Annotated in this window: 107 protein-coding genes, 1 other RNA gene and 1 riboswitch (2 of these 109 cut by a window edge); of the genes, 57 read left to right on the top strand and 51 right to left on the bottom strand. The window is 58.6% G+C overall.

The annotated features are described in order from the left end of the window. Positions 1–217: the 3' portion of a ferrochelatase gene (gene hemH / locus ABTV22_RS25150; protein ID WP_433737098.1), read on the top strand. Its footprint begins 806 nt before the window's first position; the window shows 217 of its 1,023 coding nt (coding positions 807–1,023); the start codon falls outside the window, past its left edge; it ends in the stop codon at positions 215–217. A 121-nt stretch (positions 218–338) separates the two neighbouring features. On the opposite strand, the gene ABTV22_RS25145 is transcribed toward hemH, so the two are convergent. Then, entirely contained in the window at positions 339–1,613 is a 1,275-nt protein-coding gene (locus ABTV22_RS25145; protein WP_433737097.1) for a uracil-xanthine permease family protein, read from the bottom strand. Positions 1,614–1,615: 2 nt separating this feature from the next. After that, positions 1,616–2,254, bottom strand: a complete 639-nt coding sequence (gene upp, locus ABTV22_RS25140) for a uracil phosphoribosyltransferase (protein WP_433737096.1) — start codon at positions 2,252–2,254, stop codon at positions 1,616–1,618. Positions 2,255–2,429: 175 nt separating this feature from the next. Here upp and ABTV22_RS25135 point away from each other — a divergent pair, with 175 nt between their 5' ends. The 4 genes from ABTV22_RS25135 to ABTV22_RS25120 all read left to right on the top strand — a co-directional run bounded on the left by ABTV22_RS25135 (position 2,430) and on the right by ABTV22_RS25120 (position 4,462). Continuing rightward, on the top strand, positions 2,430–2,987 hold the full coding sequence (locus ABTV22_RS25135) for a hypoxanthine-guanine phosphoribosyltransferase (protein WP_433737094.1): 558 nt from the start codon (positions 2,430–2,432) through the stop codon (positions 2,985–2,987). Positions 2,988–2,990: 3 nt separating this feature from the next. After that, complete coding sequence (locus tag ABTV22_RS25130; RefSeq protein WP_433737093.1) at positions 2,991–3,464, top strand: WbuC family cupin fold metalloprotein; 474 nt, start codon at positions 2,991–2,993, stop codon at positions 3,462–3,464. A 161-nt stretch (positions 3,465–3,625) separates the two neighbouring features. Further along, positions 3,626–4,111, top strand: coding sequence for a hypothetical protein (locus ABTV22_RS25125; RefSeq protein WP_433737092.1), 486 nt, complete (start codon positions 3,626–3,628; stop codon positions 4,109–4,111). A 63-nt stretch (positions 4,112–4,174) separates the two neighbouring features. After that, positions 4,175–4,462, top strand: a complete 288-nt coding sequence (locus ABTV22_RS25120; RefSeq protein WP_433737091.1) for a PA4642 family protein — start codon at positions 4,175–4,177, stop codon at positions 4,460–4,462. 142 nt (positions 4,463–4,604) lie between these two features. On the opposite strand, the gene mqo is transcribed toward ABTV22_RS25120, so the two are convergent. Both mqo and ABTV22_RS25110 read right to left on the bottom strand, forming a co-directional pair. After that, positions 4,605–6,113, bottom strand: coding sequence for a malate dehydrogenase (quinone) (gene mqo, locus ABTV22_RS25115; RefSeq protein ID WP_433737090.1), 1,509 nt, complete (start codon positions 6,111–6,113; stop codon positions 4,605–4,607). Positions 6,114–6,854: 741 nt separating this feature from the next. Next, the gene (locus ABTV22_RS25110; protein ID WP_433737089.1) at positions 6,855–7,088 is read right to left on the bottom strand and encodes a hypothetical protein; all 234 of its coding nucleotides are present in this window, start codon (positions 7,086–7,088) and stop codon (positions 6,855–6,857) included. Between the two features lie 205 nt (positions 7,089–7,293). Between ABTV22_RS25110 and ABTV22_RS25105 the strand changes: the two genes are divergently transcribed. After that, positions 7,294–7,878, top strand: a complete 585-nt coding sequence (locus ABTV22_RS25105) for a YajG family lipoprotein (protein ID WP_433737088.1) — start codon at positions 7,294–7,296, stop codon at positions 7,876–7,878. A gap of 179 nt (positions 7,879–8,057) precedes the next feature. On the opposite strand, the gene ABTV22_RS25100 is transcribed toward ABTV22_RS25105, so the two are convergent. After that, positions 8,058–8,264 carry a hypothetical protein gene (locus tag ABTV22_RS25100; RefSeq protein WP_433737087.1) on the bottom strand — a complete coding sequence of 69 codons (207 nt, stop codon included), beginning with the start codon at positions 8,262–8,264 and terminating at the stop codon, positions 8,058–8,060. Between the two features lie 191 nt (positions 8,265–8,455). On the opposite strand from ABTV22_RS25100, the gene ABTV22_RS25095 reads away from it, so the two are divergent. Beyond that, positions 8,456–8,734 (top strand): hypothetical protein, encoded by a 279-nt coding sequence (locus ABTV22_RS25095; RefSeq protein WP_433737086.1) that lies wholly within the window; start codon positions 8,456–8,458, stop codon positions 8,732–8,734. Positions 8,735–8,809: 75 nt separating this feature from the next. On the opposite strand, the gene ABTV22_RS25090 is transcribed toward ABTV22_RS25095, so the two are convergent. Continuing rightward, entirely contained in the window at positions 8,810–9,976 is a 1,167-nt protein-coding gene (locus ABTV22_RS25090) for a 1-acyl-sn-glycerol-3-phosphate acyltransferase (RefSeq protein ID WP_433737085.1), read from the bottom strand. Positions 9,977–10,115: 139 nt separating this feature from the next. Between ABTV22_RS25090 and ABTV22_RS25085 the strand changes: the two genes are divergently transcribed. The 4 genes from ABTV22_RS25085 (at position 10,116) to ABTV22_RS25070 (ending at position 12,337) form a co-directional block, all read left to right on the top strand. Next, complete coding sequence (locus tag ABTV22_RS25085) at positions 10,116–10,298, top strand: CPXCG motif-containing cysteine-rich protein (RefSeq protein WP_433737084.1); 183 nt, start codon at positions 10,116–10,118, stop codon at positions 10,296–10,298. Between the two features lie 9 nt (positions 10,299–10,307). Then, positions 10,308–10,568 (top strand): putative signal transducing protein, encoded by a 261-nt coding sequence (locus ABTV22_RS25080; protein WP_433737083.1) that lies wholly within the window; start codon positions 10,308–10,310, stop codon positions 10,566–10,568. Positions 10,569–10,603: 35 nt separating this feature from the next. Next, positions 10,604–11,227, top strand: coding sequence for an SOS response-associated peptidase (locus ABTV22_RS25075; protein ID WP_433737082.1), 624 nt, complete (start codon positions 10,604–10,606; stop codon positions 11,225–11,227). Positions 11,228–11,521: 294 nt separating this feature from the next. Further along, complete coding sequence (locus tag ABTV22_RS25070; protein WP_433737081.1) at positions 11,522–12,337, top strand: M48 family metallopeptidase; 816 nt, start codon at positions 11,522–11,524, stop codon at positions 12,335–12,337. Between the two features lie 131 nt (positions 12,338–12,468). Here the strand turns inward: ABTV22_RS25070 and ABTV22_RS25065 are convergent, their stop codons facing one another. From ABTV22_RS25065 to ABTV22_RS25055, 3 genes are all read right to left on the bottom strand, one after another. Continuing rightward, complete coding sequence (locus tag ABTV22_RS25065) at positions 12,469–13,053, bottom strand: TMEM165/GDT1 family protein (RefSeq protein ID WP_057398025.1); 585 nt, start codon at positions 13,051–13,053, stop codon at positions 12,469–12,471. A gap of 89 nt (positions 13,054–13,142) precedes the next feature. Further along, a riboswitch (yybP-ykoY riboswitch) is annotated at positions 13,143–13,267 on the bottom strand. A 39-nt stretch (positions 13,268–13,306) separates the two neighbouring features. Beyond that, the gene (locus ABTV22_RS25060) at positions 13,307–14,305 is read right to left on the bottom strand and encodes a methyltransferase (protein ID WP_433737080.1); all 999 of its coding nucleotides are present in this window, start codon (positions 14,303–14,305) and stop codon (positions 13,307–13,309) included. 33 nt (positions 14,306–14,338) lie between these two features. Continuing rightward, positions 14,339–15,304 (bottom strand): 2-hydroxyacid dehydrogenase, encoded by a 966-nt coding sequence (locus tag ABTV22_RS25055; protein ID WP_433737079.1) that lies wholly within the window; start codon positions 15,302–15,304, stop codon positions 14,339–14,341. A gap of 279 nt (positions 15,305–15,583) precedes the next feature. Here ABTV22_RS25055 and ABTV22_RS25050 point away from each other — a divergent pair, with 279 nt between their 5' ends. From ABTV22_RS25050 to ABTV22_RS25020, 7 genes are all read left to right on the top strand, one after another. After that, positions 15,584–16,213: a LysE family translocator gene (locus tag ABTV22_RS25050; protein WP_433737078.1), complete on the top strand. Its 630-nt coding sequence runs from the start codon at positions 15,584–15,586 to the stop codon at positions 16,211–16,213. A gap of 251 nt (positions 16,214–16,464) precedes the next feature. Further along, positions 16,465–18,147, top strand: coding sequence for a fatty acid--CoA ligase (locus ABTV22_RS25045; RefSeq protein ID WP_433737077.1), 1,683 nt, complete (start codon positions 16,465–16,467; stop codon positions 18,145–18,147). Between the two features lie 338 nt (positions 18,148–18,485). Further along, positions 18,486–20,372 (top strand): DUF1302 domain-containing protein, encoded by a 1,887-nt coding sequence (locus ABTV22_RS25040; RefSeq protein WP_433737076.1) that lies wholly within the window; start codon positions 18,486–18,488, stop codon positions 20,370–20,372. Between the two features lie 28 nt (positions 20,373–20,400). Beyond that, complete coding sequence (locus ABTV22_RS25035; RefSeq protein ID WP_433737075.1) at positions 20,401–21,765, top strand: DUF1329 domain-containing protein; 1,365 nt, start codon at positions 20,401–20,403, stop codon at positions 21,763–21,765. A gap of 288 nt (positions 21,766–22,053) precedes the next feature. After that, positions 22,054–24,792: a LuxR C-terminal-related transcriptional regulator gene (locus ABTV22_RS25030; protein WP_433737074.1), complete on the top strand. Its 2,739-nt coding sequence runs from the start codon at positions 22,054–22,056 to the stop codon at positions 24,790–24,792. Between the two features lie 89 nt (positions 24,793–24,881). Further along, complete coding sequence (locus ABTV22_RS25025) at positions 24,882–25,523, top strand: MBL fold metallo-hydrolase (protein WP_433737073.1); 642 nt, start codon at positions 24,882–24,884, stop codon at positions 25,521–25,523. A 103-nt stretch (positions 25,524–25,626) separates the two neighbouring features. Then, on the top strand, positions 25,627–26,331 hold the full coding sequence (locus ABTV22_RS25020; RefSeq protein WP_433737072.1) for an OmpA family protein: 705 nt from the start codon (positions 25,627–25,629) through the stop codon (positions 26,329–26,331). A 215-nt stretch (positions 26,332–26,546) separates the two neighbouring features. On the opposite strand, the gene ABTV22_RS25015 is transcribed toward ABTV22_RS25020, so the two are convergent. Next, positions 26,547–26,981 carry a YhcB family protein gene (locus ABTV22_RS25015; RefSeq protein ID WP_047533043.1) on the bottom strand — a complete coding sequence of 145 codons (435 nt, stop codon included), beginning with the start codon at positions 26,979–26,981 and terminating at the stop codon, positions 26,547–26,549. 144 nt (positions 26,982–27,125) lie between these two features. Between ABTV22_RS25015 and ABTV22_RS25010 the strand changes: the two genes are divergently transcribed. The 3 genes from ABTV22_RS25010 to zapE all read left to right on the top strand — a co-directional run bounded on the left by ABTV22_RS25010 (position 27,126) and on the right by zapE (position 30,320). Continuing rightward, the gene (locus tag ABTV22_RS25010) at positions 27,126–27,755 is read left to right on the top strand and encodes an alpha/beta hydrolase (protein ID WP_433741507.1); all 630 of its coding nucleotides are present in this window, start codon (positions 27,126–27,128) and stop codon (positions 27,753–27,755) included. 24 nt (positions 27,756–27,779) lie between these two features. Then, a complete protein-coding gene (locus tag ABTV22_RS25005; protein WP_433737071.1) occupies positions 27,780–29,135 on the top strand; it encodes a tryptophan--tRNA ligase in 1,356 nt (451 codons plus the stop codon). A gap of 90 nt (positions 29,136–29,225) precedes the next feature. Beyond that, positions 29,226–30,320: a cell division protein ZapE gene (zapE, locus tag ABTV22_RS25000; RefSeq protein WP_433737070.1), complete on the top strand. Its 1,095-nt coding sequence runs from the start codon at positions 29,226–29,228 to the stop codon at positions 30,318–30,320. A 143-nt stretch (positions 30,321–30,463) separates the two neighbouring features. On the opposite strand, the gene ABTV22_RS24995 is transcribed toward zapE, so the two are convergent. Next, the gene (locus ABTV22_RS24995; RefSeq protein WP_433741506.1) at positions 30,464–31,384 is read right to left on the bottom strand and encodes a GlxA family transcriptional regulator; all 921 of its coding nucleotides are present in this window, start codon (positions 31,382–31,384) and stop codon (positions 30,464–30,466) included. 220 nt (positions 31,385–31,604) lie between these two features. On the opposite strand from ABTV22_RS24995, the gene ABTV22_RS24990 reads away from it, so the two are divergent. Further along, complete coding sequence (locus tag ABTV22_RS24990; protein WP_433737069.1) at positions 31,605–32,741, top strand: acyl-CoA dehydrogenase family protein; 1,137 nt, start codon at positions 31,605–31,607, stop codon at positions 32,739–32,741. Positions 32,742–32,841: 100 nt separating this feature from the next. On the opposite strand, the gene ABTV22_RS24985 is transcribed toward ABTV22_RS24990, so the two are convergent. Further along, on the bottom strand, positions 32,842–33,882 hold the full coding sequence (locus tag ABTV22_RS24985) for an NADP(H)-dependent aldo-keto reductase (protein WP_433737068.1): 1,041 nt from the start codon (positions 33,880–33,882) through the stop codon (positions 32,842–32,844). 246 nt (positions 33,883–34,128) lie between these two features. Between ABTV22_RS24985 and rplM the strand changes: the two genes are divergently transcribed. From rplM to ABTV22_RS24950, 7 genes are all read left to right on the top strand, one after another. Continuing rightward, the gene (rplM, locus tag ABTV22_RS24980) at positions 34,129–34,557 is read left to right on the top strand and encodes a 50S ribosomal protein L13 (protein ID WP_003228062.1); all 429 of its coding nucleotides are present in this window, start codon (positions 34,129–34,131) and stop codon (positions 34,555–34,557) included. Between the two features lie 14 nt (positions 34,558–34,571). Further along, positions 34,572–34,964, top strand: coding sequence for a 30S ribosomal protein S9 (gene rpsI, locus ABTV22_RS24975; RefSeq protein ID WP_003228056.1), 393 nt, complete (start codon positions 34,572–34,574; stop codon positions 34,962–34,964). A gap of 268 nt (positions 34,965–35,232) precedes the next feature. Further along, entirely contained in the window at positions 35,233–35,826 is a 594-nt protein-coding gene (gene petA / locus ABTV22_RS24970; RefSeq protein ID WP_433737067.1) for a ubiquinol-cytochrome c reductase iron-sulfur subunit, read from the top strand. Beyond that, positions 35,826–37,037: a cytochrome b gene (locus ABTV22_RS24965; protein WP_433737066.1), complete on the top strand. Its 1,212-nt coding sequence runs from the start codon at positions 35,826–35,828 to the stop codon at positions 37,035–37,037. The genes petA and ABTV22_RS24965 overlap by 1 nt, the downstream gene beginning before the upstream one ends. Further along, positions 37,037–37,819 carry a cytochrome c1 gene (locus ABTV22_RS24960; RefSeq protein WP_433737065.1) on the top strand — a complete coding sequence of 261 codons (783 nt, stop codon included), beginning with the start codon at positions 37,037–37,039 and terminating at the stop codon, positions 37,817–37,819. The genes ABTV22_RS24965 and ABTV22_RS24960 overlap by 1 nt, the downstream gene beginning before the upstream one ends. Before the next feature lie 150 nt (positions 37,820–37,969). Beyond that, positions 37,970–38,587: a glutathione S-transferase N-terminal domain-containing protein gene (locus ABTV22_RS24955; protein ID WP_007989864.1), complete on the top strand. Its 618-nt coding sequence runs from the start codon at positions 37,970–37,972 to the stop codon at positions 38,585–38,587. Between the two features lie 16 nt (positions 38,588–38,603). Beyond that, positions 38,604–39,017 (top strand): ClpXP protease specificity-enhancing factor, encoded by a 414-nt coding sequence (locus tag ABTV22_RS24950; protein WP_433737064.1) that lies wholly within the window; start codon positions 38,604–38,606, stop codon positions 39,015–39,017. Positions 39,018–39,161: 144 nt separating this feature from the next. Here the strand turns inward: ABTV22_RS24950 and ABTV22_RS24945 are convergent, their stop codons facing one another. From ABTV22_RS24945 to ABTV22_RS24930, 4 genes are all read right to left on the bottom strand, one after another. Next, positions 39,162–39,740 (bottom strand): BON domain-containing protein, encoded by a 579-nt coding sequence (locus ABTV22_RS24945; protein WP_433737063.1) that lies wholly within the window; start codon positions 39,738–39,740, stop codon positions 39,162–39,164. After that, positions 39,737–40,330 carry a phosphoheptose isomerase gene (locus ABTV22_RS24940; protein WP_095192986.1) on the bottom strand — a complete coding sequence of 198 codons (594 nt, stop codon included), beginning with the start codon at positions 40,328–40,330 and terminating at the stop codon, positions 39,737–39,739. Before ABTV22_RS24940 ends, ABTV22_RS24945 begins: the two co-directional genes overlap by 4 nt. A gap of 101 nt (positions 40,331–40,431) precedes the next feature. After that, positions 40,432–40,794 (bottom strand): YraN family protein, encoded by a 363-nt coding sequence (locus tag ABTV22_RS24935; RefSeq protein ID WP_433737062.1) that lies wholly within the window; start codon positions 40,792–40,794, stop codon positions 40,432–40,434. Next, on the bottom strand, positions 40,794–42,605 hold the full coding sequence (locus ABTV22_RS24930; protein WP_433737061.1) for a penicillin-binding protein activator: 1,812 nt from the start codon (positions 42,603–42,605) through the stop codon (positions 40,794–40,796). The genes ABTV22_RS24935 and ABTV22_RS24930 overlap by 1 nt, the downstream gene beginning before the upstream one ends. 208 nt (positions 42,606–42,813) lie before the next feature. Here ABTV22_RS24930 and rsmI point away from each other — a divergent pair, with 208 nt between their 5' ends. The 18 genes from rsmI (at position 42,814) to lpxC (ending at position 62,317) form a co-directional block, all read left to right on the top strand. Next, on the top strand, positions 42,814–43,686 hold the full coding sequence (rsmI, locus tag ABTV22_RS24925) for a 16S rRNA (cytidine(1402)-2'-O)-methyltransferase (RefSeq protein WP_433737060.1): 873 nt from the start codon (positions 42,814–42,816) through the stop codon (positions 43,684–43,686). A gap of 75 nt (positions 43,687–43,761) precedes the next feature. After that, an RNA gene (gene rnpB / locus ABTV22_RS24920) (RNase P RNA component class A) lies at positions 43,762–44,115 on the top strand. Between the two features lie 400 nt (positions 44,116–44,515). Beyond that, a complete protein-coding gene (gene mraZ, locus ABTV22_RS24915; RefSeq protein ID WP_003205355.1) occupies positions 44,516–44,971 on the top strand; it encodes a division/cell wall cluster transcriptional repressor MraZ in 456 nt (151 codons plus the stop codon). Further along, positions 44,968–45,915 carry a 16S rRNA (cytosine(1402)-N(4))-methyltransferase RsmH gene (rsmH, locus tag ABTV22_RS24910; protein WP_433737059.1) on the top strand — a complete coding sequence of 316 codons (948 nt, stop codon included), beginning with the start codon at positions 44,968–44,970 and terminating at the stop codon, positions 45,913–45,915. The genes mraZ and rsmH overlap by 4 nt, the downstream gene beginning before the upstream one ends. Continuing rightward, the gene (gene ftsL / locus ABTV22_RS24905; protein ID WP_003205353.1) at positions 45,912–46,205 is read left to right on the top strand and encodes a cell division protein FtsL; all 294 of its coding nucleotides are present in this window, start codon (positions 45,912–45,914) and stop codon (positions 46,203–46,205) included. The genes rsmH and ftsL overlap by 4 nt, the downstream gene beginning before the upstream one ends. Then, positions 46,205–47,944: a peptidoglycan D,D-transpeptidase FtsI family protein gene (locus ABTV22_RS24900; protein WP_433741505.1), complete on the top strand. Its 1,740-nt coding sequence runs from the start codon at positions 46,205–46,207 to the stop codon at positions 47,942–47,944. Before ftsL ends, ABTV22_RS24900 begins: the two co-directional genes overlap by 1 nt. Beyond that, positions 47,944–49,407, top strand: coding sequence for a UDP-N-acetylmuramoyl-L-alanyl-D-glutamate--2,6-diaminopimelate ligase (locus tag ABTV22_RS24895; protein ID WP_433737057.1), 1,464 nt, complete (start codon positions 47,944–47,946; stop codon positions 49,405–49,407). The genes ABTV22_RS24900 and ABTV22_RS24895 overlap by 1 nt, the downstream gene beginning before the upstream one ends. Then, entirely contained in the window at positions 49,400–50,767 is a 1,368-nt protein-coding gene (locus ABTV22_RS24890; protein WP_433737056.1) for a UDP-N-acetylmuramoyl-tripeptide--D-alanyl-D-alanine ligase, read from the top strand. The genes ABTV22_RS24895 and ABTV22_RS24890 overlap by 8 nt, the downstream gene beginning before the upstream one ends. Then, positions 50,767–51,849, top strand: coding sequence for a phospho-N-acetylmuramoyl-pentapeptide-transferase (gene mraY, locus ABTV22_RS24885; protein ID WP_008016698.1), 1,083 nt, complete (start codon positions 50,767–50,769; stop codon positions 51,847–51,849). The genes ABTV22_RS24890 and mraY overlap by 1 nt, the downstream gene beginning before the upstream one ends. Positions 51,850–51,855: 6 nt before the next feature. Further along, positions 51,856–53,202, top strand: coding sequence for a UDP-N-acetylmuramoyl-L-alanine--D-glutamate ligase (murD, locus tag ABTV22_RS24880; RefSeq protein WP_433737055.1), 1,347 nt, complete (start codon positions 51,856–51,858; stop codon positions 53,200–53,202). Further along, positions 53,199–54,416, top strand: a complete 1,218-nt coding sequence (gene ftsW, locus ABTV22_RS24875; protein WP_433737054.1) for a putative lipid II flippase FtsW — start codon at positions 53,199–53,201, stop codon at positions 54,414–54,416. Before murD ends, ftsW begins: the two co-directional genes overlap by 4 nt. After that, positions 54,406–55,476, top strand: coding sequence for an undecaprenyldiphospho-muramoylpentapeptide beta-N-acetylglucosaminyltransferase (murG, locus tag ABTV22_RS24870; protein ID WP_433737053.1), 1,071 nt, complete (start codon positions 54,406–54,408; stop codon positions 55,474–55,476). Before ftsW ends, murG begins: the two co-directional genes overlap by 11 nt. After that, positions 55,469–56,929 (top strand): UDP-N-acetylmuramate--L-alanine ligase, encoded by a 1,461-nt coding sequence (gene murC / locus ABTV22_RS24865; protein ID WP_433737052.1) that lies wholly within the window; start codon positions 55,469–55,471, stop codon positions 56,927–56,929. The genes murG and murC overlap by 8 nt, the downstream gene beginning before the upstream one ends. Beyond that, positions 56,926–57,882, top strand: coding sequence for a D-alanine--D-alanine ligase (locus tag ABTV22_RS24860; RefSeq protein ID WP_433737051.1), 957 nt, complete (start codon positions 56,926–56,928; stop codon positions 57,880–57,882). Before murC ends, ABTV22_RS24860 begins: the two co-directional genes overlap by 4 nt. A gap of 4 nt (positions 57,883–57,886) precedes the next feature. After that, positions 57,887–58,753 carry a cell division protein FtsQ/DivIB gene (locus ABTV22_RS24855; protein ID WP_433737050.1) on the top strand — a complete coding sequence of 289 codons (867 nt, stop codon included), beginning with the start codon at positions 57,887–57,889 and terminating at the stop codon, positions 58,751–58,753. Positions 58,754–58,767: 14 nt separating this feature from the next. After that, entirely contained in the window at positions 58,768–60,027 is a 1,260-nt protein-coding gene (gene ftsA / locus ABTV22_RS24850) for a cell division protein FtsA (protein ID WP_175391042.1), read from the top strand. A gap of 72 nt (positions 60,028–60,099) precedes the next feature. Continuing rightward, entirely contained in the window at positions 60,100–61,293 is a 1,194-nt protein-coding gene (gene ftsZ / locus ABTV22_RS24845) for a cell division protein FtsZ (protein WP_433737049.1), read from the top strand. A gap of 112 nt (positions 61,294–61,405) precedes the next feature. Next, positions 61,406–62,317: a UDP-3-O-acyl-N-acetylglucosamine deacetylase gene (gene lpxC / locus ABTV22_RS24840; RefSeq protein WP_085584860.1), complete on the top strand. Its 912-nt coding sequence runs from the start codon at positions 61,406–61,408 to the stop codon at positions 62,315–62,317. Between the two features lie 425 nt (positions 62,318–62,742). Here lpxC and ABTV22_RS24835 read toward each other — a convergent pair whose 3' ends face one another. From ABTV22_RS24835 to ABTV22_RS24800, 8 genes are all read right to left on the bottom strand, one after another. After that, entirely contained in the window at positions 62,743–64,242 is a 1,500-nt protein-coding gene (locus ABTV22_RS24835; protein ID WP_433737048.1) for a GGDEF domain-containing protein, read from the bottom strand. A 164-nt stretch (positions 64,243–64,406) separates the two neighbouring features. Beyond that, positions 64,407–65,675, bottom strand: a complete 1,269-nt coding sequence (locus tag ABTV22_RS24830) for an OprD family porin (protein ID WP_433737047.1) — start codon at positions 65,673–65,675, stop codon at positions 64,407–64,409. A gap of 247 nt (positions 65,676–65,922) precedes the next feature. Then, complete coding sequence (locus ABTV22_RS24825; RefSeq protein WP_433741504.1) at positions 65,923–66,147, bottom strand: hypothetical protein; 225 nt, start codon at positions 66,145–66,147, stop codon at positions 65,923–65,925. A gap of 297 nt (positions 66,148–66,444) precedes the next feature. Next, positions 66,445–67,809 carry a heavy metal sensor histidine kinase gene (locus tag ABTV22_RS24820; protein WP_433737046.1) on the bottom strand — a complete coding sequence of 455 codons (1,365 nt, stop codon included), beginning with the start codon at positions 67,807–67,809 and terminating at the stop codon, positions 66,445–66,447. Beyond that, entirely contained in the window at positions 67,799–68,476 is a 678-nt protein-coding gene (locus ABTV22_RS24815; RefSeq protein WP_427581286.1) for a heavy metal response regulator transcription factor, read from the bottom strand. Before ABTV22_RS24815 ends, ABTV22_RS24820 begins: the two co-directional genes overlap by 11 nt. A 9-nt stretch (positions 68,477–68,485) precedes the next feature. Then, complete coding sequence (locus tag ABTV22_RS24810) at positions 68,486–71,587, bottom strand: multidrug efflux RND transporter permease subunit (protein WP_433737045.1); 3,102 nt, start codon at positions 71,585–71,587, stop codon at positions 68,486–68,488. After that, on the bottom strand, positions 71,584–72,744 hold the full coding sequence (locus tag ABTV22_RS24805; RefSeq protein ID WP_433737044.1) for an efflux RND transporter periplasmic adaptor subunit: 1,161 nt from the start codon (positions 72,742–72,744) through the stop codon (positions 71,584–71,586). The genes ABTV22_RS24810 and ABTV22_RS24805 overlap by 4 nt, the downstream gene beginning before the upstream one ends. A 695-nt stretch (positions 72,745–73,439) precedes the next feature. Beyond that, entirely contained in the window at positions 73,440–74,408 is a 969-nt protein-coding gene (locus tag ABTV22_RS24800) for a LysR family transcriptional regulator (protein WP_433737043.1), read from the bottom strand. Positions 74,409–74,668: 260 nt separating this feature from the next. Between ABTV22_RS24800 and ABTV22_RS24795 the strand changes: the two genes are divergently transcribed. From ABTV22_RS24795 to ABTV22_RS24780, 4 genes are all read left to right on the top strand, one after another. Then, on the top strand, positions 74,669–76,168 hold the full coding sequence (locus tag ABTV22_RS24795) for an efflux transporter outer membrane subunit (protein ID WP_433737042.1): 1,500 nt from the start codon (positions 74,669–74,671) through the stop codon (positions 76,166–76,168). Positions 76,169–76,391: 223 nt separating this feature from the next. After that, entirely contained in the window at positions 76,392–78,587 is a 2,196-nt protein-coding gene (locus ABTV22_RS24790; protein WP_433737041.1) for an FUSC family protein, read from the top strand. 22 nt (positions 78,588–78,609) lie between these two features. Continuing rightward, positions 78,610–78,810, top strand: coding sequence for a DUF1656 domain-containing protein (locus tag ABTV22_RS24785; RefSeq protein WP_433741503.1), 201 nt, complete (start codon positions 78,610–78,612; stop codon positions 78,808–78,810). A gap of 10 nt (positions 78,811–78,820) precedes the next feature. Next, entirely contained in the window at positions 78,821–79,675 is an 855-nt protein-coding gene (locus tag ABTV22_RS24780; protein WP_433737040.1) for an efflux RND transporter periplasmic adaptor subunit, read from the top strand. A 130-nt stretch (positions 79,676–79,805) separates the two neighbouring features. Here the strand turns inward: ABTV22_RS24780 and ABTV22_RS24775 are convergent, their stop codons facing one another. The 16 genes from ABTV22_RS24775 to yaaA all read right to left on the bottom strand — a co-directional run bounded on the left by ABTV22_RS24775 (position 79,806) and on the right by yaaA (position 100,221). Next, positions 79,806–80,195 (bottom strand): DUF4440 domain-containing protein, encoded by a 390-nt coding sequence (locus ABTV22_RS24775; protein WP_433737039.1) that lies wholly within the window; start codon positions 80,193–80,195, stop codon positions 79,806–79,808. Positions 80,196–80,338: 143 nt separating this feature from the next. After that, positions 80,339–81,163: an SDR family oxidoreductase gene (locus tag ABTV22_RS24770; protein WP_433737038.1), complete on the bottom strand. Its 825-nt coding sequence runs from the start codon at positions 81,161–81,163 to the stop codon at positions 80,339–80,341. 48 nt (positions 81,164–81,211) lie between these two features. After that, positions 81,212–81,676: a multidrug transporter gene (locus tag ABTV22_RS24765; protein ID WP_433737037.1), complete on the bottom strand. Its 465-nt coding sequence runs from the start codon at positions 81,674–81,676 to the stop codon at positions 81,212–81,214. A 236-nt stretch (positions 81,677–81,912) separates the two neighbouring features. After that, complete coding sequence (locus ABTV22_RS24760) at positions 81,913–83,364, bottom strand: mannose-1-phosphate guanylyltransferase/mannose-6-phosphate isomerase (RefSeq protein ID WP_433737036.1); 1,452 nt, start codon at positions 83,362–83,364, stop codon at positions 81,913–81,915. Positions 83,365–83,570: 206 nt separating this feature from the next. Beyond that, positions 83,571–84,227, bottom strand: a complete 657-nt coding sequence (locus ABTV22_RS24755) for an alginate O-acetyltransferase AlgF (protein ID WP_433737035.1) — start codon at positions 84,225–84,227, stop codon at positions 83,571–83,573. A gap of 17 nt (positions 84,228–84,244) precedes the next feature. Next, the gene (locus ABTV22_RS24750; protein WP_433737034.1) at positions 84,245–85,420 is read right to left on the bottom strand and encodes an alginate O-acetyltransferase; all 1,176 of its coding nucleotides are present in this window, start codon (positions 85,418–85,420) and stop codon (positions 84,245–84,247) included. A gap of 11 nt (positions 85,421–85,431) precedes the next feature. Beyond that, a complete protein-coding gene (locus tag ABTV22_RS24745; RefSeq protein WP_433737033.1) occupies positions 85,432–86,997 on the bottom strand; it encodes an MBOAT family O-acyltransferase in 1,566 nt (521 codons plus the stop codon). Positions 86,998–87,269: 272 nt separating this feature from the next. Then, complete coding sequence (locus ABTV22_RS24740) at positions 87,270–88,382, bottom strand: mannuronate-specific alginate lyase (protein WP_433737032.1); 1,113 nt, start codon at positions 88,380–88,382, stop codon at positions 87,270–87,272. Between the two features lie 8 nt (positions 88,383–88,390). After that, positions 88,391–89,842, bottom strand: coding sequence for an alginate O-acetyltransferase (locus ABTV22_RS24735; protein WP_433737031.1), 1,452 nt, complete (start codon positions 89,840–89,842; stop codon positions 88,391–88,393). A 10-nt stretch (positions 89,843–89,852) separates the two neighbouring features. Next, positions 89,853–91,439, bottom strand: coding sequence for a mannuronan 5-epimerase AlgG (algG, locus tag ABTV22_RS24730; protein WP_433737030.1), 1,587 nt, complete (start codon positions 91,437–91,439; stop codon positions 89,853–89,855). A gap of 26 nt (positions 91,440–91,465) precedes the next feature. Further along, positions 91,466–92,950 (bottom strand): alginate export family protein, encoded by a 1,485-nt coding sequence (locus ABTV22_RS24725; RefSeq protein ID WP_433737029.1) that lies wholly within the window; start codon positions 92,948–92,950, stop codon positions 91,466–91,468. Beyond that, positions 92,947–94,446, bottom strand: coding sequence for an alginate biosynthesis TPR repeat lipoprotein AlgK (gene algK, locus ABTV22_RS24720; protein WP_433737028.1), 1,500 nt, complete (start codon positions 94,444–94,446; stop codon positions 92,947–92,949). The genes ABTV22_RS24725 and algK overlap by 4 nt, the downstream gene beginning before the upstream one ends. A gap of 15 nt (positions 94,447–94,461) precedes the next feature. Beyond that, positions 94,462–95,631 (bottom strand): PilZ domain-containing protein, encoded by a 1,170-nt coding sequence (locus ABTV22_RS24715; RefSeq protein ID WP_433737027.1) that lies wholly within the window; start codon positions 95,629–95,631, stop codon positions 94,462–94,464. 35 nt (positions 95,632–95,666) lie between these two features. Beyond that, a complete protein-coding gene (alg8, locus tag ABTV22_RS24710) occupies positions 95,667–97,148 on the bottom strand; it encodes a mannuronan synthase (protein WP_110964771.1) in 1,482 nt (493 codons plus the stop codon). Positions 97,149–97,316: 168 nt separating this feature from the next. Then, entirely contained in the window at positions 97,317–98,633 is a 1,317-nt protein-coding gene (locus ABTV22_RS24705) for a nucleotide sugar dehydrogenase (protein WP_433737026.1), read from the bottom strand. Between the two features lie 808 nt (positions 98,634–99,441). Continuing rightward, complete coding sequence (yaaA, locus tag ABTV22_RS24700; RefSeq protein WP_433737025.1) at positions 99,442–100,221, bottom strand: peroxide stress protein YaaA; 780 nt, start codon at positions 100,219–100,221, stop codon at positions 99,442–99,444. Positions 100,222–100,465: 244 nt separating this feature from the next. On the opposite strand from yaaA, the gene ABTV22_RS24695 reads away from it, so the two are divergent. Further along, positions 100,466–101,590 carry a polysaccharide deacetylase family protein gene (locus ABTV22_RS24695; protein WP_433737024.1) on the top strand — a complete coding sequence of 375 codons (1,125 nt, stop codon included), beginning with the start codon at positions 100,466–100,468 and terminating at the stop codon, positions 101,588–101,590. Between the two features lie 345 nt (positions 101,591–101,935). Continuing rightward, complete coding sequence (locus ABTV22_RS24690) at positions 101,936–103,330, top strand: PhoH family protein (protein ID WP_433737023.1); 1,395 nt, start codon at positions 101,936–101,938, stop codon at positions 103,328–103,330. A gap of 159 nt (positions 103,331–103,489) precedes the next feature. On the opposite strand, the gene ABTV22_RS24685 is transcribed toward ABTV22_RS24690, so the two are convergent. From ABTV22_RS24685 to ABTV22_RS24640, 10 genes are read right to left on the bottom strand one after another with little or no spacing between them, the layout of a single operon-like run. Then, positions 103,490–103,936: an HIT family protein gene (locus tag ABTV22_RS24685; protein WP_433737022.1), complete on the bottom strand. Its 447-nt coding sequence runs from the start codon at positions 103,934–103,936 to the stop codon at positions 103,490–103,492. Positions 103,937–103,938: 2 nt separating this feature from the next. Next, positions 103,939–104,733, bottom strand: a complete 795-nt coding sequence (locus ABTV22_RS24680) for an SDR family NAD(P)-dependent oxidoreductase (RefSeq protein WP_433737021.1) — start codon at positions 104,731–104,733, stop codon at positions 103,939–103,941. Between the two features lie 3 nt (positions 104,734–104,736). Continuing rightward, positions 104,737–105,558: a sugar phosphate isomerase/epimerase family protein gene (locus ABTV22_RS24675; RefSeq protein WP_433737020.1), complete on the bottom strand. Its 822-nt coding sequence runs from the start codon at positions 105,556–105,558 to the stop codon at positions 104,737–104,739. 3 nt (positions 105,559–105,561) lie between these two features. Next, entirely contained in the window at positions 105,562–106,491 is a 930-nt protein-coding gene (locus tag ABTV22_RS24670; RefSeq protein WP_433737019.1) for a hypothetical protein, read from the bottom strand. Positions 106,492–106,512: 21 nt separating this feature from the next. Continuing rightward, positions 106,513–107,298 carry a 1-deoxy-D-xylulose-5-phosphate synthase N-terminal domain-containing protein gene (locus ABTV22_RS24665; RefSeq protein WP_433737018.1) on the bottom strand — a complete coding sequence of 262 codons (786 nt, stop codon included), beginning with the start codon at positions 107,296–107,298 and terminating at the stop codon, positions 106,513–106,515. A 20-nt stretch (positions 107,299–107,318) separates the two neighbouring features. Beyond that, positions 107,319–108,329, bottom strand: a complete 1,011-nt coding sequence (locus ABTV22_RS24660; RefSeq protein ID WP_433737017.1) for a zinc-dependent alcohol dehydrogenase — start codon at positions 108,327–108,329, stop codon at positions 107,319–107,321. Beyond that, complete coding sequence (locus ABTV22_RS24655; protein WP_433737016.1) at positions 108,310–108,921, bottom strand: Gfo/Idh/MocA family oxidoreductase; 612 nt, start codon at positions 108,919–108,921, stop codon at positions 108,310–108,312. Before ABTV22_RS24655 ends, ABTV22_RS24660 begins: the two co-directional genes overlap by 20 nt. Continuing rightward, positions 108,890–109,354, bottom strand: coding sequence for a Gfo/Idh/MocA family protein (locus ABTV22_RS24650; protein WP_433737015.1), 465 nt, complete (start codon positions 109,352–109,354; stop codon positions 108,890–108,892). The genes ABTV22_RS24655 and ABTV22_RS24650 overlap by 32 nt, the downstream gene beginning before the upstream one ends. 21 nt (positions 109,355–109,375) lie before the next feature. Next, complete coding sequence (locus ABTV22_RS24645; RefSeq protein ID WP_433737014.1) at positions 109,376–110,089, bottom strand: SDR family NAD(P)-dependent oxidoreductase; 714 nt, start codon at positions 110,087–110,089, stop codon at positions 109,376–109,378. Between the two features lie 28 nt (positions 110,090–110,117). Then, complete coding sequence (locus ABTV22_RS24640) at positions 110,118–110,846, bottom strand: SDR family NAD(P)-dependent oxidoreductase (RefSeq protein ID WP_433737013.1); 729 nt, start codon at positions 110,844–110,846, stop codon at positions 110,118–110,120. Between the two features lie 440 nt (positions 110,847–111,286). On the opposite strand from ABTV22_RS24640, the gene moaC reads away from it, so the two are divergent. The 4 genes from moaC (at position 111,287) to ABTV22_RS24620 (ending at position 113,538) form a co-directional block, all read left to right on the top strand. After that, positions 111,287–111,760, top strand: coding sequence for a cyclic pyranopterin monophosphate synthase MoaC (moaC, locus tag ABTV22_RS24635; RefSeq protein WP_433737012.1), 474 nt, complete (start codon positions 111,287–111,289; stop codon positions 111,758–111,760). Beyond that, positions 111,757–111,999, top strand: a complete 243-nt coding sequence (gene moaD, locus ABTV22_RS24630; protein WP_433737011.1) for a molybdopterin converting factor subunit 1 — start codon at positions 111,757–111,759, stop codon at positions 111,997–111,999. Before moaC ends, moaD begins: the two co-directional genes overlap by 4 nt. Positions 112,000–112,001: 2 nt before the next feature. Next, positions 112,002–112,454: a molybdopterin synthase catalytic subunit MoaE gene (gene moaE, locus ABTV22_RS24625; RefSeq protein ID WP_433737010.1), complete on the top strand. Its 453-nt coding sequence runs from the start codon at positions 112,002–112,004 to the stop codon at positions 112,452–112,454. A 307-nt stretch (positions 112,455–112,761) separates the two neighbouring features. Then, a complete protein-coding gene (locus ABTV22_RS24620; protein WP_433737009.1) occupies positions 112,762–113,538 on the top strand; it encodes an ABC transporter substrate-binding protein in 777 nt (258 codons plus the stop codon). Between the two features lie 109 nt (positions 113,539–113,647). On the opposite strand, the gene ABTV22_RS24615 is transcribed toward ABTV22_RS24620, so the two are convergent. Then, positions 113,648–114,138: the 3' portion of a helix-turn-helix transcriptional regulator gene (locus tag ABTV22_RS24615; RefSeq protein WP_433737008.1), read on the bottom strand. 151 nt of this gene lie beyond the right edge of the window; 491 of the gene's 642 nt are visible here — the last part of the coding sequence; its start codon lies beyond the right edge, outside the window — the gene reads right to left on this strand; it ends in the stop codon at positions 113,648–113,650.

The following is a 114,138-nucleotide window of genomic DNA, read 5'->3' as shown; positions in this document are numbered from 1 at the left end:
TGAGCTGGCCAAAAGCGGCGTGAAGAAGGTGCTGGTCATGTGCCCGGCCTTCGTGGCCGATTGCATCGAGACGCTGGAAGAAATCGGTGATCGCGGGCGCGAACAGTTCCGCGAGGCGGGGGGCGAGGAGTTGGTGTTGGTGCCGTGCCTCAATGATGACCCGCAGTGGGCGCGGGCGTTGAGCACATTGTGCGAAAGGGCGCCGTTGGCGCTGTAAGAGGTATCAATTGTGGCGAGGGGATTTATCCCCGCTGGGTCGCGAAGCGGCCCTAAAAAATGGGACTGCTCCGCAGTCCAGCGGGGATAAATCCCCTCGCCACAGGGTACTCGGTCGTCTGTTAGATCAGCGGCTCATCCGCTTTCTTGTGCTTCCAGCTGTCATTGCCCGGCAGAATCAGGTTCAGCGCAATCGCCACCACCGCGCACAGCGCGATGCCTTTGAGGCCGAAATCGTCAGGGCCGGTGCCGGTGCCGACGAGTACGCCACCAATCCCGAACACCAGGGTCACCGAAACGATCACCAGATTACGTGCTTCGCCCAGGTCGATCTTGTGGCGAATCAGCGTGTTCATGCCTACTGCCGCGATCGAGCCGAACAACAGGCACAGAATCCCGCCCATTACCGGCACTGGAATGCTCTGCAGCAGCGCACCGAATTTGCCGATGAACGCCAGGCTGATGGCGAAGATCGCCGCCCAGGTCATGATTTTCGGGTTGTAGTTCTTGGTCAGCATCACCGCGCCAGTCACTTCGGCGTAGGTGGTGTTGGGCGGACCGCCGAACAGGCCGGCGGCGGTGGTGGCGATGCCATCACCGAGCAGGGTGCGGTGCAGGCCTGGCTTCTTCAGGTAGTCGCGACCGGTCACGCTGCCCACGGCAATCACGCCGCCGATGTGTTCGATGGCCGGCGCCAGGGCCACGGGAACGATAAAGAGGATCGCCTGCCAGTTGAACTCCGGTGCGGTGAAGTGCGGCACCGCGAACCACGGCGCAGCGGCAATTTTCGCGGTATCGACGACACCGAAGTAAAACGACATGCCGAAACCCACGAACACGCCGGAGATGATCGGCACCAGGCGGAAAATACCTTTGCCGAATACCGCGACGATCAAGGTGGTCAGCAAGGCTGGCATCGAGATCATCATGGCCGTCTGGTAATGAATCAGTTCGGAACCGTCACCCGCCTTGCCCATCGCCATGTTGGCGGCAATCGGTGCCATGGCCAGGCCAATGGAAATGATCACCGGGCCAATCACCACGGGCGGCAGCAGGCGGTCGATGAAACCGGTGCCTTTGATCTTCACGGCCAGGCCGAGGAAGGTGTAAACGAAACCGGCCGCCATCACGCCGCCCATGGTCGCCGCCAGACCGAACTGGCCCTTGGCGAGAATGATCGGGGTGATGAAGGCAAAGCTCGACGCCAGGAACACCGGCACCTGACGCCCGGTGACGACCTGGAACAAAATTGTCCCAAGACCTGCGGTAAATAGTGCCACGTTCGGGTCCAGGCCCGTGATCAGTGGCATCAGCACCAGGGCGCCAAAAGCCACGAACAGCATCTGCGCGCCAGACAACACCGTGCGCCAGAGCGGATCGTTGAACTCATCCTGCATGGTCACGCGTCCTTCTGCTTGGTGCCGAAGATCTTGTCACCGGCATCGCCCAGGCCCGGGATGATGTAACCGTGTTCGTTGAGTTTTTGATCGATGGAAGCGGTATAGATGATCACGTCCGGGTGAGCTTTCTCGACCACGGCAATGCCTTCCGGCGCGGCGACCAGCACCATGGCGCGGATGTCTTTGCAGCCGGCCTTCTTTAACAGGTCGATGGTGGCGACCATCGAACCGCCGGTGGCGAGCATCGGGTCGATGATCATCGCCAGGCGTTCGTCGATTTCCGGTACCAGTTTTTCAAGGTAAGTGTGGGCTTCGAGGGTTTCCTCGTTGCGGGCCACGCCCACGGCGCTGACCTTGGCACCCGGGATCAGGCTCAGTACGCCTTCGAGCATGCCGATACCGGCGCGCAGGATCGGCACCACGGTAATCTTCTTGCCAGCGATTTTTTCCACCGACACGGTGCCGCACCAACCTTCGATATCGTAGGTCTCCAGCGGCAGGTCTTTGGTGGCTTCATAGGTCAGCAGGGCGCCGACTTCCTGAGCGAGCTCACGGAAATTCTTGGTGCTGATGTCTGCGCGGCGCATAAGGCCAAGTTTGTGACGGATCAGCGGATGGCGGATCTCGAGGATGGACATGGGAAAGGCTCCGGCGGCGGGCAAAAAAACCGGCCTAGATTAATCTATCCGAGGGTGTTGTCCTATAGACATTACTGTACGTTAGTCCACAAACGCTTGATCTGATCGTGCTTGATGCGTACCTTTGCCCGCTTTTCCGAAATCGACCCTCCCCCTCAATCCCTTGGAGAGCGCCATGTCCGCTAATCTCGAGCATATCCGTCAAATCATGCGAGAGGCTGACTGCCTGTACACCGAAGCTGAAGTCGAGGCGGCCATCGCCCGCGTCGGTGCGCAAATCAATGAACAACTGGCGGACAGCAACCCGGTGGTGTTCTGTGTGATGAACGGCGGGCTGATTTTCTCCGGCAAACTGCTGACCCATCTGAACTTCCCACTGGAATCGTCCTACCTGCACGCCACCCGCTATCGCAACGAAACCAGCGGCGGCGAGTTGTTCTGGAAAGCCAAACCGGAAATCTCGTTCATCGACCGTGACGTGTTGATCATCGACGACATCCTCGATGAAGGTCACACCCTGGGCGCGATCATCGACTTCTGCAAACACGCCGGCGCGCGCAAAGTGCACACCGCCGTCCTGATCGACAAGGATCACGACCGCAAGGCTCGCCCGGACCTGAAGGCCGATTTCGTCGGATTGCCATGCATTGACCGCTATATCTTCGGCTACGGCATGGACTACAAAGGCTACTGGCGCAACGCCAACGGGATTTTTGCCGTTAAAGGCATGTAAGCAATGGCCATACCGCGCTTTCTTGATCAAACGCTGTTCACAGAACTGGCCGAGAAAGCCGGGGCCAATCCCCGTGGCCGCCAGCACCATAATTTCCACCAGATGGAAGAGGCCTGCCACCGCATGGCGGTCGGACTGCAACCGGGCACCTATATTGCGCCTCACCGTCACTTGGGTGAAAACAAGGCCGAAACCTTGCTGATCCTCAAGGGATGCCTTGGGCTGTTGATATTTGATGAGGCCGGCGCGGTGGTAAAAAAGCAGATCCTGCAGGCGGGGGGCGACTGTCTCGGCGTGGATCTGCCGGCCGGGGTATTCCACAGTCTGGTTGTGCTGCAAGCCGACAGCATGATGTTTGAGTGCAAGGCTGGCCCTTATCGCCCGGTCGGTGAAGGTGAACTTGCCCATTGGGCTCCCCGTGAAGGTGAGCCGGGCGTCGCCGAGTACCAGGCCTGGATGCGCGCGCAGTTCGATTAACCATTTATCCCCCCTGTAGGAGCGAGCATGCTCGCGATGGTCGTCAACGATAACGCGGGAATCCAGATACCCCACGGTGGCCTCAGGTTCATCGCGAGCATGCTCGCTCCTACAGGGGGACGCGCGTGCTAGAGTGCTCGGCCCCGATTCCGGAGCCTGTCATGAACCTGTTGATCCGCGGCTGCGCCGTCCTCTTTTTGACCCTTAGCCTGCCCCTGGCCGCCGCCCCGGCGCCGATGCATGCGCAGTTCCTGCCTGCGGACGACCTGACCCTGCGCGATGCCGAACCTGAACAGCAGCAACTGATGCAGGTCACCGACTATTCGGTGGTGGTCGGCAGTCAGCGTCAGTCCAACCAGCAACCGATCCCGGTCACTTCGCCACTGTTGATCCGCCTCAAGGGTAAATCCCTGAACAAGGGCGCGACGATCAGCCAAGTACTGGTCAATTTCGATGGCGAAAGCAAAAGCCTGAAAAAGCCGGTCTACGACGAGCAAAGCAAGACGCTGACGCTGTATTACCCGTTGGCTCAGTATCGGGTGGTGATCGACTTGTTGCGCAATGACACGGTGTATTGCCAGTTCCTCAGCTACGCCAACGGTCACATCTGGGCCGATCTGCACACCGGCAGTGTTCGTCCGCGTTGAGTGCCGGGCGTGCGCAGGGGTAAACTGCCCGCCCCGTGAAATGTCTGCGAGCTGGAGTCGGCAATGCGTAAAGATAAGAAACAAGTGATTGGTGACGAGATCGGCGACGAGCAGATCAAGTTGTTCCTCGATTTTGAACCGGTCGACGCCACTTCGCCTTCGTTGCACAAATTGATCAAGGCCTATCGTGGCCTGCGTATCGACGACTTCGAGCGGTTCCTGACGTTCTTTGTCGAGGCCGGTTATGACGTGAACGGCAAGGACGAGCACGGCAATAACTTTATTGCCCTGGTCCAGGATCAGCGCAACGCGCCGGAATACATCGAGCTGATCGAAAAGGCTCGCGGCTGATCATATCTGAGGCGAATCGATACCTGTGGTGAGGGGATAAATCCCCTCGCCACAAGGTTAAGTGAGCCAGCAATATTGGGTTCATCACGCATAAAAAACGCCCCGCCCTCAATGAGGACGGGGCGTTTTTATTGGGGCCGAATCAAGCGTAGCTTTCGGTTTCGCTGCTGGCTTCAACCAGTTCCAGGGCGACGTTGTTCTGCGAGTTGATCTTGCGATACAGCGCAGCGTCGGTTTCCAGGATTTTCTCGCGGGCCGGGAAGATTTCCGCCAGTTTGGCAGCCCACTCGCCTTTGGCTTTGCCCGGGAAGCATTTTTCGATCAGTTCCAGCATGATCGAAACGGTCACCGAGGCACCTGGCGAAGCACCGAGCAGGGCGGCGAGGGAGCCGTCCTTGGCCGACACCAGTTCGGTACCGAACTGCAAAACGCCGCCTTTTTTCGGGTCTTTCTTGATGATCTGCACCCGTTGGCCAGCCACTTCCAGGCGCCAGTCTTCGGCTTTCGCTTCCGGGTAGAAGCGACGCAGGGATTCCAGGCGCTGCTCCATCGATTGCATCACTTCGCTGACCAGGTACTTGGTCAGGTCCATGTTGTTTTTCGCCACGGCCAGCATCGGACCGATGTTGCCGGCGCGAACCGACATCGGCAGGTCCATGAAGGAGCCATGCTTGAGGAACTTGGTGGTGAAACCGGCGTAAGGTCCAAACAGCAGAGACTTCTTGCCGTCGACGACGCGGGTGTCCAGGTGCGGTACGGACATCGGTGGCGAACCCACGGCCGCCTGGCTGTAGACCTTGGCCTGGTGGTGCTTGACCACTTCCGGATTGTCGCAACGCAGCCACTGGCCACTGATCGGGAAGCCGCCGAAACCTTTGCTCTCTTCGATGCCCGAAGCTTGCAGCAGCGGCAATGCCGCGCCACCAGCGCCCAGGAAAACGAACTTGGCGTCGACTTCACGGGTGTTGCCGGTGTTGACGTCCTTGATGCTGACGGTCCAGCCGCCATTGCTACGCTTGAGGCCCGTCACGCGCTTGCAGTACTTGACCTGGGCATCGGGTGCGCTGGTCAGGTGCTTGAGCAACTGGTTGGTCAGGGCGCCGAAGTTGACGTCGGTACCATTGATCACGCGGGTGGCGGCGAGGACTTCGCCAGCGTCACGTCCCGGCATCATCAATGGCATCCACTCGGCCATCTTGCCTTTGTCTTCGGTGTACTCCATGTCGGAGAAGGCGTGATGCTTGCTCAGCAACTTGAAGCGTTCCTTGAGGAACGACACGCCTTTGTCGCCCTGCACGAAGCTCAGGTGCGGCACCGGGCTGATGAAGGATTTGCACGAGCCGAAGGTGCCTTTTTTGGTCAGGTACGACCAGAACTGCTTCGACACCTCGAACTGGGTGTTGATGTGCACGGCTTTCTTGATGTCGACTTTGCCATCGGCGGACTGCGGCGTGTAGTTCAGCTCGCACAGGCCGGCGTGACCGGTACCGGCGTTGTTCCACGGGTTGGAACTCTCCGCGGCACCGGAATCCATCAGCTCGACGACTTCCAGCTTGATCGCGGGGTCGAGCTCTTTGAGCAGTACCGCCAGGGTGGCGCTCATGATGCCGGCCCCTACCAGTACTACGTCGACTGCTTCGTTATGCGCCATTTAACGCGTCTCCAAAATCTGCAGCACCAAATTGACGGCATGGCTGCCAGGCGTTCCGGGGCGAGTCAGTGATGCCCCTCGAACTCATGGCAGGATCGCCATGTCCGAATCTTCGCAATTTTTTGCAACTTCGACGGACGCTGCCTGCCGGGTCTAATCAGAGTTCATATGAACTCATTTCAACGGGCGGCTGGCAATTCGACTTATGGTCGATACATCCGTTTGTGCAACCAAATCCGTAGCGGACAGGCTTCAGGCTCCGGTATTCGAGGTGTACTCGGTCCTGTGTCGTCGGGCTGTTGTAGACGCTAATGGTGCATGTTCAGACGCAAAACTATTCATTTGCTCGCCACACTCTTGTGAAGTTGTGAAAACCCGTTTTTTTCACGCTCTTTTGAAGACGTGAACCTCAAAAAAGGGCTGTCCCAGCCTGGCACCGTGCCCGGGTGGTTGGCCGCCAGGCAAAACGTGGCGGGCAAATCGGGCAAACAGCTCAGTGACCGAGCGTAATGACAGCTCTGCAGATTCGCGAAAAGTGGAGGTTTTGCTTGAAGAACAGCAAGCGCGCCAGCTTCACTCGATCTGTGTGGGCGGCTCTCTGTGGGCGGTGCGGGGTGTCAATACCACGGCATTGACGATGCTGCGAGGCCCGATCAGGAGACGTCCTTATAATCGGGGGGAGATTGTAGCGAAGAAACGCGGGGAATTGGTCGTGTTTAATGACTTTTATTAGGCGTCTGGTCAGGTCGTCAGCAGTTGCCGTGTACGCGAGCGCGGCTGATGCTGGGTGATGCGTGCGCTGGCAGGCAACGGCTGGTGCAACCAGTTCAGGCGGATTTCTTCGATTTCCACCCAGCCATCACCCATCGGCTGGAGGCTGCACTGCTTGAACGCCTGGCAATGGCCATTTTGATCGAGCAGGGCAAAGCAACGATGTAAGGGGCGTGGCGCGAACATTGAGACGAGAAAGCGCATGGCAAATGACCTTGTGGGTGATTGCCTCAAAGATTGCCAGTCAGTCGTGACGTGTTGGTGAAAAAAGGGTGAAAAATCTGTGACATCGAACCCGGACCGGCAGGGCTTGTCAGAGAATTCAGCAATCGCGGTGGGCGGCTGGTTAGCCGCAGTGGCGCACCGCTATACTGCCGGCCTGTTTGTGCCTGATTCTGGAGAGAAGAGCATGTTGCAACGCCTGTTGTTCGGTTTGATCACTGTGACTAGCTTGACGCTGGTTGGCTGCGCCCACAGCCCGCAACAACTGAACCCGGAGCCCAAGCTGACGGCGCAACTGGCACCGGTCGGTCACGGCCAGCCGGTCGTAGTGCGTGTGGTGGACGGTCGTCCATCGCCAACCCTGGGCACCCGTGGTGGCCTGTACCCGGAGACCAGCGCGATTACCGTACAGGGCGCGCAGATCCTGCCGAAACTGCAGGCTCAGGCCGAAGCGGCTGTGCGTCTGTTGGGTTTCACCCCGACGGCCAATGCTGCGAACGCCCCACAACTGACCGTGACCCTGACCGAGCTGAAGTATCAGTCGCCCAAAGAAGGCATGTATGTGACCGAGGCGACCATTGGTGCAACGTTCCGCTCCGATGTGCAGAATGCCAACCGTCGTTACAGCGGTCGTTACGGTTCATCCCTGGACCAGCGTTTCGGCATGGCACCGAACCAGGAAACCAATACCAAACTGGTCGGCGACGTGTTGAGCGATGCGTTGACCCGCTTGTTCAAAGACCCGACCGTGGGTCAGATCCTCGGCGAATAACCGTTCGCGAGATGTAAAAAAGCCCGGCGCCAACGATGGCCCCGGGCTTTTTCATGTCTGCTGAAAGTCAACTGTAGGAGCGAGGCTTGCCCGCGAAGGCGGCCTTATATTCAACCTGTATGTCGTTTGACACACCGCCTTCGCGGGCAAGCCTCGCTCCTACAGGGGAATGTGGGGTTTCAGGCGGCTTCGCAGTAAAAATCCAGCACACTCACCCCTGTCAGCAAATCCGCTTCCGGCAAATCCGCATGTTGATGGCCGCCCAGTGCGCAATACACCAGCCAGTGACGGTCCTGGACGTTGAAGGCGAGGCCGCCGACGAGGGCTTCTTGCTCGTCGCTGTGATTGATGAGGTAGAGGCGATCCTGGTTTTCAGCGTGGAGCATGTCGCTATCCCTGTCGGTTTCGAGGGGCGACAGACTGGCCTATTCAGATGACGAAGCCGTGACGCAGAGCAGTCATTGGTCAAATGTTTCGTTTTTTGTCGGAAAGAGAGGGCAGGTGGGGAGGCTTTCGGTAGAATCCGCGCCGCAGTCGCCGGTTCGGCAACTGCCACCTGTTTTTACTGAGGCTTGTGATGTCGCTGCATTTGATGACGCTGTTAACCGCCCATCCCGCCAAGTTGATCAACCTGTTGGCCCTGTTCTTTGCCTTCCCGGGCGGCTGGTTGCTGCATGCCACCCGTCGCCGCGAACAGCGTGCAATGGCCAGTCTCCAGGCGCAGCGCCAGAGCCGCCCCAGCGAAGAGCCCACGCTGGATTGGGCGACTCTGCGCATGAACCGGTTTTTCTACGTCTTCGGCTTTGCCTGCCTCGGCTTGGCGCTGCTCGTATCCTGGATCAGCACCCGCGTGTAGGTTTTGGTCGCCGCATCGCTCGCTCCTACATGATCTTGAAAAACGGCGCCCCAGGCGCCGTTTTTGTATCCGGAGTTAAAGCGGCAATCCCGCCTTCACCCGATACTGATTGCGTACCGGCGTCGCATATTGCAGCACCAGGAACGGACGATGTTCCTCGGGGCAAGCATCCAGTCGTTGCTGCCACTCTGCCTGGGCCTTGGCCAGTTCATCGGCAGCAAATATTTCAGCGGCTTTTGGCACCTGCAATTGTGGATCGGCGTCTTTCCACTGGGCATAAGCCAGGTAGTGCACCGGGAACAAGCGATAACCACCCAGAATCTGCTTGTCCATTTCGACTGCTAACTGCTTGGTGTCTTCGAACAACTCGGTAATCGGCGCGGCAAAGTTCACATGCACCCGGCCTTTGTAACCGGTGATGCCCTTGGCGATGCTCACGTCGTCCTCACCTGGCGCCTTGGTGTAGGTGCCGGTGGTGGCGCGGATATAGAGCTCGCGGGCCTTGGCCTGGTCGCAGGGGTCGTATTCGTAGCTGATCGACACGGGCGTCAGGTTCAACGAGCGGATGACTTCGCCGAACGGCTCGTCCTTGCGGCTCATGTGGAACATCTTGAGAATCGCCGACTCGGTACGGTCGTCGCCGTCCTTGGCCCGGCCTTCGGCCTGGGCGATCCAGATCGAGGCGCAATCGTTGCGGATCGAATGGTTGATGTAGGCGGAGAGCAACTGATACGCCGCCATTTTTTCGCGGCGCCCGGTGATCGAACGGTGCACGATAAAGCTCTTGTTCAGGCGCATCAGATCGCTGACGAAAGGCTTTTGCAGCAGGTTGTCGCCAATGGCAATGCGCGGAGTCGGCAGGCCGGCGTGGTACACGGCGTAGTTGACGAAGGCCGGGTCCATCACGATATCGCGGTGGTTGGCGATGAACAGATAGGCGCTGCCGGACTTGAACTGCTCGACACCGGTGTAGGTCACCCCGTCCGTGGCGCGTTCGATGGTGTGGTCGACGTAGTACTCGACTTTGTCCTGCAACGTGGCCACCGACGTGATGCCGGCGAACTCGCGGCGCAGACGATGAGCTATAAGGGGTTTGAGCGCCCAGCCTAAAGCGCCGGCAAAACGCGGAAAGCGGAAGTGGGTGAGGATATCTAGAAACGCCTTGTCGCCGAGCAGTCTTGCCAGCACCGCTGGGACTTCGCTGTCGTCGTAAGGTCGGATGGCATCGAATTCGCCCATCATGCTCTCTTGTTAGAAACGGCTAGGGTAAGTAAAGGTTCTGATCGAAATACGGCGGGGCACGGTCTGAAAAAGTAGCCAGACAAAAATAGCCCTGCAAATAGACCGGCGATTATACGCACAAGTCACCCGGGAGACCGCGATGCTGGAAGCTGCAGTTTATGAATGTCCGTATTGTGGTGAGGAAGTCGAGACCACGCTGGATCTATCCGGTGGGGATCAGACCTATATTGAAGACTGTCAGGTGTGCTGCCGGCCGATCACCTTTGTTTTGCAGGTTCATGAAGACGAGTGGCATCTCGAAGTGTTCAGCGAGAACGATTGAGGGGCTTCCATGCAGCGAATCTACGAACCGGAAAACCTGATGGAGGGCGAGTTGCTACAGGGCATGCTCGCCAGCGAAGGCATCGAGGCGCATCTGGTGGGCCGCGATTTGGTCGGCGCCAGTGGCGAACTGCCGATCTTCGGCTTGCTGGGGTTGGCGGTGGAGAACGACCAGGCCGATTACGCCCGCGAGCTGATCCGTGCGTACAATGCCGCGCTGCCGCTCCCTGGCGATGAACCGGAGAGCTTTCCCGGCACGCTGGTCTGTTAGGCTGGCGTTCGTTTGATCAAGAGTCGTACTGCCCCATGTGTGGACGTTATGCCCTGTTTCGCTGGAACCCCGCCTTCGCGGCCCTGCCTGGCTTCCCCGCCGATCAGCAGGCCCAGTGGAACATTTCCCCCAATGATTCGGTGTTGATCCTGCGTGCCGACGAGAAAGGGCAACGTGGGTTGGCACGCGCGCGTTGGGGGCTGACGCCGCCGTGGCTGACGGACCTGTCCCGCACCCCGGCCCATGCCCGGGCCGAAACGGTGGCTGAGCAGCCAATGTTTCGCGAAGCCCTGCGACTGCGCCGTTGCCTGCTGCCGGCCAACGGTTTCTACGAATGGCGCGGCACCACGCGCAAGCGCCCGTACTGGCTGACGCCGGGGGAAGGTTCATCGCTGTTTTTCGCGGCGATATGGGAAGCGTATCCGGTGCAGGAACAGGTGTGGCTGAGCACGGCGGTGATCACTCAACCGGCGGCCAGTCAGCGCCGGCCGTTGATTCTCGATGCGGCGGCGCAGGACGCCTGGCTCGATCCGCAAACACCGTTGCACACCTTGCAAGCCCTGCTGGCCAGCGAACCTGCCGCATTGCGCGAGCGAGTGCTGGCGAATATGGTCAATGATCCGAAGCTCAATGGGCCGGAGTGCCTGACCCCGGGTTGATTCGGCGCCTGTGCTGACGCATTCGCGGGCAAGCCTCGCTCCTACAGGGGATCGCTGAACCCGTAGGAGCGAGGCTTGCCCGCGAAGAGGCCTTTGGGTCAGACCTTGAACTGATTGATCAACCGCCGCTTTTGCCGCGTGCCGCGTGCTTTCGTCCGTGGCCTTTCTCTGTCTCTGAATTTTTTCTGACGGCTTTGAGCACTCTCTCAAAAGTTGGCGTCTTACCTTCGTTGTATCTAGCGCCGACACATTTCCGCGCCTACGATAAAGGGATGTTTTTAGGGAGTTTTTTTGATGAACAAGATATTGGTGTTGTGTGGACTGAGCGCAAGCCTGCTGTTCACTGGCTGCCAGTCGGTCAATACCACCAGCGCGGGTGCTGTAGGTGTTGAGCGCAAACAGTACATGTTCAGCATGTTGTCCTCCGAAGAGGTCGACCAGATGTATGCCCAGTCTTATCAAAAGACCGTCGGTGATGCGACCAACAAGGGCGTATTGGACAAGAACAGCACCGATGCCAAGCGAGTTCAGGCGATTGCCGATCGGTTGATTGCCCAGGCACCGCATTTCCGTCCGGACGCCGCTCAGTGGAAGTGGGAAGTCAATCTGATCAAGAGTGATGAACTCAATGCCAACTGCGGGCCTGGCGGCAAGATCATTTTCTACACCGGGCTGATCGACAAGCTGCAACTGACCGACGATGAAATCGCCGCGGTGATGGGGCATGAAATCGCCCACGCCCTGCGTGAGCACGGTCGTGAGGCGATGTCCAAGGCATACGGCATCGAGATGGCCAAGCAGGGGGCAGGTACCTTGCTCGGTCTGGGTCAGGACACCCTGGCACTGGCGGACACGGTCGCCAACTACGGCATGACGTTGCCCAACAGCCGCGAAAACGAAAACGAGGCGGATTTGATTGGCCTTGAGTTGGCTGCACGCGCCGGCTACAACCCGAACGCCGCGATCAGCCTGTGGGGCAAAATGAGCAAGGCCAACGAAGGCTCACCGCCGGAGTTCATGAGCACTCACCCGTCTTCCAGTAGTCGGACTGCAGCGTTGCAGGCAGCGATTCCGAAGGTGATGCCGCTTTACGAGCAGGCCAAAAAGTAGATTTGTGATCTGACTGCTGACGCCTTCGCGGGCAAGTCGGGTCGCCGCATCGCACGCTCCTACGGTTGAAATACCTGTAGGAGCGAGACTTGTCCGCGAAGAACGATAACGCGGTCTATCGACCTATCTCGTCAAACCCACCCACTGCTCTGCATCGCCTTGTACACCGCGACAATCGCCAGGATGAAGAACGCCGACGCCGCCAGTCGACGAATCAACGTCAGTGGCAATTTATCCGCGGCGAAGTTACCCGCCAGAACCACCGGCACGTTGGCAATCAACATCCCGGCCGTGGTGCCGATAATCACCAGCCACAACTCCGGATACTGCGCCGCCAGCATCACGGTCGCGATTTGAGTCTTGTCACCGATTTCTGCCAGGAAGAACGCAATGAGCGTGGTCAGGAACGGCCCGAATTTGCGGGCAGTGCTGGCTTCGTCGTCATCCATCTTGTCCGGTACGAGGGTCCACAGGGCGGTCGCGGCGAAGCTCGCTGCGAGGATCCAGTGCAATAACGTGTCGGAGAAGAAGCTACCGACCCAGGCGCCTACCGCACCGGCTGCCGCGTGGTTGGCCAGGGTCGCGGCAACAATGCCGGCGATGATCGGCCAGGGTTTGCGGAAGCGGGCAGCAAGGATGAGCGCGAGCAGTTGCGTCTTGTCGCCGATTTCGGCCAAGGCAACGATTGCGGTGGGAACGAGTAATGAATCCAGCATCAGGGGTTTTCCTAAGGGGCGGGTCGACACGGCTATGACACGTACAGCCTTCCCGCCCCGGGTAAGGTGTTCGTGTCATAGGTCTTGTCAAACCCTGCGATCCGTCTGATGCGGTCGCTTGGGTCGCATGCGCCATGGTCTGAGGACCAAGTATGTTGACGCATGCCGGACGAGCATGGCGCTCGTGGGAGACTACTCCCCTAGGACGGAGCGGATTCTGCCTAGGCAAATCCGATTGAGCAAGCACAAATTTTTAGCCGCGCTTGGCCCGGTAGATCCTGAATCCGTTCCCCTCAGCCTTGATTGCACACGGCCCAAGGTGCTCTTCAATCAGTGGTTGGTACTTGAGGAAACTATTGGCAACCAGCCGTAGTTCACCGCCATTTTTCAGATGTTTTGCTGCTTTTCGCAGCAAGTTCTCGGTGGCGTAATAGTCGGTGTGAACCCCGACATGAAACGGCGGATTGCTCAGAATCGCGTTCAAACCCATGGGTGCTGCGTCGATGCCATCGCCGGTAATGACGTCGGCTTCCAGACCGTTGGCGGCCAGGGTCAGACGGCTGCTGGCTGCGGCAAATGCGTCCACGTCCAGCAGGGTGACCTGATTGTGTGGATAACGACGCTTTACCGTCGCCCCCAAAACGCCGGCACCGCAACCGAAATCCAGCAAATGGCCGCTCGGCAGTTTGTCCAGGTGCTCGAGCAGCAATGCACTGCCGCGATCCAGTCTGCCGTGGCTGAACACCCCCGGCAGGCTGATGACTTTGAGCGGTCCTTCGGCCAGCGGCAGTTCGTATTCCTGGGCCAGGCTTTCCAGTGGTTTGGCTTGTGGCGCGTTGGCCACGGTGACCTGCCAGAGCTGGCAATGCCGTGCGCTGTCGAGCTTTCGCGGCTTGCCAAAGGGATTCAGCTGCTTGGCCGCGCCTTCGATACCGCTTTTTTTCTCGCCGACCAAATACACCTCACGACCTTCCAGTCGTGAGGCGACGGCGTTGAGAATGTAGTCGGTCAGATCCTTGGCCTTGGGCAGAAAGACCACGGCGGCTTCAAATTCGAATTCCGGCACGTTCACGCCAAAATCGCTGCGTCCGGCAAAGCGTGCATCGAGCGCGGCTTGATCACCGGCATGCCAGCACCAACCGCGTGCGTCGGGCAGACGGCCGAGCAAGTCGTCGGCAGGCAAACCGGCCAACAGCACCGAGCCTTGGAATAATTCAGCCTGACGAAGCAGTACTTCACTGCGCGGATCCATAACTGCTCCTGTGAAAAAAAGTGCCGCAGTTTATCAACTGACGACCCGCAGTGCCTTACCGCTGAAGTATCCCAAGGCGTTTTCGGTTACCTGGCCCACGATTCGCTGCCGTGCTTCGCGGCTGCCCCAGGCATTGTGCGGGGTCACGATCAACCGTGGGATGTCGTGGGCCAGTAACGGGTTGCCGTTGACCGGTGGCTCCACGCTCAACACGTCGGTGGCCGCGCCGCCCAAGTGACCGTTGCGCAAGGCATCGGCCAATGCTTGCTCATCGATCAGGCCGCCACGGGCGGTGTTGACCACGAAGGCACCCGGTTTCATCGAGGCCAGTTCCCGGGCACCGATAAAGTGCCGGGTATGTTCGTTGAGCGGGCAATGCAGGGTCAGTGCGTCGATCTGCGGGAGCAACTCGTCCAGCGGCAAACGGTCGGGCCGGGCAGGGCGCCCCGGAATCTGGCCCAGCAATACGCGCATGCCGAAGGCTTCGGCCAGTCGCGCCACCGCGCCACCCAGCTCGCCATGACCGAGCAGACCGAGGGTTTTGCCTTCCAGTTCGACGATCGGGTAATCCAGCAGGCAAAACTGCTTGGCCTGCTGCCAGCGTCCTTCACCGACAGCTTTTTGGTAATCGGCCAAACGCGTCGCCAGGTTGAGCAACAGCATGATCGTGTGTTGGGCCACCGATGGCGTGCCATACCCCTGGCAGTTGCACACCGTGATTCCATGGGCGCGGGCCGCGGCAAGGTCGACGTTATTGGTGCCGGTGGCGGTGATCAGGATCAGCTTCAGCTCGGGGCTGGCGGCGATGACTGCGGCATCGATCACGATCTTGTTGGTGATGGCGACCGTGGCGCCCTTGAGGTGTTCGATCACTTGATCAGGCAGTGTCTGGGCGAACAATTGCAATTCGCTGAAGCACTCGCGCAACGGGCTGAGGTCGAGGTCGCCCAAGTCCAGGGACGGATGGTCGAGGAAAACGGCGCGGCGAATGTTCGTCATCAACTGTACCTTTTGTGCAATGAACTGAAGGCGTAATCTGCGCAGCCTATCAGATGAAATAAATAGTTACGTGCTGCTGAAGCGCTCACAAACCTGTGGCGAGGGAGCTTGCTCTCGCTGGGCTGCGCAGCGGCCCCAATACAGACAACCGAGTTTTAACAGGCAAACAGCGTCTACCGGTTTACTGCTGCTTGGCAGCTGAACGGGAGCGAGCTCCCTCGCCACAGATGGTGTTTTTCCTGAAAGCTCAATTGATCATCCAGTCCCAAAGGAACCCGTATGTACTGGACAGAATTCTTGACCGTTGCCCTGATTCACCTGCTGGCCGTGGCCAGCCCCGGCCCGGACTTTGCCGTGGTAGTACGTGAAAGCGTGACTCACGGTCGTCGCGCTGGCACCTGGACGGCGTTGGGCGTCGGCACGGCGATTTTCCTGCATGTGGGCTATTCGTTGCTGGGTATCGGACTGATCGTGTCCCAGTCCATCGTGCTGTTCAATGCCCTGAAATGGGCCGCTGCTGCTTATCTGCTGTACATCGGCTTCAAGGCATTGCGGGCGCAACCGGCCAAACCGGTCACGGACGATCTGCATAAAGAAGCAGGCGTGCGCACAGCGCGTGGCGCCTTCACCTCAGGTTTTGTCACCAACGGTCTCAACCCGAAAGCCACCTTGTTCTTCCTTTCGCTGTTCACCGTGGTGATCAACCCGCACACACCGCTGACGGTGCAGGCCGGTTACGGGATTTACCTGGCGGCGGCGACGGCGACCTGGTTCTGCCTGGTGGCCATGCTGTTCAGCCAGCAACGCGTGCGCGCCGGTTTCGCCCGCATGGGTCATTGGTTCGACCGGACCATGGGCGCGGTACTGATCGCCATCGGCGTGAAGCTCGCGTTCACCGAGATGCATTGATTAAACCTATATCCCTGTAGGAGCTGTCGAGTGCAACGAGGCTGCGATCTTTTGATTTAGTTTTTTTAAGATCAAAAGATCGCAGCCTTCGGCAGCTCCTACATTTGAGGGAGTCGAATCTCATGAATGCTGGCGCAACGCTAGCATTTGTACGGCTCTGCAAATCATTCCTTTGGCTGATTTGGCCGGCGAAAAGGGGCACTACAGTGCTTACTTTCAGCCACGACCGTGCAGTCAGAAAAGGGATTCTTATGTTGCAGACACGCGTTATTCCCCCAGCCGAAGGCGCTTACCAGTATCCGCTGCTGATCAAACGGCTTTTGATGTCCGGTACGCGTTATGAGAAAACCCGTGAGATCGTTTATCGCGATCAGTTGCGCTACAGCTATCCGACCCTGATCGAGCGGGTCGCGCGACTGGCCAATGTGCTGACGGCGGCCGGGGTCAAGCCCGGAGACACCGTAGCGGTCATGGATTGGGACAGTCACCGTTATCTGGAATGCATGTTTGCCATTCCAATGATCGGTGCAGTGATCCACACCATCAACGTGCGCCTGTCGCCGGAGCAGATTCTTTACACCATGAACCACGCCGTGGACCGCTATGTGCTGGTCAACAGTGAGTTCGTGGGGTTGTACAACGCGATTGCCGGCCACCTGACCACCGTCGAGAAAACCCTGCTGTTGACCGACCTGCCCGAAAAGACCGCAGACTTGCCCAACCTCATCGGCGAGTACGAGCAGTTGCTGGCGGCCGCAAGTCCGCAGTATGACTTCCAGGACTTCGACGAAAACTCGGTCGCGACCACGTTCTACACCACGGGTACCACCGGTAATCCCAAAGGTGTGTATTTCACCCATCGGCAATTGGTCCTGCACACCATGGGTGTGACGTCCATCATGGGCGCCATCGACAGCGTGCGCCTGCTGGGCACCAACGACGTGTACATGCCGATCACCCCGATGTTCCACGTGCATGCCTGGGGCCTGCCGTACGTGGCGACCATGCTCGGGCTCAAGCAGGTTTATCCCGGTCGCTACGATCCGGAGTTCCTGGTGCAGTTGTGGCGCAAGGAGAAGGTCTCTTTCTCTCACTGCGTGCCGACCATCCTGCAAATGGTCCTCAATGCCAAGTCGGCACAAGACACGGACTTCGGTGGCTGGAAAATCGTCATCGGCGGGAGCGCGCTCAATCGCGCTTTGTACGATGCGGCCAAGGCCAAAGGCATTCAATTGACCGCGGCTTATGGCATGTCGGAAACCGGGCCGCTGGTGTCGTGCGCACACCTCAACGATGAGCTGATGGCGGGAACGGAAGACGAGCGCACCACCTACCGGATCAAGGCCGGTGTGCCGGGGCCTCTGGTGGAAGCGGCGATCGTCGACGCTGATGGCAACTTCCTGCCTGCTGATGGTGAGACCCAGGGCGAACTGGTGTTGCGAGCCCCCTGGCTGACCGAGGGGTATTTCAACGAACCGCACAAGGGCGCCGAGCTCTGGGCTGGGGGCTGGCTGCACACCGGTGACGTGGCGACCCTGGACGGCATGGGCGTGATTGATATTCGGGACCGGATCAAGGACGTCATCAAGACCGGCGGTGAGTGGATTTCCTCCCTCGACCTCGAGGATCTGATCAGTCGTCACGCGGCGGTACGTGAAGTAGCAGTGGTAGGAATTGCCGATCCGCAGTGGGGTGAGCGGCCGTTTGCCTTGCTGGTGCTACGTGAGGGCCATGAAATCGGGGCCAGGGAACTCAAGGAACACCTCAAGCCGTTCGTGGAATTGGGGCACCTGAGCAAGTGGGCCATCCCGAGCCAGATCGCCCTTGTTACTGAAATTCCCAAGACCAGTGTCGGTAAACTCGACAAGAAGAAAATTCGCCTCGACATCACCGAATGGCAGGCCACCAACAGCACCTTCCTTTCGACGCTTTGAGCGCCCTTTGGCGTGCCTGAAATGGCACGCCAGTCCCACCAAGCAAGCGCTTGGCTTGTCAAATCCGATTTTTCAGCCATGATTGCCGGGCCGACGGGTGTCGGTCTGGCGAAAGGACTGTTCCAGAGTGTCTGGCGGGCGCAAATCACACTTTAGAGGGATCAAGCACTACTACCTGCTGGATATAGTCCGCTCAAGGATTTTTAAGAACGGAGCAAACGCACAAACCGGGGCGATGCAACTTTGGAATGACTTTGGGAAGCCTTGGCTCCCTGTTATCCAAGCGTTTTTAAAAGTGCTCAATGCCATAACAATAAAATGCACATGGAGAAGCGTCGATGACATCAGTAAACCAGTTCTGGCGCCGGGCGAAACTGCCCCTGGCTGTCAGTCTTGCCTCTACGCTCGCCGGGCCAGCATTCGGCGTCAGTTTCAACGTTGGTGAAATCGAAGGTCAGTTCGACTCGTCCCTGTCGATCGGTGCCAGTTGGTCTACTGAGAACCCTAACAAGAACCTCATAGGCGTCAACAACGGTGGCCGCGGCCTGTCCCAGACTTCCGATGACGGTCACTTGAACTTCAAGAGTGGTGAAACCTTCTCGAAGATCTTCAAGGGCATTCATGACCTTGAGTTGAAATACGGCGACACCGGCGTTTTCGTCCGTGGCAAATACTGGTACGACTTTGAACTCAAGGACGAAAGCCGTCCGTTCAAAGACATCAGCGACGACAACCGCAAGGAAGCCGCAAAGTCTTCCGGTAGCGAGATTCTCGACGCCTTCGTCTATCACAACTATGCCATCGCCGATCAACCGGGTTCCGTGCGTTTGGGCAAACAGGTGGTGAGCTGGGGTGAAAGTACCTTCATTGGCGGCGGCATCAACTCGATCAACCCGATCGACGTGTCCGCGTTCCGCCGTCCAGGCGCCGAGATCAAGGAAGGCCTGATCCCGGTCAACATGTTCTACGTATCCCAGAGCCTGACCGACAGTCTGTCGGCCGATGCTTTCTACCAGATCGAATGGGACCAGACCGTCGTCGACAACTGTGGCACCTTCTTCTCCCAACCTGACATCGTGGCCGACGGTTGCGACAACAACCTGCGCGTGCTGAACAAGCGTTCGACCATTCCGGCTGCCGCCTTGCCGACCCTGACCCGACTGGGTGTCGACGTCGACAACGAAGGTGTGCTGGTACGCCGTGGTGCAGACCGCGATGCGCGGGACAGCGGCCAATGGGGCGCATCCCTCAAGTACATGTTCGATCCGCTGGACACCGAATTCGGTGCCTATTTCATGAACTATCACAGCCGGGCGCCGATCTTCAGCGCAACCGGTGCGCCGGCGTCGGTCTATGCCGGGGCAGCCGCCTTGCCAGCGCAATTGCGCGCTCTGGCGCCTTTGATTGTTGCGGGTAACTCGAACTACTTCATCGAGTATCCCGAAGACATCCGCCTGTACGGTTTGAGCTTCTCCACCACCCTGCCTACCGGTACGGCGTGGAGCGGTGAGATCAGCTACCGCCCTAACGCACCGGTGCAGCTCAACACCACTGACATCCTGTTCGCCGGTGTCCGTCCACTGGGTGGCGCGCTGACCAACGCATCGCTGCTCAACGGCGTGCCGGGTCAGGACCTGCACGGTTATCGCCGCAAGGAAGTCACCCAGTTCCAGACCACCCTGACGCACTTCTTCGATCAGGTCATGGGCGCCAGCCGTCTGACCCTGGTGGGTGAAGTGGGCGTGACCCACGTCGGCGGCCTGGAAAGCACCTCCGACGTCCGTTACGGCCGTGACCCGGTATTCGGTCCTGGCGAACTGCCGGCTACCGGTGGCCAGAACACCTGTATTGCGCTCAACCAGAGCACGATCAACGGTGCCGGTCCAGGTACACCGACCAACAACCTCAGCCGCAATTGCACCGACGAAGGCTTCACTACACCGACTTCCTGGGGCTATCGCGGTCGTGCGATCTGGGAATACAACGATGTATTCGCCGGTGTGAACCTCAAGCCAAACGTAGCCTGGTCCCACGACGTGGAAGGTTACTCGCCTGGCCCTGGCGGCAACTTTGAGGAAGGTCGTAAAGCGGTCAGTCTGGGTGTCGATGCCGAATACCAGAACACCTACACCGCAAGCCTGGCGTACACCAACTTCTTCGACGGCAAATACACCACCGTGGATGACCGCGACTTCGTTGCGCTCAGCTTCGGCGTGAACTTCTAAGCACTGTATTTTCAGGACGAGCACACACATGAAAATTACAAAGAATCTGTTTCACGCCGGTGTCTTGGGTCTTTCGCTGCTGGCGACCAGCGTAATGGCTGCGGTCCCAGCGGCCGAAGCGGATAAATTGGGCAAGAGCCTGACCCCGATGGGGGCCGAAATGGCGGGCAACGCCGACGGTTCGATCCCGGCCTGGAAACCGATGCCGAAAACCGCCGGCACCGTTGACAGCAAGGGTTTCCTGTCCGATCCATACGCCAGTGAAAAACCGCTGTTTACCATCACGGCGCAGAACGTCGATCAGTACAAGGACAAGCTCGCGCCGGGTCAGTACGCGATGTTCAAGCGCTATCCGGAAACCTTCAAGATGCCGGTTTACCCGTCCCATCGCGGTGCCACCGTGCCGGATGACGTGTTCGCCGCCATCAAGAAAAACGCCACCAGCACCGAGCTGGTGTCCGGCGGCAACGGGCTGAAAAACTTCGAGACGGCCGTACCGTTCCCTATTCCGAAAAGCGGCGTCGAGGTCATCTGGAACCACATCACCCGCTATCGCGGTGGTAGCGTGACGCGCCTGGTGACCCAGGCTACACCGCAGGCGAACGGCTCGTTCAGCCTGGTGTACTTCCAGGATCAGTTCGTGTTCCGCGACAAGATGAAGGACTACGATCCGTCGAACCCGGGCAACATCCTGTTCTACTTCAAGCAAAAAGTGACTGCGCCGGCACGTCTGGCCGGTGGTGTGCTGCTGGTGCACGAAACCCTCGACCAGGTTGCGGAACCGCGTTCGGCGTGGGTCTACAACGCCGGTCAGCGCCGCGTGCGTCGTGCACCACAAGTGTCCTATGACGGCCCGGGTACCGCCGCCGATGGTCTGCGTACTTCCGATAACCTCGACATGTACAACGGTGCGCCGGATCGCTACGACTGGAAACTCGAAGGCAAGAAAGAGATGTACATCGCCTCCGACAGCTACAAGCTTGACGATCCGAAGCTCAAGTACGCCGACATCATCAAGGCCGGCCACATCAACCAGGACCTGGCTCGCTACGAGCTGCGTCGTGTGTGGCATGTGGTTGCAACCTTGAAGGAAGGCCAGCGCCACATCTATGCCAAGCGTGACTTCTACATCGACGAAGACACCTGGCAAGCGGCGGTGATCGACCACTACGACGGTCGTAATCAGCTCTGGCGTGTAGCGGAAGCCCACTCCCAGAACTATTACAACGTCCAGGTGCCGTGGTACACCCTGGAAACCCTGTACGACCTGCAATCGGGTCGCTACCTGGCACTGGGCATGAAGAACGAAGAGAAGTCGGCGTATGACTTCGGCTTCACCGCCACCACTGCGGACTTCACCCCGAACGCCTTGCGTCAGGATGGTATTCGCTAAGCACTGCAATCCGAGGCCGCATCCTCAGAAAACGCCCCGACTGGTTCGGGGCGTTTTTTTGCCTGAAAGATCGTAGCCTTCGGCAGCTCCTACGGGTAAACGCATTCCAGGGTAGGAGCTGCCGAAGGCTGCGATCTTTTCACGAGCGACGACGCTTTACAGGCGGGAGATTTTTGTTCGTAGACTTTTTGTAGCCATTTGTAGCAATTATCTTCATTCCCTCATCGATTACCGCTAGTCTGCGGACATCTGCAACGCCGCCACCCGTATTTCAAACAAGAGCCGGCCATGACTGATCTGTTCCCACCGCCAGGTCCTGCAAGCGTTGTTGTCGCCGCGTTGGACGGGCGCTTTTTCCGACCGCCATTGCCTGACGGCCATGTGTTGCGCCCACGACTGTGCGAGCGTTTGAGTGCGGGGCTCGGTGGCAGATTGCTGTTGGTCTGTGCTCCGGCGGGGTTCGGCAAAAGTTCGTTGGCGGTGGAGTTCTGCCAATCGTTGCCGGCGCATTGGCAAAGCCTGTGGCTGGGCTTGAGTGCGCGGGACAGCGATCCGGGTCGATTCCTTGAGCGGTTGCTTGAAGGTCTTCAGGACTATTATCCACAGCTGGGCAGGCAGTCCCTCGGGCTGTTGAAAATGCGCCAGCGCCACCAGCCGTTTGCCTTTGAAGAATGGCTGGATGGCTTGCTCGACGAATTGGCCGTGCATCTGTCGACGGCGACGCCATTGTTGCTGGTGCTCGATGATTATCATCTGGCCCAGGGACCGGTGCTCGATCGCTGCCTGCAGTTTTTCCTCAATCACCTTCCCGATGGTTTGCTGGTGATGGTCACCAGCCGTCAACGCCCTGACTGGCATCTGGCACGGCTGCGTTTGTCGCGGCAACTGTTGGAGTTGCACGAACAGGACCTGCGCCTGACCCATGATGAAGCCCTGAGCTTGCTCGCTCGACACAGCAGCTCCTTGCGCGGCGAGGCCCTGGAAAATCTGATCCAGCGCAGTGAAGGCTGGGTGGCCGGCTTGCGTTTCTGGCTACTGGCGGCGTCAGAAGCAGGCACTCATGGTGCTTTGCCCCAGGCACTCCACGGCGGGGAAGGCCTGATCCGCGATTACCTGCTTGAAGAAGTGATTGATTGCCTGCCTGCCGAGGTCCAGGCGTTTCTCTATGACACAGCGCCCCAGGAACGCTTTTGCAGCGAACTGTGCGACGCCGTCCGCGACGCCCATGACAGTGCCGAAATCCTGCGGTTTCTGGCAGCCCACCAGGTGTTCCTGGTACCGCTGGACGAACATGGTCATTGGTATCGTTATCACCATCTGTTTTCCGACCTGCTGCGTTCGCGGCCTGCCGCCCAGTCGATGGTGCCGGCCGCCAGTCTGCACCTGCGCGCCTGTCGCTGGTTCAATGCCCAGGGATTGCTCGATGAAGCGGTGGAGCAGGCATTGCGTGCCGGGCATCTGGACGTTGCGGCGAACCTTGTGCAAAACCTGTCGGAAGAACAGCTGCTGGCCGAACAGAATGTCGGCATGTTGCTGCGCTGGAAAATGGACCTGCCCGACAGCCTGCTGATCAGTACGCCCCGACTGATCGTGCTCTACAGTTGGGCACTGGGAATGGCTTGTCAGCTGGACGCCGCCGAGGAGCTGGCCAGTCATTTGAGCCGTTTTCTGCCGGCCCCTTCAGCCACCGCGCAAAAGTCGATGCTGGCGCAATGGTTGGCCTTGAGCGGGATCATCGCTCGCGGGCGCGGCAACCGTGAGCTGACACTGCGCTATTGCAGCGAAGCGCTGGCAAGCCTGCCGTGCAAGCGTTACGGCCAGCGATTGATGTGCCTGTCGACCCTATCCAATCTGGCCATTGCCGATGGTGACCTGTGGCGCGCGCGTGAGTTGAACCGTGACTCTCTGGAATTGGCGCAACGAGTCGGCAACCCGCTGTTCGAAGCACTGGCTCACTATGACCGCGCGCGCGTGCTGCAAGCTCGGGGGGAAATCCTGCGCGCCCTCGATGAAGTCCGGCAGGGACTGCAACGCCTGCAAGGGCTCTCACCGCAGCGGCTCTATGCTGTACGTGCGCGGCTGATGTTGTACGAAGGTTTCCTGCTGGCGTTGCGTCTGCAACCGCAAACGGCGCGGGCGCGCTTGCAGGCTGGATTGAGTGAAGCGCGAGCGTGTCGCGATATCAGCGTATTGATTGGTCATTGCGTGATTGCCCGGCTCGAAGGCAACAGCGGCGAATTCGCCAAGGCCTTCGCTGAACTGGCCGAAGCTGAAAGGCTGATGCATATCTGGGACGTGCCGCCTATTTACTATCTGGCAATGATCACCTTGGTCAAATGCGAGCTCTGGCTCGCCCAGGGGCGCATCGATCTGGCTGAAGCCTGGCTGGCCCGACTGGGACAGACCTATAACGGCGAAAAGCCGGCAGCACCGCCGGAATTTCATCCGCAATTGCCCCTGCATATCGAATTGCAACAAGCCTTGCTGGAGGTCATTCAGGGGCAACCGATGCTGGCCGAGGGGCGTTTGAATGCGCTGCTCGAACACGGTCAGCAAACCGGTCGACAGATGCTCAGTGCGCTGGCGCTGACGCAAAAGGTTTCGTTGCTACTGGGCAACGGGCGCGAGCCCGAGGCTCGCAAAATGCTGAGTCAGGCACTGGATGCCGCCGCTGGCGGCGTGCTGCAACCCTTTGAAGGGCTGCTGGCCGAACATCCGGATTGGCTTCGCGCTCAGTTGCAAAACAGCGCGCAGACGACGATTTCCCAGGACCTTGTGGATAAGCTGCCGACATTGGCAAACCGGTCCATGCTGGAATCTGCTCCTGCGACTGAACAACTCAGTACACGTGAACTGGCCGTCCTGCGCCTGATTGCCCAAGGCTGCTCGAACCAGGAAATCAGTGATCAGTTGTTCATCTCGCTGCACACCGTAAAAACCCATGCCAGTCATATCAACAGCAAGCTGGGCGTCGAAAGGCGTACGCAGGCTGTTGCGCGAGCGAAGGAATTAGGGGTTTTAGGTTAAGAAAATCTTCACGTTACATAGCCGGGTAAAGGACGGGATACTTAATTGTGCGAAAATCGCTCGTCCCCTGTTTATCGAGCAGACCCCTGATGTCCCAGAAGCCCGCCCTGATCCGCGAAACCTTCCCCGTCGGCCCTTTGCAGTGCAACTGCACGATCATCGGCGATCCGATCACCAAAAAGGCGATCGTGGTCGATCCGGGGGGCAATCATGAGCAGATCCTTGCACGTCTTGATGCCCTGGGCCTGAAGGTGGTCAGCATCATTCATACCCATGCCCACCTCGACCATTTCCTCGCTTCCGGTCAACTCAAAGAGAAAACCGGCGCCACCCTGCACCTGCACAAGGACGATCAATTCCTGTGGGATAACCTGGAAATGCAGTGCCAGATGTTCGGCGTGCCATACACGCCGGTGCCGTCGCCGGACCGCTGGCTGGCCGACGATGAAGAGTTGGCCTGCGGTTGCGGCGTGGCGCTGCACACGCCGGGGCATACGCCGGGCTCCATGAGTTTCTGGTTTTCCGAGGCTAAGCTACTGATCGCCGGTGATACCCTGTTTCGTCGCGGAGTAGGGCGCACGGATTTGTGGGGAGGCGATCAAGCGGCTATCGTGCGTTCGATCAAGCAGCGCCTGTATACCCTCGATGAAGAAGCGACCGTGGTGGCCGGGCATGGTCCCGACACACGCTTAGGGGATGAAATGCGCGACAATCCGTTCGTTCGCGCGTGATTTGTAACAAGTGGAATTTTTGCGAGCCGAAATGATCCAACGCCCGCGAAGGTTCGATGCATACGTCCGTTGCACCATAGAATGCAAAAAGTAGGAGCTCTACATGTTCACCACCCGTCGTTTGATTATCGTTGCTACTGCCGTGGCGCTGTTGTCCGGTTGTGCATCGCCTGGCCAATATGACTCAAGTCAGGGACAGGCTGATACCGGCTCTCAAGGCATGAGCAAAACCGCAAAATACGGCGGTCTCGGCGCGCTGGCCGGTGCGCTGGCCGGTGCTGCCATCAACCACGACAACCGTGGCAAGGGCGCGCTGATCGGTGCGGCAGTGGTCGGTGCTTCCGCCGCCGGTTACGGCTACTACGCCGACCAGCAAGAGAAAAAGCTGCGCGCTAGCATGGCCAACACCGGTGTTGAAGTGCAGCGCCAAGGCGATCAGATCAAGTTGATCATGCCGGGCAACATCACCTTCGCCACCGATTCGGCGAACATCGCTCCAAGTTTCTATCAGCCGCTGAACAGCCTGGCGGGCTCGCTGAAAGAGTTCAACCAGAACCAGATCGAAATCGTCGGCTACACCGACAGCACCGGCAGCCGTCAGCACAACATGGACCTGTCCGAGCGTCGTGCACAAAGCGTGGCAACCTACCTGACCTCGCAAGGTGTCAGCGGTGCCAACCTGAGCGCGCGCGGCGCGGGTCCCGATGGCCCGATTGCCAGCAACGCCGACGTCAATGGTCGTGCACAGAACCGTCGTGTAGAGGTCAACCTCAAGGCGATTCCGGGCCAAGAGTACGGTGCCCAGTAATAAGGTAACGTTCAGCGTTAACCCTAATTGCCTGACTGAACCCCAGGCATAAAAAAACCGCCCGATCCTCAATGGTTCGGGCGGTTTTTTTGTGTCCTTGTAGAAGCTGTGTAGGAGCTGTCGAGTGCAACGAGGCTGCGAACTTTTGATCTTGATTTTAACAATCTAAAGATCGCAGCCTCGTTGCACTCGACAGCTCCTACAGGGGGGGGTTCTTACTTCTTCAGACCGTAATGCTCATCGAGCATGCCTGGGGCATTCGGGGCTTTGGGCGCGTAATCGCGCGGCGGCTCCTGATTGCGCGGTGGCGTCAGGCGTTCCCGTGGAGCCTGTGCCGCATCGGCGTGCAGGGAGGCCAGCAAGCGTTGGCGGGTCTGCTCGTCCAGGGCCAGGCGGTTGGCGCCCTCGGCGAGATGATCCTGCACTTCCTGATAGCTCTGAGTCAGTTTCTTGACCAGTGTCGCGGTGCTGTTGAAGTGGGTCACCACCTCGTTCTGATAACTGTCGAAACGTTCCTGAATATCGTCCAGCTGACGTTGCGTGCTGCTAGGCGCGGCATTCGGCGCAAGGCGAGCAATCAGGAATCCAATGGCGACACCCACAACCAGGGCAAGAGTCGGTAACAACCAAACTAAGAGCGAGTGTTCCACGAGTCCTTCCTCTATAAACGGCTTTGCTTTACGTTAACGGCTCGAACCTGCGCTGTATACCGCGATTCACTGGTAATAGACAGCCGCAGACAATTTGCTAGACGAATCGACCCGATTCGAGGTCACGGAGTTCCTTCCTTGCTGATGCGTGAAACCCCTGTAGTGATCGATGGCCCGGTGGGTCAACTGGAAAGTCTGTATCTGGACAATGAGCAACCACGTGGTATAGCGCTGATTTGCCACCCCAACCCCGTGCAGGGCGGCACCATGCTCAATAAGGTGGTCTCGACCCTGCAGCGCACGGCACGCGATGCCGGCCTGATTACGTTGCGCTTCAATTACCGTGGCGTTGGTGCCAGCGCGGGTGTCCACGACATGGGTACCGGTGAAGTCGACGATGCCCAAGCCGCCGCCGCATGGCTGCGGGAAAAACACCCGGATTTACCGCTGACCCTGTTCGGTTTTTCCTTCGGTGGTTTTGTGGCGGCCAGCCTCGGCGGGCGTCTGGAAGCCAGGGGCGAGCAGGTCAAACACTTGTTCATGGTCGCGCCAGCGGTCATGCGCCTGGGCGATCAGGATCAACTACCACAACAGGGCGAACTGACCCTGATTCAGCCGGAAACCGACGAAGTCATCGAGCCGCAAGTCGTCTATCAATGGTCCGACAAGCTCGAACGTCCCCATGAGCTGCTGAAAGTGGCAGAATGCGGGCACTTCTTTCATGGCAAGCTGACCGATCTCAAGGATCTTATCCTGCCGCGTCTTTCGAATTGATTGCAGTCTGACAAGCGATTACCCATGACGACTCGTACCCGTATCCTCACCGGCATCACCACCACCGGCACGCCACACCTGGGCAACTACGCTGGCGCCATCCGCCCGGCGATCGTCGCCAGCCGTGACAGCAATGCTGATTCGTTCTATTTCCTGGCCGACTATCACGCCCTGATCAAGTGCGATGACCCGTTGCGCATCCAGCGCTCGCGTCTGGAAATCGCCGCGACCTGGCTGGCCGGTGGCCTGGATGTGGACCGCGTGACGTTCTACCGCCAGTCCGACATCCCGGAGATTCCCGAGCTGACCTGGTTGCTGACCTGCGTTGCCGCCAAGGGCCTGCTCAACCGCGCCCACGCCTACAAGGCCTCGGTGGACAAGAACGTCGAGACCGGCGAAGACCCGGACGCCGGCATCACCATGGGCTTGTACAGCTATCCGGTACTGATGGCCGCCGACATCCTGATGTTCAACGCACACAAGGTGCCGGTCGGTCGTGACCAGATCCAGCACGTGGAAATGGCGCGGGATATCGGTCAGCGCTTCAACCACCTGTTCGGCCAGGGCAAGGAGTTCTTCACCATGCCCGAAGCGCTGATCGAGGAAAGCGTGGCGACCTTGCCAGGCCTGGACGGTCGCAAGATGTCGAAGAGCTACGACAACACCATTCCGCTGTTTAGCAGTGCCAAAGAGATGAAAGACGCGATTTCGCGGATCGTCACCGACTCCCGCGCGCCGGGCGAAGCGAAAGATCCGGACAATTCGCACCTGTTCACTCTGTACCAGGCCTTTGCTACTGCGGCGCAAGCCGACGAGTTCCGTAGCGATCTGCTGCAGGGCCTGGGTTGGGGCGAGGCGAAGAATCGCCTGTTCCAGTTGCTGGACAACGAATTGGGCGAGTCCCGTGAGCGTTATCAACTGCTGATCGAACGCCCGGCGGATCTGGAAGACATCCTGCAACACGGTGCGAAAAAGGCCCGTGCGGTGGCGACGCCGTTCCTCACCGAGTTGCGTGAAGCGGTTGGCCTGCGCTCTTTCGTCGCCCAGACACAAGTGGCGGCGACCACCAAGAAGAAGGCCGCGAAAGCCGCGCGTTTTGTCAGCTTCCGCGAAGACGATGGCAGTTTCCGCTTCCGTCTGTTGGCGGCCGATGGCGAACAACTGCTGCTGTCGCGCCACTTCGCCGACGGTAAAACCGCAGGTCAAGTGACCAAGCAACTGCAATCGGGTCAGCCATTGGACGTGCGCAGCGAAGACCTGAGCTTCAGTGTTTGGCTGGAAGGCGAGTGCGTCGCCGACAGCCCGGCATTCGCGGACAGCGCCGCGCGCGACGGTGCGATCGACGCTCTGCGGATTGCGCTGACACCGATTCAGGAATAATCAACGGCTCGACCCGACCAAGGGTTGATTGCCATTCCCACGGGCCATCGCTAAAGTGACGGCCCGTTTTTGTTGCCTTGCTAACGAATTATGACGCCCCTAGAACGATATCAAGCTGATCTGAAACGCCCGGAGTTTTTCCATGACGCTGCGCAGGAAACGGCCGTGCGTCATTTGCAACGCCTGTACGACGACCTGGTCGCGGCCGAGCAAAACAAGCCGGGCCTGCTAGGCAAACTGTTTGGCAAGAAGGATCAGGCGCCGGTCAAGGGCCTGTATTTCTGGGGCGGGGTAGGCCGCGGCAAGACTTACCTGGTCGACACCTTCTTTGAGGCGCTGCCGTTCAAGGAAAAGACTCGTACGCACTTCCACCGCTTCATGAAGCGCGTGCACGAAGAAATGAAAACCCTGGGTGGCGAGAAAAACCCGCTGACCATCATCGCCAAGCGTTTCGCCGCCGAGACCCGGGTGATCTGTTTCGATGAGTTCTTCGTTTCCGACATCACCGACGCCATGATCCTTGGCACGCTGATGGAAGAGCTGTTCAAGAACGGCGTGAGCCTGGTCGCGACTTCGAACATCGTGCCGGACGGCCTGTACAAGGACGGCCTGCAACGTGCGCGTTTCCTGCCGGCCATCGCGTTGATCAAACTGCACACGGACATCGTCAACGTCGACAGTGGCGTCGATTACCGTCTGCGCCATCTCGAACAAGCGGAACTGTTCCACTTCCCGCTCGACGAAGCCGCCCACGAAAGCCTGCGCAAGAGCTTCCGTGCGCTGACGCCGGAATGCACGGCAGCGGTCGAGAACGACGTTCTGATGATCGAAAACCGCGAAATCCGCGCCCTGCGCACCTGCGATGACGTGGCCTGGTTCGACTTCCGCGAACTGTGCGACGGCCCGCGTAGCCAGAACGATTACATCGAATTGGGCAAGATCTTCCACGCCGTGCTGCTCAGCGGCGTCGAGCAGATGAGCGTCACCACCGACGACATCGCCCGTCGTTTCATCAACATGGTCGACGAGTTCTACGACCGTAACGTGAAACTGATCATTTCTGCTGAAGTAGAGTTGAAAGACCTCTACACCGGTGGTCGCCTGACGTTCGAGTTCCAGCGGACCCTCAGTCGTCTGCTGGAAATGCAATCTCATGAATTTCTGTCCCGGGCGCACAAGCCTTGAGACGATTCAGAAAATGAAAAAGGGCCTGCCAATGCAGGCCCTTTTTTGTATCGAAGATCCTTGTAGGAGCACGGCTTGCCGGCGATGGCGATCTCACGGGCGCCATCGCCAGCAAGCTGTGCTCCTACAGGGCGTGCAGGGCTTTAAGCAGCCTGCTGAAACTGTTGCCGATACTGGTTCGGCGACAGTTCTGTGTGCTGGCGGAACAGTCGCGCAAAGAAGCTCGCATCGTCATAGCCGACTTCATAGCTGATGGTCTTGATGCTCTTGCGGCTGCCGGACAGCAGACCTTTGGCGGTTTCGATGCGCAGGCGTTGCAGGTAGTGCAGCGGCTTGTCGCCGGTGGCGGTCTGGAAGCGGCGCATGAAGTTGCGGATGCTCATGCCGTGTTCGCGGGCGACATCCTCGAAGCGGAATTTGTCGGCGAAGTGTTCTTCGAGCCAGTGCTGGATCTGCAGGATGATCCCGTCCTGGTGCAGCTTTTGCCCGCCAAAGCCGATGCGTCCCGGCGAGTAGCTGCGCTGCACTTCATAGAGAATGTCACGGGCCACGGCCTGGGACACATTGGCGCCGCAGAAGCGCTCGATCAGGTAGATGTACAGATCGCATGCCGAGGTGGTGCCGCCGGCGCAGTAGAGGTTGTCGGCATCGGTGAGGTGCTTGTCCTGGTTGAGGTAAACCCGTGGGAAGCGTTCGGCGAAGGCATTGAAGAAGCGCCAGTAGGTGGTCGCTTCCTTGCCGTCGAGCAGCCCGGCCTCCGCGAGCCAGAACACGCCAGTGGCCTCGCCACACAGTACCGCACCGCGTGCATGTTGCTGGCGCAGCCAGGGCAGGACTTGTGGGTAGCGTTGGCACAGGGTTTCGAAGTCATCCCAAAACGCTGGGATGACGATGATGTCAGTATTTTCCAGTCCGCCGTCCACCGGCATTATCACGTCGCTGAAGCTGTTGACCGGCTTGCCGTCGGGGCTGACCAGTCGGGTTTCGAAGGCTGGAACCAGGCCGCGACCCAGTTGTTTGCCGTAGCGCAGGCTGGCGAGGTGAAAGAAATCTTTGGCTTGCATGAGGGTGGAAGCAAAAACCCGGTCGATGGCCAGGATGCTGACGCGCCGCAGGGGCGTGGAGGCTTGGTTAGACATAATTCAACTTTATTCTTATAGGGGAAAGTGGTCACCAGACGGCTGGATCGTCTTATTTTTTGTCGGATGTGTCCAGTGTCCTGTATCGGACCCGGGGCTTAGTCTCTGAAGGTCAACCTCCTCTAAAAATAACGACAGGTGCCGCATGATTCCCAGAACCTTGTTCAGTTCCGAGCACGAACTTTTTCGCGACAGCGTGCGAACGTTTCTTGAAAAAGAGGCCGTGCCGTTCCATGGGCAATGGGAAAAACAGGGCTATATCGACCGTAAACTCTGGAACAAGGCGGGGGAGGCGGGGATGTTGTGCTCGCATTTGCCGGAGGAATACGGCGGGCTGGGGGCGGACTTTCTCTACAGTACGGTGGTGATTGAAGAGGTGGGGCGCCTGGGGCTGACGGGCATCGGTTTCTCCCTGCATTCGGATATCGTCGCGCCTTACATCCTGCATTACGGTAGCGAAACACTGAAACACAAATACCTGCCGAAACTGGTCTCCGGGGAGATGGTCAGTGCCATCGCCATGACCGAGCCGGGCGCCGGTTCCGACCTGCAAGGCGTGAAGACTACTGCCGTGCTCGATGGTGACGAATATGTGATCAATGGCTCGAAAACCTTCATCACCAATGGCTTTCTGGCTGACCTGGTGATCGTCGTCGCCAAGACCGATCCAAAGGCGGGTGCGAAGGGCACCAGTCTGTTTCTGGTGGAGGCCGATACGCCAGGCTTCGACAAGGGCAAGCGCCTGGAGAAGGTGGGCATGAAGGCCCAGGATACGTCGGAACTGTTCTTCCAGGACGTTCGGGTGCCCAAGGAAAACTTGCTGGGCCAGGCAGGGATGGGATTCGCCTATCTGATGCAGGAGTTGCCTCAGGAGCGCCTTACCGTGGCCATTGGTGGCTTGGCTTCAGCCGAAGCGGCGTTGCAGTGGACGCTGGACTACACCCGCGAGCGCAAGGCCTTCGGCAAGTCGATTGCCGACTTCCAGAACACACGATTCAAACTGGCGGAGATGGCGACCGAAATCCAGATCGGTCGAGTCTTCGTCGACCGCTGCCTGGAACTGCATCTGCAAGGCAAGCTCGACGTGCCGACGGCGGCGATGGCCAAGTACTGGGGCACCGACCTGCAATGCAAGGTCCTCGATGAGTGCGTGCAGTTGCATGGCGGTTACGGCTTCATGTGGGAGTATCCGGTCGCCCGGGCGTGGGCCGATGCAAGGGTGCAGCGGATTTATGCCGGGACCAATGAAATCATGAAGGAGATCATTGCGCGGTCGCTTTGACCTATCGTTGATGGCTAAAAAGATCGCAGTCTGCGGCGGTTCCTACAGGAGATTGGTGTACACCCTGTAGGAGCTGCCGCAGGCTGCGATCTTTTTCAAATTACGGTGCAGGATTCGGGTGATCTTTGTGAATCGCCTCAATCCCTTCCAGCACTTCATCCGACAGATTCAGATCAAAACTGGCAATGTTGCTGTCCAGTTGTTCAAGCGTCGTCGCGCCAATAATGTTGCTGGTCACGAACGGCTGTTGCGTCACGAAGGCCAGCGCCATTTGTGCCGGGTCCAGGCCGTGCTGACGTGCCAGTGCGACATAGCGGCTGCACGCCGCTTCCGACTGCGCGTTGAAGTAGCGGCTGAAGCGGCTGTAGAGGCTCAGGCGGCCTTTTGGCGGGCGTGCGCCACCTTCGTACTTGCCTGACAGGAAACCGAACGCCAGCGGCGAATAGGCCAGCAAGCCGCACTGTTCACGAATGGCAATTTCCGCCAAGCCGATTTCGAAGCTGCGGTTGAGCAGGTTGTACGGGTTCTGGATCGATACTGCTCGTGGCCAGCCGCGGGCTTCGGCCAGGGCGAGGAAGCGCATGGTGCCCCACGGGGTTTCATTGGACAGGCCAATGTGGCGGATCTTGCCGGCCTTGACCTGTTCGTCGAGCGCTTCGAGGGTGTCCTCCAGAGGCGTCAGGTTGGCTTCGATCTTGTGCTTGTAGCCCAACTGTCCGAAGAAATTGGTGCTGCGCTCGGGCCAGTGCAATTGGTACAGGTCGATGTAGTCGGTCTGCAGGCGTTTGAGGCTGCCATCCACGGCTTCGGTGATGTGCTGGCGGTTGTGTCGCAGGTTTTTGTCGCGAATGTAATCGATGGTATTGCCAGGGCCGGCGATCTTGCTGGCCAGGATCCAGTCGGCACGATCGCCGCGGCTTTTGAAGTAATTGCCGATGTAGCGTTCGGTGGTGGCGTAGGTTTCGGCCTTGGGCGGTACCGGGTACATCTCGGCGGTATCGATGAAGTTGATACCCGCGCTCTTGGCGCGCTCAATCTGGGCGAAGGCGTCGGCTTCGCTGTTTTGCTCGCCCCAGGTCATGGTGCCGAGGCAGAGTGCACTCACGTTCAGATTGGTCCGGCCTAACTGGCGATACTCCATCAGGGAGCTCCTTGGGCAAAACAATCATAAAAGCAGGTTGAAATATTTTTCGCAATCTGCATAATTGCGCACCTCTTTCTGCAGTGGAAGTGATGCGCCGCCGCCGAAGAATCTTGCCGTTGAACGGACGCGCCGACCCGAGCCCCCGAAAGCGTCTGTATCCGGCTGCCTTTGACTTGTCAAAGTACGCACTATTCAGTAAGATCCGCCGTCTAATTTACAGGGCGGCCCCTGAGGCTATAAAGAATGAAAACTTTTACTGCTAAACCGGAAACAGTAAAGCGCGACTGGTTTGTCGTCGACGCTGCTGGTCAGACCCTGGGTCGTCTGGCCACCGAAATCGCGAGCCGTCTGCGTGGCAAGCACAAGCCTGAGTACACTCCTCACGTTGACACCGGCGACTACATCGTCGTAATCAACGCTGAGCAGATCCGTGTTACCGGTGCTAAAACCACTGACAAAATGTACTACTCCCACTCCGGTTTCCCGGGCGGCATCAAGTCGATCAACTTTGAAAAGCTGATCGCCAAGGCCCCTGAGCGCGTGATCGAGACCGCGGTCAAAGGCATGCTGCCTAAGAACCCGCTGGGTCGCGACATGTACCGTAAGCTGAAAGTCTATGCGGGCGCTGCACACCCTCATACTGCTCAGCAGCCCCAAGAACTGAAGATTTAACGGAATAGTTCATTATGTCGGCGACTCAAAATTACGGCACTGGCCGTCGCAAGACCGCAACCGCACGCGTTTTCCTGCGTCCGGGCACTGGTAACATCTCCATCAACAACCGTTCGCTGGATAATTTCTTCGGCCGCGAAACTGCCCGCATGGTAGTTCGTCAGCCGCTGGAATTGACTGAGACTGTCGAGAAGTTCGACATCTACGTCACCGTGATCGGCGGTGGTGTAAGTGGTCAAGCTGGCGCAATCCGCCACGGCATCACCCGCGCTCTGATGGACTACGACGAAACTCTGCGCAGCGCTCTGCGTAAAGCCGGCTTCGTAACCCGCGATGCACGTGAAGTTGAACGTAAGAAAGTTGGTCTGCGTAAAGCGCGTAAGCGTCCGCAGTACTCGAAGCGTTAATTCGTTTCCACGTTCAAAAAAGAACGCCCAGTATCCTCACGGAGCTGGGCGTTTTTTTATGCGTGCGATTTATTAAAGAATTGCGCTGTGACAACTTGCCACATCCGTAGAGGCCCTATACTACAAGGCTCGGGAGGAGCGCCCCAGGGTAATTACCTTGTCAGAATTGGGGCTTTTCATTACCATTCGGCAAAATTTTTATAAGTACATAGATTTACTTAGTAGATGCCTGATTTAACAGGCCACAAAGCTGATGGGAGAGGACTGAATGAGCAATGACGGCGTGAATGCAGGCCGGCGTCGCTTCTTGGTAGCAGCCACATCCGTGGTGGGTGCTGCAGGAGCGGTGGGGGCTGCGGTCCCGTTCGTGGGGTCATGGTTTCCCAGTGCCAAGGCGAAAGCCGCAGGTGCACCGGTGAAAGTGAATGTCAGCAAAGTCGAGCCAGGCCAGCAGATGATTGCTGAATGGCGCGGCCAGCCAGTATTCATTGTCCGCCGTACCGAGGAAATCCTGGGGAATCTGAAAAAGATCGAGGGCCAGCTATCTGACCCAACCTCCAAGAACTCGACACAACCGACGTATGTCGATCCGGAAACGCGTTCGATCAAACCTGAGGTTCTGCTGCTGATCGGTATCTGCACGCACCTGGGTTGTTCGCCGACATTCCGTCCTGAAGTGGCTCCTGCCGACCTGGGCAAGGACTGGGTAGGTGGTTATTTCTGCCCTTGCCACGGCTCCCACTACGACCTGGCTGGTCGCGTCTACAAGTCGCAACCCGCGCCTTTGAACCTGCCAGTTCCCCCGCATTCCTATGAGACCGATGAGATCATTGTCATTGGCGTCGATACGGAGAAAGCGTGATGAGCAAGTTCATGGATTGGGTTGATGCGCGCTTTCCCGCGACCAAAATGTGGGAAGACCATCTCAGCAAGTACTATGCCCCGAAGAACTTCAACTTCTTCTACTTCTTTGGCTCCCTGGCGCTGCTCGTTCTGGTCAACCAGATCGTCACCGGTGTCTGGCTGACCATGAGCTACACCCCGTCGGCGGAAGAGGCCTTTGCTTCCGTCGAATACATCATGCGTGACGTCGAGTACGGCTCGATCCTGCGGTTGCTGCACTCCACCGGCGCTTCGGCATTCTTCATCGTGGTCTATCTGCACATGTTCCGTGGCTTGCTCTACGGCTCGTATCAGAAGCCGCGCGAGCTGGTGTGGGTCTTCGGCATGCTGATCTACCTGGCGCTGATGGCCGAAGCCTTCATGGGCTACCTGCTGCCGTGGGGCCAGATGTCCTACTGGGGTGCCCAGGTGATCATCTCGCTGTTCGGTGCGATCCCTGTCATCGGTAACGACCTGACCCAGTGGATTCGTGGTGACTACCTGATTTCCGGTATTACCCTGAACCGCTTCTTCGCCTTGCACGTTGTTGCCTTGCCGATCGTGATCCTCGGCCTGGTAGTGCTGCACATCCTGGCATTGCACGAAGTCGGCTCGAACAACCCGGACGGCGTGGACATCAAGAAGCACAAGGACGAAAACGGTATCCCGCTGGACGGCATTGCTTTCCACCCGTACTACACCGTGAAAGATATCGTCGGTGTGGTGGTGTTCCTGTTCATCTTCTGTTCGATCGTGTTCTTCTTCCCGGAAATGGGTGGTTACTTCCTCGAGAAGCCGAACTTCGAGCAAGCCAACCCGTTCAAGACGCCTGAGCATATTGCTCCGGTCTGGTACTTCACACCGTTCTACGCAATTCTGCGGGCGGTTCCAGACAAACTCATGGGTGTTATCGCCATGGGGGCGGCCATTGCCGTGTTGTTCGTCCTGCCGTGGCTGGATCGCAGTCCGGTCAAGTCGATGCGCTACAAAGGCTGGCTGAGCAAGATCTGGCTCGTGGTGTTCTGCATCTCGTTCGTCATCCTGGGGATTCTGGGTGTATTGGCGCCTACTCCAGAGCGTACGTTGCTGTCGCAGGTATGTACCTTCCTGTACTTCGCCTACTTCATTTTGATGCCGTTCTACACCAGGCTCGAGAAGACCAAACCGGTTCCGGAAAGGGTGACTGGCTGATGAAAAAGCTATTTGCTGTATTGATGCTTGCTGCGCTGCCAGTGTTTGCTTTCGCTGCTGAACACGGTGGTCCGGAGCTGGAAAAAGTCGACATCGACGTTTCCGACAAGGCTGCCATGCAGGATGGCGCGCGTACGTTTGCCAACTATTGCATGGGTTGCCATAGCGCCAAGTTCCAGCGTTATGAGCGTGTTGCCGATGACTTGAACATCCCTCATGAGCTGATGCTGGAGAAGCTGGTGTTTACCGGTGCCAAGATCGGCGACCACATGACAGTTGGCATGCAGCCGGCTGACGCCAAGACCTGGTTCGGCGCGGCGCCACCGGACCTGACTCTGGTGGCTCGCGTTCGCGGTACTGACTGGCTCTATGGCTACCTGAAGTCGTTCTATGAAGACCCGTCGCGCCCATGGGGTGTGAACAACAAGGTCTTCCCGAACGTGGGCATGCCTAACGTTCTGGTCGGCCTGCAAGGTCGTCAGGTCGTCGGTTGCAAACAGGTTCAGATCGTCGAAGACGGCAAGAAGCAATATGATCCGCTGACCGGTACCGCGCTGACTCATGAAGCGTGCGATCAGCTGACCATCGTGCCTAAAAGTGGTTCTTTGACCGAAGAGCAGTTCGATGAGAAGGTCAAGAATCTGGTAACCTTCCTGGCTTACTCGGCTAACCCGGTTAAGCTGCAACATCAGCGCATCGGTACGTATGTATTGCTGTACCTGGCGTTCTTCTTCGTTTTCGCTTATTTGCTCAAGCGTGAATACTGGAAAGACGTGCACTGATAAAGCTTCAAGCAATTGCTGTTAATCGCGCGCGCCCAAGGGCGTCTCTGAAGGAGTAACGAGTCTGGCTAGCCAGGCGTTACGGGAGACGCCCTCTGGGCGCGCTCGTTTTTCCGCTTCCGACTATTTCTACAAGCGAGGAGGATCGCCATGGGCGTGACCAATCGGTTGGCCTGTTACTCCGACCCCGCCGACCACTATTCCCACCGCGTGCGAATCGTACTGGCAGAGAAGGGTGTGAGCGCCGAGATCATCTATGTGGAAGCTGGCCGCCAGCCGCCTAAACTGATCGAAGTGAACCCTTACGGCAGTTTGCCCACCTTGGTCGATCGTGACCTGGCGCTGTGGGAATCTACGGTGGTGATGGAATACCTGGATGAGCGCTACCCGCACCCGCCACTACTGCCGGTTTATCCAGTGGCGCGTGCCAACAGTCGTCTGCTGATGCATCGCATCCAGCGGGACTGGTGTGGTCTGGTGGATTTGATACTGGACTCTCGGACCAAGGAAGCCGCTCGAGCCGTGGCGCGTAAAGAGCTGCGAGAAAGCCTGACGGGTGTGTCGCCGCTGTTCGCCGACAAACCATTTTTCCTCAGTGAGGAACAAAGCCTGGTGGATTGCTGCCTATTGCCAATACTCTGGCGATTGCCGATTCTGGGTATAGAACTGCCGCGGCCTGCCAAGCCGCTGCTTGATTACATGGAGCGTCAGTTTGCGCGTGAGGCTTTCCAGGCGAGTCTGTCTGGTGTCGAACGCGACATGCGCTAAGGCTTAAGGAGCCGCTATGAACTCCAGTCGACCTTATCTGGTCCGCGCGCTCTACGAGTGGATTGTGGACAACGATTGCACCCCGCACATGCTGGTCAATTCCGAGTATCCGTCGGTGCAAGTGCCACAGGGCTTTGCCAGTGATGGGCAAATTGTCCTGAACGTATCGCCACAAGCCGTACGCCATTTGCATATGGATAACGAGGCGGTGAGCTTCGAAGGCCGCTTTGGTGGTGTGCCTCACACCTTGTACGTGCCTATCGCATCGATTCTGGGCATCTACGCCCGGGAGAACGGTCAGGGCATGGTGTTCGATCTGGAATCGCCTATGGAAGACGAAGATGAGATCGAGCCGGATGACGATATTCCACCGCCAGACAGTGAGCCACCGCGTCCCAGCGGTCGGCCAAGCCTGAAAGTGGTGAAGTAATAAAAAAGGCGATCCGCAAGGATCGCCTTTTTTATTACTTGTAGGAGCACAGCTTGCTGGCGATAGCGATCTTAAAGACGCCATCGCCGGCAAGCCGTGCTCCTACGGGGTGGTGATGGTTTCAGAATCGTAACCGCCGAGGGGTCAGTCGATGTACTCAAACAGCTTCACAATCTTCTGAACACCGGAAACCCCTTGCACCAGATTGGTCGCCGCAGCGGCTTCCTGCTTGGTCAGCAGGCCCAGCAGGTAGACGATGCCGTTCTCGGTGACAACCTTGATGCGCGAGCCGGGGATGTTCGGGTCGGTGAGCATCTGGGTCTTGATCTTGGAGGTCAGCCAGGTGTCGTTCTGGCGGGCAAGGAAGCTGGAAGGTGGCAGGATCTGAATTTCGTTGTGCACCGTCTTCACGCGTTGAACAGCGGCGGCGGCTTGTTCGGCTTTGGCCTTGAGGTCGGCGCGTGGGGTTTGCCCGGCGAGCAGTACGACGCCGTTGAAGCTGGTGACGACGATGTGCGAGTCGTTATCCAGTGCCGGGTCGGCTTTGGCGACGTTCACGCCGACCTTGGTGTCGATCAGGGAGTCGTCGATTTTGCTGCCGAATGTGCGCGTGCCGCGATCGTCTTCGATGGGGGCTTCACGGCTGGCATTAACCACCGAGGTGCAGCCGCTGATGCCGAGGCACAGGGTCAGGGCCAGTAGGCCGAGGCGATTAGGGGTCATTCTTCACTCCCGAACAGTTGGCTGTCGATCAAGTCGCAAAGGCAATGGATCGCCAGCAAGTGGACTTCTTGAATACGTGCGGTGACGTTGGCTGGTACGCGAATCTCCACGTCCTCGGGCAATAGCAGTGACGCCATGCCGCCGCCATCGCGACCGGTCAAAGCTACGACAATCATTTCGCGATCATGTGCGGCCTGGATCGCTTGAATAATGTTTGCCGAGTTGCCGCTGGTGGAAATTGCCAGCAATACGTCACCCGGCTGGCCGAGGGCGCGGATCTGTTTGGAGAACACTTCGTTGTAGCTGTAGTCGTTGGCGATCGAGGTGATCGTCGAACTGTCGGTGGTCAGTGCAATGGCCGGCAGGCTCGGCCGCTCACGCTCGAAGCGATTGAGCAATTCGGACGAAAAGTGCTGGGCGTCACCGGCAGAGCCGCCGTTGCCGCAGGACAGCATTTTGCCTTCGTTGAGCAGGGCGTTGACCATGACCTGGCTGGCTTGCTCGATGTGCGGTGCAAGTACTTCCATCGCCTGTTGCTTGGTGTCGATACTGGCCTGAAAAAGCTGGCGAATTCGGGATTGCATGTCCATCTGTGTGACCTTAATGAGCGCGGCTATCCGGCACGTGAATGTGCAGCCCGCAAAGCAAAGAGCAAAAGTGTTGGGTGTTGTCCGTTCCGGAGTGTAAGCATTCAGCTGTCGAAGGCATTCTGTAACCAGTTCAGCTGATTGGGGTCGCTATCAATGGCGACCACGTCGAAACGGCAAGGGGAGTTGGCCCAGCGCGGCTCGCGCTGTAGAAAATATTGCGCGGCAAAAACCAGTTTCTGCCGTTTGCGCTCATCGATGCTATCGAGCGCGCCACCCCATTGAGTGTTTTTTCTGTAGCGAACTTCAACGAATACTACTGTATCGCCATCTAGCATGACCAGATCAAGCTCGCCGCGTTTACACAACCAGTTCTGCGCCAACAGGCGCAGACCTTGTTGTTGAAGGTGTCCGAGCGCTTGGCGCTCGGCATCTTTACCGCGTTGCTGGCGTGACCTGTCAGGCATCAGCGCGAAGTGTCCGGCAGGCGCTGGACCTGGCCATTGACGAACTCTGCCCATGGCAGCTGTCGTACGATGCGCTGGTGCTGCGTCATACCCAGGCTGCCCGATTGGCCTTCGATTCGGCTGTCTGGCAGGGCCTTGAGTTGCCCCAGGCGTGGCGCCAGGCGATAGGCGTCGACACCCATTGCATACAGGCGACCCAGGCTGCCGGCCGCTTGTGGCCATTGTGCCGTGACCTGTTGGCGCAGCGGATCATTGGCGTCCAGCAACCATGGGGTTTCGCAGAAGCGAATGCCATTCATGTCGTTGTATTGGTTTACATCGCCGCTGGCGCTGAATACGTGGGACGTGGCGTAGACCGGAACGTCGCCTGCGTACTGGAAGTTCAGCGTCGGTTTGATCTGTTGAGCCTGTTGCGGTGTGGCGGCCAGGAAGATGAACTCGATGTCCTGGCGACGGGAAGGCTGGGCAGCGACTTGCGAGCCTACCGTGCTTTGCAGGCTCTTGGCGCGACCTTCGCTCTGGCGCAGCTGGAACATGTCAGCAATCTGCTGGGCCAATTGAACCGGCTGGTCGACACGCTCGGTGGCGACGATGCTGCCGCCGTTGGCTTGCCAATCCTGACTGAATGCTCGAAGCACACGGTCGCCCCATTCTCCTTTTGGCACCATGATGGCGGCGCGATGCAGGCCGTCGGCGCGGGCGCGACGGGATACTTCACGGGCCTCGTCTTCAGCGGCAAGACCAAACTGGAACAGTTGGGCCGGGCCTTGATCGCCTTCGCTGTAGTTCAGTGCCAGGGTGGTGATCGGCAATTGCGGGCGAGTGCTCAGCTGTTTGACCAGTGGCTTCTCCAGCGGGCCGACGACCAGTTGCACGCCATCAGCCTGGGCCTTGCGATAGAACTCATCGAGAGAGGTGAGGCGCGAGCTGTCATAAAACTCGATGGCTGGCGGCTTCTGCCCGGCTTGTTGTGCCTGGTAGTGAGCGGCCATGAAACCCTCGCGCAGTGCTTTGCCGACCGAGGCCAGTGGGCCGTCCTGCGGCAGCAGTAAGGCGATCTTGCCCAGGGGTTGGCTGGCCAGTTCCTTGAGCTTGGTCAGTGGCAGTGGCAACTGAATGGCGGCCGGGTGTTTCGGATTCTGCTTGCGCCAGTTGTCGATGGCAGCCTGCTGTTGCTCCAGCGTGCCGGCAGTTTTTACCGCCAGCGCCAGGGCCATCCAGCCACCAAGATCGTCGGTATTGTTCGGTTGCAATTGCTCGGTTGGCAACGAGGCTATCAGTGTCCAGATCGCGTCGTGGTTTTTGCTGGCCGCTTCACCGCTGAGCATTGGCGCAATAAAAATGCGTTCCTTTGCGGCAGCCAGGGTTTGGCCATCAGCTTCGAGGGCGCGAGCGCGAACAGTGCCGGTGCGAACCTGTTGCTCCTGCGGCAATTCACCGAGGCGCTGCATGCTCGGGTGACTCAAGGCTGTCAGTGCAGCTTTGGGTTGGTTGCGGGTCATCGCCAATTCGGCGGCGAGTGTGCTGGCGAACACCTGCTGGGCGGGCTTGAGTTGCTCCACTGGCACTTGTTGCAGGATTTGCGCGGATTGGGCGGCGTTGCCCTGGCGGTAGGCCAAGTCTGCTGCGCTCAAGCGCAACAGGGCGGCGTCTTCCGGCGATTTGCTTTGGGCTGCTTTCTCGAGCAGTTGCTCGATACTGGCATCCGCGGTCCGTGGAAGTTCGCCGAGGCTGGAGGAGGGCGAGCTGGCGCAAGCCGCCAGTAAGGCAGCAAGGCAGAGGGCAGTGAACAGCCGCAGGCAAGCGATCATGTAGTGTTCCTGATACTCGATCAAATTAGCGTGGAATTGTACCCAAGCACTGGCCGGGGCGCGATGTTACTGGCGTGAATCGATCAATTTAGCTCGTGAAAATGTTGCTGTGCGGCACAAAAGGTGGAAAAACCCGGCGTTGCTTGCGTCTATCACAAGCGTCGCTACGCGCTACAATGGCGGCTTTATCGATCATGAGGTGTGCGCTTTGACTGTTCCAGGTGCTTTGAATTCCGCTGCGGGCTCGCTTTATGTGGTGGCGACGCCCATCGGCAACCTGGACGATATCAGTGCGCGCGCGCTGAAAATCCTGCGCGAGGTCGCCCTGATCGCCGCCGAGGACACTCGACATTCCCAGCGTTTGATGCAGCACTTTGGTATTCCTACGCCGTTGGCCGCTTGCCATGAGCACAATGAGCGCGATGAAGGTAGTCGATTCATTACTCGTCTGCTCGCGGGTGATGATGTGGCGCTGATCTCCGATGCTGGTACGCCGCTGATTTCCGATCCTGGGTATCACCTGGTGCGTCAGGCTCGCGCTGCCGGTATCAATGTGGTGCCGGTTCCGGGGGCTTGTGCATTGATCGCGGCTTTGTCGGCGGCCGGGTTGCCGTCGGATCGCTTTATCTTCGAGGGGTTTCTGCCGGCAAAGGCTGTGGGGCGGCGTGCTCGTCTCGAGTCGATCAAGGAGGAGCCGCGCACGCTGATCTTTTACGAGGCCCCACACCGTATCCTTGAATGTTTGCAAGACATGGAACTGGTGTTCGGCGCCGAGCGTCCTGCATTGCTGGCGCGGGAACTGACCAAGACTTTCGAAACGCTCAAGGGTTTGCCCCTTGCCGAACTGCGCCAGTTCGTCGAGTCGGACAGCAATCAGCAGCGTGGCGAGTGCGTGGTGCTTGTAGCGGGTTGGTCGGCTCCCGAAAGCGAGGACGCGGTCAGCAGTGAGGCCATGCGCATCCTTAACCTGTTGCTTGAAGAAATGCCTCTCAAGCGTGCCGCCGCATTGGCGGCGCAAATTACCGGTGAGCGCAAGAATGTTCTCTATCAGGTTGCGCTGGATAAACAGAAAGGGGAGTAAAACCCGACGCACAGGCAGGGCCAAAGGCGTTTAGCGCTTGTTCTTCGGGCGCTCTGCCGTTAACCTTCGCGGCGGAGAGTCGATCGGACAGTCGCTGCCCTCTATGAAAATTAGGGGGGGGAGGAAAGTCCGGGCTCCATAGGGCGAAGTGCCAGGTAATGCCTGGGAGGCGTGAGCCTACGGAAAGTGCCACAGAAAATAACCGCCTAAGCGCTTCGGCGCCGGTAAGGGTGAAAAGGTGCGGTAAGAGCGCACCGCACGTCTGGCAACAGTTCGTGGCTAGGTAAACCCCACTTGGAGCAAGACCAAATAGGGTCCCAAGGCGTGGCCCGCGCTGGGGCCGGGTAGGTTGCTAAAGATGTCCAGTGATGGCCATCGTAGACGAATGACTGTTCAAGACAGAACCCGGCTTACAGATCGACTCTCCACCTTTTTTCAATCCTCTGCTTAAATCATTAGGCAGGGCGCCAGTGATGTCGTTTGGCCTGCTCTGGTAACGATTTCACATGCTCAATGCGAGCCCGATTTACCTCCTTTCAGAATGTCGGCAGAACCACTTTCGTAATACCAAAAAAATCTTACTCTTAATAAATTACTTTAACTTTCGAACGCAGCCTTCTGTGCTGATTCAAGTTATCGGGCAGTTTCATCTGCCGAATTCTCGTTACCCCTCCTCTTATGCTTCTAAATCTCAGTTCTGTAAGGGTTTTCCTTCAATGCGCGCCTTGACGGTGTGGTGGGCGCATTCCTATAGTGTGCGCAAGTGGCGGAAAGTGGCATGAAGTGGGTTTTTTGAACGCAAAACGCTAAAATTTGGAGAAACGCTGACGTGTTTCGCGGAGCCAACGCTATCAGTCTCGATGCAAAGGGCCGTCTCGCCATGCCGAGCCGGTACCGTGACGAGCTCGTTTCGCGTAGTTCCGGTCAGTTGATCGTCACCATTGATGCCGTTGATCCATGTTTATGTGTTTACCCCCTCGACGAGTGGGAAATTATTGAAACCAAACTGCGCGCACTGCCTTCGCTTCGCGAAGAGAACCGCCGCCTGCAACGTTTACTGATTGGTAATGCCGTCGACCTCGAGCTCGATGGCAGTGGTCGTTTTCTGGTTCCGCCGCGTCTTCGCGAATATGCCAAGTTGGATAAGCGCGCGATGTTGGTAGGCCAACTGAACAAGTTCCAATTGTGGGACGAGGATGCCTGGAATGCGGTTTCTGCCGCTGACCTGGCAGCTATTCAACAACCGGGCGCCATGCCTGATGAACTGCGTGATTTGATCCTGTGACTATTGATAGCGGCTTTAACCACATCACCGTACTGCTTGACGAAGCCGTCGAGGCACTTGCCGTACGCCCTGATGGCTGCTATCTGGATGGCACGTTCGGGCGCGGCGGGCATAGCCGGTTGATCCTCAGCCGGCTTGGTCCGGATGGTCGGCTCCTCGGATTCGACAAAGATCCACAAGCGATTGCCACCGGGCAGACGCTAGCGGCCGAAGACGGCCGCTTTGTCGTTGTGCAGCGCAGCTTTGCCGAACTTGGATCCGAAGTGGCCGAGCGCGGTCTGCACGGCAAGGTCAGTGGTATTTTGCTCGACCTCGGCGTGTCTTCTCCGCAGCTTGATGACCCGGAGCGTGGTTTCAGTTTTCTCAATGATGGTCCGTTGGATATGCGCATGGACCCATCCCGTGGGATCAGCGCGGCCGAGTTCGTCAATACCGCCCCGGTGGAAGAAATTGCCCGGGTGTTCAAGGAGTACGGCGAAGAACGCTTTTCCGGACGCATGGCCCGTGCCGTGGTCGAGCGTCGTGACATCAAGCCATTCGAGCGCACCGCCGATCTGGCTGAAGTATTGAAAGTCGCCAACCCGGCTTGGGAAAAGGGCAAGAACCCTGCAACCCGTGCATTCCAGGGTTTGCGTATTCACGTCAACAACGAACTGGGCGATCTGGAAACCGGCCTCGAAGCCGCCCTGGAGTGCCTGGAAGTGGGCGGTCGTCTGGTCGTGATCAGTTTTCACTCGCTTGAAGACCGCATCGTCAAACTGTTCATGCGCAAGCTGGTGAAAGGCGAAGCCGACAACCTGCCGCGCAACCTGCCGGTTCGGCATGTCGCCTTCGAACCGAAAATCAAAGTCCATGGCAAAGCGCAGACGGCCTCCGACGCCGAACTCAAGGCCAACCCACGTTCCCGTAGCGCTGTCATGCGTGTGGCGGAGAAGCTGCGGTGAGCAAGCTCTTCGCCAAGCCACTGCCCGGCGGAAGCTTCTTCATGCTGCTGCTGTTCATTGGCGTGCTTGTGTCCGCCATCGGCGTGTCTTACAGCGCGCACTGGAATCGTCAGTTGCTCAACTCGCTGTACAACGAGTTGAGCGTGCGGGACAAGGCGCAGGCCGAGTGGGGTCGGTTGATTCTTGAGCAGAGCACCTGGACTGCCCATAGCCGTATCGAAGTGCTGGCCACCGAACAGCTGAAAATGCGAATTCCCGGTGCCGCCGAAGTACAGATGGTGGCGCCATGATGAAGCTCGAGGGGGCACTCTTTCCCTGGCGTTTCCGTCTGGTGGTGGGCTTGCTCGGCATCATGGTCGTTGCGATCTGCTGGCGCATCATCGACCTGCAGGTGGTTGACCGTGACTTCCTCAAGGGGCAGGGCGACGCACGCAGCGTTCGTCATATTCCGATTCCGGCTCACCGAGGTCTGATCACCGACCGTAACGGCGAGCCGTTGGCTGTCAGTACGCCAGTGACTACCTTGTGGGCCAACGCCAAGGAAATGCAACTGGCCAAAGAGAAGTGGCCAGCACTGGCTGCTGCGTTGGGCCAAGATCCGAAAGCCCTGGCCGAGCGCCTTGAAGCCCAGGCCAATAAAGAATTCATTTACCTGGTGCGCGGGCTGACGCCTGAGCAGGGTCAGGCTGTGCTCGATCTTAAAGTGCCGGGCGTCTACGGCATCGAAGAGTTCCGCCGCTTCTATCCAGCCGGTGAAGTCACTGCGCATATGGTCGGCTTTACCGACATTGATGACCATGGCCGTGAAGGTGTCGAACTGGCCTATGACGAATGGCTGGCCGGGGTTCCCGGCAAGCGACAGGTCATCAAGGATCGGCGTGGCCGATTGATCAAGGATGTCCAGGTCACCAAAAACGCCAAGGCCGGAAAGCCCTTGGCGTTGTCCATTGATCTGCGTCTGCAATACCTGGCCAACCGCGAGTTGCGCAACGCAATCATCGAGAACGGCGCCAAGGCTGGCAGTCTGGTGATCATGGATGTGAAGACCGGCGAAATCCTCGCCATGGTCAACCAGCCGACCTACAACCCGAACAACCGTCGCAACCTGCAACCGGCGATGATGCGTAACCGCGCGATGATCGACGTGTTCGAGCCGGGTTCGACCATGAAGGCGATCTCCATGAGCGCGGCTATCGAAACCGGCCGCTGGAAGCCGACCGATACCGTCGAAGTGTACCCGGGCTCCTTGCAGATCGGTAAATACACCATCAAGGACGTATCCAAGACTGAAGGCCCGGTACTGGATATGACCGGTATTCTGATCAATTCCAGTAACGTCGGCATGAGTAAGGTCGCGTTCGATATCGGTGGCGAAACCATTTTCCGCCTGGCGCAGAAACTTGGCCTCGGTCAGGACACGGGGCTGGGCTTCCCTGGCGAACGTGTCGGCAACCTGCCGAACTACCGTGAGTGGCGCAAGGCCGAGACCGCTACGCTGTCTTACGGCTACGGTGTTTCGGTGACCGCAATTCAGCTGGTCCATGCCTTCTCGGCGCTGGCCAACAACGGTCGCCTTGCACCCTTGACGCTGATCAAAACCGACAAAATGCCGCAAACCACCCAGGTGCTGCCAGAAGCCGTCGCGAAAACCATGCACGGCATGCTGCAGCAAGTGATCGAAGCACCACGCGGTGTGTTCCGTGCGCAAGTGCCGGCCTACCACGTTGGTGGCAAGTCCGGTACTGCACGTAAAACGTCGGTCGGCACCAAAGGTTACGCAGAGAACTCCTACCGCTCGCTGTTCGCAGGTTTCGGCCCGATGAGCGATCCGCGTTATGCCATCGTGGTCGTCATCGATGAACCGACCAAGGCCGGTTATTTCGGTGGCCTGGTTTCGGCGCCGGTGTTCAGCCGCGTGATGTCCGGCACCCTGCGCCTGATGAACGTTTCCCCGGATAACCTGCCACCTGTCCAACAAGCTAACGCCACCCCGACCGTTCCGCTGAAAGCCAATGGAGGGCGCGGCTGATGTCATTGAGTCTGAATAAAATTTTCCCCCACGCCGGCCACGATCTGTTGATCCGTGAATTGGCGCTCGACAGCCGTAATGTGCGCGCGGGTGATCTCTTCCTCGCGGTGCCAGGCGGCAAGTTTGATGGCCGTGCACACATCACCGACGCATTGCAGCGCGGTGCCGCTGCCGTGGCTTACGAAGTGGAAGGCGCTACCGTGCTGCCGATCACCGAAGTGCCATTGATTCCAGTCAAGGGGTTGGCGGCGCAGTTGTCGGATATTGCGGGCCGTTTTTATGGTGAACCGAGTCATCACCTGAACCTGATCGGTGTGACCGGAACCAATGGCAAAACCAGCGTGACCCAACTGGTAGCCCAGGCACTCGACTTGCTCGGTCAGCATTGCGGCATCGTTGGCACGCTTGGCTCCGGCTTCTACGGTGCACTGGAAAGTGGTCTGCATACCACGCCGAACCCGATTGCCATGCAAGCGACCCTTGGCGACCTGAAGAAGGCCGGTGCCAAAGCCGTGGCCATGGAAGTCTCGTCCCATGGTCTGGATCAGGGCCGAGTCACCGCATTGGCATTCGACGTGGCGGTGATGACCAACCTGTCCCGCGATCATCTGGATTATCACGGCACCATGCAGGCCTATGGCGAAGCCAAAGCCAAGCTGTTCGCCTGGAACGATCTGAAATGCCGGGTGGTGAATCTCGATGATGATTTCGGCCGGCAACTGGCTGCCGACAAGCGTGAGTCGCGGCTGATCACCTACAGCCTGCTCGACAAAAGCGCCTACCTGTATTGCCGCGAAGCACAGTTCGACGACGAAGGCGTGCGTGCCACGCTAGTCACGCCTCAGGGCGAGCACCATTTGCGCAGCACGTTGCTCGGTCGCTTCAACCTGAGCAACGTGCTGGCTGCCGTCGGCGCCTTGCTGGGTCTTGATTATGCCCTTGATGAAATCCTCAAGGTGCTGCCGAAACTCGAAGGCCCGGCCGGTCGCATGCAGCGCCTGGGCGGTGGCACTCAGCCGCTGGTGGTGGTCGATTACGCCCACACGCCGGATGCCCTGGAAAAAGTCCTCTCTGCGCTGCGCCCGCATGTCAAAGGTCGTTTGCTGTGCCTATTCGGCTGTGGCGGCGACCGTGATCGGGGCAAGCGTCCGTTGATGGCGGAAGTGGTCGAGCGCCTGGCCGATGGCGTGCTGGTGACCGATGACAACCCGCGTACCGAAGACCCGGCGATTATTTTCGATGACATCCGCGCCGGTTTTACCGCTGTGGATAAAGTCACCTTCGTTGCCGGTCGTGGCCAGGCCATTGCCCAGTTGATTGCCAGCGCTTCGGCGGACGACGTGATCGTGCTGGCCGGCAAAGGCCATGAGGATTATCAGGAAATCAACGGAGAGCGTCATGCCTTCTCTGATCTGGTCGAGGCCGATCATGCCTTGACCGCCTGGGAGGTGGACCATGCTTAAAGCATTGAAACTCAGTGAACTGATCGGGCCGTTGAAGGGCCGTTTGATCGGCGCCGATGCCAGTTTCGACGGTGTCAGCATCGACAGTCGCGCGATCAAGCCGGGCCAGTTGTTCATCGCCTTGGCCGGCCCGCGCTTCGATGGTCATGACTATCTCAATGATGTGGCTGCCAAGGGCGCCGTCGCGGCACTGGTCGAGCGTGAAGTCGCTGACAGTACCCTGCCGCAATTGCTGGTCAGCGATACCCGTCAGGCTCTGGGGCAACTAGGCGCGCTGAATCGTGCGGCCTTCAACCAGCCGGTCGCTGCCGTCACCGGCTCCAGCGGCAAGACAACTGTCAAAGAAATGCTCGCGAGCATCCTGCGCACCCGTGGCTCAGTGCTGGCGACCCGTGGCAACCTGAACAACGACCTCGGCGTTCCACTGACCCTGCTCGAACTGGCGCCGGAGCATAACGCTGCCGTTATCGAGTTGGGGGCTTCGCGCCTGGGTGAAATTGCCTACACCGTCGGGCTGACCAAGCCTCACGTTGCCATCCTCAACAATGCCGGGACCGCCCACGTGGGCGAATTCGGCGGGCCGGAAAAAATCGTCGAAGCCAAGGGCGAGATTATTGAAGGGCTGGCTGCCGATGGTGTCGCCATACTCAATCTTGACGACAAGGCTTTTGAAATCTGGAAGAAGCGCGCAGCCGGTCGCAAGGTGCTGACGTTCGCGCTGACCAATGGCAAGGCGGACTTCCACGCCAGCGACCTGTCCACCGATGCTCGTGGATGCCCGGCATTCAAACTGCACACCCCTGAAGGTGTGGAGCATGTGCAACTGAACCTGCTCGGCACCCATAACGTTGCCAACGCAATGGCCGCTGCGGCCGCCGCCCATGCGCTGGGCGTATCGCTGTTCGGCATCGCCACTGGCCTGGGCGCGGTGCAGCCGGTCAAGGGCCGCACTGTCGCGCAACTGGCCAGCAATGGCATGCGCGTGATCGATGACACTTATAACGCGAACCCCACCTCCATGTGCGCCGCCGTTGATATACTCGCCGGCTTTTCCGGCCGCACCGTCCTGGTGCTCGGAGATATCGGCGAGTTGGGCGATTGGGCGGAGCAGGGGCACCGCGACGTGGGCGAGTACGCCCGCGGCAAGGTTTCTGCGTTGTACGCCGTCGGGCCCATGATGCTTCACGCCGTCAACGCCTTCGGTCCACAGGCTTTTCACTACAGCACGCAGGCTGAACTGATCAAGGCCCTTGGCGCCGAGCAAGACACAAACACCACCATTTTGATCAAGGGCTCGCGCAGCGCTGCGATGGAAAACATCGTCGCCGCTTTGTGCGGGACCAGTCTGGAGAAACATTAATGCTGCTGCTGCTAGCGGAGTATCTGCAACAGTTCTACAAAGGCTTCGCGGTCTTCCAGTACCTGACCCTGCGCGGGATTCTCGGTGTACTGACCGCGCTGGTTTTGTCGCTGTGCTATGGCCCGTGGATGATCCGCACCCTGCAGAACCGTCAGATCGGTCAATCCGTTCGTAACGATGGTCCGCAATCGCACCTGTCGAAGTCCGGTACCCCGACCATGGGCGGCGCGCTGATTCTGTCTTCTATTGGCGTCAGTACCCTGCTGTGGGCTGACCTGACCAACCGTTATGTCTGGGTCGTATTGCTGGTCACGCTGCTGTTCGGCGCCATCGGCTGGGTGGACGACTACCGCAAGGTGATCGAGAAGAACTCCCGTGGCTTGCCGAGCCGCTGGAAGTACTTCTGGCAGTCGGTGTTCGGTCTGGGCGCGGCGATCTTCCTTTATATGACTGCCGCCACACCGGTGGAAACCACGCTGATCCTGCCGATGCTCAAGGACTACAGCATCCCGCTGGGCGCAGGCTTTATCGTCCTGACCTATTTCGTGATCGTCGGCTCGAGCAATGCGGTCAACCTGACTGACGGCCTCGACGGCCTGGCGATCATGCCGACGGTGATGGTCGGCGGCGGCCTGGGCATTTTCTGCTACCTGTCGGGTAACGTGAAATTCGCCGAATACCTGCTGATTCCTTACGTGCCGGGCGCGGGCGAGCTGATTGTGTTCTGCGGTGCGCTGATCGGTGCCGGTCTGGGCTTTCTGTGGTTCAACACCTATCCGGCGCAGGTCTTCATGGGTGACGTTGGTGCGCTGGCACTGGGCGCGGCCCTGGGCACCATCGCCGTGATCGTCCGTCAGGAAATCGTTCTGTTCATCATGGGCGGTGTGTTCGTGATGGAAACCCTTTCAGTCGTTATTCAGGTTGCTTCCTTCAAGCTGACCGGTCGCCGTGTATTCCGCATGGCGCCGATTCATCACCACTTTGAACTCAAGGGCTGGCCCGAGCCACGCGTGATCGTCCGTTTCTGGATCATCACCGTGATTCTCGTGCTGATCGGCCTTGCCACCCTGAAGCTGAGGTAGAAATTCGTGTCTCTGATCGCTTCTGACCACTTCCGCATTGTTGTCGGCCTCGGCAAGAGCGGCATGTCTCTGGTTCGCTTTCTGGCGAACCGGGGCAAGCCGTTTGCTGTCGCCGATACGCGGGAAAATCCACCGGAACTGGCCACGCTCAAGCGTGACTATCCGCACGTGGAAGTGCGTTGTGGCGAGCTGGACGTCGAGTTCCTGTGCCGTGCCGACGAGCTCTACGTGAGCCCCGGCCTGGCGCTGGCGACCCCGGCCCTGCAGGCTGCCGCCGCCCGTGGCGTGAAACTGTCCGGCGACATCGAGCTGTTCGCGCGTAACGCGAAGGCGCCGATCGTGGCCATCAGCGGCTCCAACGCGAAAAGCACCGTGACCACCCTGGTCGGCGAGATGGCCGCCGCGGCCGGCAAACGTGTTGCCGTCGGTGGTAACCTCGGCACACCGGCGCTGGACCTGCTCAGCGACGATATCGAGTTGTACGTGATGGAGTTGTCGAGCTTCCAGCTCGAAACCACCGATCAGCTCAATGCCGAAGTGGCGACCGTGCTGAACATCAGCGAAGACCACATGGACCGCTACAGCGGCCTGCCGGCTTACCACCTGGCCAAGCACCGGATTTTCCGTGGCGCCAAGCAGTTCGTGGTCAACCGCCAGGATGCCCTGAGCCGTCCATTGATGGGCGAGGGGCAGCCGTGCTGGACCTTCGGCCTGACCAAGCCGGATTTCAAGGCGTTCGGTCTGCGCGAGGAAAATGGCGAGAAATACCTGGCCTTCGAATTCCAGAACCTGATGCCGGTGCGCGAGCTGAAAATTCGTGGCGCCCACAACCAGTCCAACGCCTTGGCTGCTTTGGCGTTGGGCCACGCCGTCGGTTTGCCGTTCGACGCCATGCTGTCGGCCCTGCGCAACTTTGCCGGGCTCGAGCATCGCTGCCAGTGGGTGCGTGATCTGGATGGCGTGGGCTACTACAACGATTCCAAGGCCACCAACGTTGGTGCCGCGCTGGCGGCCATCGAAGGCCTGGGCGCGGACATCGACGGCAAGATCGTATTGATTGCCGGTGGCGACGGTAAGGGTGCCGAGTTCAAGGATCTGCGTGATCCGGTAGCCGCCAACTGCCGCGCTGTTATTTTGATGGGCCGTGATTCCGACAAGATCGGTGAGGCCATTGGCGACGCTGTTCCGCTGATTCGCGCAAGCTCTCTGATTGAAGCCGTAGAGCAATGCCGCGCTGCCGCCCAGCCGGGTGACGTGGTCCTGCTGTCGCCGGCCTGTGCCAGCTTCGACATGTTCAAGAATTACGAAGACCGTGGTCACCAGTTCGTCCGCGCCGTGGAGGATCTGGCATGAGCCTCAAAGGCATCATCAAGCCATACCCATCGCCGATCATTACCGGACGCGGTATAGACCTCGACTTCCCGATGCTCGCCGGTTGCCTGGCGCTGCTCGGCCTCGGGCTGATCATGATCGCCTCGGCGTCGACGGAAGTGGCGGCGGTGCAGTCGGGCAGCCCCCTGTATTACATGATTCGCCACTTGATCTACGTCGTGCTGGGCCTGGGTGCCTGCATCGTCACCATGATGATTCCGATCGCCACCTGGCAACGCCTGGGTTGGATGATGCTACTGGGTGCCTTCGGATTGCTGGTGATGGTGATCATCCCCGGGATCGGCCGTGAAGTGAACGGTTCGATGCGCTGGATCGGCTTCAGTTTCTTCAACGTGCAGCCTTCGGAAATCGCTAAGGTATTCGTGGTGATTTACCTCGCCGGTTACCTGGTGCGCCGTCAGAAAGAAGTGCGTGAAAGTTGGATGGGCTTCTTCAAGCCGTTCATTGTTTTGCTGCCAATGGCGGGCCTGTTGCTGATGGAGCCGGACTTCGGTGCAACCGTCGTGATGATGGGGGCCGCTGCGGCGATGTTGTTTCTCGGCGGCGTCGGTTTGTTCCGGTTTTCCTTGATGGTCGTCCTGGCGGTCGGGGCGGTGGTGCTGTTGATTCAGATGCAGCCGTATCGAATGGCGCGTCTGACCAACTTTGCCGATCCATGGGCCGACCAGTTCGGTGCCGGTTATCAGCTGTCTCAAGCATTGATCGCTTTCGGGCGTGGCGAATGGCTGGGCGTCGGCCTGGGTAACAGCGTGCAGAAGCAGTTCTACCTGCCGGAAGCCCACACCGACTTCGTGTTCTCGGTCCTCGCTGAAGAACTGGGTGCGGTCGGTTCGTTGTGCACAGTGGCGTTGTTTGTTTTCGTTTGTATTCGCGGCATGTACATCGGCTTGTGGGCCGAGAAGGCCAAGCAGTTCTTTGCCGCCTATGTGGCGTACGGTCTGTCGTTCCTGTGGATTGGTCAATTCTTGATCAATATCGGGGTGAACGTCGGCTTGCTGCCGACCAAAGGCCTGACATTGCCGTTCCTCAGTTATGGCGGCAGTTCGTTGGTGATCTGCTGCGCCTGTCTTGGCTTGCTGCTGCGCATCGAATGGGAGAGTCGAACCCATCTGGGCAGTGAAGAGATGGAATTCCATGAGAGTGACTTCGCCGAGGAGCCACACCATGGGCGCTAACGTATTGATCATGGCCGGCGGTACCGGTGGCCACGTGTTCCCGGCACTGGCCTGTGCTCGCGAGTTCCAGTCCCGCGGTTACACCGTGCACTGGCTCGGAACGCCGCGTGGCATCGAGAACGATCTGGTACCGGCGGCAGGCATCGAACTGCATCGGATCAACGCCAGCGGCCTGCGCGGCAAGGGCAAGTTGTCCCTGCTCAAGGCGCCGTTCATGTTGCTCAAGTCGGTCTGGCAGGCACGGGCGATCATTCGCCAGTTGCGGCCGGTCTGTGTGGTCGGCTTTGGTGGTTATGTGACCGGGCCAGGTGGTGTTGCCGCCAAATTGGCCGGCGTGCCGGTGATCGTTCACGAACAGAACGCCGTGGCCGGTACCGCCAATCGGTTGCTGGTGCCGTTGGCCGCCCGGGTCTGTGAAGCGTTCCCCGACACCTTTACCCTGTCGAACAGCCGCCGCACCACCGGTAACCCGGTGCGCACCGAGCTATTCCTCGAAACACCGCGACCAGCCCTGGCCGGTCGCAAAGCGCGTTTGCTGATCCTGGGCGGAAGCCTGGGCGCAGAACCGTTGAATAAATTGCTGCCTGAAGCCCTGTCGCAAGTCGCCGTCGACCTGCGCCCGGACGTGTTCCATCAGGCCGGCAAAAATCACGATGAAGTGACTGCAGAGCGCTATCGCGCCGCTGGCGTCGAGGCGCAAGTGCAGCCGTTCATCAAAGACATGGCCCAAGCCTATGGCTGGGCCGACCTGGTGGTCTGTCGCGCAGGCGCGTTGACCATCAGTGAACTGGCCGCCGCCGGTCTGCCCTCGATGCTGGTGCCCTTGCCCCACGCGATCGACGATCACCAGACCCGCAACGCCGATTATTTGGCCCGCGAAGGCGCTGCCTTCGTGATGCCGCAAAGAACGACTGGCGCAGCGGATCTTGCCGCTCGCCTGACTGAGGTATTGATGCAACCACAACGACTGAACGATATGGCCAACGCGGCACGCCGCCTTGCCAAACCCGATGCCACCCGTAGCGTGGTCGATGCCTGCCTGGAGGTGGCCCATGGTTGAGAATCAGAAAGCCATGCCTCAACCGGAAATGCGCCGTATCCGTCGTATCCACTTCGTCGGCATCGGCGGCGTGGGCATGTGCGGCATTGCCGAAGTATTGTTGAACCTGGGCTATGCAGTGTCCGGTTCCGACCTGAAAGCCTCGCCGGTCACCGAGCGCCTGGAATCCTTCGGCGCACAGATCTTCATCGGCCACCGCGCCGAAAACGCCGCCGCTGCCGATGTGCTGGTGGTGTCGAGTGCCGTGAACACGTCCAACCCTGAAGTCGCCAACGCGCTGGAACGCCGCATTCCGGTGGTGCCGCGCGCGGAAATGCTGGCTGAGTTGATGCGCTATCGCCACGGCATTGCCGTCGCCGGTACCCATGGCAAAACCACCACCACCAGTTTGATCGCGTCGGTATTCGCCGCCGGCGGCCTGGACCCGACGTTTGTCATCGGTGGCCGTCTGAACGCCGCGGGCACCAATGCCCAGCTTGGCACCAGCCGTTACCTGATTGCCGAAGCCGACGAAAGCGATGCCAGCTTCCTGCACCTGCAGCCGCTGGTGGCCGTGGTCACCAACATCGACGCCGATCACATGGCGACCTACGACGGTGACTTCAACAAGTTGAAGAAAACCTTCGTCGAGTTTCTGCACAACCTGCCGTTCTACGGCCTGGCCGTGATGTGCCTGGACGATCCGGTGGTGCGTGAAATCCTGCCGCAGGTCAAGCGTCCGACCGTGACCTACGGATTTGGCGAAGACTGCGACGTGCGCGCCATCAATGTTCGCCAGCAAGGCATGCAGACCTTCTTCACCGTGTTGCGCCCGGATCGCGAGCCGCTGGATGTCTCCGTGAACATGCCGGGCAACCACAACGTACTCAACGCACTGGCGACCATCTGCATTGCCACCGACGAAGGCGTCAGCGATGAAGCCATCGTCCAGGGCCTGTCCGGCTTCCAGGGCGTCGGCCGACGCTTCCAGGTCTACGGTGAGCTGCCGGTCGATGGCGGCAACGTGATGCTGGTCGACGACTACGGTCATCACCCGACTGAAGTTGCAGCTGTCATCAAGGCCGTACGCGGTGGTTGGCCGGAGCGCCGTCTGGTGATGGTCTACCAGCCGCACCGTTACAGCCGCACCCGCGACCTGTACGACGATTTCGTCAATGTACTGGCCGATGCCAACGTGCTGCTGCTGATGGAAGTCTATCCGGCGGGTGAAGAACCTATTCCGGGGGCCGACAGCCGCAAGCTGTGCAACAGCATCCGCCAGCGCGGCCAGCTCGATCCTATTTATATCGAGCGGGGTGTCGACCTCGCGCCGGTGGTCAAGCCGCTGCTGCGCGCCGGCGACATTCTGCTGTGCCAGGGCGCCGGTGATATCGGTGGTCTCGCACCAAAACTGTTGAAAAGTGAGTTGTTCGCCGGTGCCGTTGCCGCGCCGGAGAAGGGGAAGTTGAAATGACCGCTGCCTACGCCAACCTCGTCTCCACCATCGCGCCGAAGGACTTCGGCCGGGTCGCCGTGCTGTTCGGTGGCAAGAGTGCCGAGCGTGAAGTCTCCCTGAAGTCGGGCAACGCGGTTCTCGATGCGCTGCAAAGCGCGGGTGTGGATGCGTTCGGGCTCGACGTGGGCGATGACCTGCTGCAGCGTCTGCTGAGCGAGAAAATCGACCGCGCCTTCATCATCCTCCACGGTCGTGGCGGTGAAGACGGCAGCATGCAGGGCCTGCTCGAGTGCCTGGGCATTCCTTACACCGGCAGCGGCATCCTTGCGTCGGCACTGGCCATGGACAAACTACGCACCAAGCAGGTCTGGCACAGCCTGGGTATTCCGACGCCACGTCACGCGGTCTTGAGCAGCGAAGCCGATTGTATTTCCGCGGCTGCGGAACTGGGCTTCCCTTTGATCGTCAAACCGGCCCATGAAGGTTCAAGTATCGGGATGGCCAAAGTGATTTCCGCGTCCGAATTGATCGACGCATGGAAAGCGGCCAGTACCTACGATTCGCAAGTGTTGGTCGAGCAATGGATTCAAGGTCCGGAGTTCACCATCGCCACCCTGCGTGACCAGGTGTTGCCTCCGATTGCCCTGGGCACGACGCACAGCTTCTACGACTACGACGCCAAGTACATCGCCAACGATACCCAGTACCGCATTCCGTGCGGCCTGGACAGCGCCAAGGAAAAGGAACTCATGGACCTCACGGCAAAAGCCTGTGAGGCGCTGGGCATTTCCGGTTGGGGCAGGGCGGACGTGATGCAGGACGCTGACGGGCAGTTCTGGTTCCTGGAGGTCAACACCGCACCAGGCATGACCGATCACAGCCTGGTGCCGATGGCGGCCCGTGCTGCCGGTCTGGATTTCCAGCAACTGGTTTTGGCCATTTTGGCTGCAAGCGTTGAGGTAAGAGGTTAAGACCATGCAAGGCGCACAGCTTCGTCATCAGCCACCCGCACCCGGCCGCAAGCCGGTGCCGCGGGGTGCCAGCCGAATGGTGGCCAAAGAGCCGATGTCTGCGCGCCTGCCGAAAGCCAACTTCGGCTTTCTGAAAAGCCTGTTCTGGCCGGTACTGCTGGTGGCATTGGGCTTCGGTACTTACGAAGGCGCGCAGCGCTTGCTGCCCTACGCCGATCGGCCAATCACCAAGATCAACGTGCAGGGCGACTTGAGTTACATCAGCCAGCAAGCGGTGCAGCAGCGGATCGCCCCCTATGTGGCGTCGAGCTTCTTCACCATCGACCTGGAGAACATGCGTACCGAGCTGGAACAGATGCCGTGGATTGCCCACGCGGAAGTGCGGCGGGTATGGCCGGACCAGGTGGTGATTCGCCTGGAAGAACAACTGCCGGTAGCCCGCTGGGGCGACGAGTCGCTGTTGAACAACCAGGGGCAGGCGTTCACGCCGCGTGAGTTGGCGAACTACGAACACTTGCCGCAGTTGTTCGGCCCACAGCGGGCTCAACAGCAAGTGATGCAGCAATATCAGGTACTGAGCCAGATGCTCAGGCCGCTGGGATTCTCGATCGCGCGCCTGGAGTTGCGTGAGCGAGGCAGCTGGTTCCTGACCACCGGCCCTGGCAGCGCGGGCCCCGGAATCGAGCTGCTGCTGGGACGCGGCAACCTGGTGGAAAAGATGCGCCGTTTCATTGCCATCTATGACAAGACGCTCAAAGAACAGATTACGAACATTGCGCGCATCGACCTGCGCTACGCCAACGGCCTCGCTGTTGGCTGGCGGGAACCTGTAGCGCCGACGGCAGCCGTACCCGCTGTCGCGAAGAATTAAGAGAGGCAGGACCCATGGCAAACGTGCAAAGCGGCAAAATGATCGTCGGTCTCGATATCGGCACCTCCAAAGTGGTGGCGCTGGTAGGCGAGGTCGCGGACGACGGCACGCTCGATATCGTCGGGATTGGTACGCACCCGTCCCGCGGCCTGAAAAAAGGCGTGGTGGTGAACATCGAGTCCACCGTGCAGTCGATCCAGCGCGCCATCGAAGAAGCGCAGCTGATGGCGGGTTGCCGAATCCACTCGGCATTCGTTGGCGTGGCCGGCAATCACATCCGCAGCCTGAACTCCCACGGCATCGTGGCGATTCGTGATCGCGAAGTGAGCTCCGCCGACCTCGAGCGCGTGCTCGACGCCGCCCAGGCCGTGGCGATCCCGGCCGATCAGCGCGTCCTGCACACCCTGCCGCAGGATTACGTGATCGATAACCAGGAAGGTGTCCGCGAGCCCCTGGGCATGTCCGGCGTACGTCTGGAAGCCAAGGTTCACGTGGTCACCTGCGCCGTCAATGCCGCACAGAACATTGAAAAATGCGTGCGTCGCTGCGGCCTGGAAATCGACGACATCATTCTCGAACAACTGGCTTCCGCGTACTCGGTGCTGACCGATGACGAGAAGGAACTGGGCGTGTGCCTGGTGGACATCGGCGGTGGTACCACCGACATCGCGATCTTCACCGAAGGCGCGATTCGTCACACCGCAGTGATCCCGATTGCGGGCGACCAGGTGACCAACGACATCGCCATGGCGTTGCGCACACCGACCCAGTACGCCGAAGAGATCAAGATTCGCTACGCCTGCGCCCTGGCCAAACTGGCCGGTGCCGGCGAAACCATCAAGGTGCCAAGCGTTGGCGACCGTCCGCCGCGCGAGCTGTCCCGTCAGGCCCTGGCCGAAGTGGTCGAGCCGCGCTACGACGAGCTGTTCACGCTGATCCAGGCTGAGCTGCGCCGCAGCGGCTACGAAGACCTGATCCCGGCCGGCATTGTGCTGACCGGTGGTACCTCGAAAATGGAAGGCGCCACTGAACTGGCCGAGGAAATCTTCCATATGCCAGTGCGCCTGGGTGTGCCTCACGGCGTGAAAGGCCTGGATGACGTGGTCCGCAACCCGATTTATTCCACCGGTGTCGGCCTGTTGATGTACGGCCTGCAGAAACAATCCGACGGCATTTCGTTCTCGGGTATCGGCAGCCGCGACAGCTACAGCAACGAAGAACCGAAGGGCGCCTTGCTCGATCGCATCAAGAGCTGGGTCCAAGGCAATTTCTGATTTACCGCAACACCGCAGCACAGCAACAAAAGCAGTAGGCGAAAAAACTAGAGAACGTAAAGGAGAGGGAAAATGTTCGAACTCGTAGACAACATCCCCGCAAGCCCGGTCATTAAGGTTATCGGTGTTGGCGGTGGCGGCGGCAACGCCGTGAATCACATGGTCAAGAGCAACATTGAAGGCGTCGAATTCATCTGCGCCAACACTGATGCCCAGGCGCTGAAGAGCATCAGCGCGCGGACCATCCTGCAATTGGGTACCGGCGTGACCAAAGGTCTGGGCGCTGGCGCCAACCCTGAAGTAGGTCGTCAGGCCGCTCTCGAAGATCGCGAGCGCATTGCCGAAGTCCTGCAGGGCACCAACATGGTGTTCATCACCACTGGCATGGGCGGTGGTACCGGTACCGGTGCTGCGCCGATCATTGCTGAAGTGGCCAAGGAAATGGGCATCCTCACCGTTGCGGTGGTGACCCGTCCGTTCCCGTTCGAAGGTCGCAAGCGCATGCAGCTGGCCGACGAAGGCATCCGCCTGCTGTCGGAAAGCGTCGACTCGTTGATCACCATTCCCAACGAGAAGCTGCTGACCATCCTGGGTAAAGACGCCAGCCTGCTGTCGGCTTTTGCCAAGGCTGACGATGTACTGGCCGGTGCCGTTCGCGGTATCTCCGACATCATCAAGCGTCCGGGCATGATCAACGTCGACTTTGCCGACGTACGTACCGTAATGAGCGAAATGGGCATGGCGATGATGGGCACTGGCTGCGCCAGCGGTCCGAACCGTGCACGTGAAGCGACCGAAGCGGCCATCCGTAACCCATTGCTCGAAGACGTGAACCTGCAAGGTGCGCGCGGCATCCTGGTGAACATCACCGCCGGTCCTGACCTGTCCCTGGGTGAGTACTCCGACGTGGGTAGCATCATCGAAGCCTTCGCTTCCGAGCACGCCATGGTCAAGGTCGGTACCGTTATCGATCCAGATATGCGTGATGAGCTGCACGTAACTGTCGTAGCAACCGGCCTGGGCGCTAAAATCGAGAAACCTGTGAAGGTCATCGACAATACCGTTCATACCTCGATCGCTTCGCAGCCACAACAACAAGCCCCTGTTCGTCAGGAAGCTCCAGCGGTGAACTACCGCGACCTGGACCGTCCGACCGTCATGCGCAACCAGGCCCAGGCCGGTGCTGCGACTGCCGCGAAGATGAATCCGCAAGACGATTTGGATTACCTGGACATTCCGGCTTTCCTGCGTCGTCAGGCCGATTGATGAAATGTATCAGGGCTATGAAGGTGATTGGTGTTCAGCAAAGGCGTGGTCTGCTATCATCGCCAGCCTTTGTTGATACCAGTTCGCAATTTGCGCTGAAGCGGCCCAAGCCATGATTAAACAACGCACACTGAAAAATATTATCCGTGCCACAGGTGTAGGTCTGCACTCCGGGGAGAAGGTTTACCTGACCCTCAAGCCTGCGCCGATCGACACCGGCATCGTCTTTCGCCGTGCCGACCTCGATCCTGTGGTCGAGATCCCGGCTCGTGCGGCCAACGTCGGTGAGACAACCATGTCGACGACGCTGGTCAACGGTGACGTCAAGGTGGATACGGTTGAGCACTTGCTTTCGGCCATGGCTGGCCTGGGCATCGATAACGCCTACGTCGAGCTCTCCGCGTCCGAAGTCCCGATCATGGATGGCAGCGCTGGACCCTTCGTATTTCTGATTCAGTCGGCTGGCCTGGAAGAACAGGACGCCGCCAAGAAGTTCATCCGCATCCTGCGGGAAGTGACAGTGGAAGACGGCGACAAACGCGCCACTTTCGTCCCTTTCGACGGGTTCAAGGTGAGCTTCGAGATCGATTTCGATCACCCGGTTTTCCGTGACCGCACACAAAGTGCAAGCGTGGACTTTTCCAGCACTTCGTTCGTAAAAGAAGTCAGTCGCGCCCGTACCTTTGGTTTCATGAGTGACATCGAGTACCTGCGCAAGCACAACCTCGCACTCGGCGGCAGCGTTGAAAACGCTATCGTGGTCGACGCGGATGGTGTACTGAACGAAGACGGCCTTCGCTACGAAGACGAATTCGTGAAGCACAAGATCCTCGATGCAATTGGTGACCTGTACCTGCTGGGCAATAGCCTGATTGGTGAGTTCAAGGGCTTCAAGTCCGGTCACGCACTGAACAACCAGCTGCTGCGCAAGTTGATTGAGCAGACAGATGCCTGGGAAGTCGTGACGTTCGAAGACGCCAGCACTGCACCGATCTCTTACATGCGTCCTGTTGCGGCCGTGTAAGTAAAAACCTCTCTAGTTTTTAAAGGCCACCTTCGGGTGGCCTTTTTTTGTCCAGAATTTGGTGGTGACTTCACCGGCCCCATCGCGGGCAAGCCTCGCTCCTACAGGGGATCGCCGGCCCCATCGCGGGCTACAGGGGATCGCCCGCCCCATCGCGGGTTACGGGGATCGCCGGCCCCATCGCGGCTTACGGGGATCGCCGGCCCCATCGCGGGTTACGGGGACCGCCGGCCCCATCGCGGGTTACGGGGATCGCCGGCCCCATCGCGGGCTACAGGGGATCGCCCGCCCCATCGCGGGTTACGGGGATCGCCGGCTCCATCGCGGCTTACGGGGATCGCCGGCCCCATCGCGGGTTACGGGGATCGCCGAACCCGTAGGAGCGAGGCTTGCCCGCGAAGAGGCCAGTAGCGTCAACGCAAAATTCAGGCAGACACCACCCGATTACGCCCCCCATCCTTGGCCTGATACAACGCCTTGTCTGCCGCAAACAGCAGTTGCTCCAGGCTGATGTCGCTCGCTGTCGTCCAGGTGCTGATGCCAATGCTGACCGTCATCGGTTGGTCATCGCCTGCCATTGTTGGCAATTGCTCCACCTGCCCGCGAATGCCTTCGGCGATCTGCCGCGCACCCTCGTTGCCGGTTTCAGCCAGGATCACCGAAAACTCCTCGCCGCCGTATCGGGCGACCAGGTCTGTCGGGCGATGGACGTTGGCGCCAATGACCTTGGCCAGCGAGCGCAACGCCTCGTCGCCGGCCTGGTGTCCGTTGCGATCGTTGAACGCCTTGAAATGATCGGCATCGATCATCAGTAGCGACATCGGTTTGCCCGAGCGTCGCGCCCGAAACCACTCATGGCGCAAGGTCTGGTCGAGGGTTCGACGGTTGGCCACGCCGGTCAAGGCATCGGTGGCGGCCAGTTGTGCCAATTCCTGTTCAGCGATGTGGCGCAGGCGCAACTCGCGGCAGAGCAGCCAGGTCAGCCAGAGCAGCGCAGCGCACAGGACCCCGGTGGCACCGCTGATCACAATGGCCGTGCGCCTCCAGGTGGCAAAGACCTCGTCACTGGCCAATGCGACGATCACTGTCAGCGGCAGGTTACCGACCCGGCTGAAGGTGTACAGGCGAGACTTTCGGTCGATACTCGACACGCTGTCAAAGCTGCCGCTGCCCTCGCGCAACATGCGCACGACGTTGGGCCGACCGGCAAAGCTTTTGCCAATCGAGCTGTCCTGCCGAAACGGCTTCTGCGCCAACAGGACCCCGTCATCGTTGATAACGGCCAGTGTGCTGCCAGTGCCGATGTCGAGGCTGTTGAACAAGTGGTCGAAGTACGCCAGGCGCATCGAGGCCACCGCGACCCCCAGAAACTCGCCAGTACTCGAGGACATTCGACGGCTGAAGCTGATTTGCCATTCATTGCTGTAATCGCAATCGCAGCGAGGTTTGAAGGGGCGGCTGATGTACATGCCAGTGTCGCGGTTGAAGGCTTGGGCGAGGAAATAATCACGGTCAGCGAAGTTGCCCGGTTTGGGTTCGATCAGCGACGAGTCAGCGAGCACTTCGCCGTGCTTGTCGAGCAACAGGACGTCACTTTTGTAGCGTGCGGTGGTGGAGCGATCGAAGAGTATCTGGTGGCGGATCTGCGCCGGCACCTGCTTGAGGTCATCGCGTTGTGCGGCGGCGACCAAGCCTTGCAGGGTCAGGTCGTAAAGCTCCACCGTGCGCAGCACGTCGGCATCGATCAATTGCGCGACGGTGGTTGCACTGCGTATGGCCTCCTGATGAGCGTTGGCATGCTCGCGGATCAGTAGAAACGTCACGATGCCGAGAATCGCAATGACCGTCAGGCTGCTGCCGAGGATCACTAGACGCTCAGGGCGCCTGGCGCTGCCTGAGGGGGATGGGGTGCGGCGTAGGGGCATGGGGCTCAAGTCTGCTTGAATGACTTGATAAGCGTAGTTGTATAACTGTAGGAGCGAGCAGGCTCGCGATGGTCGTGAACGATTACGCGAAAAACCAGACGCCCCGGGGTGCTCTTGAGTTTTTCGCGAGCAGGCTCGCTCCAACAGATTTCGTCCAGCGTTGATCAGAAAATATTGATCGGATAGTCGACGATCACCCGGTATTCATCGGTGTCCTGATCCAGTGCGCCATAGCCGTTGCCACCACGGTTGGTTGCCCATTGAACACGCACCGCCAAGTCCTTGGCTTGACCGCTCTGCACCACGTATTTCATTTCAATATCGCGTTCCCAGTGCTTGGCATTCTTGCCGTCAGCGCTGTACCACGCGGCATATCCGGGGCTGTCCGGATCGACCTTGGTCAGGTCCAGTTCGCCACGGGAGTAAGACAGCGCCGACGTCAAGCCAGGCAGGCCCAGTCCGACGAAGTCGTAGGCGTATTTGAGTTTCCACGAGCGTTCGTTGGGGCCGTTGAAGTCCGAGTACTGCTGAGAGTTGTCGAGGAAAACGCTGTCACCCTGGTTGATGTAGTCGAACGGCGTGTTGCCGTTGACCCGCTGGTAAGCGGCCGTAACGCTGTGATTACCCACGCCAACGGTGAAATGCAGGCTGTAAGTGTTGTTGTCGATGTTGCCCAGCAGTGCATCACCGGTGTCCTGGGTGTGATAGAAGTGCAGGCCGGGGTTGAGACTGACCAGGTCATTGAGCGCCCAGGTGTAATCCAGGTCGTAGTAGTACTGGTTCCAGATGTCCTTCAGTTCGGCCGCGTACAGGCTGCTGGTCAGCCCCGGCAGACCGCTCCAGGCCACACCGGCCCAGTTCAGGTGCTGGCTCTCCTCACCCTGGGGCAGGCTGCCATAAGACGTACCGATGCGCGTATGGCCGCTCTGGTTGTAGAGCTTGGTGAAGCTGGCCTGTCCACCCTCAATCAACACGCCGTCGAAACTGTGGTTGGTCAGGCTGACCCCGCGAAAGGTCTGCGGCAGCATGCGGGTTTCGCCACCGGCAATCACCGGGTTGGCAAGAAACAGGTCGCCGGCCTTCAACTCGGTATCGAAGGCGCGCATTTTCAGGGTGCCTCCGGCGGTCGAGAACGACCCCGGCGCTTTGCCGTTGCCATCGCTGACCGGCAGGATGCTTGAATTGTCGGTGCCACCACCGCCATCCAGCTTGAGCCCGAGCATGGCGTGGGCGTCAATGCCAAAACCTACCACTCCCTCGGTGAATCCGGATTCGAATACCCCCAGAAAGCCTTGGCCCCACTCGATGTTGTCGTCGGCTTGCTGCAAGCGGTTGCGGTTCATGTAGTAGTTGCGTGCATTGAGCTTGAGGCTCGAGCCGTCGACAAATCCTGCCGGGGCCGAATCGTCGGCGGCGGACACGTTAGAGGCCATCGTTACAACGAATGCAATGAATAACGGAGTGGGACGGAATTGGAAAAGCACGTGCGGTAAAGCTCCTTGGTCAACTTTGAACGTCACTGTTTTTGAAATTGGAAAGGGTGTTCAGCTCAGATGGCACAGCAATAAGTTTGAAAACCACAACGAAAAAAAGCCGCTGATAGCAGCGGCTTGGAGGACAACTTTTCAAGGGGAAGAGCCGATGAAAAGTGTCGAGGGAAACAGGAGCGATGCGCAAAAATCAGCTGTCTTTTTCAACCTGTGGCTGGGCGTGAATGCTTGATGCTTGCGGGGCCTGGGTGGCTTCCTGGGCTTTGGCGGTCATCTCGATCTGGTGTTCTTCGTAAGCGGCGGCGCGTGCGGTGTTATGCGCGACGAAAGATTGCGATTCTTCCGCCATGACGAACGGAGCGGCGAACAAAGAGGACAAAACGAAAGCGCTGGCAATACCCATACTGTTGGACATCTTAAAAACCTTCTTGCTTGGCAAGTGCTGTTTGGTGCGGGCAAAGATAAGGGGGGAGGGCGATTGGAAAAAGAGCGGATTCATGAAAGGACTGTTGCGGGAAAGGCAACAGTTGGTTTTTTGTGGATTGCTCTTTGTGGCGAGGGGATTTAGCGAAACGTCGCACCGCCCCGTTCGGCTGCGAAGCAGTCGTAAAAACGGCCTGCACGCTATGTCTGACGAAAAGATGGTGTTTGTTTTAGGGGCTGCTTCGCAGCCCAACGGGGATAAATCCCCTCACCACAAGGGGCGTGTGAATCAGACAGGCAGATGGATGCCGAAGGTGTTCATGCCATGGTCACTGCGCACGAACACATCCCCGCCATGCATCAGCGCAATCGCCTTGACGATGGCCAGCCCCAACCCGTGGTTGTTGCCGCTGTTGCTGCGTGACGCATCGACCCGGTAGAAACGTTCGAACAGACGCGGCAGGTGTTCGTTGGCTATTGGTGAGCCAGGGTTCGCCACACCGATACTGACCTGATGCTCTTGGGCTTCGATGCGCACCTGGATCACCTGTCCGGGCTCTGTGTGTTGCACCGCATTGTTCAGCAGGTTGATCAACGCCCGACGCAGATGAGCGATTTCGATGCGCACCTGGGCATCGCCACTGACCTGCACCTGGACGTGGGCATCTTCGAGGATGAAATCCAGGTATTCCAGGGTCGTCGCCACCTCATCGGCCAGCGATGTGGACGTCAGTTTGGTGGCTTTGCTGCCCTGGTCCGCGCTGGCGAGGAACAGCATGTCGTTGATGATTGAGCGCAGTCGCTCAAGTTCTTCGAGGTTCGATTGCAGCACCTCGAAATAATGCTCCGCCGAGCGGCCTCGGGTCAGCGCGACCTGGGTCTGGCCGATCAGATTGGTCAACGGCGAGCGCAGTTCATGGGCGACATCGGCGTTGAACGACTCCAGCCGCGAATAAGCCTGCTCGACCCGCTCCAGCGTGGCGTTGAACGAGTTGACGAACTGGTTCAGCTCCGGCGGTAGCGACGACATTCGCAGACGTCCGGAACGCAATGGCGGGGCCAGGCGCTGGGCTTCCTGCGACAACTTGATCAACGGCTTCAGGCCGATCCGTGCTACCCAGTAACCCAGCGCCGAGGCCAGCAGCACACCCACAATCGCCAGGCTGATCAGGGCGATCAGCAATTGATGCTGAGTTTCATAAAAGGTCTCGGTGTCGATGCCGATCATGAAACGTAACGGTGGGCGCTGATCCTTGGCCGGGAACTGGCTGACCAGCACTTTCAGCGGGTAGGGTCGGTCTGGCAACGTCATGTCACGCATACCCAACGGGCCTTGGGCAAACGCGCGGATCTGCGGTGTCAGGTTGCCGTATTCGTAGTGCGGATCGCCGCTGGTGATCCAGAAACTGATGCGTTTGTCTTCCTCGCCCAACAAATTCAATTTGCTGTTGATCTTGACCCAATGCTCCGGCGTGCCGTAACGGCCCACCGTGGATTCGAGCACGCTGTAGCGCGCGTCCAGCTCCGCTTCGGGCAGCAGACCCAAGCCCTTGTCGACCTGCTGATACAGCGCCCAGCCGATCAACAGGAACACCAACAGCGCGACCAGCGTGAACATGCCGCTCAGGCGCAAGGCAATGCTGTTACTGGACACCACGGCTCTCCAGCACATAACCCATGCCCCGGATCGTGTGCAGCAGTTTTTCATCGAACGGCCCGTCGAGCTTGGCCCGCAGGCGCTTGATCGCGACTTCGACGACGTTGGCGTCGCTGTCGAAATTGATGTCCCAGACCATTTCGGCAATCGCCGTTTTCGACAGGATTTCACCCTGACGGCGCGCGAGCACACTGAGCAGCGAGAACTCCTTGGCAGTCAGGTCCAGACGCGTGCCGCCACGGGTGGCCTTGCGGCTGATCAAATCTATCCACAGGTCGGCGATGCTCACTTGCACCGGTTCGTGGCCGCCGCTACGGCGTGTCAGCGCTTGCAGGCGGGCCACCAGTTCGAGGAAAGAAAACGGCTTGCCCAGGTAATCGTCGGCACCGTCACGCAGGCCTTTGATGCGGTCCTCGACCCGCTCGCGGGCGGTGAGCATGATCACCGGGGTTTGCTTGCGCGCACGCAGGGCGCGCAGTACGCCGAAGCCGTCGAGGCCCGGCAGCATCACGTCGAGGACGATCACCGCGTAGTCGCTTTCCAGCGCCAAGTGCAGGCCTTCCACGCCATCGCGGGCCAGGTCCACGGTGTAACCCTGTTCCGTCAGGCCGCGGTGTAGATAGTCCGCGGTTTTTTCCTCGTCTTCGATAATCAGAACGCGCATGACCCCGCCTCAGTCTGTGGTCGCCAGCGCCGGTAACGGCGAAGGTTTGGGCCGATGAAATAGCCGCTCCAGCCATAAGTATATGACTGGCGTGGTGAACAACGTCAGCATCTGGCTCACCAGCAAACCACCGACCACCGCGATCCCCAGTGGTTGGCGCAACTCGGCGCCGGTGCCGTAGCCGAGCATCAGCGGCAGGGCACCGAGCAGGGCGGCGAGGGTGGTCATGATGATCGGCCGGAACCGCGTGAGACAGGCCTGGAAGATCGCCTCTTGCGCTGGCAAGCCGCCTTTGCGTTGCGCTTCCAGGGCGAAGTCGATCATCAGGATGCCGTTCTTCTTGACGATACCGATCAGCAGCACCAGCCCGATCAGCGCCATGATCGAAAAGTCCTGGCCGCAGATCCACAACATGATCACCGCACCCAGACCGGCGGCGGGCAACGTCGAGATGATGGTCAGTGGATGCACGAAGCTCTCGTAGAGCACGCCGAGGATGATGTACACCGCCACCAGCGCTGCCAGGATCAACCAGGGCTGGCTGGCCAGCGAACTCTGGAACGCCTGGGCTGCCCCCTGGAAATTGCCGCTGATCGCCACCGGCATGCCGATCTCGGCCTTGGCCTGGTCGAGCATGATCACCGCATCGCCCAGCGCCACGCCAGGTGCCAGGTTGAACGACATATTGGCGGCCGGGAACATGCCGTCATGGGCGATGGACAACGGCCCGATGCTGGGCGCATCGAATCGGGCCAGCGCCGACAGTGGCACCATCTCACCGCTCAGCGGCGAACGCAGATAAAAGTAGTTGAGGCTTTCCGCCTTGCCGCGCTGTTGGGTGTCCAGTTCCAGGATCACGTTGTACTGGTTGACCTGGGTTTGGAATTCGTTGATCTGGCGCTGGCCGAAGGCGTCGTACAGCGCCTCGTCGACATCGCTGGCGGTCAGGCCGAAGCGTGCCGCCGCGCTGCGGTCGATACTGATGTGCGTGATGCTGCCACCCAGTTGCAGGTCGTTGGACACGTCGCGGAATGCCGGGTTGCTGCGCAGTTTTTCCGTCAGGCGCTGGGTCCAGGTACTCAGTACCGCGCCGTCATTGCTCTTGAGCACGTATTGGTATTGGGCACGGCTCGGACCGGAGCTGAGGTTGATGTCCTGGCCGGCGCGCAAATACAGAACGATGCCGGGGACCTTCATCAGTTGTGGGCGAATCCGGTCGATGAACTCACTGGCGGACACGTCGCGGTCACCGCGTTTTTTCAGGGCGATCCAGAAGCGGCCGTTGGCGATGGTCTGGTTGCTGCCCGACACGCCGACCGAATGCGAGAACGACTCCACCGCAGGGTCGGCAGCGACGATTTCAGCCATCGCCAGGTGTTTTTTCACCATGTCGCCGTAGGAAATATCCGCAGCGGCTTCGGTGGTGCCGAGGACAAAACCGGTGTCCTGGATCGGGAAGAAACCTTTGGGAATGAAGACGTAGCCGCCCACAGCCAGCGCCACCGACAGGCCGAAAATGCCGAGCATCAGCTTCTGGTGGGCGAGTGCACGGCGCAGGCCTTTTTCATAGAGGTCCAACAGGCGCTCGCCGAAACCTTTCTTGCCGTGGGCATGGTGCACCGGGGCGCGCATGAACAGCGCCGCCAACGTCGGTGCAAGGGTCAGGGAAACGACCACCGAAATCAGGATGGTCGAAGTGGCGGTGAGCGCGAACTCCTTGAACAACCGCCCGACCACGCCGCCCATGAACAGCAGCGGAATGAACGCCGCCACCAACGAGAAGCTGATCGAGACCACGGTGAAACCGATTTCCCCGGCGCCTTTGATCGCCGCCTCGCGCATGCCGTCACCGGCCTCCAGGTGGCGGTGGATGTTCTCCACCACCACAATCGCATCGTCGACCACAAACCCCACGGCCACCACGATCGCCACCAGCGTCAGGTTGTTCAGGCTGAAACCCATGACGTACATCAGGGCGAAACTGGCGACCAACGACACGCCAAGCACCGCCGACACAATCAGGGTTGCCGACAATTGGCGCAGGAACAGCGCCATCACCGCCACCACCAGCATGATCGCGATCAGCAGGGTTATTTCCACTTCATGCAGCGAGGCGCGGATGGTCTGGGTGCGGTCGATCAGCGTCTTGACCTGCACCGAGGCGGGCAGCATCGCTTCCAGGCTCGGCAACGCTGCCTGAATGCGGTCCACGGTCTCGACGATGTTGGCCCCCGGCTGGCGGAAGATCACCAGGTTGACCCCCGGTTGCGTGCCCGCCCAGGCCTGGACGTAGGCATCTTCCGAACCATTGACGACTTTGGCCACGTCCTTGAGATGGACCGGTGCCCCGTTCTTGTAGGAAACGATCAGTTGGCTGTAGTCATCGGGGTGGAACAGTTGATCGTTGGTCGATAGCGTCGAGATGCTCGACTCTCCGTACAGCGCGCCCTTGGCCAGGTTGAGGCTGGTCTGTTGGATCGCCAGGCGAATGTCCGCCAGCGTCAGACCGATGGCCGCCAGTTTGTCCGCCGAGACCTGGACGCGAATCGCCGGGCGTTGCTGACCGGTGATATTGACCTGGCCTACGCCGTCGATCTGACTGATCTGACGGGATAACAAGGTTTCTGTCAGGTCACTGAGTTCGGGGCCGGGCATCAGCGATGAGTTCACACTGAGGATCAGCACCGGACTGTCGGCCGGGTTGACCTTGCGCCAGGTTGGCAGGTTCGGCATGTCCTTGGGCAGTTTGCCGGCGGCAGTGTTGATCGCCGCCTGCACTTCCTGAGCGGCGGTGTCGATGCTCTTGTCGAGGGTGAATTGCAACGTGAGGATGGTCGAGCCCAGGGCGCTGCTCGAGGTCATCTGCGTCACGCCGGGGATGGCGCTGAACTGCACTTCAAGCGGCGTAGCCACCGAGGACGCCATGGTTTCCGGGCTGGCACCGGGCAATTGAGCCGACACCTGGATAGTCGGGAACTCCGCCTCGGGCAAGGGCGCCACCGGCAGCCGTGGAAAAGCGATGGCACCCAGCAGCACCAAGGCAAACGTCAGCAGTACCGTCGCTACCGGGTGGTCGATGCACCAGGCGGATACCGAACCGTGTCCCTTCATTGCGCGGCCTCCGATTGCACCACCTGCGCGGGCTCGGTCAGTACCTGCACGGTAGAGCCGGGCTTGAGTCGCGACTGGCCGTCACTGACCAACACGTCCCCCGGTTGCACGCCTTTGATGATGTTCTGGCCGCTGCCCTGATAGACCATCTGCACGGGTACGGTTTCGACCTTGTCGCCCTTGATTCGGTAGACGAAATGTTGATCGAGACCGCGCTGTACGACAGTGGGCGGCACCACCAGAGCATCTTTGTCCAACGCCGTCTGAATCTTTACCGTCACCAGCAGGCCCGGCCAGAGTTTCTGCCCGGCGTTGTTGAATTCGGCCTTGGCGCGAATGGTCCCGGTGTTGGTGTTGATCTGGTTATCGATCAGGGTCAGGTGGCCTTCACCCAGCAGGTTGCCGGTTTCGCCGTCGGTGTCGGCGCCGATGTAGGCCTTGACGCTGGCGTGTTGTGGGTCGTTGATCAGGCCTTGCAGGGTCGGCAGCATCTGTTGCGGCAGGGAGAATTCCACGGCGATCGGGTCGATCTGGGTGACGGTGAACAGGCCTTGGGTGTCGGTCATGCGCAGGAAGTTGCCTTCATCCACTGTGCGGATACCGACGCGGCCGCTGACTGGGGAGCGAATTTGTGTGTAGGACAGTTGTACTTGGGCCGCATCGATCGAGGCCTGGTTGCCCTGGGCGGTGGCCTTGAGTTGGTTGACCAGTGCTTGTTGCTGGTCGTACGTCTGTTTCGACACGCCGTCGTCGACGCTCAGCAGCTTGTAGCGCTTGAGGTTGACTTGCGCCACTTGCAACTGCGCCTGGCTTTCACCCAGTTGTGCCCGGGCCTGGTCGAGGCTGGCGCGGATCGAGCGGTCGTCGATGGTGGCCAGCAGGTCGCCTTTGTTCACCAGTTGGCCTTCCTTGACCATGATTTTGGTGAGAATGCCGTCGATCTGCGGGCGGACGACGACGCTGTGCAGCGACAGGACCGAGCCGATGCCGCTGACGAAGCGGGGGACGTCTTTTTCGACGACGGCGACCACGCGCACGGGGATGGCGGCGGGCGTCGCGAGTTTGGCCTTGGCGGGTTTGGTGGCATACCACAGGCCCAGCGCTGCCAGGACAATCAGAAGGGCGACGAGCAGGACGGGTTTTTGCTGGATTCGCATGCGAGTGAGGCGCCAGGGCTGGGTGATCGACAGGTTGGTATGTTCCTTTATAAACCTGTTTGGGGGTCAGGAAGGTGACTGGTAACTGACGGCGCTGTCAGTTTCGCTCGGGGCTTGGCGGCCTTATAGCCGACCATGCTGTGGGTGGGGGGGACATATCCGTTTCTTCGGTAACGGCGGCTTATGGTTTCGCCCTTACGGCGAGTCCCTTTTTCAGACGCCAAAAAGGAACCAAAAGGCTTCGCCCCGGCGTACGGCCCCTCGCTAAAGCTCGGGGTTCCTTCGCTCCGGCATTCATCCGGGGGCATCGCCCTCCGGTTGGCTTCGCTGGCACCTACATGCGATGGGTTCGACTGCGTCGAACGGCGCTGTGCGCCAATCCCCGGATGAACGCCTCCACTCAGCCTGCCGAAGGGGCGGGTGGATCAAGATCAAGATCAAGAGCTGCAGGCGAGCTGACACTCGGCCTGTTGAGTGGTGAAGAGCGGGTTGGGTGCTCGCGATTTGCTCTGTTCTTGTAGGAGCAAGGCTTGCCCGCGATGGCGGCCTGACAGCCGACCTGTTACTCACGGATGTATCCAATCCAATGTAGGAGCTGCCGCAGGCTGCGATCGTTTGATCTGCTTTTAAAAATCAAAATCAAACGATCGCAGCCTGCGGCAGCTCCTACACCGATTGTGCGATATCTGAAAGGATCAATTCGCCACTCGCGCCCCCGCCAAACTCCCGCTCAGTTCATAGGCCGCCAATTCCGCCTGATGCGCGGCCAACAGCTCCGGCAGCGACCCACGCAGGTGTTCTACCCAGGTTTTGATCTTCGCATCCAGGTACTGGCGCGATGGGTAGATCGCGTACAGGTTCAGTTCCTGTGAACGGTATTGGGGCATTACTCGCACCAGCGAGCCGTTGCGCAGGCCGTCGATGGCCGCGTACAGCGGCAGTACGCCGATGCCCATGCCGCTGATGATCGCGGTTTTCATGGCGTCGGCGGAGTTCACCAGGAACGGCGAGCTGTTGATCGTCACCATCTCCTGGCCTTCAGGACCGTCGAAGGCCCATTTTTCCAGGGGAATGACCGGGCTGACCAGGCGCAGACAGGCGTGGTTGAGCAGGTCGCTGGGCTTTTGTGCGCAGCCGTTGGCTTTGACGTAGGCCGGCGAGGCGCAAACGATGCTGTAGGTGATGCCCAGGCGCTGGGAGACGAAGCCCGAGTCGGGCAGTTCGCTGGCGAGCACGATGGACACGTCATAGCCCTCGTCCAGCAGGTCCGGGACGCGGTTGGCCATGGTCAGGTCAAAGGTCACGTCCGGGTGGGTCTTGCGGTAGCGGGCGATGGCGTCGATGACGAAGTGCTGGCCGATGCCGGTCATGGTATGCACTTTCAACTGCCCGGCCGGGCGTGCGTGGGCGTCGCTGGCTTCGGCTTCTGCTTCTTCGACATAGGCCAGGATCTGTTCGCAGCGCAGCAGGTAGCGCTTGCCGGCTTCGGTCAGGGCGATGCGTCGGGTGGTTCGGTTGAGCAGACGGGTTTGCAGATGGGCTTCCAGGTTGGAGACCGCGCGCGAGACGTTGGCGGTGGTGGTGTCCAGTTGCACGGCGGCGGCGGTGAAGCTGCCAGCCTCGGCCACGTAACTGAAGGCGCGCATGTTTTGCAATGTGTCCATGGGGTGCTCTCGGGTTCGATGGCAAATTGTGACACGAAGTTTCAGGGCCTGAGACCCAGACTTAAGGATTATCTCGTTAACGGTAACAAAGATTCACAGGAATCCCAGCTTATCGCCCGTAATACCCACCCATAGAATTGCGAGCACTGTAGGAGCCGGCTTGCTGGCGATGGCATCACCTCGGCCTATCTGCACACCGCAGCGATGCCATCGCCAGCAAGCCGGCTCCTACAACCTCTCCACCTCAGGAATTTTCAGCAGTGCCGCGTCGCATCAGCAGAGCGCTTTCGCCGCTCAGTATTCTGGCTTTAACCCTGGCAATCAGCGGCTGCATCGGAACCGGAGGTATTGCCCCGCAGGGCAAGGCGCTGGAGGCCAATTCACTGGTCACCGACGAAGCCATCCAGAGTGCCGCCCAGGATGCACACTGGCCCACCGCCCAATGGTGGCAGGCCTATGGCGACCCGCAATTGAATCATTGGATTGACCTCGCCGTGCAAGGCAGCCCGAGCCTGGCCATGGCCGCCGCTCGGGTGCGTCAGGCCAAAGCCATGGCGGGCGTGGCCGAAGCGGCCGAGTCGCTGCAGATCAATGGCGAGTCCACCCTCAAACGTCACAACTGGCCCACCGATCAGTTCTATGGCCCCGGTGATCTGGCCAACAGCACCACCTGGGACAACAACGCCGCGCTGGGCTTCAGTTATGCCCTGGACCTCTGGGGCCGCGAAAGCAACACCACCGAGCGTGCCGTGGACATGGCCCACATGACGGTCGCCGAAGCGCGTCAGGCCCAGCTCGAATTGCAGAACAACATCGTGCGCGTCTACATCGAACTCTCGTTGCATTACGCCCAGCGCGACATCGTCGAAGCGACCTTGAAGCAGCAACAGCAGATCCTCGATCTGGCACAAAAACGTCTGAACGGTGGTATCGGCACGCATTTCGAAGTCAGCCAGGCCGAAACGCCGTTGCCGGAAACCCATCGGCAGATCGATGCACTGGACGAAGAAATCGCCCTGAGCCGCAACCAATTGGCCGCGCTGGCAGGCAAAGGACCGGGGGAGGGTGCGCAATTGCAACGGCCGACGCTGTCGCTGGGCGCACCGCTGAAATTGCCGTCGTCATTGCCCGCGCAATTGCTCGGCCAGCGCCCGGACGTGGTCGCCAGCCGCTGGCAAGTGGCGGCGCAGGCCCGGGGTATCGATGTGGCCCATGCCGGTTTCTACCCCAACGTCGATCTGGTGGGCAGCCTGGGTTACATGGCCACCGGCGGCGGGGCACTGGAGTTCCTGACCGGCAAGAAACTCAACTACAGCGTGGGACCGGCGATTTCCTTGCCGATCTTCGATGGCGGGCGTTTGCGCGCCGAGTTGGGTGAAGCCTCAGCCGGCTATGACATCGCCGTGGCCAAGTACAACCAGACCCTGGTCAATGCGCTGAAGAACATCTCCGATCAGTTGATTCGCCGCGAGTCGATGGACAAGCAGCAAGCCTTCGCTGCCGAGTCGGTGGCCACGGCGCAGAAGACCTATGACATCGCGATGATCGCCTATCAGCGCGGGTTGACCGATTACCTCAACGTGCTCAACGCCCAGACATTGCTGTTCAAGCAGCAGCAGGTTCAGCAGCAGGTGCAGGCGGCGCGGTTGAGTGCCCATGCCGAACTGGTGACGGCGCTCGGCGGTGGATTGGGCGCGGGCAACGACGTGCCGAAAGACAGCCAGACCGCCGCCCCGAAAACCCCGGTCCTCCTACGGTGAACACAAAACCCGTGGGAGCTCACTTTTGTGGCGAGGGGATTTATCCCCGTTGGGTCGCGAAGCGGCCCCAAAAGCTGCAACCGCGTTTCAGCAGTAAAACTGCATTTGTCGGGTTTACGACTGCTGCGCAGCCGAACGGGGCGGTGCGACGTTTCGCTAAATCCCCTCACCACAAAAGCTCTCCGGCCGCAGGCATGCTTTTTTTGATGATGAGCAGGATTTGATGACCCCCATGCCCGCCCCTTTGCGCTGGCTGTACTCCCTGGAATGGCGCCGGGGTTTCTTCGACTGGGCACGCAGCGATGGCGTGACCTGGGTGTACATTTTCAAGGTGCTGATCGCCGCGTTCCTGACGCTTTGGCTGGCCATGCGCCTGGAGCTGCCGCAACCGCGCACGGCGATGATCACCGTGTTCATCGTCATGCAGCCACAAAGCGGCCAGGTGTTCGCCAAGAGTTTCTACCGCTTCCTCGGCACCCTGGCCGGGTCGGCGGTGATGGTGGCGCTGATTGCGTTATTCGCGCAGAACACTGAGCTGTTCCTCGGCGCGCTGGCGATCTGGGTCGGCATCTGCACGGCCGGTGCGGCCCGCAGTCGCAACTTTCGCGCCTATGGTTTCGTGCTCGCCGGTTACACCGCCGCGATGGTCGGATTGCCGGCGCTGGCGCACCCCGAAGGCGCCTTCATGGCGGCAGTCTGGCGGGTGCTGGAAATCTCCCTGGGGATTCTCTGCTCGACCCTGGTCAGCGCCGCGATCCTGCCGCAAACCTCCAGTGCCGCCATGCGCAATGCCTTGTACCAGCGCTTTGGCGTGTTCGCCCTGTTCGTCACCGACGGCTTGCGCGGGCGCAGCAAGCAAGAGGCGTTCGAAGCCGGCAACGTGCGCTTCATCGCCGAGGCGGTGGGCCTGGAAGGCCTGCGCAGCGTCACCGTGTTCGAAGACCCGCACATGCGTCGGCGTAACGGTCGACTCAGTCGCCTGAACAGCGAGTTCATGGGCATCAGCACCCGCTTCAATGCCTTGCACCAGTTGCTGGAACGCCTGCGCAGCAACGGTGCTGATCATGTGGCAGCAGCGATCAAACCGGGCCTGCAGGATCTGGCCGAACTGCTCGATGGCTTCAGCGGCCGAGCCCTGACCAGCGCCGATGCGGCACGGCTGGTCACGGCGTTGACGGCTTACAAGGCGGACTTACCGGCGCGGGTGCGCAGCCTGCGGGCGGTCTTCCAGGAGAGTGGCCCGAGCGACGCCGAGCAACTGGATTTCCACACCGCGTACGAACTGCTCTATCGCTTCGTCGATGACTTGCACAGTTATGCACAGACCCACGCGTCGCTGGCCGATCACAGCCACGAGCGCGAACAGTGGGATGAACCCTTCACCCCGCAAACCAACTGGCTGGCCGCTGCCGCGTCGGGTATTCGTGCTGCGTTCATTCTGGTGGTGCTGGGCAGTTATTGGGTGGCCACCGCCTGGCCAAGCGGGGCGACCATGACCTTGGTGGCCGCCGCTACCGTGGGCTTGTCCGCCGCCACGCCGAACCCCAAGCGCATGTCATTCCAGATGGCCTGCGGCACCTTTCTTGGCGCGTTGATCGGTTTCGCCGAGATGTTTTTCATCTATCCGTGGATCGATGGCTTCCCCTTGCTGTGCGTGATGCTCGCACCGGTCTTCGTGTTCGGCGCGTTTCTGGCATCGCGGCCGCAATACGCCGGGGTCGGTGTGGGTTTGCTGATCTTCTTCAGTATGGGTTCAGTGCCGGACAACCTCACGGTCTACAACCCCTACACCTTCATCAATGACTACATCGCCATGGTGATCGGCATGCTGGTCTGCGCGGCGGCAGGGGCGATCATTCTGCCGCCCAACAGCCGTTGGTTGTGGCGGCGTTTGGAGCAGGATCTGCGCGGCCAAGTGGTGTACGCCATCAGCGGCAAACTCAAGGGGCTGGCGTCGAGCTTCGAAAGCCGCACTCGCGACCTGGTGCATCAGGCCTACGGCTTCGCGGCGGGGCAGCCACAAGTGCAGCGCAATTTGCTGCGCTGGATGTTCGTGGTGCTGGAGATCGGCCACGCGATCATCGAGTTGCGCAAGGAACAGGCGACGCTACCGGTGCATCCGGCCTATGCCGAATCCCAGCCGTGGCGTCAGTCGATCCGGGTGATGGGCCGGGCGCTGGTGCGGCTGTTTCTGCAACCGGGGCAAAGCAATCTGGAGCGCGCCTTGGTGGCGGTCGATCATGCGATCAGCCGCGTGCAAGCCACCGATGAACCCTTCGCCCCGCACTTCGACACGTCGGCGTTGCGCCGGGTCAAAAGCTACCTGCACTTCATCCGAACTTCGTTGCTGGACCCGCAATCGCCGCTGTCCAGGTACTCACCCGCCGCCAAGCCTCAAGGACTTGCACATGCCCCGTGAAATCGCCTTCCACGGCGTGTACATGCCCCGTGAAATCGCCTTCCACGGCGTGTACATGCCGACCATGACCCTGATGTTTTTGATCGCCGCCGCGCTTGCCTGGGGGCTTGACCGGTTTTTCTCCGGGTTCGATTTGTACCGCTTCTTCTGGCACCCGGCTTTGCTGCGCCTGAGTCTGTTTACCTGTCTGTTCGGCGCCATGGCGCTGACTGTCTACCGTTGAGAACACTCTGATGAAAAAGTTTTTCAGCCTGCTTGCGACCCTGCTGGTACTCGCCCTGGCGATATGGACCGGTCGCACCCTCTGGGTGCACTACATGGAAACCCCGTGGACCCGCGACGGTCGGGTGCGTGCCGACATCATCAACGTCGCCGCCGACGTCACCGGCGAAGTGGTGGATGTGCCGGTGCGTGACAACCAGCTGGTGAAGAAGGGCGACCTGCTGATGCAGATCGACCCCGAGCACTACCGCCTCGCGGTGAAGCAGGCGCAGTCGCTGGTGGCCTCGCGCAAGGCGACGTGGGAGATGCGCAAGGTCAATGCTCATCGCCGTGCGGACCTGGACAACCTGGTGATCTCCAAGGAAAACCGCGACGACGCCAGCAACATCGCCGACTCGGCCCTGGCCGACTATCAACAGGCCCAGGCGCAACTGGAAGCCGCCGAGTTGAACCTCAAGCGCACGGAAGTCCGCGCGGCGGTGGACGGTTACGTAACCAACCTTAATGTGCATCGCGGCGACTATGCGCGCATTGGCGAAGCGAAAATGGCCGTGGTCGACATGAACTCGTTCTGGGTCTACGGCTTCTTTGAAGAAACCAAACTGCCCCACGTGCGGGTGGGCGATAAGGCCGACATGCAACTGATGAGCGGTGAAGTGCTCAAGGGGCATGTGGAAAGCATTTCGCGCGGCATCTACGACCGCGACAACCCGGAAAGCCGCGAGCTGATTGCTGATGTGAACCCGACCTTCAACTGGGTGAGATTGGCGCAACGGGTGCCGGTGCGGATTCACATTGATGAAGTACCGGAAGGGGTGCTGTTGGCGGCGGGGATTACTTGCACGGTGGTGGTCAAACCGATTTAACCCTGCCCCTGTAGGAGCGAGCATGCTCGCGATGGACGTCAACGATAACGCTGGAAGCCCGATGCCCCGCGGTGTTCTATCGTCCATCGCGAGCATGCTCGCTCCTACAGGGGGCGGGTGATTGAAGTGCTCAGCAGAACGTTTCCTGCAAATGCCGCCAAAGGATCTTGCCATCGACCTTCTCGAATACCACGGTCGAGCGGCGATCGGAGTGTAGGCCGGTAGCGTCGGTCTGTTGTTCGCGATAACTCACTGTCGCGCCGGCATCGTGCAGTGCGAGGCCACTCAGCTCGCTGAGCTGGATGCGAAAGCCGAGTTTCTTGCCGCCCGCCAGGGTGAACAGTTCGTTCAGCGCGTCGAAGTCCAGCACCCGGCCCAAGGGCGAGACCATGGAAAACTGTGGCGAGAAACGGCTCAGTAGGTGATCCAGTTCCGACATGTCCTGCTCCTCGGCCAGCCATTTTTCGATGGCGACGTGGGCCTGGATCACTTCGTCGAAGTAGTCGGTGTAGTCGGTCATGGTGATTCCTCAAATTCTGTGGTGTTTGTTCTGGCGCCATCGCGGGCAAGCCTCGCTCCTACAGGTCCTGTGTCGCTCACACTATCCGCGACACCTACCGTTCCTTAGGAGCGAGGCTTGCCCGCGAAGGCCGCGACGCGGTCTCAGAGCTGCCCACGCAATCCGAACCGCTTCATCAATGTCGATTCCAGCAAACCCTTGGGTACCAACCCCGCCAGCAGCGGCAGCGCCCGGCTGCCATTGCCCAGCCGCACCAGCCGCGGTGGCTTGCTCTGCTGCACGGCCTTGAGCAATCCAGCTGCAAATTCACTGGCTGGGGTCGGGTTGTCCTGGGACGCCTTGGCCCGTGCGCGAATACCTTCACGCAACGGGAACCAGGGCGATTGTTCACTGATCAGTTGCTCGGCCTCGTGGCCGGCGTTCTTGGCAAAGCTTGAGGCAATGGCGCCAGGCTGCACTTCCATGACATGCACGCCAAACGGCGCCAGCTCCATGCGCAAGGCATCGCTCAAGGCATGCACGGCAGCCTTGGACGCGCAGTAAGCGCCCGCGAACGGCGTGACCAACACCCCTGAAACGCTGCCGATGTTCACCACGATTCCTTTGGCCCGGCGTAACACCGGAAACAAGGCACGGGTTACACCGACGATGGCAAAGACATTGGTTTCGAATTGGCGCTGCATCGCCTGCACGCCGCCATCGAGCAAAGGACCCATGGCACCGTAACCGGCGTTGTTGATCAGCACATCGAGGCCGCCGTGCTGCTGGTTGATCCGTTCGCTCAACTGTTCAAGTGCCTGACCGTCATTGACATCCAGTTGCACGGCGGTGAAGCCGGCAGCGCTCAACAGGGCGACATCTTCAGCCCTGCGTGCAGTGGCCCAGACTTCGTAACCGACCGTTTTGAATACATCGGCGAGGGCGCGGCCGATGCCGCTGGAACAACCGGTGATCAACGCAACAGGCATGGCGCGTTCCTTGTGCAAAGAGTGGGAAATCAAGTCAGTCGGAGCTGTTTAGTCGGAGAAACTACCCTGCAAACGCTCGGCGCGAAACTCCAGGGTTTCCGGACGGTAGCCGGGTCGCAGTGGCGGTAGGGGCAAACAGTCTTCCCAATTGCCACCGGCCTGCAATTCGCCGGGGCCGCGGTAGCGCGGGGCGGTGTATTGATTGTCGGCCAGGTTGACCGTGTCGCCCGGCGCATAAGCGGTGACTCGCCAGCGCAGCTCGGTCAGCGGCACGTCGTTGCCATTGTTCAGGGTCAATTTCAGCGGACGGTCGGCGGGGCATTGTTGCGGTGCGTAGCTGATGCGCAATTCCAGGCGCTGCAGTTGCTTGAGTTCGCGGTGGTCCATCCAGATCACCCAGGTGGCGACGATACCCAGGCCGACGGCGGCGGCCAGGGAAACCGGCAGGGCCTTGGCGGGATAGCGCAGCAACAGGATCACCCAGGTAATGACCAGCAGGATGCCGATGAACATGGGGCGCAAACCTCGGGGATGGGGAGACCATCGTACCTAAGCGCGGGTGAGGTTGGCGATGGGAGAAGCAAAGTCAAAAGATCGCAGCCTTCGGCAGCTCCTACAGTGACCGCAATCCCCTGTAGGAGCTGCCGAAGGCTGCGATCTTTTGCTCTTGCTTGAAAAAAAGCCCCTGACCAACCCGCTGCGGATAGGGGACGCAGCAGGCCGGTCAGGGGCTCAAGGTCTACAGAGGTTTACTGCGCGATGGTTTTCACCGACACGCCGCGCTCGATCGGGGTCGAACGACCGTAGATATCTTCAAACCGCTCGATATCGTCTTCGCCCAGGTAGCTGCCCGATTGCACTTCGATGATTTCCAGCGGGATCTTGCCCGGATTGCGCAAACGGTGAACCGAGGCAATCGGGATGTAGGTCGACTGGTTCTCGGTCAACAGGAACACGTTTTCATCGCAGGTCACCTCGGCGGTGCCGCTGACGACGATCCAGTGCTCGGCGCGGTGGTGGTGCATCTGCAGCGACAGGCACGCACCCGGCTTGACCGAGATGTGCTTGACCTGGAAGCGCCCGCCCATGTCCACCGAGTCGTAGGAGCCCCACGGACGATAGACTTCGCAGTGGTTCTGAGTCTCGCTGCGACCCTGTTCGTTGAGGGTGTTGACCATCTGTTTAACGCCTTGGACCTTGTCCTTGTGCGCGATCATCATGGCGTCCTTGGTTTCGACGACCACGATGTTTTCCAGGCCGATCACCGACACCAGTTTGCCGTTGCCGTGGATCATGCAGTTGCGGCTGTCCTGGACCACCACATCGCCTTTGGTGACGTTGCCGTTGGCGTCTTTCGGGTTGACCTCCCACAACGACGACCAGCAGCCGACATCGCTCCAGCCGGCGGTCAGCGGCACCACGCAGGCGCGCTGGGTTTTTTCCATCACCGAGTAGTCGATGGAGTTGTCCGGGCAGCAGGCGAAGGTGGCTTCGTCGAGGGAGACGGTGTCGGCGTCCTGCTGGCTGCGTTCCAGGGTCAGCAGGCAGGTGTCGTAGATGTCCGGATCATGCTTTTTCAGCTCTTCCAGGAAACGGCTGGCGCGGAACAGGAACATGCCGCTGTTCCAGAAGTAACCGCCGGACTGGACGTACTCGGTGGCACGTTTGACGTCAGGTTTTTCGACGAAGTGCGAGACGCGGCTGACGCCTTCGGGCAGCAGCGAGTCGTTGGTCGACTTGATGTAGCCGTAACCGGTTTCCGGTTTGGTGGCCGGCACGCCGAACAGCACCATTTCACCGTTTTCGGCGGCAACGGTGGCCAGGGCCAGGGCGCGTTGCAGGGCTTTCTGATCTTCCAGCACGTGGTCGGCCGGCAGCACCAGCATCAACTCGTCACGACCTTCATTGACCAGCATCATCGCGGTCAGGGCCACGGCCGGCGCGGTGTTGCGGCCGAACGGTTCCATCAGGATGCGCTGGGTTTCCAGCTTGCGGGCGGCCAGTTGCTCGTTGACGATGAAACGGTGGTCCTTGTTGCAGACCACGATCGGGGTGTCCATGCCTTCGAACACCAGGCGCTCCAGGGTTTGCTGGAACAACGTGTGCTCGCCGGTCAGGGCCAGGAACTGTTTAGGGAACTGCTTACGGGAAAGCGGCCAAAGACGTGAGCCACTACCACCTGACAAGATCACCGGAATCATGTTGTTACTCCTTGCAAATCGTTTGGTTAGAGCTACGAACGTTGTGTCGTTTCACTCTTGTTTTTGTTTCGAGTCGGATTGCCCTCGCCCTCTGTAGGAGCCGGCTTGCTGGCGATGGGGCCCTTGAGGACGCCATCGCCAGCAAGCCGGCTCCTACGGGGGACCGCGTTTTTTCAGCGGTCCAGGGGAGCAATCCGGGAAAATGTTTAGCGCGTCGATACCGGGCGCTTGACCCAGACCGGCGACAGGCTGCTGCCGCTGCCGGTGACGTACAGCACCGCGGCTTCACCGCGTTCCAGGGCGACTGGCTTTACGTCGCCGACTTTCGTTGCGCCATCGTATAGCGCCAGGCTGACTTTCACCGGGTTGATTTCACGCTCGCCACGGCCCTTGGCGGCCACGTTCGGCACCACGTCGGTCTTGCCGTCGGCGGTCTTCAGGGTCAGCGACTTGTCGCTGAGGTTCTGCACGCGCACCAGGGATTTCTGTTTGTTCTTGAACGGCGGCTCTTCGATCAGTTGCGGCGCGCCGCTGGCGTTGTTGACCAAGGTGTAATAGTGGTCGCCGGCCAGTTTCACCGGCAGCGTCTGGCTGCCGACCTTGGCGCTGTAATCACCGCCCGGCATGAAGCTGAAGTCACTGCTCGACAGCGGCGCGACGTCGCTCAGGTTGGTGCTGCCGACGGTGGCGCTGACTTCGGCGCTGCTGGCGTTGTAGATACGTACGAAGGTCGAGCCTTTCGGCGCGGTCGGGCCATACAGCGCAGCATCGCCACCGGCGAAGGCCTGCATCGAGAGCACACTCATACCAGCAACCAATGCAAAGGTCTTGGCGAGACGACGAGGAGTAGTAGTGAAAGTCATGGGATTACCTCTCTCTTTCAGTTTTGCGCCCGGTCGGGCGTCTCGGATTTAGTGTTTGCGGCTACGTTTTGTTGGCGGGCGCCGGCTTGTTTAAGCTCTGCGACCCACTGCGGGTCGGCGTCGCCGATTTCGTTGTTCACAGGCAGATATCGTTCAGGGAACTCCCAGATCAGCACCTGGGGCGGGCTGTTCTTGAAAGCGTCGCTTTTGAGGTAGCTGAGCATCGGCAGGATCGGGCCGTGGCCGTCTTCGGCGTAATTGACCACGTCGCTGTGCAGGGCTTGCTTGAGCGCGCCGACGAAGTTCCAGTTAGGGTTGGCGCTGTAGCTGGTGCCGATCAGCGCGACGGGTACTTCGGTGTTGGCGAACAGCGCGTCGTCACCGGCAGGCTGGCTGACTGCGGCCACGGTGTTGCGCTTTTGCAAAGGTTCTTGCGCCGGCATCAGGTTTTCGAACAGCGGGTCCAGCGGCAGGAACAGACGCAGGTCGCCCTTGTGCGTGACCTTCTCTGCAGGTTCGGTGACGAAGTTTTGCGGCTCGCCGCTCAGCGGGAACTTGTCAGCAATGGTCTTGGCCAGGCGGTTGGCGGCGATTTCGGCGCCTTCCGGAGTCCAGTGCGTATCGGTGCGCAGGAACACTTGCTTGCCGTCGTTCTTGGCGGCTTGCAACGGACCGAGCAGGTCCGGTGCCGGAATCCGGTCGGCGGCCAGGCGCTGGTGGAAGTCCTTGTACAAATTGGTGTGGATGCTCGCCGGTTTCACCTCGCCGAGATGTTCCGGGTACAGGCGCACCTTGGCCGGTACCACTGCCATCACCAGTTGCACACCTTTGGCTTTCAGGGTCTGGCGCACGCCTTCGACCAGCGCGTAGTTACCTTGCAGGTTCAACTCTTCGTTGACCACCGGATGGAATTCTTCATCGCTGTACAGCCACTGGTCGCGACCGAGCACCACGCCCGGACGACCTTCGTTGAACAGTTTGAAATCCAGCGCCGCCCAGAGGTTGGTGCCCAGTCGCTTGATCGGAAATTCGTCGTCGTAGTGCGTCTCTACTGCCTTGGTCCAGCGGCCATTGAGCACCGTCGCGTCGGCGTTGGTGCTGAAGCCCAGGAAGCTGCGGACCGACCACAGGCCCAGGGCCAGCAGCGTCACCAGAAACAGGGCGATGTAGAAGATGCGTAATGAGCGGGTCATGGTCAGATCCCTCAGAACTGGAAGTAAAGGAACGGCGAGAAGCTTTGCGCCGAGAGTTTGAGAATCGAGGCGATGAACAGCAGCAGCACCAGCGCACGCATCACGTAGCGCGACCAGTTAGCGGTCCAGTAAGCCGGTTGCACCTGCGCTTCCACGCCCCCGGTGTAGCCAGGCTGGTGGATGCTCGCCGGGTTATCCCCAGGCACGGCCTTGATCGTGCCGGTGGTCGCGGCGGCCGGGCCATCGACATCGACATTCACGGCAGGCTTGGTCTTGACCGGCGGCTGATTGGTGTAGAAATCGCGCAGGCCGAAGAACGCCAATGTCACGTAAGCCACGATCAACGTCGCCACTTGCAGGCCGGTGAGGCTGGCCTGGTTGAGTTCCGACAGCGACCAGTCGCCGAAGCTGAACATCGCGCCGTACATACGACCAGCTACGTGCAGGTTCTCGGCACGGAAAATCACCCAGCCCATCACCACCAGCAGGAAGGTCAGTGCCCAGCGGATCGGGTTGAAGCTGCGTGGCGTGGTGTTCAGGCCGATGGCTTTTTCAATCGCCAGCCACATGCCGTGCCACGCGCCCCAGACGATGTAGGTGATGTTCGCGCCGTGCCACAGACCACCGAGCAGCATGGTCAGGAACAGGTTGCGATAGGTCATCAGCGTGCCTTTGCGGTTGCCGCCCAGGGTGATGTACAGGTAGTCGCGCAGCCAGGTGGACAGGCTGATGTGCCAGCGGCGCCAGAACTCGGTGATCGACTGGCTGACGTAGGGCTGCTTGAAGTTTTCCATGAAGCGGAAACCCATCATCAGACCCAGGCCGATGGCCATGTCGCTGTAACCGGAGAAGTCGAAATACAACTGCGCGGTGTACGCCAGGGCGCCGAGCCAGGCATCGCCCGTGGTCGGGTTTTGCAGGGCGAAGCAATGGTCGGCCACCACCGCGAGGGTGTCGGCGATGAAGACTTTCTTGATGAAACCCTGCATGAACCGCGTGCAGCCCTCGGAGAATTTGTCGAGGGTGTGGGTGCGGTTGTTGAACTGATCGGCCAGGTCGCGAAAGCGCAACACGGGGCCGGCGATCAGGTGCGGGAAGATCGCCACGAACGCCGCGAAGTCGATCAGGTTTCGGGTCGCCGGGGTGTCGCCACGGTAGACGTCGATGATGTAGCTGATGGACTCGAAGATGTAGAACGAGATCCCGATCGGCAACAGCACGTGGGTCAGGATGAAAGGTTCCAGACCGACGGAAGTCATCATCGCGTTGATGCTGTCCACACCGAAGTTGGCGTACTTGAAGTAGCCCAGGATGCACAAGTCGACGGCCACGCCGAGCAGCAGCCAGCGCTGTGCCGGTTGGGTCTTGACCCCGGGGGCGCCGACGCGCAGGCCGATCCAGTAGTTCCACAATGTGACGGCGGCAAACAGCGCCAAAAAGTCCACACGCCACCAGGCGTAGAACACGTAGCTGGCGATCAGCAGCAGCAAATTGCGATAGCGTTGCCCGCTCAGGTAGTACAAGCCGAGGAAGATCGGCAAGAACAAAAACAGGAACACGTTGGATGAAAAAACCATCCCGATCTCTCCTTGTTTAATGTGTAGGAGCTGGCTTGCCAGCGATGGCGGTGTGTCAGGTACACCGTGTTGTTCCAATCGCCAGCAAGCTGGCTCCTACGCTTTTAACCAACAGTCAAGGGCCAACGGCCCCCCCAACCCCCCCACAAAAAACGGGGGATGCATTGCAATCAAAGCCTCAACAATTCTCTGTAGGAGCCGGCTTGCTGGCGATTGGGGCGACACGGTGTGTCAGGTACACCGTGTAGTCCCAATCGCCAGCAAGCCGGCTCCTACGAACCTTTGCCTTTTTCATTGGCCGGGTCGTAAACCTTGGTCAGGTCACCGCCGAGGCGGAAGGTCTTGAACGGCTGCATCGAATGTTTCTTCTGCAGCACATCCGCCGAGCAGGTGTAGAGCGTGCAGAACGGTTCGAGCCAGGCGAATTTCATGTCCTCCTTCAGGTCGGTCATGTCCTGTTTCTTGCCGTTTTTCTGCTCGAATTCGTCAGGGTCCTTGACCCCAGCGAGTACGCGGTCGCCCAGGCGTTTCAGGGCGCCATTGTTTTCCTGACGCAGATCCACACCGTTGACCTGGGCGAAACTGGCGATCATCGCCAGCGGCGGCAGGGCGTAGTTGTGGTAGGCCAGCGCCCGTTGCTGGCGCTTGAGTTCGTTGGGCAGGTAGCCATCGGCGTCGACCTGGTTGGCGCCAACCTTGTATTCCTTCACGGCCCAATCGAACAGGTCGCGGCGGTTAGTGGCGATGGAGGTTGCCATCACCGACCAGGCAGCCCAGTACGAGTGGTTGTTGGTTTTTTCCAGCGGCAGGTTGTCCCAGTCGCTGACCACCTGGTCGGCCATTTTGCTGAACCAGGCTTCGATCAGTTGCGACTCTTGCTGGTGGTTGGCCAGCGGATGGGAATCGGAGAATTTCAGGCGAATGTAAGACGACGCCATGCTGCCCAGCGCCCATTTACGCATCGACTTGCCGGTGTGGTTGAAGTCCTTGGACATCAACGCATCGGCCTTGGCCCAGCCCGTCAGCCAATTGAGCGTACATTCCAGTTGTTCCGGACGGCCGTCACGCATGAACTGCATGACTCGCTTGCTGGTGCCGCGCTCGATTTTGGTGATGTCGGCGGTGCTGTCGCGGAAGGCTTTTTCCGATTGCACGTTCAGGGTCGCGCGGGCCTTGTCCGAGCCTTCGTACTTGCTGCGAAATTGCAGCGAGCCGGTATACGGCGTCGGCATCGCATCGCAGCCTTCGCCGTTGTCACCGGTTTTGACTTTCTCGATGGGTGCGAAGTACCCCTGAGGCGGACGCAGAGGCGCGGCCGCTTGGGTGGTTGCGGCGAACATCGCCAGGCTCAAGAGCGTCAGAGTTGCAAGTTTCGGATATCGCATGGCAGACCTCATTGCCCGGCCGAAGCAGTACGTTGCTCCGCGCCCGGGAATACGTTGCGTTTGCAGATTTTCGCGTCGACCTTCTGCGGCGCGGCGCCTGGTTTTTCAGGCCCCTGGACTTCGACGGCCAGCAGGTTCTGCGAGGCCCAGTCTTCGTCCGTGCGCAACTCGAAGGCGAAACGTCCGTCGGTTTCGGAGGTTTCCGGTTTTTCGATCTTGATGTCCTCGTGGCGCCCGTTCATGTACCAGAGGGTGGCTTGCAGGGTTTTCACCGAGGTGTCGGCGAAGCGGATGTCGACCTGGTGACTGCTGTTACGCAGATCGAGGTTGTTGCTGTTGACCATCAACTCGTTTTTGCCCGGCTTGAGCGTGGTGCTGCCGGACATTTGTGCAGCCTTGCCTTCGCAACCGTTGTCCAGCAGCGCCATCATCTGGCGGTAGATGGTTTCCTGGTCCAGGCGGTAGAGCGGCGAGAATTCCCAGATGAGAATCTTCGGCGGGTTCTTCTGGAACTCGTCGCTGCCCAAGTACTGCAGCATCGAACCTTCCAGACCGCCGCCGGGGAACGCCACGTTGAGAATGTCGGCGCCGATGGCCTCTTCGAGGAAACCGGCGAAGTTGTAGTTCTTGCCACTGTGGGAGGTGCCCACGAGGGTGATCTGCGGGTTGCCGGAATCGCCGAACAGATCGCCATCGCCTGCTTCGCCCTTGGGCTCGGTGGTGAATTGATCCATGTACTGGATCGCGTAGCTGGTGCCACAGAGTTGACCGGCCATGTTGTGCAATGTTCCGGTCTTGCCCATGCGACCCGACTTATGGGTCTCGAATTCACGTTTGGGAATGTCGGCGAATTCAGGCAGCTGCTTGACCTTTTCGGCAACGATTTTCGCCGTGCGCTGGGCGCCGTACGGGGTCCAGTGTTGGTCGCCGCGGAAGTAGAAATCGTGGGCCGGCAGGGTATCGGGCAGCGACTCGTTGGTCAGCGGCGACAGGTCCGGCACCACGTAACCCATGGCGGCGAAACGGCCGAGCATGGTCTTGTAGTTGCGCAGCGCCTTGTCGAAATCGAAGCTGGCTTTTTCCGCCGGATTCAACTTGTTGCGGTTCACCAGGCCACGGGTCGGTTGATACACAACAACCAGTTCCACACCCTTGCTCTTGAACGCATCGTGCAGCTGTTTCATGCGTTTATAGCCGGCGGGGGTGGTGTCGAATTCAGTGCGCAAATCTTCTTGCGTACGGAACAACCAATCGCCCTGGGCCTGCACCAGCGTGGTGAAGTTTTGCTGGTAGCGGGTGGTGTAGTTCTTCGCATCGTGGGCGGCCGGGCACAGGCTGCAGCACGGCTCTGCCGAGAACTTGGGCGCTTGTACTTCGTCGGCACGCGCGCCGTTGCTGGCGGCGAGAATGCCGGCGGTCAGGGCCGACAGGCTGAGTAATTTGATCAAGTGTGGGTGCATAAAATTATCCTCAGTCCCGCATTTCGGTCTGGCGTTCGACAGGGTCGATCAGCACGGCTTTCTGCTGGCGCACCAGCAGGTCGAGAATTTCATCCTGGCGCTCACCGAGAATCCCCGAAAAGCTGATGCCGCTGGATTTGGTCGGGGCGAGCATGGACACGCGGTACAGCTCCACGCTCAACGGTGAGTCGATGGACAGCGGGCCACTGCCATTGGCCGCCAGTTCACCGCCGACCACGATCAGTGACACCTCGGCGTCGAACGGGTCGAGCTTGATGTCACGGTCAGTGTTGGAGAGGTCTTTGATGTGCCCGTAGACGCCCGTCAGGCCGTTGGCCATGGCGACGTTTTCGTACAGGCGAATGTTCACACTGTTACGAATGCGGATGCCGTGGCGGCGGTTGCTCAATACCTTGTTGCCCCACAACAGGTTGTCGGCACTCTCGTAGAGGGTGATGCCGTCGGTGTGGTTCTGGTAAACCTCGTTGTGGGCGATCAGGTTGTTGACGCTGTTACGGTCGATCACGATGCCGGACAGCTTGTTGTCGAAGGTGCGGTTGTTGAAGATGAAGCTGTCGTTGACCTCACGGGAAATAATGATCCCGTGCTTCTTCTTGGTCCCGTGCACCGTATTGTCGGCGATGATCAGACCGTGCGAGCGGTCATGGGGGTCGATGCCGTAGACGATGTTGTCTTTGTAGGTATTACCCTTGACCACGAAATCGCGGGTTTCGTAGCAGTAGAAGCCGTACCACATGTCCGAGAACTCGGAGCCGACGATCCAGCCGGTCGGCATCGGTCGCTTGAGCACCTTGGCCATGTTCGGCGTGTACTGGGAAATACTCACGCCGTAGGACTTACTGTTGGCGTAGCCGAAGCTGGCCATCTTGCTGTTGGCGATGTAGGTCTCGGTGCCACCCCAGGCCAGCAGGAACGGACGGAATTCCTTGGGCGAGTTGAACGTGGCCGGGCCGTTGTCCTTCTCGCGCCAGCCGGTGATTTTGGTGTCACGCACAAACAACTGACCGTCGTTGACCAGGAACGAACCGGCCTCCTGGGACAGGCGCAACTCCTGGGTCTGCTTGTCGATTTCCAGGATGCCGTGACGGCCGACCACGATCGGCAACTTCGCCAGGTACACGCCTGGCGCGGTCTCGATGATGTACTTGGGCTGCTTCTTCGCCAGGTCCTTGAAGTTCATGTAGCCGTCGTCGACGAAGATCGCCTGGGGGATGCCGTGCTGGCGCACGACCCACTCGGCCATCTTGTTGTCGCCGCCGATGAAGTCCTTCAAGGCGTCTTCCTGCATCATGCGGCGCACGCTGACTTTGCCTGCTTTGCTGCGCACGATTTTCGCGGCGACGGCCTCGGCGGTGTAGCCCGAAAGGTCCGGCAGCTTCGGCGTGTCCAGTTCCAGCGGTGCGGTCGGTGCGCTGCTGACGGTGTAGGTCTTGGCCTGTTGCAGTTCCTTGGCCATGGTGGCCGGCTTGCCCTGTTGGGGGGCGGCCGGCTCCACATTGGCGAAGGCAGCGGCACTGGCCAGCAGCATCGCGCCGGCCAGCAGGCTGATCGAGCCCTTTGAGGCTTGATGGTTCATCCGGGAGACTCCCTTCGCAATGTGCATCAGAAGCGCCAGATCACGTCGATGAACGCGCGGTGCATGTACGAATCGACTTCTTTGCCATAGGCGTCACCCGGCTTGAACACGCCGCCACGGAAGCGCACCAGGGCCGAAGGCTCGTCGATGGACTGGCTCAACGCCGCCGGCAACAGACCCTGCTTGAAGTACTTGGTGACCACCAGGTCCATTTCCTGACCCATGTCTTTTTCACCGTCGTTCAGCGGCAGCGAAGTGCTGGACAGCACGGCGCCAGTCACGTCGTCGGTGTTGTTCTGCACGGCGTTGATGCCGTTGCTGCCCACCGGCTTATTGCCGTCGACACGCCAGAACTTGTGGTAGATCAGGCTCGCGTCGTACTCGTCGTTGAGCATCCAGGAACCGAACAAGGTCGCGGTTTGCAGGTTGTTCATTTCGCCACGGAAGGCCTCGCCGAAACGGTGCACGCGCGAGCGGGTACCAGTGAAGTTCGAGCGGTTGCTTTCCAGGCCGTTCTGTTCGTACTCGGCGCTGGCGCGGGCATAGGCAGCACCGACTTGCCATTGCGGATCGAGGCGCAGGCGTACACCGATATCGGTCGCCCAGCCGTTGAGGTCTTCACCGCGCTTGGCTTCGGCTGGACGTGTGCCGTCGGCATTGAGTGGGTTGACGGTGTCGGTATTGCCACTCATGCCGGTGATGCTGCCCCAGTAATTGACCGTGTTGGTGTTGCGCCAGTTGTAAGCGTCACTGTCGGCAGTCAGACCGAGCCAGCTGATGTCACCGTTCTGCTTCTTGTCCAGCGTATCGGCCGGCACACCCGGCTCCGGGTAGTCGAGCTTGCCGTTGTCATGGGTGTGATGACCGCGAATGCCGACCCAGTTGCCCGGTGTCCACTGGTACGCGGCATCGGCGTAGGCGTGCAGGCGATCCTTGTCTTTGGGCGCCAGTTCTTTCAAGTCGGTGCGGTACTCGCTGAAGCGTTCGGCAACACCGGCGTTGGCGCGCAACAGGGTGGTGTCGAAGGTCCAGTTCAGGGCTTCGATGTTGGTGTCGCGCCATTGGCCGTCGTCGTTGCGCAGGCGCTGGCGACCGAGCTTGAGGATCTCGCCGGGGTAGGGCGTGAAGCCGCTGTAGCCGACCCAGAACTCACGCATGGCCAGGTAGTTTTTCTTGGTTTGGCGATCACCGTTGTCCGTGGTCTCGGCGCCATCGGACTGTTGCAGGGTGTCGGTCTCGATGATGTCGGTGGACGTCACCGCCTGGCCCATGGCGTAGGCGCTCCACGCGCCGCTTTCGCCATACACCCACGGGCGCAGGTCAAGGCCGACACCGTTGACGTCACCGCCAGGGGCGGTACCCAGGTCACGGTCGTCTTCGGACTGGCCGGTGATTTTCACCTCAAGGCCGAAGTTCTTCGGTGCTTCAGTCATCGCCGCCAGTGTCGGACACGACCAGATCAATGCGAACGTCAGGCCGATACCGGCCTTCATGAATGGATTCAACTTCATAGGGATTCCTCGCCGTCTTCTTGCAGGGCCTGCAGCTGTGGCGTGTTCTGGCTCAAGGCACCGCGAACGGACTGTTCCTGTTTCAACAGGCGTTGGGCTTCGGCCATTTGCGCAGGTGGCAGTTGGGCTTCGAGTGTTTGTGCAAGCTCGGTCGCTTGCGGGGTGTTCTGGGCTTTGGCGAGCTGGCTGAACACGTAGGCGTTGAGTGGGTCAGGCTTGGTGCCCTTACCCTGGGAAAACAGTTGGGCGATGGCGAAGTCGGCGCTGTTCTGGCCGTTGCGCGCAGCGGTCAGCAGGTGGTCGAGGGCCTTCTGCGGATAGACCTTGCCCAGGTAGCCACGGCGATAGATCTGGCCGAGGTAGTAATCGGCGGCGACTTCGCGGCCGACGGCTTTCTGGAAGTGTTCCTCGGCGACCTTGGCGTCGGCCGGGACCATCTTGCCTTCGTAGTAGAGCTTGCCCAGCAGCAGTTCGGCGCGGGGCTGGTCGGCGGCGCGGCCGTTGTCCAGGTACTTCATCATCTGGTCGACATCGCCCAGTTCGGGGAAGTCGTAGATCAGTTGTGCGAGGGTGACCCAGGACGCCGGGTAGCCCGGGGCGATGGGTTCGAGCAGCGACTGCGCGGTTTTTTCGTCGGTCTTGCCCAGGGTCGGATCGGCCAGTACACGCGCAACACTGTCCACTCGCTGAGCGGACACGGTTCCCCGACTGTGCGCGGCCTGCATCTGCTTGATCAGCTCGGCCTGTTGCTCCGGCTGGGCCTTTTTCTGATAGACCGTGGCCAGTTCGACGTAGCAGATGTCGGTGGTGTTGAGCGCGGCCTTGCAGATTTTTTCCACGTCATCCAGGTGCTGGTCGTAGGTGCCCTGGGTGCGGTACAGCAGCACTTGCGCCAGGCCCGCTTCCGGCTTGCCTTCGGCGCGCCATTGGCTGATCTGCTTTTGCGCGTCGACGTTGGGGAAGCTGTGCGGGAATTGCAGGTACAGCATCGCCAACGGGATCAAGGTGTTGCCTTCGCCAGCGGCGGAGGCTTTTTTCAGCAGGCCTTCGGCTTCGAGGTGCTCGGCTTCGGTGGCACCGGGCTTGGCCACCAGCAGGCGGCCGAGACGTGCCTGGGCGCGCGGCGAAACGCTGGCCGCCGCACGGTAGGTAGCTTCGGCCTGTTTCATTTGCGCCGGGTCGCGGCTATCGACCTGAATATCGGCCAGGCCGACCTGGGCTTCGCTATAGCCCAGGTCCGCCAGTTGCTGATAGTTCGCCGCGGCGGTGGCGGTGTCGCCACGTTTCAGTGCTTCGTTGGCCAGGCGCTGGTCGGGCAGGCCGGCGCAGCCGGCGAGGCTCATTGCCAGTGCCAGCGCACACACTGCGTACCCACTGTGGGAGCGAGCCTGCTCGCGAAGCAGACGACGCGGTGTATCAGGCAAACCGAGTTGATCCCTTCGCGAGCAGGCTCGCTCCCACAGGGTCGGCGGTGTGTTGAGGGTAGGAGTCGTCACAGGCATGTCCTCCGGTTACAGACCAGCTGCCATGGCTTTGTCGATCAGCCAGCTCAGGTTCGGGCCGCGGTCGCTGTTCACTTCCACCGGGCGGCCGGCGAGGGTGCTGTCCAGGGCTTCGTCTGGTTGGATCAAAACGCGGATGTCGGAAGACAGGTCGGCGCTTTTCAGGCTGGTGCTGCTGACGATCTTGCCGGTGCGGGTCTTGTCTTCACCGGCGACCTGGAAGCGCACGGCGGTGCCTGGCAGCACGTCGCCGAACTGACGGTAGGAGAAGCGCGCTTCGACATTGGCTTCGGTGTTGCGCGGTACCAGTTGGAAGATCACGTCACCCTTGCTGGCGTACTGACCGTTGGCGACCATTTGCTGGCCCACGGTGCAATCACACGGCGACGTCAGGGTGCCGGTCATTTGCTTGCCGAACAGTTCCTCGACCTTGGCCGGTGTCAGTTGATCGTCTTGCAGATGGCCCTTGAGCACGTCGAGCATGCTGGTGCTGAAGGTCGCCAGCGGGGCGCCTTTGGCGGCGACGCCGTCGGCTTTGATCAGGCTCTGTACGGTGCCGTCGCGAGGCATGGTGATGTTCACGCCCGCCACGCTGACCAGGCCGGCCTGGGCGTGGCTGACGAAGTACATGCCGTACACCGATTTGAAGATGAAACCGAACGCCGCCAGACCGACCACGAAAACCCCCAGGCTGAAGGTCACGGCCTTCATACGCCCGAACGCTGTCATGCCATGGCCACCGTCCTTCATCTTGCGCGCCTTGGTGAAGTTGTCGCGCTGCAGGGTTGCCAGCACTTCGCCGATGCTGACGATGTCGCCGGCCAGGTGCGAGGTGATCAGGTGTCGCAGAGTCGAGATGTCTCGCGGTTCCAGGTTCTGGAACTGGCAGCCGGTACGGCCGGTGTCGCGATCGTAGGAACGCACCTGCAGTTCGACGTCCATGGCCAGGCCGAGGCTGTCGATGACGAACTGCAGGCGGGCCTTGTACACATCGCCGATCTTGAGCGGCAGTTGACCGGCATTGAAGGCCAGGCCACCGGCGGACAGGTCGATTACACGTGCTTCGACCGGCGTACGGTCGGGGCCGAAGAAACGCAGCTTGGCCGGGATTTTGACCCGGGCGTGTTGGCGCTGGGCTTCGGATTCATGCACTACGTTGGCGTTGACGGCGGTATTCATATGGGCGGTTTCCTAGTTAATTCAGGCGAGTTCGGTCAGACCATCATCAGCAGCACGGCGACGAAAATGCTGCCGGCGGAGAAGGTCATGGTCCGAGACGACCAGGTGTTGAACCAACGTTGAAAGCTGGCGAGATCACGGGACAGAGAAGTGGGTTGGCGAGTCCAGGACTGTTGGTCGAGGCGGAAGAACACGTAGATCTTCACCAGCGCGCCGACGATCTGGTTGTAATAGAGAATCGCCGGGTAAGCCGGGCCGATCCGGTGGCCGGAGCAGGACAGCAACAGGGTGAGGATCAGGCGGGTGATGCCGATCCACAGCAGGTAAACCAGGATGAACGCGGTCCCGTATTTGAAGCTGGCGATCAGCGCCACGGTCAGGCCCAGCAGGGAGGTCCACATCGACACGCGCTGATCGAACAGCACCACCGAGGTGAACGCGCCGAGGCGTTTGATCCCCAAGCCCAGGGCGCGGGAGTTCTGGCGCAGGTTGTTGCCGTACCAACGGAACATCAGCTTGCGACTGGCCTTGATGAAGCTCTTTTCCGGTGGATGCTCGACGGTGTTGATCGCGGCATCAGGCACGTAGAAGGTGTCGTAACCTAGGCGCATCAGGCTGAACCAGCTGGACTTGTCGTCGCCGGTGAGGAACTTGAAACGACCCAGGCGCCAGTGTTGCAGCGAGTCGCTTTCCACGTCGGCGATGAATTCCGGGTTGGTGACCACGGTGGCTCGGAACACCGACATCCGCCCGGTCATGGTCAGTACGCGCTTGGACAAGGCCATCGAGCACATGTTGATGTGACGCTGGGCGAAACGCAGCTTGTGCCATTCGCTCATGATGTAGCCGCCGCGCACTTCGCAAAATTCGTTGGTGGTCAGGCCGCCGACGTTGCCGAACAGCTGGAACCACGGCACGGTCTTGCGCACTACGCCTTCGCCGAGCACGGTGTCGCCATCGATCACGGCTACCACGGCACGGTCGTCCGGCAGGTGACGGGAGATGGCACGGAAGCCGTAGGCCAGGCCGTCGCGCTTGCCGGTGCCGGGAATGCGCACGAAGTCGAGCTTGACCCGGGCCGGCGGGTTCATCCGCTTCCACAGGCTCTTGACCAGCAGCTCATCGGACATTTCCACGATGGAGCAGACCACGGTGGTCGGCAGTTCGCAGTCGATGGCTTCGCGAATCACCGAGCTGTAGACCTGCGCGGTGGTCAGCGCATCGATCCGGAAACTGGTGACCATCAGAAATACGTGGGACGGGTCCGCCGCCTTGCCCAGCTTGCGCACTTTGCGCCGCAGGTGCGGGTAGACCACGTACAGAAACAGCATGCCGCGCAGAAAGTGCGTGGCCCCCATCGAGTAGCGCCAGATGCCGACGATACCGATCAGGAAAATGAAGTCCTTCGACTCGGGGTCGAATGTAGACACGGGCAACGCCACGGCGAGGCCCATCAACAAACTTAAATAAAACAGCCAACCGGCGGCCTGGAGTAGGCCGTGCTTTAGCCTGAGCATAATCGGAATCCTGAAGTCATTGGCGAGCCTCCCGCCCCCGTAGGAGCACAGCTTGCTGGCGATGGCGAACTCATGGACGCCATCGCTGGCAAGCCAGCTCCTACAGGTTTCGGTGATCCGTAGGAGCCGGCTTGCTGGCGATTAGCGCGAAGCGCTTACGACCCGTTGTTACCAGCAGATGCCTTCGGCGCGGCTCGTCGCGCTGGTGGCTTGAGACATAAAGCCCACCAGGTCGATCACTTGCTTGCCGTGAGGGACGTCCTGCACCAGGGCGCGGAACTTCTCGTCACGGTTGCCCAGGATGATCACGTCGGCGTTGTTGATCACGGCGTCGAAGTCGGAGTTGAGCAAGGACGAGACGTGGGGAATCTTCGACTCGATGTAGTCCTTGTTCGCGCCGTGGACACGGGCGTATTCGACGTTGCTGTCGTAGATGTTCAGGTCGAAACCTTTGCCGATCAGCATTTCTGCCAGGTCCACCAGCGGGCTTTCGCGCAGGTCATCGGTGCCGGCCTTGAAGCTCAGGCCCAGCAAGGCGACTTTGCGTTTTTCGTGGCTTTGGACGATGTCGAAGGCGTTCTGCACCTGGGACTCGTTGCTGCGCATCAGCGAGTTGAGCAGCGGGGCTTCCACGTCCAGGGATCCTGCGCGGTAGGTCAGGGCGCGGACGTCTTTTGGCAGGCAGGAACCGCCGAAGGCGAAGCCTGGGCGCATGTAGTACTGGGACAGGTTCAGGGTCTTGTCCTGGCAGACCACGTCCATCACTTCACGACCGTCGACGCCGACGGCCTTGGCGATGTTGCCGATCTCGTTGGCGAAGGTCACCTTGGCGGCGTGCCATACGTTGCAGGTGTACTTGATCATTTCGGCGACGGCGATGTCCTTGCGGATGATCGGTGCGTCGAGCTCTTCGTACAGCGATTGCAGAACGTCGCCCGAGGCCTTGTCGAACTCGCCGATCACGGTCATCGGTGGCTGGTCGTAGTCGGCGATGGCGGTGCTTTCGCGCAGGAACTCAGGGTTCACCGCGACACCGAAATCGACACCGGCTTTCTTGCCGGAGCAGTCTTCGAGAATCGGGATGACCACGTTGGCCACGGTGCCCGGCAACACGGTGCTGCGCACCACGATGGTGTGGCGGGTGGTCTTGTCGCGCAGGACAAAGCCGATTTCGCGGCACACCGCTTCGATGTAGTTCAGCTCCAGGTCGCCGTTCTTTTTGCTCGGCGTGCCGACGCAGATCATCGACAGGTCGGTGTCGCGAATCGCTTCGGAGAAGTTGGTGGTACCGCGCAGGCGACCCGTCTGAATACCTTGCGCCAGAAGTTCGCCCAGACCCGGCTCAACGATTGGCGATTTGCCTGCGTTGATCATATCGATCTTGTCTTTGGCAACATCGACGCCAACGACGTCATGGCCCCGTGCAGACAGGCAACCGGCACACACTGCGCCAACGTAACCCAAACCAAATATGCTGATGCGCATCGCAAATTACCTCTGTGTTTTATCAAGCCATTGAATGGCCGGAGTTAATGGTGTTCAGCGGTTATAGTGCGCCCGGAAGTGCGCCTTGCAGGCACAGCAATACCCTGTAGTGGCATTAAAGTTCCGAGTGTCTAAATAAGTGCACTCAAGGTGTGCGCAACTTGGGCTTATTGTTATGAAGTGCCCTGTTATGCAGCCGCTCTTCTGTTCAGAAGATATTCGTGCAATTGCCTTGCGCGCTCGACATCAGGCCCTAAGCCCGTGGGTCAAGCGGTTGAGTGCTCGGGTGAGCACGTTATAGGGGCGCTGCCATGGCCCTGTAGGGGATAGTTCTCATCGTTTATCTCCTGTCCTTACTGTGTTGCCCAAATCAGGGATTAGTCTGCGGAAGTTAATATGACAACTTCGCTACTTGGATCTCTGTTCTGCGTAAGTCATCTCCTACAGACACTGTGAGAATCGTTACCGGTGGTATGAGCGGTGCATTCAGACATAGTTCCGATCCGCCCATCGCCAATTCTGAAATTTCTTGAAATATTGTAAAAGATGGCACTGCTCTCATATTGATAGCACTTGCCGTTTCGCCCTTTATATATAGGCGGGATATTGGAAGGGATAGTTTTTTGCCAGCACCGATAAAATTTTTCAGTGCCACTACTGAAAAAAAAGTTTGGCGTCGAGTGAAACTAAAGTTAAAAAGTTGATTGATATATTTTTGACGCCATAAAAATGGCGATATAGGCGGGGGAAATGACGTCAATTAACGGTCGGCGCACGCAGGATTTTCAGCGAGCGCCAACTGGGTGAATCACTCGGGTGCGTGGTCGCGCAGGAACACCAGATTGTCCGGTTTAGACTGCTCGGCACTGTAGCGATAGCCCTGGACGTCGAACTGCTTAAGGGCAGCGGGGTCGTTGATGCGCTCTTCAATCACGAAACGGCTCATCATGCCCCGGGCCTTTTTCGCGTAGAAGCTGATGATCTTGTACTGACCGTTCTTCAGGTCCTTGAACTCGGTATTGATGATGCGCGCGTTCAGGGCGTTGCGTTTGACGGCCGAGAAGTACTCGTTGGAGGCCAGGTTCAGCAGTACGTCATCGCCTTGATCGGCCAGGGCTTCGTTCAGCCACTCGCTGATGCGCGAGCCCCAGAAGGCATACAGGTCCTTGCCTCGGGCGTTGACCAGTTTGGTGCCCATTTCCAGGCGGTAAGGCTGCATCAGGTCCAGCGGGCGCAGCAGGCCGTAGAGGCCGGAGAGCATGCGCAAATGTTGCTGGGCGTAATCGAAATCGGCTTCGCTGAACGTCTGTGCATTCAAGCCGGTGTACACATCGCCCTTGAACGCCAGCAATGCCTGCTTGGCGTTTTCCGGGGTGAAGGCCGGGGTCCAGCTGCCGAAACGGGCGGCGTTGAGGCCGCCGATCTTGTCGGAGACGTGCATCAACTCGCTGATCTGTGCCGGCGTCAGGTCGCGCAATTGCAGGATCAGTTCCTGGGAGTGGTCGAGGTACTGCGGCTGGGTAAAGCGCTGGGTCGCCGGCGGTGTTTCGTAATCGAGGGTCTTGGCGGGTGAAATCACCATCAGCATGAAGTCGTCTCCTTTAATCGTGCGGGCGATTCTAGGGGGTTGTCCTTGTTGACTCCAGCTATAGGGGTAATAGGTGATCGATGGTCCGCGCCAATCCCGGTAGGAGCCGGCTTGCTGGCGATTGCGGCAGTCCAGTCAACAATGCAGTGCCTGACCCACCGCTATCGCCAGCAAGCCGGCTCCTACAGGGATATGGGCACTATCGGCTATAGTGCCGCGCGGGTTTTGTTATGGAGACATCCCATTGCGTATCGTTTTTTTATTCTCGGCGTGGCTTTTGAGCATGGGGGCCATGGCGGCGCCGGGCGATGTGGCGACACTGGATCGTGGCACCTGGCCGGAAAAGCTCAACAACCCGACGCTGTTCGACGTGGCGTCCCGTGCCGAAATCCTTATGTTCGCCCGAGGACTGCTGGCCAGCGAATCCCTGGATGAGCCCGCAATGGCCCAGCGCCTGGGGCTGCGCACGGTCAACATGGAATCGGTCAACCGCGTTCGCCAACGCATGTGGGAGCGTTTGCTGAGCAGCTTCAATTTTGCCCAACAGAGCTGCGATCAGGATGCGTCCTTCTGTTTCCTGGTCGAAGATATGCCCACCCTGCGTGAGCAAGCCGGCAAGTTCCAGGTCAGCGAAGACAGCTACTACATCAAGTGGGCCGAGCCGAGCCGCTTGTTCCATGCCCAGTACCTGGACGAGCAGTTGCGCAAAGCCGCGCTGTTTCCACAAACCAGCAGTGAAGTCGATCAATTTGGCGACTACGAGCGCAATGGCGACGCCATGCACGACCGGCTGTTCCTGCTGACGTTCGACAGTGCCGCGAATGCCGCGCCAGACAACACCGAGTGGGTCGCCGAGTATCTGCGCAAGGCGAACATGAGCGGCACCTTCTTCGTCCTCGGCAAGGATATCCAGGCGCGTCTGGCAGAGGCTTCGGTGGCCAGCCTGCAATCGATGTATTCAGCCCAGTGCGTCGGCGTGCAAGGCTGGGAGTTCCGCTCCCACAGCCACTGGCAGGACTGGCAGGACTCGGTGCGACGCAGTGTCGATCTGGTGAAAAGCAAACTGCCGGAAAACTACGTGCCGCTGTTCCGCCCACCCGAAGGCCAGCGACGGCCGGACGCCGGGACGTTCTTCAAGTCCCAGGGCTTGCAGGTGGCGTTGTGGAACATCGATGCCCAGGACGGTGCAGGCAAGCTCAAGGCGAGCCAGAGCGCGCAGCGAGTGCTGACTCTGATGCTGCTGTGGCGTCATGGCGTGATCAATTTCAATGTGAAGCAGGACGGGGTGAAAACGACGTTGCCCTGGCTGGTGACGCAAACGGCGCAGAGTGGAATCGGCTGGGAAGACTGTCAGAGTGGGTTTCAATGAAGTGGCGGGGAAATCAGGGACGGCCCGTAAACACTGGGCGAGAGGCGATTTTTGGAGAGATTTTGCAACAGGTTGATTTCCGACTGTAAACGGATGGTGGCAGTCCGCCAAGCGCTTTTCGTCACTCTGAAAAATAAACTTCAAAAAAGCGTCAAAGTGCTTTTTTCTGTCATGTGTTTTGGAGTATTACGAAGACAGACCGCCGAAACCTGCAACACAGGTGGCGTCTCCCAAGACCCGTTTGTTTGCAGTCACTTAAGTCTCCGTAGGTGAGATCGGCGGCCACTTCGAGGCGCAGCACCGCCCAGGTATTGCGTCCACTGGCTCTGACAAAGGTGACCGAGTATGGATGATCACGGACGTAGCTCTTCTTCCAACCAGCCAATCCTTTATGTACTCGATACCAACGTACTGATTCACGATCCAAACGCGCTGCTCAATTTCGAAGAACACCACGTCGCCATCCCAATGACCGTGCTGGAGGAGCTCGACAAGCTCAAGAGCGGCCATCACAGCGTTGCGGCCGAATGTCGCCAGGCCATTCGCCTGATCGACAAAACCCTGGGTGATGCCTCACCCGAGGACGTCGAGCAGGGCGTTCCGATCCAGCGCGGCAAGAGTGGGCCGAAGGGTTTGCTGTCAATTCTGATGAGCAAGCAAAGCGAGCCCCACCTCGTTTTACCCGAGCACCTGAACGACAACAAAATCATCAATCAGCTGATTGACCTACACACTCGCGATCCGAAGAAGCCTGTGGTGCTGGTCACCAAAGACATCAACATGCGCCTCAAGGCCCGGGCTTGCGGGATCGCGGCAGAGGACTACAGCACCGACCAACTGGTTGACGACGTTTCGCTGCTTCCCAATGGCTATCACGAGATGAAGGGCTCGTTCTGGGACCTGGTGAGCAAGGTCGAGACCCGCCAGGGCCATGGCCGCACCTGGCATCAGGTGAAATTGATCGACAACCTGCCGGCGGTGCACATCAATGAGTTCATCATTGACGAGCAGGGATTCGTCGGCTGGATCAAGGAGATTGAAGGCGACCAGTTGCTGATCCTGGACCTGCACCAGGAGCCGCTGCTGCACCAGGAAGCCTGGGGCCTGAAACCCCGTGACATCTACCAGAGCCTGGCGCTGTTCGCCTTGCTCGATCCGGACATCCACCTGGTCAACCTGTCCGGTGCGGCCGGTTCTGGCAAGACCATCCTGGCGTTGGCGGCTGCGATCGAGCAGACCATGGTCAGCAAGCGTTATCGCCGCATCATCGCCACCCGCAGCGTGCAGGGCCTGGATCAGGAGATTGGCTTTTTGCCCGGCACCGAGGCGGAAAAAATGGAGCCCTGGCTGGGCGCCATCACCGACAACCTCGAAGCCTTGCACATGGATGACGAAAGCACCCATGGCAGCGTCGACTACATCCTCAGCAAGGTGCCGTTGCAGTTCAAATCCCTTAACTACATCCGGGGCCGCAGCTTCCAGCAGAGTTTGATCCTGATCGATGAATGCCAGAACCTGACACCGCACCAGATGAAAACCATCATCACCCGTGCCGGCGCCGGTTCCAAAGTGGTGTGCCTGGGCAACCTGGCACAGATCGACACCCCTTATCTGTCCGCGACCAGCTCGGGGCTTACCTACCTGACCGAACGCTTCAAGGATTTCCCTAACGGTGTGCACATCACCCTGCAAGGGGTGCCTCGCTCGATTCTGGCCGAATACGCCGAATCGCATCTGTAATTCACCCAGACCGGGCGGCCATAAGGTCGCCCGGTTTTTTGTGCTTGAGGTAAAAATAGTGTCCGTCACTCAAGCGGATTCCCGGGCGCAGTCTACGCACTCATCGTCGCAACGTATTTCCCTGCCTATGATGATCTACACAACTACGACGCTTCCTATTTACAGAGGCTGCGAAAAATAGATGTTGAGGGTTTTCTTGAGTATTGATTGAGCGTCCAATACCTCTTGGGTCGGCTCTGGCTGTGAGCTAATGAACCTTTTTCGCGCCCAGCTGAAAAAGAGTGGGCCGTCAATAATACGTTCATTATGTTCCGCCAAATATAATTTGGTCACGGAAGCATACCTGGGGAAAACATGAAAATGCAGTTCAGGGTTGAGCTCGGAAATACGCATAATGTATATTTTTTCAGGAGAAAATAGAGTGTTTAAGGCTCGTTCCGCAAACGCTAAACCCTTCATAAGTTCAGCACTTTCCGCCAAACTGAGCTCCGCGAGTTTAGATATGAGCCGCTGAGGTGAAATAATCATGTAGCCAGGAACTTCACAGTCCCGGCAGTGAGAGATCACGATGTATTTCCCCGAATAAATTATCCGCGCTGACGACATGACTAGTCTCCCATGTACCAACCATGATTAACGTGTATGGTCTGGCCGGTTAAGCTCATTTCGGAGGTTAGTAGGAAAGTGAGCGTGTTCACAATTTCTTCAGGAGTGCCTAGCTGATGACTGGGTATTTGTTCTTTCAGGGTTTTGATGAACCCCTCATCGAATTTACCCATCCCGCCGGAAACCGCGCCGGGAGCAATAGCGTAGACCGGGATATTGAATTCGCTGAGTTCGCGTGCCAAAGACTTTGTTAAGTTGATCACGCCAGCTTTTGATGCGCTGTAATGTGCTGCAGAGACGCTATAGGGAAATATCTGGTGAGTATCAACGCCAGAGCCGGTGACGCCCATCATGGACGCAATATTGATAATGGTTCCTTCCTTGGCTTTCAGTACGCCGAAAAAATACTTACACATCAAAAAAACGCTTTTTAAATTGGTTTCCATTACAAGGTCCCACTCCTGGTCATCAATATCCAGGGTCGGTATTTTCTTGCCATTGGATAACTTTGGAGAGATACCTGCGTTATTGATCAGTATGTCGATGCCCTTGAATCTATCTTGGACTAACTGTGCCGCACAGATCACTTCTTGGTGCGAAGAAATATTAGTTTCTAGCGCAAGTATTTGAGTTTCGGGGTGTTGGGTGTGGATTTTCGATTGAAGAGTGTATAGATTGCTTTTGTTAGTATCGATAATTACCAAGTTATAGCCAATACTTGCCAGGTGCGTGGATAGACATGTGCCGATTGTGCCTCCTGCGCCTGTCACCACGGCGGTCAATTGTCCTGAAGGCATGGCTTATGCTCCTATTTGCTGCAATGTCGAAGTATAGGCGTTGAGCACAGAGTCAATGTGACACTGTGATGTTGAGTCTTTGTTCAATACCTCGAGACTGACCGGTGCCTTGACGCCCATTTCCCGAAGGGTTTTAAAAAACGGGATGAGAGGAAAATCACCTAGACCGGGTGCTACCCGGTAGCCGCGGGTTATTTCGATCAGTGACAGCTTCGAAAAAAGCTCAGGGTTATTAATCAAGTCATTGCTATGGATGAGAAAGATTTTTTCCGGTGGGATCTTCTTCAACGCCTCCAGATCTGGGTCACCCATAAAGAAATGATAGGTATCCAACAGGATACCCACGTTGTCTCGGTCGATAGCGGCAAGTAGTTCTTGTAGTTCTGTGATTGAAGGGATCTCTGTCCATGGAAGGAATTCGATCGCTAGGGAAATATCCTCCTGCTCCAGTTTTTCTGAGAGTTTTCTGATGTTATCTCTATACAGAGAAGGGTTAAGATTTTCTCCAAATGTTGCCGCAGTGAGAAAGGGCGCACCGAATAGCTTTGCATAATAAATTCCTTGCGAAATTTCATGCTGTAGTTTTGGGCTTTCATACTCATGAGTGAAAAGAAATTTTAAGAAATTAATCTCAATTACGTCGACTTTTTTTGTCTGCAATGCAGACTTGATGTCCTGCAGGTCAGTGCTCTCCTGGTCCAGCCAAAGATCAATTTTCTCGAACCATAACCCAATGCCAGAAAATGGTGAGTCGGAGATTAGGTTTATCTTTTCCAACGGTGACATACCAAATCCGAAACTACCCTCATTGATATAAATCTTCATCGGTCAACCCTCCAATATACTCAGGCATTTATTGAAAATTCCTGGGGTGTTAAGCGTGTGAAATTCTAAAGCTCTGTCATAGGTTTGGTTGCGAACGACTAGGTCACCCACCCCCAGGCAATGTATCCTGCTACCGGCCTGCTTCACGGACGACGAAAATCCTATGGAGGCTCCGGTTCCGCAGAACGCCAGGTGTTCTTCTACAATCAGCAGGTTTTGGTAATGATCCACGTATTCTTGGGTGCGTGACTGCAATCGCTTAACATCCAGATCGCACAGCGGATGCACCGGGATGTTAAGTTTTAAACTTGACTTCAAGTGTTCCGAGGCAAGTAGGCTTCGTTTTACCGACTGGCCTGTCGCGAGTATTGCCAATGCGATTGAATCGTTGAGCGTGGATGAACTCGAGGCAATATGGGTATTGAGGTAATCACTCCCGGGGAGCGGGTTCTCGATTCTAAAGTATGACGGTCCCTGATGCTCAAGCGCATCGTCAAGGCAACGCATAGTGCTGGGAATGCTGTAAGGTGAGTATATATTGAGGTTCGGCAGCGACCGAGTAACATTGATGTCATCTATTTGTAAATGCGTATACCCCTGGTCGGAGTAATAGAGGCCACACCAAAGACCGATAAATATAACCTTGAGCTTGTTATCACAAATTATTGAACGTAGTTGTTCATACCCTCGGTATAGCAGAAAGGTCGATATTCCAAACACGAACACCGTCGCCCCTTCTCGGGCAAGTCCAGCAGCGACGTCAAAGGCGTTTTGTTCGGCTACTCCCACATCGATAAAGCGATGACCCAGTTGACTCTTGAAAATGTGCAGGTTTGAAGAAATAGCGGAGTCGACAGCAATGACATAAATGTCCGCACTTTCGGCGTGTAAAATAATGTGGTTATTAATTATATCCCTCAAGTCTTTCTTCATCTGCGCGGCTCCTAGCGTGGTTCAATGAATGTCCAGTTCGTTTTTTACAAAATCCAACTCAAGTGCAGTAGGGACACGATAGTGCCAACTGAGATCTTTGGTGCAAAAGCTGATGCCGTGCCCTTTTATAGTATGGGCAATCAGTACAGAAGGGCCTGAGGTTTTATTCCGCTTGATGGTGGTAATGGCATTGACGATTTCTTCAGTATTATGTCCATTCACACTGAGTACGTTGCAGCCAAAGGAAGTTAGTTTGTCGACCAAGGGCTCGATATTCATTACCATCGCAGTAGGGCCATCAATTTGAACTTTGTTGTAGTTGATAATGATGATAAGGTTGTTGATCGAAAAGTGAGCGGCCGCCATGATTCCTTCCCAGTTACTGCCCTCATCAAGTTCACCGTCACCGACGACCACATACAAGGTATTCTCAGCGGTAGTGTTAAATTTTTCATACAGGCCCATTCCAACAGCCATGGAGATTCCATGACCGAGAGAACCAGAGGTCATGTCTGAAAACGGTAGGTCGTCATTAGGGAACATGGTTAAGTCTGATCCCTCTTTTAAAAAATCAGAAAGTTCAAATCCTTGATTTTTTAGTGCGTATTGCACGCAATAAAGGGCCAATGCGCCTTGGCAGGAGCTCAGCAAAAATCTATCGTGCGTTGGTTTGTAGTGAGTGGAAAAAACAGACCATAAAATTTCCACCATCGACAGCGAAGAGGCAATATGTCCGCCCCCCGATTCATGACACAGTTTGAAGATCTGATAACGGATATTTTTTTCAATGCGCCCATAACTAATCATGTGAAGTCCGCCGCATATTATCAGTTGAAGTCAAATACTGATTTGATTCCTTTTGGGTTCCGAGCGAAATTGAACGCCTGTTGATAATCATTCGGACTAAAGAAGTGAGTCGTCAGTCCGGTGAGCTTATGGCCGTTGGTTTCCATGTAGTTACAAGCCGTCACCATATGGCTGTGGTGTATGCCTTTGCTCGTAGATATGCGGCACCCGCTTTTTACGATGTCGGAGGCGCTGATGCTTTTTTCTGTTGAGAGGTTCAGGATTCTGAGATGTCCGCCGGGTTTACACCTACTCAGCGCAAACGTTATGCCGGAACTGGTGTTGCTCGAGTCAATGACGAGGTCGTACTGCTGCAGTTTTGCTGGTGCTACATCAGTTTTGAAGGCATTCTTTGCGCCGAGACTAAGTGCTTTCTCAAGGCGTTGATCGTCGCCGCTCACGCCAAACACATCGACCGAGTGATCGCTTTCCGCCAACAGGAGCGTATGCAGAACACCCAATATTCCTGGCCCGACGACGGCGACCGTCAATGCCTTATCTTGACGCCCTTCAAAAATACTGGCCATGGAGTTCTGGGCAATGGAAAGCGGCTCTGCGAGCACACTGATTTGGGGAGGGATGTCTTTCGATATCTTGTGAACCATCGACTCGTCAATGGTCAAGTACTCAGAAAACGTACCGTTGGTATTGATACCGATATGCAGCCAGTTGCTGCAGTAATTAGTCAGGCCTTTTACACATGTGTCACATTTCTGGCAGGGGAAAACGGTCTCAAACACCACATGGTCTCCCGTCTTGAAGAGACTACCAGGAGAGCTTTGGGCAACGTGGCCACACCCTTCATGACCGAGTATGCCGTTGGGCTTTAACAACGCTTTGTTGTAGTACTTGCCGTCGACGATTTTCAGATCAGTCGAACATATGCCTGCCAGCTGGATTTTGATCTTTATGGGACGAGAATAAAATTCAGCATCACGGTGATGAACGTCTTGATAAATGACGCTTTTCCCATCATAGATCAACGCTTTCATTTTTAATCTCCTGTTTTATTTTATCTACAACGACCATGTTGCTCAGAGCATCGTCTATATTGACCAAGGGTGTGTCTTTACCTTCGATAACTCTGATGAAATGGTCCATTTCCAGCTTAAGCGGATCCTCGCACGCCACTTTGGAGGCGATAGATTTCTTCGAAAACACGGAGAACCAATCTCCGGAACCTTCATAAGGGTATAAAGTTAAGCTTGGGAAGGTGATAGCCCCTTTGTCGCCGAAGACTTTTAGGAAGTCCACATCGCTTGAGGGAAATGAATGGTTTTCATCCATCGTTTTTTCATAATTAAATGGTGACGGGATGTTGTCCCCTATCAACAGGGTGCCGATAACCTCGTTTTCCAGTTTGAAAATTGCAGTGATATTTTCTTCGATGGCTAAGCTTCTGTTGCTTTTACCTAAAATGGCCTTGGTGAGACTGATCTCACCAAATAGGAACCTGACAGTGTCTATTTCATGAATTCCGTTGATTGCTAAAGGACCTCCCCCTTGGATCGCATGAATTCTCCAGTTACTTTCATCATTTTTGAAATACTCATCATTTTTTTTTGATGCACCACACCGAATCAAAAGATATAACGTTTCCTATGATGCCGGAATCAATGATCCTTTTGAACTCCTGCAGCTTTGGAGAGAATCTTCGGTGATGTCCTATCAATGCCGTGCAATTATTCTCTTGAAGTGTTTTCTTTATTTTGATGATTTCTGCCGAGTCGTGAGCTACCGGTTTTTCAATCAGGAAAAATTTAACTCTTTCCGCACTGAATTCAATTATTTCCCGAGCTAGATTGTGTGGACCGGCCAAGACCAATGCGTCTAAATTTACCTCGTTAATCATTTTTTTATAGCTGTCGTACGTTTGTATCTCGCTTTCAAGATTAGAGATTTTGGAGAGGTCTTTGTAAGTAAGGCCTTTGACCAAGGCTTTATTGGAATGATAGTGCTGTATGTTTTTCAGGTGTTTCATTCCGTGGTTGCGACCAATAATTCCGATATTCAACATGAGTCGATCCTCTTTGGTTATTTATCGCCCACCGGCGACTCTGAATAGCTCACCTGTGATGTAGTTAGCGTCGGGACTGGATAGAAAGAATTCAACGCCAGCAATATCCTCAGGTAACGCAATTCTTCCTAAAGGGACCAAGTTTACAAGTCGCTCTAAGGTTTCGGCAGGCAGCCCCAGCGCGGCATCCGTCATGGTCAGGCTGGGCATGATCGCGTTAACCCGGACGTTGTACGTCGCCAACTCCTTTGCTAGGGATTTCGTCAGACCGATCAGCGCGCTCTTGGAAGTTGCGTAAGCGCAGGCCATCGGGTATCCATCGGTGGCGGCCACCGATGCCATATTGACGATCACGCCTTCACGCCTTCTTTTCATACCGGGTATCACTGCTTTGCATAAATGGAAAACGCCATCTAGATTGGTGCCGAGGACGTTTCGCCAATCATCATGATTGATGTGTTCTAAACCGTCAGACGGCTGTTGCTGAATGCCGGCACAGTTAACGAGAGTATCAATGTTCCCCACTTCTGAAAGTATCTGGTCTATACAGTTGTTAACTGCTTTGAAATCACGAACATCACATTTGATTACATGAATATTTGCGTGCGTCTTGCTAATTTTTTCAGGGTTTAAACATAGTGAAAATACGGTGCCACCCGCTATTGCGTGTCTCTCTGAGATGGCTAGGCCAATTCCCCTGGTGCCGCCGCTAACGACAATAATCCTGCTGGACATGGGATGTTCCTCCGGAGGATCAGTAGAGTTAAGTTATGATCCAGCCGCCATTACAATCAAGTGTGGCTCCATGCACGTAGTCAGCGTGTTTGGAAATTAAAAACAAAATGACCCCTGCAATATCTTCGCCCTTGCCGAGCCTGCCAAGGGGGACGTGGTTTTTAGCCCAGTCGGCGCTTAGGTTTGCGTCGGAGATCATATCTGTGTCTATTCGGCCGGGTGCAACGGTATTAACAGTAATGCCACAGTCCCTTAACTCGTAGGCGAGTCCTTTAGTTAAACCAATAAGCCCTGCTTTTGACGAAATGTAGTCGGCGGAGGCGAGTATTCCCCCAAATCTGGCTGAGGCGGAAGATATATTGATGATGCGGCCATAGTGGTTCATTTTCATATAAGGAATCACTTGTTTGCAGGTGTAAAAAGCGCCGGATAAGTTGGTGTTGATTACCTGGTGCCAGGTTTCATCTCGGATGTCCTCAATCAGAACTCGACCATCGGGTTTGACATGAGAGATGCCGGCATTATTGACGAGTATGTCGATCTTGTAGTGCGTGTCAATAATCTGTCTAATCATTGTGGTAACCGAGCTTGAACTGGAGATGTCACACTGAATGTATTCCACGCCGACAGGAAGTTTGATTTCAGGGTGAGACTTAGTGCCGCACGTGATGATCTTTAGGTTTTCTTTCGATGCGAGTGACGTGATGATGGAAAAACCAATACCTCTGGTTCCACCCGTGACCAGAGCAACTCTCATGATGGTGACTTTCCTGTATTGAAGTTTGTGAGGGTGTTGGCTGCGTTGATTACCCTAGTCAGGCTGAATGGTTCGGTCAATAATTCAATTGTAGGAATATTCGCTACAGGTATCGGGTGTGGTCTTACGTAAAGTTCCTACGTCGAGATTTATTTTAAGGTAATCAGTTAATTATTGGCTGTTTCATAAATGTAAGCTGTTCTATGGGTTAAAAAATACGCATTTCCAGTAGCATCTTGTTGCACTTTGTACTGTCATTGGGACTAACTTTCATCGCTGTTTACAATCTTGATCACGAACCGATCTACGTCGTTTTCAAAATTGTTTGCCGAGTGACTTGATGCAGATCGAACAGAGGCCTGCGCCTCGGTGCGACAATCTGGCGTGCCAGAATTTGACTCACAGGTTTACAATCGTCGCTCCTGATCAGGAGTAATCCCGTGCTGACTCATCTCGATTCCCAAGGTCGCGCCAACATGGTCGACGTCACTGAAAAAGCCGTGACGTTCCGTGAGGCGACGGCCCAAGCGCTGGTGCGCATGCTCCCCGAAACCCTGCAGATGATCGTCAGCGGCGGTCATCCCAAGGGGGATGTGTTTGCCGTGGCGCGCATTGCCGGCATTCAGGCGGCGAAGAAGACCAGCGATCTGATCCCGCTGTGCCATCCGTTGATGCTCACGGGCGTCAAGGTCGAGCTCAGTGCCGAAGGCGACGACAGCGTGCGCATCGTGGCGCGCTGCAAGTTGTCCGGGCAGACCGGGGTGGAAATGGAAGCCCTGACCGCTGCCAGCGTTGCAGCACTGACGATCTATGACATGTGCAAGGCCGTTGATCGCGGCATGACCATCGAAAGCGTTCGGCTGCTGGAAAAGGTCGGAGGCAAGAGCGGACATTTCCAGGCGGACCAGTCATGAACGTCACTGTGAAGTTTTTTGCCCGCTACCGTGAAGCGCTGGGCGTGGATTCGGTGAAGGTCGAAGGCCAGTTCGCCACCGTCGATGACGTGCGGGCGTTGCTCGCGCAGCGTGATGGCGCCGAAGTGCTGAGCGAACAGAACCTGATGTGTGCGCGCAACGAAGACCTTTGCCAACTTGACGAACCGGTCAGCGATGGCGATGAAGTGGCGTTTTTTCCGACCGTGACCGGGGGCTGATCATGGCGATCCGCGTGCAGCCTGAGCCGTTCGATCCGGGGGTTGAAGTCAACGCCATGCACGCCGCCAATGTCGGCGTCGGCGCGGTGGTGAGTTTTGTCGGCTACGTGCGCGACTTCAATGACGGGCTCGATGTGGCCGGCATGTTCCTCGAGCACTACCCGGGCATGACTGAAAAAGCCCTCGGCAAAATTGCCATCGAGGCCGAGCAACGCTGGCCGTTGCTCAAGCTGGAAGTGCTGCATCGCATCGGCGCCCTGGAGCCGGGTGAGCCGATCGTCTTTGTCGGTGCCGCCAGCGCCCATCGCCAGGCCGCGTTCGATGCCTGCGCTTTTGTCATGGACTACCTGAAAACCCGCGCACCGTTCTGGAAGAAAGAGAACACCAGCGATGGTCCGCGCTGGGTCGAAGGGCGTGACAGCGATCATGCGGCGGCGGATCGCTGGAAGCAGTAAGACTTTCATCGCTCTCAAGTACGCCATCGCGGGCAAGCCTTGCTCCTACAGGTTTTGTGTCGTTCCCTATTTTTGGAATAACTCAGAACCTGTAGGAGCAAGGCTTGCCCGCGATGGCGTCATCCGCAACACCAAAAATCTTGAAAATTCACCACCCGACCATCGGCCGGCGCGGGCTGCATTTGCCTCATTGACGACTTGTACATAAAAGTCCAGTATGGATTTATAAGTACAAAGAAGGTCTTTCCCCCGTTTCCGCTTTTTCTTCTGTCTTGCCAAACCAACAACAACCCGCGAGAGAACGAATATGAAGAAGTTCCCCCTCATCACCGGTCTGGCCCTGAGCCTGTTGGCGTGCTCCAGCCTGTATGCCGCCGAGAAAACCCTGCGTATCGGTATCGAGGCCGCTTATCCACCGTTTGCGTCCAAGACCGATAAAGGCGAGATCGTCGGTTTCGACTATGACATCGGCAATGCCTTGTGCGCCGAGATGAAGGTCAAGTGCGTGTGGGTCGAAGGCGAATTCGACGGTCTGATTCCTTCCCTGAAAGTGAAGAAAATCGACATGGCGCTGTCGTCCATGACCATCAATGACGACCGCAAGAAGTCGGTGGATTTCACCCACAAATACTATTTCACCTCGTCGCGCCTGGTGATGAAGGAAGGCGCGGTAGTGGATGACCAGTACGCCAGCCTCAAGGGCAAGACTGTCGGCGTGCAGCGTGCGACCACCACCGACCGTTACGCCACCGAGGTGTTCGAACCCAAGGGCGTCAACGTCAAGCGTTACAGCAACAACGAAGAAATCTACATGGATCTGGCGGCCGGTCGCCTGGATGCCATTTTCGCCGACACCATTCCGCTCAATGACTTCCTGTCGATGCCGCGCGGCAAGGGCTATGCGTTTGTCGGGCCTGAGCTGAAGGATCCGAAGTACGTGGGCGAGGGGGCCGGGATTGCGGTGCGCAAGGGTAATGCCGAACTGGTCAGCCAGTTGAACACGGCCATTGATGGTATTCGCGCGAATGGCGAGTATCAGAAGATTTCCGAGAAGTATTTCAAGTCTGATATCTACGGCGATTGATCGATAGCTTTCGCGGGCAAGCCTCGCTCCTACGGGATTTGTGTTGTTCGCGTACCTTGTGAACGATACAAAACCCGTAGGAGCGAGGCTTGCCCGCGAAGAGGCCGGTTCAGCCCTTCAATTCCTTCAAATGTTTGTAAACCGTCGCCCGCCCCATGTTCAGCACATTGGCCACATAATTCGACGCACTTTTACCCTTGAACGCTCCCTCGGCGTGCAACGCCAACACCAGTTCCCGTTTGTGATCGCGGGTCAGCAGGTTCAGGCTCAGTTGCCGTTCACGCAGCCAGGCGTGGAGGAAGGTGTTGATCCGCTCCTGCCAGTCATCGCGAAACAAAGAGTCCGGCTGGGGGATCAGTTTGGTCGGCGACAGGAACAGGTCCAACGCGGCCTTGGCATTCTCGAACAGTGAAATATTCAAGTTGATGCACAGCACGCCCAGCGGATGCCCTTCGCCGTCGCGCAGCACGGTGCTGACGCTGCGAATCTTCTGGCCGTCCCAATTGAGTTTTTCGTACGGCCCGATGTTTCGTTCGCTGACTTCGTCGCTAAGCATGTCTTCCAGCGAGGAATCATCCCCGATTTCTCGTTTCGAGAGGT

This window comes from Pseudomonas putida, from assembly GCF_050990305.1.
GTDB lineage: Bacteria > Pseudomonadota > Gammaproteobacteria > Pseudomonadales > Pseudomonadaceae > Aquipseudomonas > Aquipseudomonas putida_AH.
The sequence above is the reverse complement of the archived record's forward strand: the minus strand, read 5'-3'. Positions and strand labels throughout refer to the sequence as shown.

Bases quoted from the DNA above. Each gene is read 5' to 3' on its own strand.
- ABTV22_RS25145 (WP_433737097.1), bottom strand. From the start codon at position 1,613: ATGCAGGATGAGTTCAACGATCCGCTCTGGCGCACGGTGTTGTCTGGC.
- upp (WP_433737096.1), bottom strand. From the start codon at position 2,254: ATGTCCATCCTCGAGATCCGCCATCCGCTGATCCGTCACAAACTTGGC.
- ABTV22_RS25135 (WP_433737094.1), top strand. From the start codon at position 2,430: ATGTCCGCTAATCTCGAGCATATCCGTCAAATCATGCGAGAGGCTGAC.
- ABTV22_RS25130 (WP_433737093.1), top strand. From the start codon at position 2,991: ATGGCCATACCGCGCTTTCTTGATCAAACGCTGTTCACAGAACTGGCC.
- ABTV22_RS25125 (WP_433737092.1), top strand. From the start codon at position 3,626: ATGAACCTGTTGATCCGCGGCTGCGCCGTCCTCTTTTTGACCCTTAGC.
- ABTV22_RS25120 (WP_433737091.1), top strand. From the start codon at position 4,175: ATGCGTAAAGATAAGAAACAAGTGATTGGTGACGAGATCGGCGACGAG.
- mqo (WP_433737090.1), bottom strand. From the start codon at position 6,113: ATGGCGCATAACGAAGCAGTCGACGTAGTACTGGTAGGGGCCGGCATC.
- ABTV22_RS25110 (WP_433737089.1), bottom strand. From the start codon at position 7,088: ATGCGCTTTCTCGTCTCAATGTTCGCGCCACGCCCCTTACATCGTTGC.
- ABTV22_RS25105 (WP_433737088.1), top strand. From the start codon at position 7,294: ATGTTGCAACGCCTGTTGTTCGGTTTGATCACTGTGACTAGCTTGACG.
- ABTV22_RS25100 (WP_433737087.1), bottom strand. From the start codon at position 8,264: ATGCTCCACGCTGAAAACCAGGATCGCCTCTACCTCATCAATCACAGC.
- ABTV22_RS25095 (WP_433737086.1), top strand. From the start codon at position 8,456: ATGTCGCTGCATTTGATGACGCTGTTAACCGCCCATCCCGCCAAGTTG.
- ABTV22_RS25090 (WP_433737085.1), bottom strand. From the start codon at position 9,976: ATGATGGGCGAATTCGATGCCATCCGACCTTACGACGACAGCGAAGTC.
- ABTV22_RS25085 (WP_433737084.1), top strand. From the start codon at position 10,116: ATGCTGGAAGCTGCAGTTTATGAATGTCCGTATTGTGGTGAGGAAGTC.
- ABTV22_RS25080 (WP_433737083.1), top strand. From the start codon at position 10,308: ATGCAGCGAATCTACGAACCGGAAAACCTGATGGAGGGCGAGTTGCTA.
- ABTV22_RS25075 (WP_433737082.1), top strand. From the start codon at position 10,604: ATGTGTGGACGTTATGCCCTGTTTCGCTGGAACCCCGCCTTCGCGGCC.
- ABTV22_RS25070 (WP_433737081.1), top strand. From the start codon at position 11,522: ATGAACAAGATATTGGTGTTGTGTGGACTGAGCGCAAGCCTGCTGTTC.
- ABTV22_RS25065 (WP_057398025.1), bottom strand. From the start codon at position 13,053: ATGCTGGATTCATTACTCGTTCCCACCGCAATCGTTGCCTTGGCCGAA.
- ABTV22_RS25060 (WP_433737080.1), bottom strand. From the start codon at position 14,305: ATGGATCCGCGCAGTGAAGTACTGCTTCGTCAGGCTGAATTATTCCAA.
- ABTV22_RS25055 (WP_433737079.1), bottom strand. From the start codon at position 15,304: ATGACGAACATTCGCCGCGCCGTTTTCCTCGACCATCCGTCCCTGGAC.
- ABTV22_RS25050 (WP_433737078.1), top strand. From the start codon at position 15,584: ATGTACTGGACAGAATTCTTGACCGTTGCCCTGATTCACCTGCTGGCC.
- ABTV22_RS25045 (WP_433737077.1), top strand. From the start codon at position 16,465: ATGTTGCAGACACGCGTTATTCCCCCAGCCGAAGGCGCTTACCAGTAT.
- ABTV22_RS25040 (WP_433737076.1), top strand. From the start codon at position 18,486: ATGACATCAGTAAACCAGTTCTGGCGCCGGGCGAAACTGCCCCTGGCT.
- ABTV22_RS25035 (WP_433737075.1), top strand. From the start codon at position 20,401: ATGAAAATTACAAAGAATCTGTTTCACGCCGGTGTCTTGGGTCTTTCG.
- ABTV22_RS25030 (WP_433737074.1), top strand. From the start codon at position 22,054: ATGACTGATCTGTTCCCACCGCCAGGTCCTGCAAGCGTTGTTGTCGCC.
- ABTV22_RS25025 (WP_433737073.1), top strand. From the start codon at position 24,882: ATGTCCCAGAAGCCCGCCCTGATCCGCGAAACCTTCCCCGTCGGCCCT.
- ABTV22_RS25020 (WP_433737072.1), top strand. From the start codon at position 25,627: ATGTTCACCACCCGTCGTTTGATTATCGTTGCTACTGCCGTGGCGCTG.
- ABTV22_RS25010 (WP_433741507.1), top strand. From the start codon at position 27,126: ATGCGTGAAACCCCTGTAGTGATCGATGGCCCGGTGGGTCAACTGGAA.
- ABTV22_RS25005 (WP_433737071.1), top strand. From the start codon at position 27,780: ATGACGACTCGTACCCGTATCCTCACCGGCATCACCACCACCGGCACG.
- zapE (WP_433737070.1), top strand. From the start codon at position 29,226: ATGACGCCCCTAGAACGATATCAAGCTGATCTGAAACGCCCGGAGTTT.
- ABTV22_RS24995 (WP_433741506.1), bottom strand. From the start codon at position 31,384: ATGCAAGCCAAAGATTTCTTTCACCTCGCCAGCCTGCGCTACGGCAAA.
- ABTV22_RS24990 (WP_433737069.1), top strand. From the start codon at position 31,605: ATGATTCCCAGAACCTTGTTCAGTTCCGAGCACGAACTTTTTCGCGAC.
- ABTV22_RS24985 (WP_433737068.1), bottom strand. From the start codon at position 33,882: ATGGAGTATCGCCAGTTAGGCCGGACCAATCTGAACGTGAGTGCACTC.
- rplM (WP_003228062.1), top strand. From the start codon at position 34,129: ATGAAAACTTTTACTGCTAAACCGGAAACAGTAAAGCGCGACTGGTTT.
- rpsI (WP_003228056.1), top strand. From the start codon at position 34,572: ATGTCGGCGACTCAAAATTACGGCACTGGCCGTCGCAAGACCGCAACC.
- petA (WP_433737067.1), top strand. From the start codon at position 35,233: ATGAGCAATGACGGCGTGAATGCAGGCCGGCGTCGCTTCTTGGTAGCA.
- ABTV22_RS24965 (WP_433737066.1), top strand. From the start codon at position 35,826: ATGAGCAAGTTCATGGATTGGGTTGATGCGCGCTTTCCCGCGACCAAA.
- ABTV22_RS24960 (WP_433737065.1), top strand. From the start codon at position 37,037: ATGAAAAAGCTATTTGCTGTATTGATGCTTGCTGCGCTGCCAGTGTTT.
- ABTV22_RS24955 (WP_007989864.1), top strand. From the start codon at position 37,970: ATGGGCGTGACCAATCGGTTGGCCTGTTACTCCGACCCCGCCGACCAC.
- ABTV22_RS24950 (WP_433737064.1), top strand. From the start codon at position 38,604: ATGAACTCCAGTCGACCTTATCTGGTCCGCGCGCTCTACGAGTGGATT.
- ABTV22_RS24945 (WP_433737063.1), bottom strand. From the start codon at position 39,740: ATGACCCCTAATCGCCTCGGCCTACTGGCCCTGACCCTGTGCCTCGGC.
- ABTV22_RS24940 (WP_095192986.1), bottom strand. From the start codon at position 40,330: ATGGACATGCAATCCCGAATTCGCCAGCTTTTTCAGGCCAGTATCGAC.
- ABTV22_RS24935 (WP_433737062.1), bottom strand. From the start codon at position 40,794: ATGCCTGACAGGTCACGCCAGCAACGCGGTAAAGATGCCGAGCGCCAA.
- ABTV22_RS24930 (WP_433737061.1), bottom strand. From the start codon at position 42,605: ATGATCGCTTGCCTGCGGCTGTTCACTGCCCTCTGCCTTGCTGCCTTA.
- ABTV22_RS24900 (WP_433741505.1), top strand. From the start codon at position 46,205: ATGAAGCTCGAGGGGGCACTCTTTCCCTGGCGTTTCCGTCTGGTGGTG.
- ABTV22_RS24895 (WP_433737057.1), top strand. From the start codon at position 47,944: ATGTCATTGAGTCTGAATAAAATTTTCCCCCACGCCGGCCACGATCTG.
- ABTV22_RS24890 (WP_433737056.1), top strand. From the start codon at position 49,400: ATGCTTAAAGCATTGAAACTCAGTGAACTGATCGGGCCGTTGAAGGGC.
- mraY (WP_008016698.1), top strand. From the start codon at position 50,767: ATGCTGCTGCTGCTAGCGGAGTATCTGCAACAGTTCTACAAAGGCTTC.
- ftsW (WP_433737054.1), top strand. From the start codon at position 53,199: ATGAGCCTCAAAGGCATCATCAAGCCATACCCATCGCCGATCATTACC.
- murG (WP_433737053.1), top strand. From the start codon at position 54,406: ATGGGCGCTAACGTATTGATCATGGCCGGCGGTACCGGTGGCCACGTG.
- murC (WP_433737052.1), top strand. From the start codon at position 55,469: ATGGTTGAGAATCAGAAAGCCATGCCTCAACCGGAAATGCGCCGTATC.
- ABTV22_RS24860 (WP_433737051.1), top strand. From the start codon at position 56,926: ATGACCGCTGCCTACGCCAACCTCGTCTCCACCATCGCGCCGAAGGAC.
- ABTV22_RS24855 (WP_433737050.1), top strand. From the start codon at position 57,887: ATGCAAGGCGCACAGCTTCGTCATCAGCCACCCGCACCCGGCCGCAAG.
- ftsA (WP_175391042.1), top strand. From the start codon at position 58,768: ATGGCAAACGTGCAAAGCGGCAAAATGATCGTCGGTCTCGATATCGGC.
- ftsZ (WP_433737049.1), top strand. From the start codon at position 60,100: ATGTTCGAACTCGTAGACAACATCCCCGCAAGCCCGGTCATTAAGGTT.
- lpxC (WP_085584860.1), top strand. From the start codon at position 61,406: ATGATTAAACAACGCACACTGAAAAATATTATCCGTGCCACAGGTGTA.
- ABTV22_RS24835 (WP_433737048.1), bottom strand. From the start codon at position 64,242: ATGCCCCTACGCCGCACCCCATCCCCCTCAGGCAGCGCCAGGCGCCCT.
- ABTV22_RS24830 (WP_433737047.1), bottom strand. From the start codon at position 65,675: ATGGCCTCTAACGTGTCCGCCGCCGACGATTCGGCCCCGGCAGGATTT.
- ABTV22_RS24825 (WP_433741504.1), bottom strand. From the start codon at position 66,147: ATGTCCAACAGTATGGGTATTGCCAGCGCTTTCGTTTTGTCCTCTTTG.
- ABTV22_RS24815 (WP_427581286.1), bottom strand. From the start codon at position 68,476: ATGCGCGTTCTGATTATCGAAGACGAGGAAAAAACCGCGGACTATCTA.
- ABTV22_RS24810 (WP_433737045.1), bottom strand. From the start codon at position 71,587: ATGAAGGGACACGGTTCGGTATCCGCCTGGTGCATCGACCACCCGGTA.
- ABTV22_RS24805 (WP_433737044.1), bottom strand. From the start codon at position 72,744: ATGCGAATCCAGCAAAAACCCGTCCTGCTCGTCGCCCTTCTGATTGTC.
- ABTV22_RS24800 (WP_433737043.1), bottom strand. From the start codon at position 74,408: ATGGACACATTGCAAAACATGCGCGCCTTCAGTTACGTGGCCGAGGCT.
- ABTV22_RS24790 (WP_433737041.1), top strand. From the start codon at position 76,392: ATGACCCCCATGCCCGCCCCTTTGCGCTGGCTGTACTCCCTGGAATGG.
- ABTV22_RS24785 (WP_433741503.1), top strand. From the start codon at position 78,610: ATGCCCCGTGAAATCGCCTTCCACGGCGTGTACATGCCGACCATGACC.
- ABTV22_RS24780 (WP_433737040.1), top strand. From the start codon at position 78,821: ATGAAAAAGTTTTTCAGCCTGCTTGCGACCCTGCTGGTACTCGCCCTG.
- ABTV22_RS24775 (WP_433737039.1), bottom strand. From the start codon at position 80,195: ATGACCGACTACACCGACTACTTCGACGAAGTGATCCAGGCCCACGTC.
- ABTV22_RS24770 (WP_433737038.1), bottom strand. From the start codon at position 81,163: ATGCCTGTTGCGTTGATCACCGGTTGTTCCAGCGGCATCGGCCGCGCC.
- ABTV22_RS24765 (WP_433737037.1), bottom strand. From the start codon at position 81,676: ATGTTCATCGGCATCCTGCTGGTCATTACCTGGGTGATCCTGTTGCTG.
- ABTV22_RS24760 (WP_433737036.1), bottom strand. From the start codon at position 83,364: ATGATTCCGGTGATCTTGTCAGGTGGTAGTGGCTCACGTCTTTGGCCG.
- ABTV22_RS24755 (WP_433737035.1), bottom strand. From the start codon at position 84,227: ATGACTTTCACTACTACTCCTCGTCGTCTCGCCAAGACCTTTGCATTG.
- ABTV22_RS24750 (WP_433737034.1), bottom strand. From the start codon at position 85,420: ATGACCCGCTCATTACGCATCTTCTACATCGCCCTGTTTCTGGTGACG.
- ABTV22_RS24745 (WP_433737033.1), bottom strand. From the start codon at position 86,997: ATGGTTTTTTCATCCAACGTGTTCCTGTTTTTGTTCTTGCCGATCTTC.
- ABTV22_RS24740 (WP_433737032.1), bottom strand. From the start codon at position 88,382: ATGCGATATCCGAAACTTGCAACTCTGACGCTCTTGAGCCTGGCGATG.
- ABTV22_RS24735 (WP_433737031.1), bottom strand. From the start codon at position 89,842: ATGCACCCACACTTGATCAAATTACTCAGCCTGTCGGCCCTGACCGCC.
- algG (WP_433737030.1), bottom strand. From the start codon at position 91,439: ATGAACCATCAAGCCTCAAAGGGCTCGATCAGCCTGCTGGCCGGCGCG.
- ABTV22_RS24725 (WP_433737029.1), bottom strand. From the start codon at position 92,950: ATGAAGTTGAATCCATTCATGAAGGCCGGTATCGGCCTGACGTTCGCA.
- ABTV22_RS24715 (WP_433737027.1), bottom strand. From the start codon at position 95,631: ATGAATACCGCCGTCAACGCCAACGTAGTGCATGAATCCGAAGCCCAG.
- alg8 (WP_110964771.1), bottom strand. From the start codon at position 97,148: ATGCTCAGGCTAAAGCACGGCCTACTCCAGGCCGCCGGTTGGCTGTTT.
- ABTV22_RS24705 (WP_433737026.1), bottom strand. From the start codon at position 98,633: ATGCGCATCAGCATATTTGGTTTGGGTTACGTTGGCGCAGTGTGTGCC.
- yaaA (WP_433737025.1), bottom strand. From the start codon at position 100,221: ATGCTGATGGTGATTTCACCCGCCAAGACCCTCGATTACGAAACACCG.
- ABTV22_RS24690 (WP_433737023.1), top strand. From the start codon at position 101,936: ATGGATGATCACGGACGTAGCTCTTCTTCCAACCAGCCAATCCTTTAT.
- ABTV22_RS24685 (WP_433737022.1), bottom strand. From the start codon at position 103,936: ATGTCGTCAGCGCGGATAATTTATTCGGGGAAATACATCGTGATCTCT.
- ABTV22_RS24680 (WP_433737021.1), bottom strand. From the start codon at position 104,733: ATGCCTTCAGGACAATTGACCGCCGTGGTGACAGGCGCAGGAGGCACA.
- ABTV22_RS24675 (WP_433737020.1), bottom strand. From the start codon at position 105,558: ATGAAGATTTATATCAATGAGGGTAGTTTCGGATTTGGTATGTCACCG.
- ABTV22_RS24670 (WP_433737019.1), bottom strand. From the start codon at position 106,491: ATGAAGAAAGACTTGAGGGATATAATTAATAACCACATTATTTTACAC.
- ABTV22_RS24665 (WP_433737018.1), bottom strand. From the start codon at position 107,298: ATGATTAGTTATGGGCGCATTGAAAAAAATATCCGTTATCAGATCTTC.
- ABTV22_RS24660 (WP_433737017.1), bottom strand. From the start codon at position 108,329: ATGAAAGCGTTGATCTATGATGGGAAAAGCGTCATTTATCAAGACGTT.
- ABTV22_RS24650 (WP_433737015.1), bottom strand. From the start codon at position 109,354: ATGTTGAATATCGGAATTATTGGTCGCAACCACGGAATGAAACACCTG.
- ABTV22_RS24645 (WP_433737014.1), bottom strand. From the start codon at position 110,089: ATGTCCAGCAGGATTATTGTCGTTAGCGGCGGCACCAGGGGAATTGGC.
- ABTV22_RS24640 (WP_433737013.1), bottom strand. From the start codon at position 110,846: ATGAGAGTTGCTCTGGTCACGGGTGGAACCAGAGGTATTGGTTTTTCC.
- moaD (WP_433737011.1), top strand. From the start codon at position 111,757: ATGAACGTCACTGTGAAGTTTTTTGCCCGCTACCGTGAAGCGCTGGGC.
- moaE (WP_433737010.1), top strand. From the start codon at position 112,002: ATGGCGATCCGCGTGCAGCCTGAGCCGTTCGATCCGGGGGTTGAAGTC.
- ABTV22_RS24620 (WP_433737009.1), top strand. From the start codon at position 112,762: ATGAAGAAGTTCCCCCTCATCACCGGTCTGGCCCTGAGCCTGTTGGCG.